This is a genomic window from Enterobacter sp. ku-bf2 (assembly GCF_001742765.1).
GTDB classification, from domain to species: Bacteria; Pseudomonadota; Gammaproteobacteria; order Enterobacterales; family Enterobacteriaceae; genus Enterobacter; species Enterobacter quasiroggenkampii.
On record NZ_MDVW01000006.1, the window covers coordinates 1 to 99,818 of the forward strand.

Annotated in this window: 93 protein-coding genes and 2 rRNA genes; 70 read left to right on the forward strand and 25 right to left on the reverse strand. The window is 55.7% G+C overall.

The window, feature by feature from the left end; translation table 11 throughout:
* The 3 genes from BFG58_RS11105 to BFG58_RS11115 all read left to right on the forward strand — a co-directional run.
* A 23S ribosomal RNA gene (locus BFG58_RS11105) occupies window positions 1–164 on the forward strand; the annotation flags it as partial.
* A gap of 70 nt (window positions 165–234) precedes the next feature.
* Window positions 235–350 (forward strand): 5S ribosomal RNA (rrf, locus tag BFG58_RS11110).
* 209 nt (window positions 351–559) lie between these two features.
* A complete protein-coding gene (locus BFG58_RS11115; protein ID WP_069719821.1) occupies window positions 560–1,855 on the forward strand; it encodes an MFS transporter in 1,296 nt (431 codons plus the stop codon).
* Here the strand turns inward: BFG58_RS11115 and BFG58_RS11120 are convergent.
* The 5 genes from BFG58_RS11120 to trxC all read right to left on the reverse strand — a co-directional run bounded on the left by BFG58_RS11120 (window position 1,852) and on the right by trxC (window position 7,573).
* On the reverse strand, window positions 1,852–2,175 hold the full coding sequence (locus tag BFG58_RS11120; RefSeq protein ID WP_069719822.1) for a YfiM family lipoprotein: 324 nt from the start codon (window positions 2,173–2,175) through the stop codon (window positions 1,852–1,854). The two genes, BFG58_RS11115 and BFG58_RS11120, sit on opposite strands and share 4 nt — an antisense overlap.
* A 45-nt stretch (window positions 2,176–2,220) precedes the next feature.
* A complete protein-coding gene (gene pssA / locus BFG58_RS11125; RefSeq protein ID WP_023294337.1) occupies window positions 2,221–3,576 on the reverse strand; it encodes a CDP-diacylglycerol--serine O-phosphatidyltransferase in 1,356 nt (451 codons plus the stop codon).
* 110 nt (window positions 3,577–3,686) lie between these two features.
* A complete protein-coding gene (gene pat / locus BFG58_RS11130) occupies window positions 3,687–6,350 on the reverse strand; it encodes a protein lysine acetyltransferase (protein WP_069719823.1) in 2,664 nt (887 codons plus the stop codon).
* A gap of 35 nt (window positions 6,351–6,385) precedes the next feature.
* Complete coding sequence (gene tapT, locus BFG58_RS11135) at window positions 6,386–7,084, reverse strand: tRNA-uridine aminocarboxypropyltransferase (RefSeq protein WP_048226270.1); 699 nt, start codon at window positions 7,082–7,084, stop codon at window positions 6,386–6,388.
* Between the two features lie 69 nt (window positions 7,085–7,153).
* Window positions 7,154–7,573 carry a thioredoxin TrxC gene (gene trxC / locus BFG58_RS11140; protein ID WP_045908528.1) on the reverse strand — a complete coding sequence of 140 codons (420 nt, stop codon included), beginning with the start codon at window positions 7,571–7,573 and terminating at the stop codon, window positions 7,154–7,156.
* A gap of 204 nt (window positions 7,574–7,777) precedes the next feature.
* Between trxC and BFG58_RS11145 the strand changes: the two genes are divergently transcribed.
* On the forward strand, window positions 7,778–8,878 hold the full coding sequence (locus tag BFG58_RS11145) for a tRNA/rRNA methyltransferase (protein ID WP_008502192.1): 1,101 nt from the start codon (window positions 7,778–7,780) through the stop codon (window positions 8,876–8,878).
* A gap of 40 nt (window positions 8,879–8,918) precedes the next feature.
* Here the strand turns inward: BFG58_RS11145 and ung are convergent, their stop codons facing one another.
* Window positions 8,919–9,608: a uracil-DNA glycosylase gene (ung, locus tag BFG58_RS11150; protein WP_023333064.1), complete on the reverse strand. Its 690-nt coding sequence runs from the start codon at window positions 9,606–9,608 to the stop codon at window positions 8,919–8,921.
* Window positions 9,609–9,922: 314 nt separating this feature from the next.
* On the opposite strand from ung, the gene grcA reads away from it, so the two are divergent.
* A complete protein-coding gene (grcA, locus tag BFG58_RS11155; protein WP_008502190.1) occupies window positions 9,923–10,306 on the forward strand; it encodes an autonomous glycyl radical cofactor GrcA in 384 nt (127 codons plus the stop codon).
* A 51-nt stretch (window positions 10,307–10,357) separates the two neighbouring features.
* On the opposite strand, the gene srmB is transcribed toward grcA, so the two are convergent.
* Window positions 10,358–11,686, reverse strand: a complete 1,329-nt coding sequence (gene srmB, locus BFG58_RS11160; protein WP_023344704.1) for an ATP-dependent RNA helicase SrmB — start codon at window positions 11,684–11,686, stop codon at window positions 10,358–10,360.
* A gap of 132 nt (window positions 11,687–11,818) precedes the next feature.
* Between srmB and BFG58_RS11165 the strand changes: the two genes are divergently transcribed.
* Window positions 11,819–12,556, forward strand: a complete 738-nt coding sequence (locus tag BFG58_RS11165) for a tRNA1(Val) (adenine(37)-N6)-methyltransferase (RefSeq protein ID WP_069719824.1) — start codon at window positions 11,819–11,821, stop codon at window positions 12,554–12,556.
* On the opposite strand, the gene nadB is transcribed toward BFG58_RS11165, so the two are convergent.
* Window positions 12,541–14,160 (reverse strand): L-aspartate oxidase, encoded by a 1,620-nt coding sequence (gene nadB / locus BFG58_RS11170; RefSeq protein WP_025912839.1) that lies wholly within the window; start codon window positions 14,158–14,160, stop codon window positions 12,541–12,543. The genes BFG58_RS11165 and nadB overlap by 16 nt on opposite strands.
* Before the next feature lie 343 nt (window positions 14,161–14,503).
* Here nadB and rseD point away from each other — a divergent pair, with 343 nt between their 5' ends.
* The 12 genes from rseD to acpS all read left to right on the forward strand — a co-directional run bounded on the left by rseD (window position 14,504) and on the right by acpS (window position 23,916).
* The gene (gene rseD / locus BFG58_RS24440; protein WP_223605340.1) at window positions 14,504–14,587 is read left to right on the forward strand and encodes a rpoE leader peptide RseD; all 84 of its coding nucleotides are present in this window, start codon (window positions 14,504–14,506) and stop codon (window positions 14,585–14,587) included.
* Entirely contained in the window at window positions 14,584–15,159 is a 576-nt protein-coding gene (gene rpoE, locus BFG58_RS11175; RefSeq protein ID WP_006176728.1) for an RNA polymerase sigma factor RpoE, read from the forward strand. The genes rseD and rpoE overlap by 4 nt, the downstream gene beginning before the upstream one ends.
* A gap of 31 nt (window positions 15,160–15,190) precedes the next feature.
* Window positions 15,191–15,841 carry an anti-sigma-E factor RseA gene (gene rseA / locus BFG58_RS11180; protein WP_008502186.1) on the forward strand — a complete coding sequence of 217 codons (651 nt, stop codon included), beginning with the start codon at window positions 15,191–15,193 and terminating at the stop codon, window positions 15,839–15,841.
* Entirely contained in the window at window positions 15,841–16,794 is a 954-nt protein-coding gene (rseB, locus tag BFG58_RS11185) for a sigma-E factor regulatory protein RseB (protein ID WP_023308851.1), read from the forward strand. Before rseA ends, rseB begins: the two co-directional genes overlap by 1 nt.
* Window positions 16,791–17,267: a SoxR-reducing system protein RseC gene (gene rseC, locus BFG58_RS11190; RefSeq protein WP_048226263.1), complete on the forward strand. Its 477-nt coding sequence runs from the start codon at window positions 16,791–16,793 to the stop codon at window positions 17,265–17,267. The genes rseB and rseC overlap by 4 nt, the downstream gene beginning before the upstream one ends.
* Before the next feature lie 184 nt (window positions 17,268–17,451).
* Window positions 17,452–19,251 carry a translation elongation factor 4 gene (gene lepA / locus BFG58_RS11195; protein WP_008502183.1) on the forward strand — a complete coding sequence of 600 codons (1,800 nt, stop codon included), beginning with the start codon at window positions 17,452–17,454 and terminating at the stop codon, window positions 19,249–19,251.
* A gap of 15 nt (window positions 19,252–19,266) precedes the next feature.
* Window positions 19,267–20,241, forward strand: coding sequence for a signal peptidase I (gene lepB / locus BFG58_RS11200; RefSeq protein WP_069719825.1), 975 nt, complete (start codon window positions 19,267–19,269; stop codon window positions 20,239–20,241).
* Window positions 20,242–20,463: 222 nt separating this feature from the next.
* On the forward strand, window positions 20,464–21,144 hold the full coding sequence (gene rnc, locus BFG58_RS11205; protein ID WP_003860711.1) for a ribonuclease III: 681 nt from the start codon (window positions 20,464–20,466) through the stop codon (window positions 21,142–21,144).
* A complete protein-coding gene (gene era, locus BFG58_RS11210) occupies window positions 21,141–22,046 on the forward strand; it encodes a GTPase Era (RefSeq protein ID WP_069719826.1) in 906 nt (301 codons plus the stop codon). The genes rnc and era overlap by 4 nt, the downstream gene beginning before the upstream one ends.
* 17 nt (window positions 22,047–22,063) lie before the next feature.
* The gene (gene recO, locus BFG58_RS11215; RefSeq protein WP_023333058.1) at window positions 22,064–22,771 is read left to right on the forward strand and encodes a DNA repair protein RecO; all 708 of its coding nucleotides are present in this window, start codon (window positions 22,064–22,066) and stop codon (window positions 22,769–22,771) included.
* A gap of 33 nt (window positions 22,772–22,804) precedes the next feature.
* Window positions 22,805–23,536, forward strand: a complete 732-nt coding sequence (pdxJ, locus tag BFG58_RS11220) for a pyridoxine 5'-phosphate synthase (RefSeq protein ID WP_069719827.1) — start codon at window positions 22,805–22,807, stop codon at window positions 23,534–23,536.
* Window positions 23,536–23,916, forward strand: a complete 381-nt coding sequence (gene acpS / locus BFG58_RS11225) for a holo-ACP synthase (protein WP_008502178.1) — start codon at window positions 23,536–23,538, stop codon at window positions 23,914–23,916. Before pdxJ ends, acpS begins: the two co-directional genes overlap by 1 nt.
* Here the strand turns inward: acpS and BFG58_RS11230 are convergent.
* Together BFG58_RS11230 and BFG58_RS11235 are read right to left on the reverse strand one after the other, a co-directional pair.
* On the reverse strand, window positions 23,913–24,173 hold the full coding sequence (locus BFG58_RS11230; RefSeq protein ID WP_008502177.1) for a YfhL family 4Fe-4S dicluster ferredoxin: 261 nt from the start codon (window positions 24,171–24,173) through the stop codon (window positions 23,913–23,915). The two genes, acpS and BFG58_RS11230, sit on opposite strands and share 4 nt — an antisense overlap.
* Before the next feature lie 46 nt (window positions 24,174–24,219).
* Window positions 24,220–25,068, reverse strand: a complete 849-nt coding sequence (locus tag BFG58_RS11235) for a MurR/RpiR family transcriptional regulator (protein ID WP_045908534.1) — start codon at window positions 25,066–25,068, stop codon at window positions 24,220–24,222.
* 117 nt (window positions 25,069–25,185) lie between these two features.
* Between BFG58_RS11235 and murQ the strand changes: the two genes are divergently transcribed.
* The 4 genes from murQ to tadA are packed head-to-tail and all read left to right on the forward strand — an operon-like array spanning window position 25,186 to window position 28,655.
* Window positions 25,186–26,079 (forward strand): N-acetylmuramic acid 6-phosphate etherase, encoded by an 894-nt coding sequence (gene murQ, locus BFG58_RS11240; protein WP_063622281.1) that lies wholly within the window; start codon window positions 25,186–25,188, stop codon window positions 26,077–26,079.
* Between the two features lie 11 nt (window positions 26,080–26,090).
* Complete coding sequence (locus BFG58_RS11245; protein ID WP_063622280.1) at window positions 26,091–27,452, forward strand: PTS transporter subunit EIIC; 1,362 nt, start codon at window positions 26,091–26,093, stop codon at window positions 27,450–27,452.
* Between the two features lie 3 nt (window positions 27,453–27,455).
* Window positions 27,456–28,091, forward strand: a complete 636-nt coding sequence (gene yfhb, locus BFG58_RS11250) for a phosphatidylglycerophosphatase C (RefSeq protein ID WP_045908537.1) — start codon at window positions 27,456–27,458, stop codon at window positions 28,089–28,091.
* Window positions 28,092–28,115: 24 nt separating this feature from the next.
* Window positions 28,116–28,655: a tRNA adenosine(34) deaminase TadA gene (gene tadA, locus BFG58_RS11255; RefSeq protein ID WP_045908538.1), complete on the forward strand. Its 540-nt coding sequence runs from the start codon at window positions 28,116–28,118 to the stop codon at window positions 28,653–28,655.
* Here tadA and mltF read toward each other — a convergent pair.
* A complete protein-coding gene (gene mltF / locus BFG58_RS11260) occupies window positions 28,543–30,093 on the reverse strand; it encodes a membrane-bound lytic murein transglycosylase MltF (protein ID WP_048029578.1) in 1,551 nt (516 codons plus the stop codon). The genes tadA and mltF overlap by 113 nt on opposite strands.
* 267 nt (window positions 30,094–30,360) lie before the next feature.
* On the opposite strand from mltF, the gene purL reads away from it, so the two are divergent.
* From purL to glnB, 5 genes are all read left to right on the forward strand, one after another.
* A complete protein-coding gene (purL, locus tag BFG58_RS11265) occupies window positions 30,361–34,248 on the forward strand; it encodes a phosphoribosylformylglycinamidine synthase (protein WP_045908540.1) in 3,888 nt (1,295 codons plus the stop codon).
* A gap of 532 nt (window positions 34,249–34,780) precedes the next feature.
* Complete coding sequence (gene qseE, locus BFG58_RS11270; RefSeq protein WP_063622278.1) at window positions 34,781–36,208, forward strand: two component system sensor histidine kinase QseE/GlrK; 1,428 nt, start codon at window positions 34,781–34,783, stop codon at window positions 36,206–36,208.
* Window position 36,209: 1 nt separating this feature from the next.
* Window positions 36,210–36,947 carry a two-component system QseEF-associated lipoprotein QseG gene (gene qseG, locus BFG58_RS11275; RefSeq protein ID WP_063622277.1) on the forward strand — a complete coding sequence of 246 codons (738 nt, stop codon included), beginning with the start codon at window positions 36,210–36,212 and terminating at the stop codon, window positions 36,945–36,947.
* Complete coding sequence (gene glrR, locus BFG58_RS11280) at window positions 36,934–38,271, forward strand: two-component system response regulator GlrR (RefSeq protein ID WP_045908542.1); 1,338 nt, start codon at window positions 36,934–36,936, stop codon at window positions 38,269–38,271. Before qseG ends, glrR begins: the two co-directional genes overlap by 14 nt.
* 80 nt (window positions 38,272–38,351) lie before the next feature.
* Complete coding sequence (glnB, locus tag BFG58_RS11285) at window positions 38,352–38,690, forward strand: nitrogen regulatory protein P-II (protein WP_003860685.1); 339 nt, start codon at window positions 38,352–38,354, stop codon at window positions 38,688–38,690.
* Window positions 38,691–38,770: 80 nt separating this feature from the next.
* Here glnB and hmpA read toward each other — a convergent pair whose 3' ends face one another.
* Entirely contained in the window at window positions 38,771–39,961 is a 1,191-nt protein-coding gene (gene hmpA, locus BFG58_RS11290) for an NO-inducible flavohemoprotein (protein ID WP_069719828.1), read from the reverse strand.
* A 304-nt stretch (window positions 39,962–40,265) separates the two neighbouring features.
* On the opposite strand from hmpA, the gene glyA reads away from it, so the two are divergent.
* A complete protein-coding gene (gene glyA, locus BFG58_RS11295) occupies window positions 40,266–41,519 on the forward strand; it encodes a serine hydroxymethyltransferase (RefSeq protein WP_008502165.1) in 1,254 nt (417 codons plus the stop codon).
* Between the two features lie 54 nt (window positions 41,520–41,573).
* Here the strand turns inward: glyA and BFG58_RS11300 are convergent, their stop codons facing one another.
* Window positions 41,574–41,996 (reverse strand): DoxX family protein, encoded by a 423-nt coding sequence (locus tag BFG58_RS11300; RefSeq protein WP_024908634.1) that lies wholly within the window; start codon window positions 41,994–41,996, stop codon window positions 41,574–41,576.
* 173 nt (window positions 41,997–42,169) lie between these two features.
* On the opposite strand from BFG58_RS11300, the gene BFG58_RS11305 reads away from it, so the two are divergent.
* On the forward strand, window positions 42,170–43,309 hold the full coding sequence (locus BFG58_RS11305; protein WP_045908544.1) for a 3-phenylpropionate MFS transporter: 1,140 nt from the start codon (window positions 42,170–42,172) through the stop codon (window positions 43,307–43,309).
* Here BFG58_RS11305 and csiE read toward each other — a convergent pair whose 3' ends face one another.
* The gene (csiE, locus tag BFG58_RS11310; protein WP_069719829.1) at window positions 43,310–44,587 is read right to left on the reverse strand and encodes a stationary phase inducible protein CsiE; all 1,278 of its coding nucleotides are present in this window, start codon (window positions 44,585–44,587) and stop codon (window positions 43,310–43,312) included.
* A gap of 125 nt (window positions 44,588–44,712) precedes the next feature.
* Between csiE and BFG58_RS11315 the strand changes: the two genes are divergently transcribed.
* Together BFG58_RS11315 and BFG58_RS11320 are read left to right on the forward strand one after the other, a co-directional pair.
* The gene (locus tag BFG58_RS11315; protein WP_048029583.1) at window positions 44,713–45,351 is read left to right on the forward strand and encodes a DUF1007 family protein; all 639 of its coding nucleotides are present in this window, start codon (window positions 44,713–44,715) and stop codon (window positions 45,349–45,351) included.
* Window positions 45,342–46,322 carry a nickel/cobalt transporter gene (locus tag BFG58_RS11320; RefSeq protein ID WP_069719830.1) on the forward strand — a complete coding sequence of 327 codons (981 nt, stop codon included), beginning with the start codon at window positions 45,342–45,344 and terminating at the stop codon, window positions 46,320–46,322. Before BFG58_RS11315 ends, BFG58_RS11320 begins: the two co-directional genes overlap by 10 nt.
* Window positions 46,323–46,381: 59 nt before the next feature.
* Here the strand turns inward: BFG58_RS11320 and suhB are convergent, their stop codons facing one another.
* Window positions 46,382–47,185 carry an inositol-1-monophosphatase gene (gene suhB / locus BFG58_RS11325; RefSeq protein ID WP_003860668.1) on the reverse strand — a complete coding sequence of 268 codons (804 nt, stop codon included), beginning with the start codon at window positions 47,183–47,185 and terminating at the stop codon, window positions 46,382–46,384.
* A gap of 131 nt (window positions 47,186–47,316) precedes the next feature.
* Between suhB and trmJ the strand changes: the two genes are divergently transcribed.
* From trmJ to sseB, 11 genes are all read left to right on the forward strand, one after another.
* Window positions 47,317–48,042: a tRNA (cytosine(32)/uridine(32)-2'-O)-methyltransferase TrmJ gene (gene trmJ / locus BFG58_RS11330; RefSeq protein ID WP_008502159.1), complete on the forward strand. Its 726-nt coding sequence runs from the start codon at window positions 47,317–47,319 to the stop codon at window positions 48,040–48,042.
* A gap of 220 nt (window positions 48,043–48,262) precedes the next feature.
* Window positions 48,263–48,754 (forward strand): Fe-S cluster assembly transcriptional regulator IscR, encoded by a 492-nt coding sequence (gene iscR / locus BFG58_RS11335; protein ID WP_045399615.1) that lies wholly within the window; start codon window positions 48,263–48,265, stop codon window positions 48,752–48,754.
* A 119-nt stretch (window positions 48,755–48,873) separates the two neighbouring features.
* Window positions 48,874–50,088, forward strand: a complete 1,215-nt coding sequence (gene iscS / locus BFG58_RS11340) for a cysteine desulfurase (protein ID WP_008502157.1) — start codon at window positions 48,874–48,876, stop codon at window positions 50,086–50,088.
* 24 nt (window positions 50,089–50,112) lie between these two features.
* Window positions 50,113–50,499 carry a Fe-S cluster assembly scaffold IscU gene (iscU, locus tag BFG58_RS11345; protein WP_003860661.1) on the forward strand — a complete coding sequence of 129 codons (387 nt, stop codon included), beginning with the start codon at window positions 50,113–50,115 and terminating at the stop codon, window positions 50,497–50,499.
* Between the two features lie 13 nt (window positions 50,500–50,512).
* Entirely contained in the window at window positions 50,513–50,836 is a 324-nt protein-coding gene (iscA, locus tag BFG58_RS11350; protein WP_003860659.1) for an iron-sulfur cluster assembly protein IscA, read from the forward strand.
* An 80-nt stretch (window positions 50,837–50,916) separates the two neighbouring features.
* The gene (gene hscB, locus BFG58_RS11355) at window positions 50,917–51,432 is read left to right on the forward strand and encodes a co-chaperone HscB (RefSeq protein ID WP_024908642.1); all 516 of its coding nucleotides are present in this window, start codon (window positions 50,917–50,919) and stop codon (window positions 51,430–51,432) included.
* A gap of 14 nt (window positions 51,433–51,446) precedes the next feature.
* Complete coding sequence (hscA, locus tag BFG58_RS11360) at window positions 51,447–53,297, forward strand: Fe-S protein assembly chaperone HscA (RefSeq protein ID WP_048226243.1); 1,851 nt, start codon at window positions 51,447–51,449, stop codon at window positions 53,295–53,297.
* A gap of 1 nt (window position 53,298) precedes the next feature.
* Window positions 53,299–53,634: an ISC system 2Fe-2S type ferredoxin gene (fdx, locus tag BFG58_RS11365; protein ID WP_003860652.1), complete on the forward strand. Its 336-nt coding sequence runs from the start codon at window positions 53,299–53,301 to the stop codon at window positions 53,632–53,634.
* Between the two features lies 1 nt (window position 53,635).
* The gene (iscX, locus tag BFG58_RS11370; protein WP_003860650.1) at window positions 53,636–53,836 is read left to right on the forward strand and encodes a Fe-S cluster assembly protein IscX; all 201 of its coding nucleotides are present in this window, start codon (window positions 53,636–53,638) and stop codon (window positions 53,834–53,836) included.
* A gap of 60 nt (window positions 53,837–53,896) precedes the next feature.
* The gene (pepB, locus tag BFG58_RS11375) at window positions 53,897–55,183 is read left to right on the forward strand and encodes an aminopeptidase PepB (protein ID WP_069719831.1); all 1,287 of its coding nucleotides are present in this window, start codon (window positions 53,897–53,899) and stop codon (window positions 55,181–55,183) included.
* Between the two features lie 141 nt (window positions 55,184–55,324).
* A complete protein-coding gene (gene sseB, locus BFG58_RS11380; protein ID WP_032648693.1) occupies window positions 55,325–56,101 on the forward strand; it encodes an enhanced serine sensitivity protein SseB in 777 nt (258 codons plus the stop codon).
* A gap of 17 nt (window positions 56,102–56,118) precedes the next feature.
* On the opposite strand, the gene BFG58_RS11385 is transcribed toward sseB, so the two are convergent.
* The 4 genes from BFG58_RS11385 to BFG58_RS11400 form a co-directional block, all read right to left on the reverse strand.
* Window positions 56,119–56,889: a MurR/RpiR family transcriptional regulator gene (locus tag BFG58_RS11385; RefSeq protein ID WP_069719832.1), complete on the reverse strand. Its 771-nt coding sequence runs from the start codon at window positions 56,887–56,889 to the stop codon at window positions 56,119–56,121.
* Window positions 56,889–57,734 (reverse strand): 3-mercaptopyruvate sulfurtransferase, encoded by an 846-nt coding sequence (gene sseA / locus BFG58_RS11390; RefSeq protein ID WP_069719833.1) that lies wholly within the window; start codon window positions 57,732–57,734, stop codon window positions 56,889–56,891. Before sseA ends, BFG58_RS11385 begins: the two co-directional genes overlap by 1 nt.
* A gap of 90 nt (window positions 57,735–57,824) precedes the next feature.
* On the reverse strand, window positions 57,825–59,192 hold the full coding sequence (locus BFG58_RS11395) for a 6-phospho-alpha-glucosidase (protein WP_069719834.1): 1,368 nt from the start codon (window positions 59,190–59,192) through the stop codon (window positions 57,825–57,827).
* Between the two features lie 12 nt (window positions 59,193–59,204).
* Window positions 59,205–60,749, reverse strand: coding sequence for a PTS transporter subunit EIIC (locus BFG58_RS11400; protein ID WP_069719835.1), 1,545 nt, complete (start codon window positions 60,747–60,749; stop codon window positions 59,205–59,207).
* Window positions 60,750–61,037: 288 nt separating this feature from the next.
* Here BFG58_RS11400 and BFG58_RS11405 point away from each other — a divergent pair, with 288 nt between their 5' ends.
* The 14 genes from BFG58_RS11405 (at window position 61,038) to BFG58_RS11470 (ending at window position 81,134) form a co-directional block, all read left to right on the forward strand.
* Window positions 61,038–65,990, forward strand: a complete 4,953-nt coding sequence (locus BFG58_RS11405; protein ID WP_069719836.1) for an alpha-2-macroglobulin — start codon at window positions 61,038–61,040, stop codon at window positions 65,988–65,990.
* Window position 65,991: 1 nt separating this feature from the next.
* Complete coding sequence (pbpC, locus tag BFG58_RS11410; RefSeq protein ID WP_069719837.1) at window positions 65,992–68,316, forward strand: peptidoglycan glycosyltransferase PbpC; 2,325 nt, start codon at window positions 65,992–65,994, stop codon at window positions 68,314–68,316.
* Between the two features lie 156 nt (window positions 68,317–68,472).
* Window positions 68,473–68,904 (forward strand): nucleoside-diphosphate kinase, encoded by a 432-nt coding sequence (ndk, locus tag BFG58_RS11415; RefSeq protein ID WP_003860625.1) that lies wholly within the window; start codon window positions 68,473–68,475, stop codon window positions 68,902–68,904.
* Window positions 68,905–69,073: 169 nt separating this feature from the next.
* Window positions 69,074–70,240, forward strand: a complete 1,167-nt coding sequence (locus BFG58_RS11420; protein ID WP_014171168.1) for a bifunctional tRNA (adenosine(37)-C2)-methyltransferase TrmG/ribosomal RNA large subunit methyltransferase RlmN — start codon at window positions 69,074–69,076, stop codon at window positions 70,238–70,240.
* 293 nt (window positions 70,241–70,533) lie between these two features.
* Window positions 70,534–71,550 (forward strand): cytoskeleton protein RodZ, encoded by a 1,017-nt coding sequence (gene rodZ / locus BFG58_RS11425; protein ID WP_032675331.1) that lies wholly within the window; start codon window positions 70,534–70,536, stop codon window positions 71,548–71,550.
* Between the two features lie 26 nt (window positions 71,551–71,576).
* Window positions 71,577–72,695, forward strand: a complete 1,119-nt coding sequence (ispG, locus tag BFG58_RS11430) for a flavodoxin-dependent (E)-4-hydroxy-3-methylbut-2-enyl-diphosphate synthase (RefSeq protein WP_008502138.1) — start codon at window positions 71,577–71,579, stop codon at window positions 72,693–72,695.
* A gap of 80 nt (window positions 72,696–72,775) precedes the next feature.
* Entirely contained in the window at window positions 72,776–74,050 is a 1,275-nt protein-coding gene (gene hisS, locus BFG58_RS11435) for a histidine--tRNA ligase (RefSeq protein ID WP_032622984.1), read from the forward strand.
* Between the two features lie 13 nt (window positions 74,051–74,063).
* Window positions 74,064–74,684: a YfgM family protein gene (locus tag BFG58_RS11440; protein WP_008502136.1), complete on the forward strand. Its 621-nt coding sequence runs from the start codon at window positions 74,064–74,066 to the stop codon at window positions 74,682–74,684.
* A gap of 10 nt (window positions 74,685–74,694) precedes the next feature.
* Complete coding sequence (bamB, locus tag BFG58_RS11445) at window positions 74,695–75,873, forward strand: outer membrane protein assembly factor BamB (RefSeq protein ID WP_008502135.1); 1,179 nt, start codon at window positions 74,695–74,697, stop codon at window positions 75,871–75,873.
* A gap of 112 nt (window positions 75,874–75,985) precedes the next feature.
* Entirely contained in the window at window positions 75,986–77,461 is a 1,476-nt protein-coding gene (der, locus tag BFG58_RS11450; RefSeq protein WP_024908655.1) for a ribosome biogenesis GTPase Der, read from the forward strand.
* 214 nt (window positions 77,462–77,675) lie between these two features.
* Window positions 77,676–78,899: a site-specific integrase gene (locus BFG58_RS11455; RefSeq protein WP_069719838.1), complete on the forward strand. Its 1,224-nt coding sequence runs from the start codon at window positions 77,676–77,678 to the stop codon at window positions 78,897–78,899.
* A 35-nt stretch (window positions 78,900–78,934) separates the two neighbouring features.
* Window positions 78,935–79,585, forward strand: a complete 651-nt coding sequence (locus BFG58_RS11460; protein ID WP_023325060.1) for a hypothetical protein — start codon at window positions 78,935–78,937, stop codon at window positions 79,583–79,585.
* Window positions 79,586–80,251: 666 nt separating this feature from the next.
* Window positions 80,252–80,467, forward strand: coding sequence for an AlpA family transcriptional regulator (locus BFG58_RS11465; protein WP_023325059.1), 216 nt, complete (start codon window positions 80,252–80,254; stop codon window positions 80,465–80,467).
* 40 nt (window positions 80,468–80,507) lie between these two features.
* Window positions 80,508–81,134, forward strand: a complete 627-nt coding sequence (locus BFG58_RS11470; protein WP_069719839.1) for a BRO family protein — start codon at window positions 80,508–80,510, stop codon at window positions 81,132–81,134.
* A 337-nt stretch (window positions 81,135–81,471) separates the two neighbouring features.
* On the opposite strand, the gene BFG58_RS24295 is transcribed toward BFG58_RS11470, so the two are convergent.
* Entirely contained in the window at window positions 81,472–81,651 is a 180-nt protein-coding gene (locus BFG58_RS24295) for a hypothetical protein (RefSeq protein ID WP_095455415.1), read from the reverse strand.
* Between the two features lie 129 nt (window positions 81,652–81,780).
* Here BFG58_RS24295 and BFG58_RS23190 point away from each other — a divergent pair, with 129 nt between their 5' ends.
* The 8 genes from BFG58_RS23190 to BFG58_RS11500 all read left to right on the forward strand — a co-directional run bounded on the left by BFG58_RS23190 (window position 81,781) and on the right by BFG58_RS11500 (window position 87,137).
* On the forward strand, window positions 81,781–81,969 hold the full coding sequence (locus BFG58_RS23190; RefSeq protein WP_083261474.1) for a host cell division inhibitor Icd-like protein: 189 nt from the start codon (window positions 81,781–81,783) through the stop codon (window positions 81,967–81,969).
* A complete protein-coding gene (locus tag BFG58_RS11475; RefSeq protein WP_069719840.1) occupies window positions 81,962–82,837 on the forward strand; it encodes a tyrosine-type recombinase/integrase in 876 nt (291 codons plus the stop codon). Before BFG58_RS23190 ends, BFG58_RS11475 begins: the two co-directional genes overlap by 8 nt.
* A gap of 115 nt (window positions 82,838–82,952) precedes the next feature.
* Window positions 82,953–83,156, forward strand: coding sequence for a hypothetical protein (locus BFG58_RS11480; RefSeq protein ID WP_020686326.1), 204 nt, complete (start codon window positions 82,953–82,955; stop codon window positions 83,154–83,156).
* Window positions 83,157–83,166: 10 nt separating this feature from the next.
* Complete coding sequence (locus BFG58_RS11485) at window positions 83,167–83,481, forward strand: DUF4222 domain-containing protein (protein ID WP_069719841.1); 315 nt, start codon at window positions 83,167–83,169, stop codon at window positions 83,479–83,481.
* The gene (locus tag BFG58_RS11490) at window positions 83,478–85,241 is read left to right on the forward strand and encodes a primase-like DNA-binding domain-containing protein (protein ID WP_069719842.1); all 1,764 of its coding nucleotides are present in this window, start codon (window positions 83,478–83,480) and stop codon (window positions 85,239–85,241) included. Before BFG58_RS11485 ends, BFG58_RS11490 begins: the two co-directional genes overlap by 4 nt.
* Before the next feature lie 413 nt (window positions 85,242–85,654).
* Window positions 85,655–85,828, forward strand: coding sequence for a hypothetical protein (locus tag BFG58_RS24085; protein WP_014830800.1), 174 nt, complete (start codon window positions 85,655–85,657; stop codon window positions 85,826–85,828).
* Window positions 85,825–86,610: a hypothetical protein gene (locus BFG58_RS11495; RefSeq protein WP_069719843.1), complete on the forward strand. Its 786-nt coding sequence runs from the start codon at window positions 85,825–85,827 to the stop codon at window positions 86,608–86,610. The genes BFG58_RS24085 and BFG58_RS11495 overlap by 4 nt, the downstream gene beginning before the upstream one ends.
* Window positions 86,611–86,645: 35 nt before the next feature.
* Window positions 86,646–87,137 (forward strand): DNA-binding protein, encoded by a 492-nt coding sequence (locus tag BFG58_RS11500; protein ID WP_069719844.1) that lies wholly within the window; start codon window positions 86,646–86,648, stop codon window positions 87,135–87,137.
* 443 nt (window positions 87,138–87,580) lie between these two features.
* On the opposite strand, the gene BFG58_RS11505 is transcribed toward BFG58_RS11500, so the two are convergent.
* The gene (locus BFG58_RS11505; protein ID WP_069719845.1) at window positions 87,581–89,062 is read right to left on the reverse strand and encodes a hypothetical protein; all 1,482 of its coding nucleotides are present in this window, start codon (window positions 89,060–89,062) and stop codon (window positions 87,581–87,583) included.
* 617 nt (window positions 89,063–89,679) lie between these two features.
* Here BFG58_RS11505 and BFG58_RS11510 point away from each other — a divergent pair.
* From BFG58_RS11510 to BFG58_RS11520, 3 genes are read left to right on the forward strand one after another with little or no spacing between them, the layout of a single operon-like run.
* Entirely contained in the window at window positions 89,680–91,224 is a 1,545-nt protein-coding gene (locus BFG58_RS11510; protein ID WP_069719846.1) for a peptide MFS transporter, read from the forward strand.
* Between the two features lie 58 nt (window positions 91,225–91,282).
* The gene (locus tag BFG58_RS11515) at window positions 91,283–92,317 is read left to right on the forward strand and encodes a Gfo/Idh/MocA family oxidoreductase (RefSeq protein ID WP_069719847.1); all 1,035 of its coding nucleotides are present in this window, start codon (window positions 91,283–91,285) and stop codon (window positions 92,315–92,317) included.
* Between the two features lie 49 nt (window positions 92,318–92,366).
* Window positions 92,367–92,588, forward strand: a complete 222-nt coding sequence (locus BFG58_RS11520) for a zinc ribbon domain-containing protein (protein WP_063622259.1) — start codon at window positions 92,367–92,369, stop codon at window positions 92,586–92,588.
* Here BFG58_RS11520 and BFG58_RS11525 read toward each other — a convergent pair.
* Genes BFG58_RS11525 through xseA form a run of 3 tightly spaced genes read right to left on the reverse strand, consistent with a single transcriptional unit; the run spans window position 92,585 to window position 95,387 of the window.
* Window positions 92,585–92,935, reverse strand: coding sequence for a protealysin inhibitor emfourin (locus BFG58_RS11525; protein ID WP_021241848.1), 351 nt, complete (start codon window positions 92,933–92,935; stop codon window positions 92,585–92,587). The genes BFG58_RS11520 and BFG58_RS11525 overlap by 4 nt on opposite strands.
* Complete coding sequence (locus BFG58_RS11530; protein ID WP_048226222.1) at window positions 92,936–93,955, reverse strand: M4 family metallopeptidase; 1,020 nt, start codon at window positions 93,953–93,955, stop codon at window positions 92,936–92,938. It abuts the gene before it with no gap.
* A 58-nt stretch (window positions 93,956–94,013) separates the two neighbouring features.
* Window positions 94,014–95,387: an exodeoxyribonuclease VII large subunit gene (gene xseA / locus BFG58_RS11535; RefSeq protein ID WP_069719848.1), complete on the reverse strand. Its 1,374-nt coding sequence runs from the start codon at window positions 95,385–95,387 to the stop codon at window positions 94,014–94,016.
* 158 nt (window positions 95,388–95,545) lie between these two features.
* Here xseA and guaB point away from each other — a divergent pair, with 158 nt between their 5' ends.
* Together guaB and guaA are read left to right on the forward strand one after the other, a co-directional pair.
* Window positions 95,546–97,012, forward strand: coding sequence for an IMP dehydrogenase (gene guaB, locus BFG58_RS11540; protein WP_008502128.1), 1,467 nt, complete (start codon window positions 95,546–95,548; stop codon window positions 97,010–97,012).
* Window positions 97,013–97,079: 67 nt separating this feature from the next.
* Window positions 97,080–98,657: a glutamine-hydrolyzing GMP synthase gene (guaA, locus tag BFG58_RS11545; RefSeq protein WP_008502126.1), complete on the forward strand. Its 1,578-nt coding sequence runs from the start codon at window positions 97,080–97,082 to the stop codon at window positions 98,655–98,657.
* Window positions 98,658–98,803: 146 nt separating this feature from the next.
* On the opposite strand, the gene BFG58_RS11550 is transcribed toward guaA, so the two are convergent.
* Window positions 98,804–99,022: a hypothetical protein gene (locus tag BFG58_RS11550; RefSeq protein WP_032648750.1), complete on the reverse strand. Its 219-nt coding sequence runs from the start codon at window positions 99,020–99,022 to the stop codon at window positions 98,804–98,806.
* A 238-nt stretch (window positions 99,023–99,260) separates the two neighbouring features.
* Between BFG58_RS11550 and BFG58_RS11555 the strand changes: the two genes are divergently transcribed.
* Window positions 99,261–99,818 (forward strand): LysE family translocator (locus BFG58_RS11555; RefSeq protein ID WP_069719849.1); only part of this gene is annotated, 558 nt, incomplete at its 3' end.

Here is a 99,818-nt window from a genome sequence, read left to right on the forward strand (position 1 = left end):
AGTGCTGAAAGCATCTAAGCACGAAACTTGCCCCGAGATGAGTTCTCCCTGAGACTTTAAGTCTCCTGAAGGAACGTTGAAGACGACGACGTTGATAGGTCGGGTGTGTAAGCGCAGCGATGCGTTGAGCTAACCGATACTAATGAACCGTGAGGCTTAACCTTACAACGCCGAAGATGTTTTGGCGACGAGACAGACACGATTTTCAGCTTTGATACAGATGAACAGAATTTGCCTGGCGGCTTTAGCGCGGTGGTCCCACCTGACCCCATGCCGAACTCAGAAGTGAAACGCCGTAGCGCCGATGGTAGTGTGGGGTCTCCCCATGTGAGAGTAGGGAACTGCCAGGCATCAAATAAGAAGAACCCCGTACCGTAAGGTGCGGGGTTTTTTGCTTTTGTTTTTCCACTCTGGCTTTTGTCTTAATCCCTTATCCTGCTAATGGAATGTGTGATCTCTGTCTCAATGTGATTTATAACAAAATTATAACATTTCATTTACGAGGTTATTGAGTCTCCAGGCTCAATACGCCGCAGTTTATGGCAGGAGCATAATCACAATGACAGAAAGCATGACATCAAACGGGACGCTGGCTCACAGTGATACCCGAAGAAGGGTATGGGCAATCATCAGCGCCTCTTCAGGGAATCTGGTTGAATGGTTCGACTTTTACGTCTACTCATTCTGTTCACTCTACTTTGCACATATTTTCTTCCCCTCCGGCAACACCACCACGCAGCTGCTACAAACGGCAGGAGTCTTCGCCGCAGGCTTCTTGATGCGACCCATCGGGGGATGGCTGTTCGGCCGTATTGCTGATCGTCGCGGGCGTAAGGCCTCTATGCTGATCTCGGTGTGCATGATGTGCTTTGGCTCGCTGGTGATCGCCTGCTTACCGGGATATGCATCGATTGGTACCTGGGCACCGGCGCTGCTTTTGCTGGCACGCTTATTCCAGGGATTATCGGTGGGCGGTGAATACGGTACCAGTGCAACCTACATGAGTGAAATTGCACTGGAAGGCCGTAAAGGTTTTTACGCCTCATTCCAGTATGTCACGCTGATTGGCGGTCAACTGCTGGCCATTCTTGTGGTGGTGATCCTGCAGCAAATTCTGACGGACGAACAACTTCACGCCTGGGGATGGCGGATCCCTTTCGCAATGGGCGCTGTACTGGCGGTCGTTGCACTTTGGCTACGCCGTCAGCTAGATGAAACCTCTCAGAAAGAGGTCATGATGCTGAAGGAGGCGGGAACATTCAAAGGATTATGGCGTAACCGTAAAGCTTTCCTGATGGTGCTGGGCTTCACCGCGGGCGGCTCTCTCAGTTTTTATACGTTCACCACCTATATGCAAAAATACCTGGTAAACACCACCGGCATGCACGCAAACGTCGCCAGCGTGGTCATGACCGTGGCACTGTTTGTCTTTATGCTCATACAGCCGATCGTCGGCGCGCTCTCGGATAAAATTGGCCGACGTACGTCGATGCTCATTTTTGGCGGATTGTCGGCATTATGTACCGTCCCCATTCTGACTGCGCTTCAGCATGTCTCTTCACCGTATGCTGCCTTTGCGCTGGTGATGGTGGCGATGGTGATTGTCAGTTTCTACACCTCCATCAGCGGGATACTGAAAGCCGAGATGTTCCCGGCGCAGGTCCGTGCGTTAGGGGTAGGGCTCTCTTATGCGGTCGCCAACGCGGTGTTTGGCGGATCGGCAGAGTACGTAGCGCTGTCGCTTAAATCATGGGGAAGCGAAACGACATTCTTCTGGTACGTAACGGGAATGGGGGCATTGGCGTTTGTTGTCTCCCTGATGCTGCATCGCAAAGGGAAAGGCATTCGACTTTAATACCGCGCCATCTGCCATACGGCATAGCCGGTCGTTGCGCCGGCGACATCCCAGGCGAAATCTTTCCAGCTCCAGCCGCTCCCTGCGGGGCGGCTATCCCACAGTTCTTTTGATGCCCCAAGACTTACTGAGAACATCAGCCCGATCGCCGCGCTACGATCCCGGCTGTATCCCTGATGCTGGGCATATTCATTACCGGCTGCGGACAACATCGCGGAAGCGAGAAAATGCTGTGCTTTATCCTGTCCGGACCAGCTATCGTTGGCCATATGGCTACAGCCACTCAGGAAAATGGCACTCAGTAACAGAGGAATACGCATCAACGGGCCCCATAAAAAAGCCCTGCGGGTGACAGGGCCTGGACATTACAGAATACGGCTGATAAGTCGGTCGATACGGATACGACGTAAGCGGCGAATAAGCTTGCGAACTTTCACCGGATAATCGGCAATGCTCTGCAGTTCGCGGTAGTGATTCACCACGGTTGTATGGGTGCGAATCAGCTCCAGCTCGCGTTCACGTTGGGCGGCTAACTCATGCTGCGGATCATGGATCAGGATAGCGTTTTCCAGATCCAGTCGCCACGCGCGCGGGTTCAGGTTGTTACCGGTCAGCAGCATCCACTCATCGTCGACCCACATGCCTTTCAGATGGTAACTATTGTCTTCATCTTTCCAGAGACGCACAACCAGCTGGTCAGTGTTGACGTAATACTGTAAGCGGCTCAGGAAACGGCGAAGGTTAATCTCATAGAGATAAGGCAATGCACCGATGATTTTGAACGGCTGATCTTCGGGAATAAAGAAGTCGTTTGCCGTTTTATCACCCACGATGATTTCCACTTTTTTACCCTCGCGCAGCAGCTGAATGATATTACGCACCAGCACGGCAGGAAGGTTGAAATACGGCGTGCAGATAGTGAGTTTCTGCTCCGCGCACGGCATCAGATGGAAAATCGTTTTGTTCAGCAGGCTTGATTTGCCGAGCCCTACCAGCGGGGTAACGGATAACTCTTCGTTGTTCGCATCGCCCTGGAAATGATAGACCGCATCGCGCAGCTCCTGGCGGAAGGCGCGAACATCATTTTTGATTTCCGGACTTTTAGGGCGCTCGGGATCGTCAAGACGATTAACGCCACGGCCATGAACCAGATTTTTATCAACCCAGTTGAACATGATATCGGCCATCTGCGGATTACGGATCAGATGGTAGCGGTCGTAGCGATATTTATCGAGCTGATGAAGGTAGACATCATTGAGACTGGCGCCGCTGTAAAGCACGCTGTCATCGATGATGAACCCCTTGAAATGAAGAACGCCGAGCGCTTCACGGGTATTCACCGGGACGCCATAAACAGGCACGTCAACGCCAGGATTTTCCTGCGCTGTGCGGCAATACCAGTCAGCATTGGTGTTTGACGCGGCAGCGCCAATACGGCCACGCTGGGCGCGATGCCAGTCTACCAGCACGCGTACATCCAGTTCCGGACGCTGACGTTTGGCTTCATAGAGCGCGTTCAGGATCGCGCGCCCGCCTTCATCCTGTTCAAGATACAGTGCCACAATGCAAATGCGTCGCGTGGCGCTGGCAATCTTTTCCAGAAGCGTCTCCCGAAAATGAGCGGGAGCGTAAAAGAACTCTACATCATCAACTGACTGAGAAATCTTCGGTAGTTGAGCAAGGTGTTGTTGATGTTTATTACGCTTAAATTTTGACAACATCACAGTGCGTTTCTTCTCTGTTCATTGAAGGGTTGTCTGTACTATGCAAACAACATAAGCGGACAATGATACCACCAGTCCCGTCCAAAGTGGGTAACATTTCCAGTAGCTTACTCGCGTTTGTCTGCTGAAGTCAGACTGAGGGACAAGGCAACAATACCTTCGTCCAGCTGAATATCAACGTCAAACCCAAGTTTTCGCGCCAGGGTCACCATACCGCGATTGTTAGGCATAGTAATGCCATTAAGGCGTAACAATCCGTGATCTCGCGTATAACTGATGAGTTTTTCCAGCAGTCGTCTTCCCAGGCCCAGACCTTTAAGATCGGAGCGTACCAGCACGGCAAACTCCGCATCGACGTTATCCGGGTCAGAAATCGCACGCGTGACGCCGAGGATCTCATCACCCTTATCGGCGCGACGAACGGCAACAAACGCCATTTCTCGATCGTAGTCGATCTGGGTCATATTGGCTAAATCATCGTGGGTAAATTCGTTGATTTCGCTAAAATAGCGATAATAAAGGTCCTCTTTCGTGACCTGAGAGATAAAGGCCCGCAACTGTGGCTCATCTTCCGGCAGAATAGGGCGGAACAAGGCGCGTTCCCCATTTTTCATCTCAACCCACTCCTCCAGCTGCAGGGGATACGGGCGGATCGCAAGACGGCTCTCTCTGTCTCCTTCGAATGGCGCGATATCCAGGGTCACGTCCAGCGCCGTAAACTCATTGCCGGAGGCAAGCAGCGGATGAATGTCCAGCCGCTGGATCTCGGCACAATCCACAATCAGGTTAGAGACCTGCACCAGGAACTGACTTAGCCCGGCAATATCAAGCGGACGCAGCGCGCTCCGGCCGCGGATCTTTTTGCTTTTGATCGCCTGGATAATCAGATAACGCGCCAGGTTCATGTTCAGCGGCGGTAACGCCACCACGGCCTGTTCCTCCGGGCGCCACTCCACACCGCCTTCCCCCAGCATGATGAGCGGGCCGAAGACGGGATCGTGTTCGACCACCACCCGTAACTCCTGAGCGCCTGCGCGGTTAGCCATGCTTTGCACCAGCAAGCCGTGGATCCTTGCCTGTGGCCACGCCATTTTGACCCGGTCAAAAATGGCATCTGCGGCCTGCTGCACCTCAGTCGCCGTACGCAGGTAGAGCATCACCCCCTGAACGTCAGACTTATGCGGAATATCCGGGGAGCGCAGCTTCAGGGCAACCGGATAGCCAATCTGCTCGGCAATATGCACGGCCTCAGCGCTATCGCTGGCGATCCAGGTCGGCAGGGTCTGCATCCCGTAGCTGCCCAGAATGGGCTGGACTTCATGCGTATCCAGCGACGTCGCGCCTTCTTCGATTGCCTGCTGCAACAGCCGGTGAACGTCGACGGTATTGGCCGTCAGATTACCGGGCAACGCCGGCGTCTCGCGGAGCTGTTTCTGGTTGCGGCGATATTCCACCATATGCATAAACGCGGTAATGGTGCCTTCCGGCGTGCGGTAGGTTGGCAGTCCGGCTTCGCTGAACAGACGTCGCGCCTCCTGCGAAGAAAACTCTCCGCACCAGTTGGTCAGCAGGGTGACATATTTGCCTCGCGGATGGTTGCGCACCGCCTCAATGAGCGCGCGCGCGCTTTCGCTGCCCGGCGCGACCGCGCTGGGGGAGTGGATAATCATCAGCGCATCGAAATCCTGGCTATCCAGCAAAATGGAAATGGCCTTGATATAGCGCTCGCTGCTGGCATCATCGCGCAAATCAAGCGGATTGCCGGGCGTCACGCTGGTCGGAAGCGCGTCTTTCAGGCGCTGCAGCGTCTCTTCACTCAGCGTGGCCAGCTTGCCGAAGCGCCGCCACAGCTCATCCAGGGCGAGTGCGGCAGGGGCGGCGCCGTTACTGACAATCATTAACTTCTCGCCGCGCAACGGGCGCATATGGCTTAACGTCTCAACGGCGGAAAAAAGCTCGTGCGTATCCTGTACCCGCAGCAAACCCGCGCGCTGAATGGCGGCGTCCCAGGCGGGATCCATGCCGGAATGCGAATGCAGTAGACGCTGTGCCGCAGGGCTGCGTCCGCTTTTGATCACCAGGATCGGCTTATTGCGCGACGCGCTTCGCGACGCCGAGACAAAACGACGCGCGTCGCTGAGGTGCTCAAGATAAAGCAGGATCGCACTGGTTTTGCCGTCGCGCGCCAGAAAATCCAGCAGCTCATCAACGTCGATATCCAGGCTGTCACCGAGCGCAATGAAGTAGGAGAATCCCATTTCACGCTGCTGCGCCCAGTCGAGAATGGTGTTCGATACCGCAGCCGACTGCGAGATAAACGCGAGCTTGCCTTTGCGGATTGGAACCGGAGAGAAGCTGGCATTCAGCCCCTGCCAGGGGGCGAGCAGGCCCAGACTGTTTGGCCCAAGAATGCGCATTTGATAGCGGCTGGCGCAGGCCAGAAGCTCGGCTTTCTGTTCCGGCGGAGACGAGAGAATAATGCAGGTTTTACAGCCTTTCTTGCCGAGCGATTCCAGCAGTTCCAGATTCCGTTTTGCGTTTGTACACAGTACGGCCAGATCCGGTACGAAAGGCAGGCTCTGTACATCAGGCCATGCAAGCACTCCCTGAACCGCCTTATACGCCGGTGTGACGGGCATGACGGGGCCATTAAATCCCCCGGCCAGCAGGTTGCGCATCATCAGATAGCCAGCACGATCCGGTTTCATTGATGCGCCGATGACGGCAATGGATTTAGGACGAAGTAGCGCTTCTAACCCTCGCTGGCTCATGCAGGCCTCCTGTGAATGCAAGCGACCTGATGATTTTAAACGCTTTCCGTCTCGGCTGCTGTGACGCTGCCCTTATGAACGGTTTTTCCCGCCAGATAGCGTTCCCGGAAACAGGAGAAATGGTTGCCCAGGGCGTGAGCCGCAGCGGTATCACCCGCCAGGTCCAGAAGCGCAATGGCCACTTCGGCGGTGCAGTATTGCCCGTCAGCATGCGCTTCACGCAGGCGATAGGCGGAGACGCGGGACAGATCGACAGAAATCACCGGCAGTGCGTCGAGATACGGGCTTTTACGAAACATTTTTCGCGCTTCGGTCCAGGTGCCGTCCAGCATAATAAACAACGGCGGTTTACCGGCTGGCGGCGTCGAAAGCACCTGGCGATCGACACCTGCATATGACGCAGGGAAAACGACCATCGGCTGATAGTCCGGGCTTGCCACTAAGTCGAGCAGCGCCTGAGGAGGCTCCGTACGGGACCACTGAAATGCCGCGGTATCCGGCAGAATATCGGCAATGAGGCGACCTGTATTGCTGGGCTTCATCGGCTCGGTATCAAACATGACCAGACAAAAACGGCTCTGGGCCGTACTCGGCGCCAGCGTCTCGCACAGGCAAACCTTCAGCGGCAGCAGGCAGCGCTGACAGCGGCGAATACGGTTTCCGCGCGCGAGGAAGGGGCGGGTAGCGCGCGCAAGGCGTTCGGCGCGTAATTGAAGAACAGCGTTATCAGTCATGGGCGAAATGCAGGAAAAACCCTATTTTCGCAGAGGCGAGAACGGGGCACAAGATGTGCCCCGAGAATGTTACAGCGACTCGTTTAACCAGCTTTCAAAAGGCGCTTTAGGCACCGCACCGTTGAGCATATCGAGCACTTCACCATTTTTGAAAATCATAATGGTCGGGATGCTGCGAATACGAAAACGGGCGCTCAGTTCAGGTTCAGCTTCAGTATTGACCTTAACGAAACGTATTTTTCCGCTGCGCTCTTCGGCCACGTCTTCGAAGATCGGCGCGAAGCTACGGCATGGGCCGCACCAGGGCGCCCAGAAATCAACCACAACAGGAAGATCGTCCTTGAGGAGTTTGTCCAGCGTAGCACCCGTCGCGTTAATGACCTCGCCATCAAACAATTCATGGCCGCAGCGTCCGCATTTCGCACCATCTTCAATCCGATCGTCCGGAATGCGGTTAAGAGCCTGACAGTTGGCACATACGGTATTCATAACTAACCTCTGATAGAGCCGTGGGACAGCGGCAAAATGCCGATAATGTTTCTAATATGTTACATATTATCAATGAGCCTGTTTGAAACAACAATGCGTTTTATTCAATGAGAACAATAGTCACAGGCTTTTGTACGAAATTATGGCTATGCGCTGGCACATCGGGTAATCTGCGCGCTTCGCGCAGCGCTGGTGGAGAAAAGCATGAACGACGAAATGAAAAATAAAAGCGGCAAGGTCAAAGTGATGTATGTCCGCAGTGATGATGACTCTGATAAACGCACCCAAAATCCGCGTACCGGAAAAGGTGGCGGGCGTCCGGCGTCTTCTCGTGCAGACGGTGGCCGTCGCCCCGCCCGCGATGACAGAAACAACCGCGGTGATGACCGCAAACGTGATGACCGCAAGCGTGACGATCGCAAACGCGATGACCGTCCGCGGGATGACTTCTCACGTGATAACGCCTCCCCGTGGCGCACCGTTTCTCGTGCCCCTGGCGACGAAACGCCAGAAAAGGCCGATCACGGCGGTATTAGCGGTAAAAGCTTTATTGACCCGGAAGTGCTGCGCCGTCAGCGTGCGGAAGAGACTCGCGTGTATGGTGAAAACGCCTGCCAGGCTCTGTTCCAGAGCCGTCCTGAATGTATCGTCCGCGCCTGGTTTATTCAGAGCGTAACCCCGCGCTTTAAAGAAGCGCTGCGCTGGATGGCGGCAAACCGCAAAGCCTACCACGTGGTTGATGATGCCGAGCTGACCAAAGCATCCGGTACCGAACACCACGGCGGCGTCTGCTTCCTGATCAAAAAACGTAACGGTACGACCGTTCAGCAGTGGGTCAGTCAGGCGGATGCCGATGACTGTGTACTGGCGCTGGAAGACGTGGGCAACCCGCATAACCTGGGCGCAATGATGCGTAGCTGCGCGCACTTTGGCGTGAAAGGCGTGCTGTTGCAGGATGCCGCGCTGCTGGAATCCGGTGCCGCGATCCGTACTGCGGAAGGCGGAGCCGAACACGTACAGCCGATCACCGGCGACAGCGTGCTGGATGCCCTTGAGCAGTTCCGTAAAGCGGGTTATTCCATCGTGACCACCTCGAGCCATGCCGGTACGCCGCTGTTTAAAGCGACGCTGCCACGCAAAATGGTGCTGGTGCTGGGTCAGGAACGCGATGGTCTGTCTGATGCGGCCCTCTCTAGTGCGGATCTGAGCGTCTCTATTGATGGGACAGGCAATGTGGAAAGTCTGAACGTATCCGTTGCGACCGGTGTACTGCTGGCCGAATGGTGGCGTCAGAATAAGGCATAAGCCTCTTCATGTGCCGGGTCAGACCCGGCACATTCAAATACTATTCGCTCTCTGCCGGTAACACAGGCATCCAGTCAATGGGCGTTTCGCCACGTTTTTCCAGCCATTCGTTCGCCAGAACAAAATGATTACTGCCAAAGAAACCGCGATGTGCAGACAGCGGTGACGGGTGCGGCGCTTTCAACACGTGATGACGCTGACGGTCAATAATCGCCCCTTTCTTCTGCGCGTGCGATCCCCAGAGTAAAAACACGACCCCTTCACGGTGTTCGTTGATCAGGCTGATGACTTTATCGGTGAACGTCTCCCAGCCCAGGCTGGCGTGCGAGTGCGCCTGGCCGGCCCGAACGGTGAGTACCGTGTTCAATAACAGCACGCCCTGACGTGCCCAGCTTTCCAGGTAGCCATGGTTTGGTCGGGTAAACCCGGGCACGGTTCCCTCAAGCTCTTTATACATGTTGAGCAGAGAAGGGGGGATCGCCACGCCGGGACGTACGGAAAACGCCAGCCCATGCGCCTGACCCGGGCCGTGATAGGGATCCTGGCCCAGAATGACCACTTTCACATCGCTCAGTTCGGTGTAGCGAAAGGCGTTGAACACATCTTTCTGCGGCGGGTAAATCGTCTGTCCGGACTGGCGCTCAGCCGCAACGGTGCTGAGCGTATTGATAAAATAGGGCTGCTGCTTTTCTTCTGCCAGCACGTCATGCCAGGTTAAAGGTGTCGTCATCTCGCTCTCCTGCGAATTTCAATCTCTGACTAGCTTACCTGTTAAAGCCCGGTGAGCAAAATAGCACACTGAAATGCGCGCTAAGTGGCTAAATTTATGTTGAAAATGTGCAGGTTAAATTGAATTGGTAAGGTCATGAAATTGATCTAAAGCAATAAATTCAAACCACACTCTTTATGTGGTTGGTGTTTTTGTTGATTTAAATCAATAAATCACCGGGGTGTGAATGATATATATACACACAAGAAACAATGGTTTTACCAATTGGCCGCGAGAGGCCGACATCAGTTAATGTAGCCTAAGGGAGGCAACACATGATTACAGGTATCCAGATTACTAAAGCTGCAAATGACGATCTGCTCAACTCTTTCTGGCTGCTGGACAGCGAGAAAAACGAAGCGCGCTGTGTCGTCGCGAAAGCGGGTTTTGCTGAAGATGAAATCGTGCCGGTGAGCAAACTGGGCGAAATCGAATACCGTGAAATTCCAATGGAAGTGAAACCGGAAGTGCGCGTGGAAGGTGGTCAGCACCTGAACGTAAACGTACTGCGTCGCGAAACGCTGATGGACGCGGTTGAGCACCCAGAAAAATACCCACAGCTGACCATTCGCGTGTCCGGCTATGCGGTACGCTTCAACTCTCTGACCCCAGAACAGCAGCGCGACGTTATCGCGCGTACCTTTACTGAAAGCCTGTAAGGCTTCAGCTACGGGGGGAATAAAAAAGCCGGGGATTTCCCCGGCTTTTTTTTACTCTTCCGTTTTTGTCTCTGGTGCAGCAGAGCTTGGCTTACGGCGCTTACCAATATTTTTGGTATCGCGGTGGCGCTGCTTCACGCGCGGTTTCTCTTTTTCTTTCTCTTTTCTCTCAGCACGTTTCGCGAGCGCTTTCTTGGACGGTTTACCCGTCATTTTTTCACTCGGCGCACGCGTGGTTGGGCGCAGGCCATCAATAACGCGCGCTTTCAGCGGCTCGTCAACATAGCGGCCAATTTTCTGCAGCAGCAGGTAGTCATGCGCTTCGACCAGTGAGATAGCAATCCCTTTGCGGCCCGCGCGGCCGGTACGGCCAATACGGTGCAGATAGGTATCGCCGCTGCGCGGCATATCGAAGTTAATGACGTGGCTGACGTCAGGGATGTCGATCCCGCGAGCGGCAACGTCTGTGGCAACCAGCACGTTAACGCGGCCATCGGTCAGGCGCTTAATGCCTTCGGTACGCTTGATCTGCGCCATCTCGCCTTCAAGATAGCAGTTGTTGATCCCGGCGTTACGCAGCATTTCTGCCAGCTCATGCACGCGCTCGCGCTTACGGACAAACACGATTGTGCGCAGCGCATCTTCCTGCTTCAGCAGGTGTTTGAGCAATTCGACCTTGTGCTCAAGGTTGTCCGCGCGGTAGTACCACTGGTGGATCTTCTTACGCTCACGGGTGGACGGCGTCGCCGACACTTCTACCGGATCTTCCAGCAGACGCTCTGCGAAGTCTTTAATCGCTTCCCCTTCGAGGGTGGCAGAGAACAGCATCGTCTGGTTACGCCAGCGCGTTTCCCCGGCAATGTGCTCGATATCCTGTGCGAAGCCCATGTCCAGCATACGGTCGGCTTCGTCGAGGATCAGCGTTTCAACCGCACGGCAGTCGAAGTTCTCTTCTTTAATGTACTGCAGCAGGCGGCCCGTCGTCGCAACGACGATGTCCTGGTTTTCGCTGAACACTTCGGCGTGGTTCATATACGCAACGCCGCCGGTGATGGTCGCGATATCCAGATGGGTATTTGCCGCAAGTTCACGCGCGTGATCGGCCACCTGCATGGCCAGTTCGCGCGTCGGCGTCAGGATTAAAATACGCGGCGGGCCAGATTTTTTACGTGGAAAATCGAGCAGATGCTGCAACACAGGCAGCAAATAGGCTGCTGTCTTCCCCGTGCCGGTTGGCGCAGAACCGAGCACATCGCGGCCCTCAAGCGCAGGCGGAATGGCCGCTGCCTGAATGGCGGTCGGGCGTGTAAAGCCTTTGCTCTCAAGTGCATTGAGCAGGCTTTCATCGAGTTCAAGTTCGGAAAAAGTCGTTACAGTCATGTTCTACCTCTGTGTGGGGCGCTGATTATAGACGTTACGGCTGTAATCTTCATCTGTTTGTATGGATATCGCTTTTCGGCCACTTCGCTTTCCCCTATGCTACTCCAGTTTCACTTAGAAGGTTGCTCCGACATGTCTCAACTCAAAGCGCAGCTGCGCCGCGATGGTTTTACGTTTAAACAATTTTTTGTCGCTCACGATCGCTGTGCCATGAAGGTCGGTACGGACGGTATTTTACTGGGCGCGTGGGCGCCTGTCGCAGGGGTTAAGCGTATTCTTGATATCGGTACCGGCAGCGGGCTGGTGGCGTTAATGCTGGCGCAGCGCACGGAAGAGCATGTCACCATCGATGCCGTCGAGCTGGATGCGCAGGCGGCAGAGCAGGCAAGTGAAAACGTGGCCGAATCCCCCTGGGCTGCCCGCATGAAAGTGGACTGCGCCGATGTGCTCGCCTGGGCGCCTGAACAAACCGCACGTTACGACCTGATCGTCAGCAACCCTCCCTACTATGAGCCCGGCGTTGAGTGCGGGACACCCGAGCGCGAACAGGCGCGTTATACCCGTTCCCTCGATCATAAAGCGCTGCTCACCAGTGCGGCCGAACTCATCTCCGAAGAAGGCTTTTTCTGCGTGGTCCTGCCAGAGAGTACCGGCAACACGTTCATCGGTATCGCGCAGGAGATTGGCTGGACGTTACGTCTGCGTACCGATATTTCGGATACGGAAGGCCGACTGCCACACCGCGTGCTGCTGGCGCTCTCGCCGAAAGAGGGTGAATGCTTTAACGATCGAATGGTGATCCGTGGGCCAGACCAGCGTTATTCCGAAGATTACACTGCCCTGACCCAGGCGTTTTATCTGTTTATGTAAACCTGCGGGGCGAGGATCGACGGGCCGGATTCCGCAAGCTGATCCGGATAGTCCAGCGTATAGTGCAACCCGCGGCTCTCTTTACGCATCATCGCGCAGCGAACGATCAGCTCGGCAACCTGCACCAGATTGCGCAGCTCCAGCAGATTATTCGATACGCGGAAATTGGCATAATACTCATCAATTTCCTGCTGCAGCATGGTGATGCGGCGCAGCGCGCGCTCAAGACGTTTCGTGGTGCGCACAATCCCGACGTAATCCCACATAAATAGCCGTAGCTCATGCCAGTTATGCTGGATCACGACCAGCTCGTCCGGATTTTCCACGCGGCTTTCATCCCAGGCAGGCAGGCGCTCAGTCTCGCGGGCGTAGGGCATGCGTTTGGTGATGTCTTCTGCGGCCGACCAGCCGTAGACCAGGCACTCAAGCAGCGAGTTAGACGCCATACGGTTCGCGCCATGAAGCCCGGTATAGCTGACCTCACCGATAGCATACAGGCCATCGACATCGGTACGCCCATGATCGTCAACCATCACCCCACCACAGGTATAGTGGGCGGCTGGCACAATCGGCACCGGATCGCGCGTTAAATCGATGCCAAGGTTGAGCAGCTTTTCGTAAATCATCGGGAAGTGCTGGCGAATAAACTCTGCAGGCTTGTGGCTGATATCAAGATACATGCAATCCACGCCAAGACGCTTCATTTCATGGTCGATGGCGCGGGCAACGATATCGCGCGGGGCCAGTTCGCCACGGGCGTCAAAGTCGGGCATAAAGCGGGTGCCGTCAGGGCGTTTCAGATAGGCGCCTTCGCCGCGCAGGGCTTCCGTCAGCAGGAAGTTGCGCGCCTGAGGATGGAACAGAGCGGTTGGGTGAAACTGATTGAACTCAAGGTTCGCCACCCGGCAGCCGGCGCGCCAGGCCATCGCGATACCGTCTCCGGAAGCAATGTCCGGGTTCGTGGTGTACTGATACACTTTAGAGGCACCGCCCGTGGCCAGCACTACAGCTTTCGCCTGGCAAGTTTCCACCTTCTCTTTATTGCGGTTCCAGACCCAGGCGCCCACCACGCGACGCGTGCCCGGCAGGCCAATCTTGTCGGAGATAATCAGGTCAACGGCGTTACTTCGTTCAAGCACCCGAATATTAGGATGGCTCAGCGCCTTGCCGACCAGCGTGGTTTCCACTTCTTTACCGGTGGCATCCGCTGCGTGCAGGATGCGGCGGTGGCTATGACCGCCTTCGCGCGTCAGGTGGTAGCTCTCTTCACCGTTGGGTTGAACCTGCGTATCGAATAAGACGCCCTGGTCGATGAGCCACTGCACGCAATGGCGGGCATTGCTGGCGACAAACTCTGCGGCGTGCGCATCCACGATCCCGGCCCCGGCAATCAGCGTATCGTCGACGTGGGAGGCAATGCTGTCTGTCTCATCAAACACGGCGGCAATCCCGCCCTGGGCATAAAACGTGGAACCCTCGCTTATCGGCCCTTTACTCAGAACGATAACGTTTTGATGCTCGGCCAGGCGTAGCGCCAGAGAGAGACCGGCAGCGCCGCTGCCGATGATCAGTACATCACAATGGAGTTCAGGTGTTGTGTTCATGATTGTTGTTTAATTTACTAAACAGTGTTAGGCCAGAATAGCACCTGAATGCGATTTATCGCACGTTTTTTTTAATGGCTGTTGCAATGACTAAACGCGTAAGCAGAGGTAAACGGAGGGTAAATGAGTGAAATTATTTTGCGAAGCAGATCGTTAGCGTCAGATTTTGTGATGAAATAAAGACTGGGTTGCGTTACTCTTCTGGCGGGAAAAAGATGTTTCTTGTCAGAAAGTGGTGCGTATCGTGAACAGACTTATAATGAGAGAAAATGAACAGTCTGCGGCGCGATGAACAAAAACAAAGGCGTTACGGAACTTATTGAAGATCAGACACTCTAATTCGGTGCTTGCTCAAAGTGCGGTATTTTTAGAGTGGCGTTTCGATAACGCGTGGAATTTAGGTTTGGGGAGACATTACCTCGGATGAGCGAGCAGTTAACGGACCAGGTCCTGGTTGAACGGGTCCAGAAGGGAGATCAGAAAGCCTTTAACTTACTGGTGGTGCGCTACCAGCATAAGGTGGCGAGCCTGGTTTCCCGCTATGTACCGTCAGGCGATGTGCCTGATGTGGTGCAAGAGTCTTTTATTAAGGCCTATCGCGCGCTGGATTCGTTCCGGGGAGATAGTGCTTTTTATACCTGGCTGTACCGTATTGCGGTCAATACGGCAAAGAATTATCTGGTCGCTCAGGGCCGTCGTCCGCCTTCTAGTGATGTGGACGCAATCGACGCCGAAAACTTCGAAAGTGGCGGCGCATTGAAAGAAATTTCGAACCCTGAGAACTTAATGTTGTCAGAAGAACTGAGACAAATCGTTTTTCGCACGATCGAGTCGCTCCCGGAAGATTTACGCATGGCAATTACGTTACGGGAGCTGGATGGTCTGAGCTATGAAGAGATAGCCGCTATCATGGATTGTCCGGTCGGCACGGTACGTTCACGAATTTTCCGTGCGCGAGAAGCTATTGATAATAAAGTTCAACCGCTTATCAGGCGTTGACGATAGCGGGATACTGGAAAAGGTATTAGGCATGCAGAAAGAAAAACTTTCCGCTTTAATGGATGGTGAAACGGTGGATAGTGAGCTGCTCAACGAGCTGTCTCATTCTCCCGAAATGCAAGAGACCTGGGAGAGTTACCATCTCATCCGTGACACCCTTCGCGGTGACACCGGCGAGGTTCTCCATTTCGATATCTCAGCCCGCGTCATGGCGGCGATTGAGAATGAGCCTGTTCATCAGACCACTCCGCTGATTCCTGAAGCTCAACCCGCGCCTCACCAGTGGCAGAAAATGCCATTCTGGCAAAAGGTGCGTCCGTGGGCCAGCCAGCTTACCCAAATGGGTGTGGCTGCATGCGTATCGCTTGCAGTTATCGTTGGCGTCCAGCACTATAATACTCAGTCTGAAACTAATCAGCAGCCAGAAGCGCCAGTGTTTAACACACTGCCGATGATGGGCAAAGCCAGCCCGGTAAGCCTGGGCGTACCGGCTGATGCTTCCGCCAGCGGCGGTCAGCAACAGCAGGTTCAGGAGCAGCGCCGTCGCATTAATGCGATGTTGCAGGATTACGAGTTGCAGCGTCGTCTGCACTCTGAACAGCTTCAGTTTGAGCAGGCGCAGACCCAGCAAGCTGCTGTGCAGGTGCCCGGAAACCAAACTTTAGGAACGCAATCGCAGTAATGAAGCAACTTTGGTTCGCCATGTCTCTGATGGCGGGTAGCCTGTTCTTCTCTGCCAACGCCTCGGCTGATGTATCATCCGGGGCGTTGTTGCAGCAAATGAATCTGGCCAGCCAGTCACTCAATTACGAGTTGGCATTTATCAGCATCAATAAGCAGGGCGTCGAGTCGTTACGCTATCGCCATGCCCGTCTTGATAACCAGCCGCTCGCTCAGCTTTTACAGATGGATGGCCCGCGTCGGGAAGTTGTCCAGCGTGGTAACGAAATCAGCTATTTCGAGCCCGGCCTGGAGCCTTTCACGCTGAATGGCGACTATATCGTTGATTCTCTGCCGTCACTCATTTACACCGACTTCAAACGGCTGGCCCCTTACTATGATTTTATCTCGGTAGGGCGTACGCGTATTGCGGACAGACTGTGTGAGGTGATCCGCGTTGTCGCCCGGGATGGAACGCGCTACAGCTATATTGTCTGGATCGACGCGGAAACCAAACTCCCCATGCGTGTAGATCTGCTTGACCGTGACGGTGAAACGCTGGAACAGTTCCGCGTTATCTCCTTCAGCGTGAACAATCAGGTTGGCAACAGCATGCAGAATCTGGCTAAGGCCAGCCTGCCGCCGCTGCTTTCCGTTCCGGCAGGCGATTCCGTTAATTTCAACTGGGTACCTGCCTGGATCCCACAAGGGTTTAGCGAAGTGTCCAGCAGCCGTCGTCAACTGCCAACGATTGAAACGCCGGTGGAATCGCGCCTCTATTCCGATGGTTTGTTCAGCTTCTCGGTGAATATCAATCGCGCAACGGCAAACAGCGCCGAACAAATGCTGCGTACCGGGCGCCGTACGGTGAGCACAACGGTACGCGATAACGCAGAGATCACCATTGTAGGTGAACTTCCTCCGCAAACGGCGAAGCGCATCTCCGACAGCATTAAATTCAGGGCCGCACAATGATCAAAGAGTGGGCGACGGTAGTCTCGTGGCAAAACGGCATTGCGCTGGTGAGCTGCGACGTAAAAGCCTCATGCAATAGCTGCGCATCCCGAGCCGGTTGCGGCAGCCGCGTGCTGAATAAGCTCGGGCCGCAAACATCGCACACGATTTCTGTGCCAAGCGAACAGCCGCTGATGGCCGGGCAGAAGGTTGAACTGGGCATCGCGGAAGGCAGTCTGCTCAGCTCCGCCATGCTGGTCTATCTCTCTCCGCTGATCGGGCTGTTTATTATGGGCGGCGTTTTCCAGATGCTGTTTGGCAACGATGGAGCCGCCATGTGCGGTGCCGCATTAGGTGGTCTGGGGGGATTCTGGCTTGCCAAAGGCCTCTCCCCGACGCTTGCCGCGCGCGAGGAGTGGCAGCCTGTCATTCTCAGCGTTGGGCTGGCGCCAGACCAGCTTCGCGTCGAGACGCTCTCTTCTGAGGCCCGGTGATTCATCGGGCTTTATCATTTTTACGTCTTAAAACAGAAAACGTCCTTTCTTCACGCTATACCCGGCGCTAAGTCCATTTCCAGGTAGCGGAGATGTAGTGTAGAATGCTGCGTTTTCGCACTGAAAAACGTCAGGCTAAGAACAGCGGCCTCCAGGAATTCGTAAGGCATAATTATTTAACTATATGAAGAACATACGTAACTTTTCGATCATTGCTCACATTGACCACGGTAAGTCGACGCTGTCTGACCGTATTATCCAGATTTGCGGTGGCCTGTCTGATCGTGAAATGGAAGCCCAGGTTCTGGACTCCATGGACCTGGAACGCGAACGCGGTATCACCATCAAAGCGCAGAGCGTCACGCTGGATTACAAGGCGGCTGATGGCGAAACCTATCAGCTGAACTTTATCGACACCCCAGGCCACGTTGACTTCTCCTATGAGGTTTCACGCTCGCTCGCGGCCTGTGAAGGCGCGCTGCTGGTAGTCGATGCCGGGCAGGGCGTAGAAGCCCAGACCCTGGCAAACTGCTACACCGCGATGGAAATGGACCTCGAAGTTGTGCCGGTTCTGAACAAGATTGACCTGCCAGCCGCCGATCCTGAGCGCGTCGCGGAAGAGATTGAAGATATTGTCGGCATTGACGCGACCGATGCCGTGCGCTGCTCTGCTAAAACCGGTGTCGGCGTGACCGACGTGCTGGAACGTCTGGTGCGTGATATTCCGGCCCCGGAAGGCGATCCGGATGCCCCGCTGCAGGCGCTGATTATCGACTCCTGGTTCGATAACTATCTGGGCGTTGTCTCCCTGGTGCGTATTAAAAACGGCACCATGCGCAAAGGCGACAAAATCAAGGTTATGAGTACCGGACAGGTCTACAACGCCGACCGTCTGGGTATCTTCACGCCAAAACAGGTTGACCGTACCGAGCTGACATGCGGCGAGGTAGGCTGGCTGGTATGCGCCATCAAAGACATCCTCGGTGCGCCGGTGGGCGATACCCTGACCGGTGCGCGTAACCCGGCAGAAAAAGCGCTGCCAGGCTTTAAAAAGGTGAAGCCGCAGGTTTACGCGGGCCTGTTCCCGGTCAGCTCTGACGACTACGAAAACTTCCGTGATGCGCTTGGCAAGCTGAGCCTGAACGATGCCTCCCTGTTCTACGAGCCAGAAAGCTCAACGGCGCTGGGCTTCGGCTTCCGCTGCGGCTTCCTCGGCCTGCTGCACATGGAGATCATTCAGGAACGTCTGGAGCGTGAATACGATCTGGACCTGATCACCACCGCGCCGACGGTAGTGTATGAAGTTGAAACCACCTCGAAAGAAGTGATCTACGTCGACAGCCCGTCCAAGCTGCCGCCGCTGAACAATATTCACGAGCTGCGTGAGCCTATTGCCGAATGTCACATGCTGCTGCCGCAGGAATTCCTCGGTAACGTCATTACGCTGTGTATTGAGAAGCGCGGCGTGCAGACCAACATGGTTTACCACGGTAACCAGGTCGCGCTGACCTATGAAATCCCGATGGCGGAAGTGGTACTCGACTTCTTCGACCGTCTGAAGTCCACCTCCCGTGGCTATGCGTCACTGGATTACAACTTCAAACGCTTCCAGGCTTCCAACATGGTGCGTGTGGACGTGCTGATCAACGGCGAGCGTGTGGATGCGCTGGCGCTGATCACCCACAACGACAATGCGCCATACCGTGGCCGCGAGCTGGTTGAGAAGATGAAAGATCTGATCCCGCGTCAGCAGTTCGATATCGCGATTCAGGCGGCCATCGGCAACCACATTATCGCGCGTTCCACCGTGAAACAGCTGCGTAAAAACGTTCTGGCGAAGTGCTATGGCGGTGACGTCAGCCGTAAGAAAAAGCTGCTCCAGAAGCAGAAAGAAGGTAAGAAGCGTATGAAGCAGGTCGGTAACGTCGAGCTGCCGCAGGAAGCATTCCTTGCCATCCTTCATGTTGGTAAAGACGGCAAATAACCCTAAGGAGTTGGCATGGCGAACATGTTTGCCCTGATCCTGGTCATTGCTACCCTGGTGACGGGTCTGCTGTGGTGTCTGGATAAGTTTATCTTCGCCCCAAAACGTCGTGAACGTCAGGCTGCCGCACAGGCAGCCACTGGCGATGGTATTGACGCGAAAACCCTGAAGAAAGTCGGTCCGAAACCGGGCTGGCTGGAAACGGGCGCCTCGGTGTTTCCGGTGCTGGCGATTGTGCTGGTGGTACGTTCGTTTATTTACGAACCGTTCCAGATCCCATCAGGTTCAATGATGCCAACGCTGCTGATTGGTGATTTTATTCTGGTAGAGAAGTTTGCCTACGGCATTAAAGATCCTATTTACCAGAAAACGCTGATCGAAACCGGTCATCCGAAACGTGGCGACATCGTGGTGTTCAAATATCCGGAAGATCCGCGCCTGGACTACATCAAGCGTGCGGTAGGTCTGCCGGGTGACAAAGTGACTTACGATCCGGTTGCGAAAGAAGTCACCGTTCAGCCAGGCTGCAGTTCCGGTACCGCATGTGAAAACGCGCTGCCAATCACCTACTCAAACGTCGAGCCAAGTGATTTTGTGCAGACCTTTGCCCGTCATAACGGCGGCGAAGCGACCAGCGGATTCTTCCAGGTAACGAAAGGCGAAACCAAAGATAACGGTATCCGTCTGGTTGAGCGCAAAGAGACGCTGGGCGACGTGACGCACCGGATCCTCACCGTGCCAATCGCGCAGGATCAACTGGGTATGTACTATCGTCAGCCGGGTCAGCAGCTTGCAAGCTGGATTGTACCGCCGGGCCATTACTTCATGATGGGTGACAACCGCGATAATTCTGCGGACAGCCGTTACTGGGGCTTTGTGCCGGAAGCGAATCTGGTGGGTAAAGCGACCGCGATCTGGATGAGTTTTGAGAAGCAGGAAGGCGAATGGCCGACCGGCGTACGCCTGAATCGTATTGGCGGAATCCATTAATTCTCACTAAATGAACGTGTAGCCGCTAATTAAAGCGGCTACACGAATTATTTCACCGATAAATCTCTTCGAACTAACGACATCCCCTGTCGTTGTGTATAGAATATTCCCCCGAAGTTTAAGGTTGGCCCTGCAAGGGTGCCACGGCACACGAAACCGCGTTGGTTTTCTCAGGTCGGTTTCGTGTGCTGCATTTTTGACGCATTCATTTATTGGTATCGCATGAACCCCATCGTAATTAATCGGCTTCAACGGAAGCTGGGCTACACTTTTCATCATCAGGAGTTGTTGCAACAGGCATTAACCCACCGCAGTGCCAGCAGCAAACATAATGAGCGTCTCGAGTTTTTAGGCGACTCTATTTTAAGTTTCGTGATTGCGAATGCGCTTTATCATCGTTTCCCGCGTGTGGATGAAGGGGATATGAGCCGCATGCGTGCCACGCTGGTTCGGGGTAATACCCTTGCGGAAATCGCGCGCGAATTTGAACTGGGCGAATGTCTGCGTCTTGGGCCGGGTGAACTGAAAAGCGGCGGCTTCCGTCGTGAATCTATTCTTGCCGATACGGTCGAAGCATTAATTGGTGGTGTGTTCCTGGACAGCGATATCCAGACCGTCGAAAAGCTGATCCTGAACTGGTATCAGACCCGTCTGGACGAAATCAGCCCGGGCGATAAACAGAAAGATCCCAAAACGCGTCTGCAGGAATATTTGCAGGGTCGTCATCTGCCGCTGCCATCTTATCTGGTGGTGCAGGTTCGTGGCGAAGCGCACGATCAGGAATTTACCATCCATTGCCAGGTCAGTGGCCTGAGTGAACCGGTGGTGGGCACAGGTTCAAGCCGTCGTAAGGCTGAACAGGCTGCCGCCGAACAGGCGTTAAAAATGCTGGAGCTGGAATGAGCGAAGATAAGACCTATTGCGGATTTATTGCCATCGTCGGACGTCCGAACGTTGGCAAATCTACTCTGCTGAATAATCTGCTTGGGCAGAAGATTTCTATCACCTCGCGTAAGGCGCAGACCACGCGTCACCGCATCGTTGGTATCCATACTGAAGGCGCGTATCAGGCGATCTACGTCGATACCCCGGGCCTGCACATGGAAGAGAAGCGTGCTATCAACCGTCTGATGAACAAGGCGGCGAGCAGTTCGATTGGCGACGTGGAGCTGGTGATTTTCGTTGTGGAAGGCACCCGCTGGACGCCGGACGACGAGATGGTGCTGAACAAGCTGCGCGACGGCAAAACGCCGGTCATCCTCGCCGTCAACAAAGTTGACAACGTGCAGGAAAAGGCCGATCTGCTGCCGCATCTGCAGTGGCTCGGTAGCCAGATGAACTTCCTTGATATCGTCCCGCTGTCTGCGGAGACGGGGCTGAACGTGGACACCATCGCGGGCATCGTGCGTAAGCACCTCCCGGAAGCGATTCACCACTTCCCTGAAGAGTACATCACCGATCGTTCTCAGCGCTTTATGGCGTCTGAAATCATCCGTGAAAAGCTGATGCGTTTCCTGGGTGCTGAACTGCCGTACTCTGTGACGGTGGAGATCGAGCGTTTCCAGAGCAACGAGCGTGGCGGCTACGACATCAACGGCCTGATCCTCGTTGAGCGTGAAGGGCAGAAGAAGATGGTGATCGGCAACAAAGGCGCCAAGATCAAAACCATCGGCATTGAAGCCCGTAAGGACATGCAGGAGATGTTCGAAGCGCCGGTTCACCTCGAACTGTGGGTGAAAGTGAAATCTGGCTGGGCCGATGATGAGCGTGCTCTGCGCAGCCTCGGTTACGGCGAAGACCAGTAACTCAAGACGACGAGCATATGGATGGATGGCAGCGCGCCTTTGTCCTGCATAGTCGTCCCTGGAGCGAAACCAGCCTGATGCTGGACGTCTTCACGGAAGAGTCGGGCCGCGTGCGCCTTGTTGCGAAAGGCGCACGTTCCAAACGTTCTAACCTGAAAGGTGCCTTACAGCCTTTCACGCCGCTGCTGGTACGTTTTGGTGGGCGAGGGGAAGTTAAAACCCTGCGCAGCGCCGAAGCCGTCTCCCTGGCGCTTCCTCTCTCGGGCATCACGCTCTACAGCGGCCTGTATGTCAATGAACTCATCTCACGCGTTCTTGAACATGAGACGCGCTTCTCTGAACTTTTCTTTGATTATCTGCACTGTATCCAGGCGCTGGCTGGCGCAACCGGCACGCCCGAGCCTGCGCTGCGGCGTTTTGAACTGGCGCTGCTGGGCCATCTTGGGTACGGGGTCGATTTTCTGCACTGTGCGGGCAGCGGTGACGAAGTTGAAGACACCATGACCTACCGCTACCGCGAAGAAAAGGGCTTTATTGCCAGCATCGTGATCGACAACAGCACCTTTACCGGGCGCCAGCTCCGGGCACTGTATGAGCGCGAGTTTCCCGATCAGGATACCCTGCGCGCAGCAAAACGCTTTACCCGGATTGCCCTCAAGCCGTATCTTGGCGGCAAGCCCTTAAAGAGCCGCGAATTATTCAGGCAGTTTGTGCCGAAACGTTAGACCACAGAATCGAAAAGAAAACCGAGGATTGTCATGGCTGAATTACTGTTAGGCGTCAACATCGATCATATCGCCACGCTGCGTAATGCGCGCGGCACGGCGTATCCCGATCCGGTTCAGGCGGCGTTTATCGCTGAACAGGCTGGCGCCGACGGCATTACCGTTCACCTGCGTGAAGACCGTCGCCACATCACCGACCGCGACGTGCGCATTCTGCGCCAGACGCTGGATACCCGTATGAATCTGGAGATGGCGGTCACCGAAGAGATGCTGGCGATTGCCTGTGAGACTCAGCCGCACTTCTGCTGCCTGGTGCCGGAAAAACGCCAGGAAGTGACGACCGAAGGCGGTCTGGATGTGGCCGGTCAGCTCGACAAAATGCGCGATGCCTGCAAGCGCCTGGCGGATGCCGGTATCCTGGTTTCGCTGTTTATTGACGCCGATTTCACCCAGATTAAAGCGGCAGCCGACGTGGGCGCGCCGTATATCGAAATTCACACCGGCTGCTATGCCGATGCCAAAAATGATGAAGAGCAGGCGAAAGAGCTGGAGCGTATTGCTAAAGCGGCCACCTACGCGGCGAGCCTGGGTCTGAAGGTCAATGCCGGTCACGGCCTGACCTACCATAACGTGAAGGCCATTGCCGCCATCCCGGAAATGCACGAGCTGAACATCGGTCACGCGATCATTGGCCGTGCGGTGATGAGCGGCCTGAAAGAGGCCGTCTCAGAAATGAAACGCCTGATGCAGGAAGCGCGTCAGTAATGGCCATTCTGGGCTTAGGCACCGATATCGTTGAAATAGCTCGCATTGAAGCGGTGATCGCCCGCAGCGGCGATCGCCTCGCAAGGCGCGTGCTGAGCGATAACGAATGGGCCATCTGGGAAGCGCATCAGCAGCCGGTGCGTTTTCTGGCGAAGCGCTTTGCGGTAAAAGAGGCGGCCGCCAAAGCCTTCGGGACCGGCATTCGTAACGGTCTGGCGTTCAACCAGTTTGAAGTCTTTAACGATGAGCTGGGTAAGCCAAGCCTGCGCTTATGGGGCGAGGCGCAAAAGCTGGCCGAGAAGCTGGGCGTGAATCACGTCCACGTGACGATCGCCGATGAGCGTCACTATGCCAGCGCAACGGTGATCATCGAAAGTTAAAGTTTGTCCGCGTGGTGCATCAGGACAAACTTATCCCACAGCTGCTCTTCGCTCTCGACGTGTGCCGGATCCTTCAGGATGGTATTGGGGATCGGGCACACTTTCTGACAGGTCGGCGTCTCATAGTGGCCGATGCATTCGGTGCAGCGGTCGCTGTTAATCTCATAAATGCTGTCGCCCATCGAAATGGCCTGGTTCGGGCATTCGGGCTCGCACATATCGCAATTAATGCATTTTTTGGTAATTAACAACGCCATCAGGAAATTCTCAGAAACAACACAAACTGGGCGGGCATTATACGCGTCAAACGAGTTTCTTTACCAGTTCTTCGCTGTGGCGAATGCGCTCGGGCGCACGCTCCAGATCCTGCTGCACCAGCGCCATAAACAGCAGGTCCGTCAGCATCATTTGTGCGCTGGTGGACGAGATAGCCGCGCTGCGCGTGGCCTGTTCCTCGGCAATGGTATATAAACAGCGCGTGGCCCGCTGCTGCAGGGCATTCGGCGTAAAACCGGTGATCGCCAGAATTTTACCGCCGACGCGCAGGACTTCATCGGTGGCCATGTTGATCTCGCGGCGCTCGCCGGAATAGGAGATCGCCAGCAGCAGATCGTCAGGATCCATCGCCTGTACGGTCGCCAGCAGGGCGTGCATATCCTGCTCGACGATGGCGTTAAGGCCAATTTTTGTCAGCTTCCAGCCAAAGTTACGCGCCACAAGTCCGGACGCGCCGATGCCGGTCAGAATGATTCGCCGCGCGCCGCGCAGCATCGCCACGCTCTCCAGCAGCTTCTCTTCCGTATTCACATCAAGCGTCGCATGCATGGCCGCCACATTCTCTTTGATCAGCTTTTCGCCGACCAGCCGCATCGGATCGTCTCCGCGGATCTGATTATGCACCGGCATGGACTGCGGATTGGGGTTACTGACCAGCGCTTCACTGATCGCCAGCTTGAGGGCGGGGAATCCCTTAAAGCCAATCTTCTGCGCAAATTTCACCACGCTGGACTGGCTCACCCCGGCTTCACTCGCCAGCTGCTGCGAACTGAGATGGCGCGCGTGGTCGGGCTGAGAAAGCAGAAAATCCGCCAGCTTCTTGTCGCTTTGGGCAAAGCCTGCGTAGCGCTGGCGAATGCGAATTAAACAGTTCATACGGTCTCCTGGCGAAAATGTGATTATCTGCGCAAATACGGATTTTGCTCGCCTGAATGAATTTTATATTCCATTATAGTGTGATTATTATGAATTAAAAATTCTTGAGGTACAAAAATGAATCTTGGCTCACTTGTTTCTGAAACGCGTAACCCGCAAACCATGGATCTGGATGCGCTCTCCACCCTGGAGCTGGTTAACCGCTTTAATCAACAGGATACGCTGGTCGCGCAGGCAGTGAAAGAGACATTACCTGAGGTGGCGAAAGCGGTCGATGCGGCGGCGGAAGCCCTCAAGGCCGGTGGACGCATTATTTACATGGGGGCGGGAACCAGCGGGCGTCTTGGGGTCCTGGACGCGTCAGAATGTCCGCCAACCTTTGGGGTGCCGCATGGTCTGGTGGTTGGGCTGATTGCCGGTGGACCCGGTGCGCTGCTGAAAGCCGTTGAAGGGGCGGAAGATAACAAACAGCTGGGCGAGAATGACCTGAAGGCGCTGAATCTGACGGCGAAGGATCTGGTGGTCGGGCTGGCGGCATCCGGGCGCACGCCGTACGTGATTGGCGGGCTGGAATACGCTAACCAGACCGGCTGCACGACGGTCGCCATCTCCTGTAACCCAGGCTCACCGATTGCACAGGTGGCCGCTATCGCTATCTCTCCGGTGGTTGGGCCGGAAGCGCTCACCGGCTCCACGCGCCTGAAATCCGGGACCGCGCAAAAGCTGGTGCTCAATATGATCTCCACCGGCGCGATGGTGAAGTTCGGCAAGGTGTATCAGAACCTGATGGTGGATATGCAGGCCACCAACGTCAAGCTGGTGGACAGAGCCTGCCGCATGGTGATGGAGGCGACGGGCGCAGGGCGTGAAGAGGCGGAAGCGGTGCTCAAACAGACCGATCACGATGTTAAGCCTGCCATTCTGATGATCTTAAGCGGGCTGGATGCGGCGAGCGCGAGAGCCAAACTCGATGCGCATAACGGCTTCTTACGGGCGGCATTAGAAAACTAACAGAGGCGTGTATGGACAAAACAGCAGCGCTCGCCAGCGGTATCCTGCAGGGGATCGGTGGGGAAAAAAATATTCAGCGTCTCGAAAACTGCATGACGCGCGTGCGCGTCGAGGTGCATAACGACGACCAGCTTGACGTGCCACGTCTGAAGCAACTTTCCGGCGTCAGCGGCTACGTGAAACAGGGTCAGCAGCATCAGCTGATCGTCGGCCCGGGGAAAGCGGCGCAGGTTGTCGATGCCATGCGGGCGCTGATGGGCGTTAGCGCGAGCGTGTCGATTGACGATGCTGAGCGCACCAAAGCGCAGGTGAAGGCCAAATATAAAGCCCCGATGAGCGACGCGCTGCGACAGCTCGCAAACGTCTTCATTCCGCTGATCCCGGCGTTTATTGCTTCGGGCCTGATCACCGGGATCATCAATATCCTCAAGCGACCGGATATTGTGGGGGATTTCGCCACGCAGTATCCGAACCTGCTGGGGATTCTCGGGATCTTCGGCAGCGCGGTGTTCGCCATCATGAACATTCTGGTCGGGGTCAATACCGCGAAGGTGTTTGGCGGATCGCTGGCGATGGGCGGGGTGATGGCGGGCATCTTGTCCAGCCCGCAGCTGGCGCAGATCACGCTGTTTGGTGAGGCGCTTCAGCCGGGCCGCGGCGGGGTGATCGCGGTGCTGCTGGTGGTCATCCTGATGTGCTGGATCGAGAAACGGCTGCGCGCGGTTCTGCCAGGCTCGATTGAGCTGATTCTCAACCCGCTGCTGACTACGCTGATTACCGGTAGCGTAGCGATTGTCGCCCTCCAGCCGTTAGGCGGGTGGATCTCTGAAGCCATCGCCCACGGTGCGTCGCTGGCGATTGACCGCGGCGGCCTGTTAGTGGGCGCGGTGCTGTCGGGTACTTTCCTGCCGCTGGTGCTGACCGGGCTGCATCAGGGTCTGGTGCCGATCCACGTCGAGCTGGTGCAGGCGCACGGCTGTAATGCGCTGCTGCCTATCCTGTCGATGGCGGGGGTAGGGCAGGTCGGTGCGGCGATTGCCGTACTGATGAAAACCCGCAACGCGCGTCTGAAAAAGGTGATTAAAGGCGCACTCCCGGTCGGCCTGCTCGGTATTGGCGAGCCGCTGATTTTTGGCGTCACGCTGCCGCTGGGTAAACCGTTCCTCGCGGCCTGTCTGGGCGGCGCGGTAGGCGGGGCGCTGATCAGCTACTGGAAGGTCGCAACCGTTATTACCTTTGGCATTTCGGGTTTACCGCTGGCATTAACCATCGTGACCGGAAAAGTGATGCTCTATCTGTTAGGCTATTTAGTAGCGGTGATCGCCGGGTTCCTGTTTACCTGGCTATTAGGATTCAACGACCCAGAGGAGTAAGGTTTGGCAAATCACGCGCGTCGCGTTGTCTTTTTCGACCTGGATGGCACGCTGCATCAGCAGGATATGTTTGGTACGTTTATGCGTTACCTGCTGCGGCGTCTACCTCTGAATGCGCTGCTCGTGCTACCGCTCTTACCGGCGATCGGTATCGCGCTGCTGGTGAAAGGCCGTGCGGCGCGATGGCCGATGAGCCTGCTGCTGTGGGGATGTACGTTTGGGCACAGCGAAGCGCGGCTTAAACAGCTGGAGCAGGATTTTGCGCACTGGTTTCGCGGCCACGTCGCCGCCTTTCCGGTGGTGCAGGCGCGCCTGACCGGCTATCTCGATGCGAATGATGCGGACATCTGGCTGATTACCGGCTCCCCGCAGACGCTGGTGGAGCAAGTCTATTTTGATACCCCCTGGCTTCCGCGCGTGAATCTTATTGCCACGCAAATTGCCCGCGGCTACGGCGGTTGGGTACTGACGATGCGCTGCCTGGGGCATGAAAAAGTGGTCCAACTGGAGAAACGCATCGGTACGCCGCTGCGCCTGTACAGCGGCTACAGCGACAGTAAACAGGACAACCCGCTGCTCTATTTTTGCCAGCACCGCTGGCGCGTTACGCCATCAGGTGAACTCCAGCAACTCGAATAGTCTTATCCATAATCGGCGTGTATAATGCCGCCCGCTTTTCGACTGGAGTATCAACCGTTGTCCAACCCTGAACTCGACCATGAATACTGGATGCGCCATGCGCTGACGCTGGCTCAGCGTGCCTGGGACGAGGGCGAAGTGCCCGTGGGCGCCGTGCTGGTCCACAATAACCAGGTGATTGGTGAAGGATGGAACCGCCCCATTGGTCGCCACGATCCTACCGCGCACGCCGAAATCATGGCGCTTCGTCAGGGCGGTCTGGTGCTGCAAAACTATCGCCTGCTTGATACCACGCTGTATGTGACGCTTGAGCCGTGCGTGATGTGTTCCGGGGCGATGGTACACAGCCGGATCGGGACTCTGGTCTTTGGGGCGCGGGATGAAAAAACCGGCGCGGCCGGTTCACTGATGGACGTGCTGGGTCACCCGGGGATGAACCACCAGGTGAAGACTATCGGCGGGGTGCTTGCACCAGAGTGTTCGGGGCTATTAAGCGATTTCTTTCGAATGCGCCGTCAGCAGAAAAAGCAGCAAAAGGCAGAATTGAAGCCGTCGGCCGATTAAGCTCGTCCGGCGCCACGACAGGGTAGCTTTGGGCCAGCTGTTTGGCCTCTGTCGCCTCTTTCTCTTTTTCCAGCAGATACCCGACCAGGCTAATCTGATATTTACGGATATTTTCCACGTAGGCGTAGGCTTCATGCCCGCGCGCGTAGCCGTACGTCAGCTTGTTATACCATGGCTTCTGGCTCAGCAGCGGCAGCCGCTGCTTTACGTCTGACCAGCTGTCCGGGTTGCCTTTCGTTTTTGCCGTCAGCGCTCGCGCATCCAGCATATGCGCATAGCCCATATTGTAGGCCGCCAGCGCGAACCAGATCCGCTCCTCTTCCGGCACCGTTTCCGGGACTTTGGCCATCATATCCTGCAGGTAGCGCGCGCCGCCGCTGATGCTCTGTTCCGCATCGGTACGGTCATTGACGCCCAGGCTCAGCGCGGTATTTTTGGTTAACATCATCAAACCACGTACGCCAGTCGGAGACGTGGCCTGGGTATCCCAGTGGGATTCCTGATACGAAATAGCCGCCAGCAGTTTCCAGTCAATTTCCTGGGCGTATTTTTCGAACAGCGGCTGCAGGTCCGGCAGGACGCTGTCTACCGCACGCAGGAAGCTGCGGGTGTCAACGTAGTCAAAGTCATCACCATGCCCGAGGTACTTCTCCTCCAGGCGCGCCAGCGTACCGTCTTCATTCATGGTGTTGAAGAAATCGAGCATCGCGGCAGAGAGGGTCTGATCGTCATCAAGCTGAGTAAACCAGGTCACAGGCTGCTCGTCGGTGACGTCCAGCGCCACGGCGATTTCAGGATGCACCCGCTGGAACAGGCTGATCGCGACCGAATCGGCGATGGTGTAGGGGACTTTCTGATCTTTTACCTGCTCCAGCAGTTCCGTCGTGCCGAGTTTCGCATCCACCGTCCAGCTCAGGTCCGGATATTTCTTCTCCTTGAGTTCACGCAGATCGTCAATCACCACGTGACCAGGGGCAATCGTCAGCTGCCGATCGTTAATCGAGGCCAGCGAGCGCGGGCGCAGGCTCCCGACGCGATAAACCAGCTGCTGCGAAACGGAGTAGTAGGTCGGGCCTGGCTGGTAGTTTTTGCTGCGCTCGCTGTTATACACCAGCCCGGCGGCAAGCATATCGGCATCGTCGTTATCGAGGTCATCAAACAGCTGGTTGATATTCTGGCGGACGGTGATTTTTAGCTTCACGCCAAGATAATCGGCGAACTGTTGTGCCAGCTCATAATCCAGGCCAATGATTTTGCCGTTGATGTCGCTGTAAATCAGCGGAGAGTTAAGGGTACTGACGCGCAATTCCCCCCGCTCCTGAATGGCGGCGATACGGTTTTCGGCTTTGCCGATCCAGGGGAGGGAAGGCCAGAGGGCCACTGCCAGCAGCAACGTTACAATGCCGATGAGCAGATAATTAATCTTTAATTTTTTCAATTAGTTAATTCTCTGCGACGCCGGTTGCCTCAGTCTGCTGTAGCCATGTTAACAATAAGGTTTGCCATTGAATGAGCGGCATTTTGCGTAAACTTGCGCCACTTGGCAACCAATTAGAGAGACAGGTCACATCTATTGTTAAATCTCTTCGTCAATTTTATTTCGACGCAAACGGTTTCGTCGGCGCTCAGGATTCTCTATAATGACGCCCGTTTTCCCCCCTTGCGCACACTGTAAGCGCCCCGGCGCTTCGAAGACGAGAGACTTATGATGGAAATTCTGCGTGGTTCGCCTGCACTGTCTGCCTTCCGTATTACCAAACTGCTGGCACGTTTTCAGGCGGCCGACCTTCCGGTAAGCAATATTTACGCTGAGTATGTCCATTTTGCTGACCTGAATGCCCCCCTGAATGCAGAGGAGCGCGTACAGCTGGAACGCCTGCTCAAGTATGGCCCAAGCCTCAGCAGCCATACGCCAACCGGCAAACTGATCCTTGCGACGCCGCGTCCGGGCACCATCTCCCCCTGGTCTTCCAAAGCCACCGACATCGCCCACAACTGTGGCCTGAGCCAGATTAACCGTCTGGAGCGCGGCGTGGCGTACTACGTGGAAGCCTCTACCCTGAGCGACGCGCAGTGGCAGGCGGTTGCGGCTGAACTGCACGACCGCATGATGGAGAGCGTATTTGCCTCTCTTGATGACGCGCAGAAGCTTTTCTCCCACCATCAGCCTGCGCCGGTACAGAGCGTGGACCTGCTGGGGCAGGGCCGTCAGGCACTGATTGACGCCAACCTGCGTCTCGGCCTGGCGCTGGCAGAAGACGAAATCGACTACCTGCAGGATGCGTTCGTTAAGCTCAACCGTAACCCGAACGACATCGAACTCTATATGTTCGCGCAGGCGAACTCTGAGCACTGCCGTCACAAGATTTTCAATGCCGACTGGATTATTGACGGCGAACAGCAGCCAAAGTCGCTGTTCAAAATGATCAAAAACACCATGGAGCAAACCCCTGACCACGTGCTGTCTGCCTATAAAGACAACGCCGCGGTGATGGAAGGTTCCGAGGTGGGCCGCTTCTTCGCCGATCGCGAAGCAGGGCGCTATGACTTCCATCAGGAGCCCGCGCATATCCTGATGAAGGTTGAAACCCACAACCACCCGACCGCGATCTCCCCGTGGCCGGGTGCGGCGACCGGCTCCGGCGGTGAAATCCGTGACGAAGGGGCGACCGGTCGTGGTGCAAAACCCAAAGCCGGTCTGGTCGGTTTCTCCGTCTCCAACCTGCGTATCCCGGGCTTTGAACAGCCGTGGGAAGAAGATTTCGGCAAGCCAGAGCGCATTGTGACCGCGCTGGATATCATGACCGAAGGCCCGCTGGGCGGCGCGGCGTTTAACAACGAATTTGGTCGTCCGGCGCTGAACGGTTACTTCCGTACCTATGAAGAGAAAGTGGACAGTCACAACGGCGAAGAGCTGCGCGGCTACCACAAACCGATCATGCTGGCGGGCGGGATCGGCAACATCCGTGCCGATCACGTGCAGAAAGGCGAGATCGTCGTCGGCGCGAAGCTGATCGTGCTCGGCGGCCCGGCGATGAACATCGGTCTGGGCGGTGGTGCGGCCTCTTCGATGGCCTCCGGCCAGTCTGATGCGGATCTCGACTTCGCGTCCGTGCAGCGTGACAACCCTGAGATGGAGCGTCGCTGCCAGGAAGTGATCGACCGCTGCTGGCAGCTGGGCGACGCTAACCCGATCCTCTTCATCCACGACGTGGGCGCGGGCGGTCTGTCTAATGCCATGCCGGAGCTGGTGAGCGACGGCGGCCGCGGTGGTCGTTTCAACCTGCGCGATATCCTGAGCGATGAGCCGGGCATGAGCCCACTGGAAATCTGGTGTAACGAATCCCAGGAGCGCTACGTGCTGGCCGTTGCGGCGGATCAGCTGCCGCTGTTTGACGAGCTGTGCCGCCGCGAGCGCGCGCCGTATGCCGTCATCGGTGAAGCGACCGAAGAGCAGCACCTGACTCTGAGCGACACCCATTTCGACAACCAGCCGATCGATCTGCCGCTCGACGTCCTGCTCGGTAAAACGCCGAAGATGACCCGCGACGTGCAGACCCGTAAAGCGGCGGGCAAAGCGCTGGATCGCCAGGGCATTACCGTGGCTGAAGCCGTTAATCGCGTGCTGCACCTGCCAGCTGTTGCTGAGAAAACCTTCCTGGTGACCATCGGCGACCGTACCGTGACCGGTATGGTATCCCGCGATCAGATGGTTGGCCCGTGGCAGATCCCGGTGGCAAACTGCGCCGTGACCACCGCGAGCCTCGACAGCTATTACGGCGAAGCGATGGCGCTGGGCGAACGCACCCCGGTCGCGCTGCTGGACTTCGCGGCCTCTGCCCGTCTGGCGGTCGGTGAAGCGCTGACCAACATCGCCGCCACGCAGATTGGCGACATCAAACGTATCAAGCTCTCCGCAAACTGGATGGCCGCTGCCGGTCACCCTGGCGAAGACGCTGGCCTGTATGAAGCCGTGAAGGCGGTGGGTGAGGAGCTGTGTCCTGCCCTCGGCCTGACCATTCCGGTGGGCAAAGACTCCATGTCGATGAAAACCCGCTGGCAGGAAGGTAACGAGCAGCGCGAGATGACCTCCCCGCTGTCGCTGGTGATCACCGCGTTTGCCCGCGTGGAAGACGTGCGTCACACCGTTACGCCGCAGCTGGCGACCGAAGATAACGCCCTGCTGTTGATTGACCTGGGTAAAGGCCACAACGCGCTGGGCGCCACCGCGCTGGCGCAGGTTTACCGTCAGCTTGGCGATAAGCCAGCCGACGTGCGCGACGTGGCGCAGCTAAAAGGCTTCTACGACGCCATCCAGGCGCTGGTGGCGCAGCGTAAGCTGCTGGCCTACCACGACCGTTCCGACGGCGGCCTGCTGGTAACCCTGGCAGAGATGGCCTTCACCGGCCACTGTGGGGTTGAAGCCAACATCGCTACGCTGGGTGAAGATCGTCTGGCGGCGCTGTTTAACGAAGAGCTGGGCGCCGTGATTCAGGTGCGTGCGGCAGATCGCGACGCGGTTGAAGCGATTCTGGCGCAGCACGGTCTGGCAGACTGCGTGCACTATCTGGGTAAAGCCGTTAAGGGCGATCGCTTCGTCATTGAAGCTGACGGTCACGCCGTGTTCAGCGAAAGCCGCACCACGCTGCGCATGTGGTGGGCGGAAACCACCTGGCAGATGCAGCGCCTGCGTGATAACCCGGAATGTGCCGATCAGGAGCACAACGCGAAGGCCAATGACCAGGATCCAGGCCTGAACGTGAAGCTCTCCTTCGACATCAACGAAGACATCGCCGCGCCGTACATTGCGACCGGTGCGCGTCCGAAAGTGGCCGTGCTGCGCGAGCAGGGCGTTAACTCCCACGTTGAGATGGCTGCCGCCTTCCACCGCGCGGGCTTTGACGCTATCGACGTTCACATGAGCGACCTGCTGGCCGGACGTACCGGTCTGGAAGATTTCCAGGCGCTGGTGGCGTGCGGTGGTTTCTCCTACGGTGACGTGCTGGGTGCGGGCGAGGGCTGGGCGAAATCTATCCTCTTCAACAGCCGCGTGCGCGACGAGTTCGAAACCTTCTTCCATCGTCCGCAGACCCTGGCGCTGGGCGTGTGTAACGGCTGCCAGATGATGTCTAACCTGCGCGAGCTGATCCCGGGCAGCGAAGCCTGGCCGCGCTTTGTGCGTAACCAGTCTGACCGCTTTGAAGCGCGCTTCAGCCTGGTGGAAGTGACCCAGAGCCCGTCTCTGCTGCTGCAGGGAATGGTCGGTTCACAGATGCCAATCGCGGTGTCCCACGGCGAAGGTCAGGTCGAAGTGCGTGATGCCGCGCATCTGGCTCAGCTGGAGAGCAAAGGTCTGGTAGCGCTGCGCTTTGTCGATAACTTCGGCAAGGTCACGGAAACCTACCCGGCCAACCCGAACGGTTCGGTGAACGGTATTACCGCGGTAACCAGCGAAAGCGGTCGTGCAACCATCATGATGCCGCACCCTGAACGCGTGTTCCGCACCGTGAGCAACTCCTGGCACCCGGAAAACTGGGGCGAGGACAGCCCGTGGATGCGTATCTTCCGCAACGCCCGTAAGCAGCTGGGTTAAGTTTTAGCGTCCTGACTGTAGGCCCGGTAAGCGCGAGCGCCACCGGGCTTTTTTGTCTCTGTCGCAAAATCGCGACAACACTTTGGTTTGGGTGTCTCCAAAAGGAGACATTTAACTTATTGATTTATATGTGGCAGGAAAGGTTCCCGTTAAGGTGTTGCTAAACAGCGACACTTAGCCTGAAAATCATTCAACCGATAACGAACGGGTTAAGCGAGTAAAAATTATATATTTCAAGGTGTTAATTTTTTGTTTTGCATTCTGGCACGGGTGTTGCATAATATTAACCAGTGGCTCATTCACCTTCTTATGTCAGCCCCTTCGGGACGTGCTACATAAACTTCGAATGACGCACAAAAAGGTGCCTGCCGTCCAACTACTGATCATAGCGATGCTTTATCAGGCCAGGGCGAAACGTCGAGTTAGGCACCGCCTCATTCCATGACAAAGCCGGGTTTTTACCCGGCTTTGTTGTATCTGAAGGGCAGACTCAGTTACGCTCTGCGTAAACCCCCATTAAGAGAGTAATGCGTTGAAACGCTGGCCCGTTTTTCCCCGCTCCCTGCGACAGCTCGTCATAATGGCCTTTCTGCTGATCCTGCTGCCGTTGCTGATCCTTGCCTGGCAGGCGTGGCAAAGCCTGAACGCGCTGAGCGCGCAGGCGGCATTGACCAACCGCACGACGCTTATTGACGCCCGGCGCAGTGAGGCCATGACCAACGCCGCCCTGGAGATGGAGCGCAGCTATCGTCAGTACTGCGTGCTTGACGATCGCACGCTGGAAAAGGTGTACCAGAGTCAGCGCAAGCGCTACAGCGAAATGCTGGATGCCCACGCCGGCGTATTGCCTGACGACAAGCTGTATCAGGCGTTACGTCAGGATCTGAACGATCTCGCACAGCTGCAGTGCAGTAACAGCGGCCCGGATTCCACTGCCGCCGCGCGCCTGGAAGCCTTCGCCAACGCTAACACCGAGATGGTGCAGTCAACCCGCACGGTGATTTTCTCTCGCGGCCAGCAGCTTCAGCAGGAGATCGCCGAGCGCGGCCAGTTCTTCGGCTGGCAGGCGCTGGTGCTGTTCCTCGTGAGCCTCGGGCTGGTTCTGCTCTTTACCCGCATGATCATCGGCCCGGTGAAGGGCATTCAGCGGATGATCAACCGCCTGGGGGAGGGGAAATCACTCGGAGATACGGTCGCCTTTAAAGGTCCCCGCGAGCTGCGATCCGTAGGCCAGCGCATTATCTGGCTGTCCGAGCGCCTGGCGTGGCTTGAATCACAGCGTCATCAGTTTCTGCGCCATATCTCCCATGAGCTTAAAACGCCGCTCGCCAGCATGCGCGAAGGGACGGAACTGCTGGCGGACGAAGTGGCTGGGCCGCTTACGCCCGAACAGAAAGAAATTGTCGAGATCCTGGATAACAGCAGCCGCAATCTGCAGAAGCTGATTGAGCAACTGCTGGATTACAACCGCAAGCTGGCTGACGGGGCGGTTGTACTGGAAAACGTCGACATTGAACCGCTGGTGGATATGGTGATCTCCGCCCATAGCTTGCCAGCAAGAGCTAAAATGATGCATACCGGTGTAGAGCTGAATGCGCCGACCTGTCTCGCTGAACCCATGCTGCTAATGAGCGTGCTGGATAATCTTTATTCCAATGCGGTGCACTATGGTACTGAATCCGGTAACATTTATATCCGAAGCTATACGAAGGGTTCCCGGGTGTTTATAGACGTCGCTAACACCGGCACCCCGATCCCCGATGACGAAAAAACCATGATCTTCGAGCCCTTTTTCCAGGGGAGTCATCAGCGGAAAGGTGCGGTGAAAGGCAGTGGTCTGGGCTTAAGCATCGCCCGGGACTGCATACGACGCATGCAGGGTGAGCTAAACATTGCCACGGACGAACGTTCGGATGTTTGCTTCCGTATTGAACTGCCCCTGAGCCGGAAAAATCAATAAAATGAATCTATGTCTGGTGAGTATGTCACACGTCTTTTCCCGCGCCGTACGCGCGGTGTTTTCCCGCAGCACGCTTCGCCTGAGCCTGCCCTGTTTATTTCTGGCTGGGTGTGTTTCCCATGTGCCGCAAAGTGCGATTAGCGATAAACAAGAAGATAAATGGCCCGATAACCAGCTGGCCGATTTCCTCTCAACCCGCTGTGACGACATCTGGAACCTCTCAGGGCATGACGTCGAAAGTAACCCGCTGTTCTGGCTGCGCGGGATAGACTGCTCCCAGCGTCTGGCGCCGGTTGATGCCCGCGCGAAAGCGGCGATGCTGGATGATGATACCTGGCAGGACGCGTTCAAGCGTGGGATTTTGCTGGCGGATGCGAAAATCACTCCCGTCGAACGCCGCGCCAACGTGACCCGACTGGACACGTTTGTAGTCAATCTTCCGGTACAGATCCGCCCGGTATACCAGCTCTGGCGCGAGGGACAGACGCTACAGCTTCAGCTTTCTGAAGAGCGCTCCCGCTACAGCAAGCTGCAACAGTCAACCGATAGCGAGCTTGATACGCTGCGCCAACAGCAGCAACATTTACGTACGCAGCTGGATACCACAACGCGTAAGCTGGAGAACCTGACCGATATCGAAAGACAGCTCTCGTCGCGTAAATATCAGCCGGGGAGTTCATCCGCTGCGCCGGACAGCGATACGCCGAAACAAGAGGATGTGAAGCATGACGAGCCGTAAACCAGCCCATCTCTTACTGGTGGATGACGATCCCGGTCTGTTAAAGCTGCTGGGGATGCGTCTGGTGAGTGAAGGCTACAGCGTCGTGACCGCGGAAAGCGGGCTGGAGGGGCTGAAAATTCTCAGCCGCGAGAAAATCGATCTGGTGATAAGCGACCTGCGGATGGATGAAATGGACGGCCTGCAGCTGTTTGCGGAGATCCAGAAGCAGCAGCCGGGTATGCCCGTGATTATCCTGACCGCGCACGGGTCGATCCCGGATGCGGTTGCCGCGACGCAGCAGGGAGTATTTAGCTTCCTGACCAAGCCGGTGGACAAAGACGCACTGTATAAGGCTATCGACAGCGCGCTGGAACATGCCGCTCCGGCGGGGGATGAAGCGTGGCGGGAGCCTATCGTCACCCGCAGCCCCGTGATGCTGCGCCTGCTGGAACAGGCGAGGATGGTGGCGCAGTCTGACGTCAGCGTGCTCATCAACGGCCAGAGCGGAACCGGGAAAGAGATCCTCGCGCAGGCGATTCATAACGCCAGCCCGCGCAGCAAGAACGCCTTTATTGCGATTAACTGCGGCGCGCTCCCGGAACAACTGCTTGAATCCGAACTGTTTGGTCACGCCCGCGGCGCATTCACCGGCGCGGTAAGCAGCCGTGAAGGGCTGTTCCAGGCGGCGGAAGGTGGCACGCTGTTCCTGGACGAGATTGGCGACATGCCCGCGCCGCTGCAGGTCAAGCTGCTGCGCGTGCTGCAGGAGCGCAAAGTGCGCCCGCTGGGCAGCAACCGCGATATCGATATTAACGTGCGAATTATCTCCGCTACCCACCGCGATCTGCCAAAAGTGATGGCCCGCAACGAGTTCCGCGAAGATCTCTACTACCGTCTGAACGTGGTCAACCTGAAGATCCCGGCGCTGGCCGAACGTGCGGAAGACATCCCGCTGCTGGCGAACCATCTTTTGCGTCAGGCGGCCGATCGTCATAAACCGTTCGTGCGCGCGTTTTCCACCGATGCGATGAAGCGGCTGATGGCCGCAAGCTGGCCGGGTAACGTGCGTCAGTTGGTCAACGTGATTGAGCAGTGCGTGGCGCTGACCTCCTCACCGGTCATCAGCGACGCGCTGGTGGAGCAGGCGCTGGAAGGGGAAAACACGGCGCTGCCGACGTTTGCCGAAGCGCGTAACCAGTTTGAGCTGAACTATCTGCGCAAGCTGCTGCAGATCACCAAAGGCAACGTGACCCACGCGGCGCGGATGGCCGGACGCAACCGCACCGAGTTTTACAAGCTGCTCTCGCGTCACGAGCTGGAAGCGAACGATTTTAAAGAGTAGTACCGCAAAATTCGCCTGAATATGGTACTGTGAGCAATCGATTACGAGGCAGCTTACAGGCAAGAGTTTAAGGACCCACCATGAAAAAGATTGATGCGATTATTAAACCTTTCAAACTGGATGATGTGCGTGAAGCGCTGGCGGAAGTCGGTATCACCGGGATGACCGTGACGGAAGTGAAAGGTTTTGGTCGTCAGAAAGGTCACACCGAGCTTTACCGTGGCGCAGAATACATGGTCGACTTTCTGCCGAAAGTGAAAATTGAAATCGTGGTCAGCGACGATATCGTGGACACCTGCGTGGACACCATTATCCGCACGGCGCAGACCGGCAAAATTGGCGACGGTAAAATCTTCGTCTTTGACGTGGCGCGCGTCATCCGTATCCGTACAGGCGAAGAAGACGACGCCGCAATTTAACGTTCTTGCCGGGTGGCGCTGCGCTTACCCGGCCTACAAAACTCTTCGTAGGCCCGCGCAAGCGAAGCGCCGCCGGGCGATTACAGCACCTTATGCGGGCCGAAGCACTCGTAATGAATGCTGTCTTTGTTCACACCCAGCCCCACCAGCTGCTGCGCGGCATACTGCATAAACGCCACCGGCCCACAGATGTAGAACTGCATGTCCGGCGCGCTAAACGCCCCTTCCATCTGGCTTAAATTCATCAGACCTTCGCTGTCAAAGCGGGCAGCTGCGCGGTCTGCTTCCGTCGGCAGGCGATACCAGGTGTGCGCGGTGAAACGCGGCAGGGAGGCCCCGAGCGTTTTCACCTCATCCGCAAAAGCGTGCACGTCGCCGTTTTCGGCGGCATGGAACCAGTTAACCTGTGCACCGTGGTGTGATTTTGCCAGCGTATCAAGCATCGCCAACATCGGCGTCTGGCCGACGCCCGCAGAGATCAGCGTGACCGGCGTATGGGCTTCAACGGCCATAAAGAAGTCGCCCGCTGGCGCGGCCAGATGGACCACGTCGCCCACGTTCGCTTCGTTGTGCAGCCAGCTGGAAACCTGACCGCCGTCCTCACGCTTCACCGCAATGCGGTAGCCTTTACCGTTTGGCTTGCGGGTAAGAGAATACTGACGGATCTCCTGATGCGGGAAACCTTCAGGCTTCAGCCACACCCCCAGATACTGCCCTGGCTGGTAATCGGCCACCGGTTGACCGTCCACCGGCTCAAACTCGAAGCTGGTGATTAACGCACTGCGCGGCGTTTTCTCAACGATGCGGAACGCGCGCGTGCCTTCCCAGCCGCCGTTCTTACTGGCGTTTTCGCTGTAGATCTGCGCTTCACGGTTGATAAACACGTTTGCCAGCACTCCGTAGGCTTTACCCCACGCGTCCAGCACCTCCTGGCCCGGGCTGAACATCTCGTCCAGCGTTGCCAGCAGGTGACCACCCACGATGTCGTACTGCTCGGGTTTGATCTGGAAGCTGGTATGTTTCTGCGCGATTTTTTCCACCGCAGGCAGCAACGCTGGCAGGTTTTCAATGTTGCTGGCGTACGCCGCGATGGCGTTGAACAGCGCTTCACGTTGATCGCCGTTACGCTGGTTGCTCATGTTGAAAATCTCTTTGAGCTCCGGGTTGTGCGTGAACATGCGATCGTAGAAATGGGCGGTGAGTTTAGGGCCGGTTTGCACCAGCAGGGGAATGGTGGCTTTTACGGTAGCGATGGTTTGAGCGTCGAGCATGAGCGCGTCCTTTTGATGTCACTTTAATGATGTATTTTAAATGCATCTTATAAAAAATACCCCTGCGTTGTAAATGGTTCTTTGCAAGATGAAAAATATGCATCACAAACCTGAAAAGAAATCCGCTGGAAAGGGCGAGCGCTTTATTCCTCAAACCCTTGCGTGGCGGGTAGGGAAACGTTTGCGTAAAATCGTTTGTCAAGACCTGTTATCACAGAACTAATCAGTTATACTGTTGCCCGTCGTCCAACAGGACTGCCTTTTCAGGCCAAAATTTACTTGTTAGCTGAGTCAGGAGATGCGGATGTTAAAGCGTGAAATGAACATTGCCGATTATGATGCCGAACTGTGGCAGGCTATGGAGCAGGAAAAAGTACGTCAGGAAGAGCACATCGAACTGATCGCCTCCGAAAACTACACCAGCCCGCGCGTTATGCAGGCGCAGGGTTCTCAGCTGACCAACAAATACGCTGAAGGTTACCCGGGCAAACGCTATTACGGTGGTTGTGAGTACGTTGATATCGTTGAGCAGCTGGCTATCGATCGTGCGAAAGAACTTTTTGGCGCTGACTATGCAAACGTCCAGCCGCACTCTGGCTCTCAGGCTAACTTCGCGGTCTACACCGCGCTGCTGCAGCCGGGCGATACCGTTCTGGGTATGAACCTGGCACAGGGCGGCCACCTGACTCACGGCTCCCCGGTTAACTTCTCCGGCAAACTGTACAACATCATCCCTTACGGTATTGATGAGTCCGGTAAAATTGACTACGAAGACATGGCGAAGCAGGCTAAAGAGCACAAACCGAAGATGATCATCGGTGGCTTCTCTGCTTACTCCGGTATCGTTGACTGGGCAAAAATGCGCGAAATCGCAGACAGCATCGGTGCTTACCTGTTCGTTGACATGGCGCACGTTGCGGGTCTGATCGCTGCAGGCGTTTACCCGAACCCGGTTCCACACGCTCACGTTGTGACCACCACCACCCACAAAACCCTGGCGGGTCCACGCGGTGGCCTGATCCTGGCGAAAGGCGGTGACGAAGAGCTGTACAAAAAACTGAACTCCGCGGTGTTCCCAAGCGCGCAGGGCGGCCCACTGATGCACGTTATTGCGGCAAAAGCGGTCGCGCTGAAAGAAGCGATGGAGCCAGAGTTCAAGGTTTACCAGCAGCAGGTTGCTAAGAACGCCAAAGCGATGGTGGAAGTGTTCCTGAACCGTGGCTACAAAGTGGTATCCGGCGGGACTGAAAACCACCTGTTCCTGCTGGATCTGGTTGATAAGAACCTGACCGGTAAAGAAGCTGACGCAGCCCTGGGCCGCGCCAACATCACCGTGAACAAAAACAGCGTGCCAAACGATCCGAAGAGCCCGTTCGTGACGTCCGGTATCCGTATCGGTTCTCCGGCCGTGACTCGCCGCGGCTTCAAAGAAGCGGAAGTGAAAGAGCTGGCTGGCTGGATGTGTGACGTTCTGGACAACATCAATGACGAAGCGGTTATCGAGCGCGTCAAAGGTAAAGTTCTGGATATCTGCGCACGCTTCCCGGTTTACGCATAATTCCTCTGCTTTGCAGAAATAAAAAAGGCCGCGCATGCGGCCTTTTTTTATGGCTTAACGCCTGTCCAGGGAGATGGCGCCTGGCCCCACAATCGCCAGCAAAATAAAGGCGCCAGCAATACTGATATTTTTGTAGAAGTTAATCATATTCGGTACGACTGCATCACCGGTCATATCCCAGTAGTGATGCCCAATCACCGCCGTTCCGAGAGTGTAGAACACAAACAGTACCGCGAGAGGACGGGTGAAAAACCCCAGTACGATCAGAATGGCGGCAGGCACTTCCATGACTACCGCAATAATGGCCGCCAGCATGGGCATCGGCGTGCCCAGCGAGGTCATGTATTGTACGGTGCCGCTAAACCCCGTCAGTTTTGGATAACCAAAGATAATAAACAGCACGACAAGCGCGATGCGGCCAATGAGCAGCAGCAGGTGACGTGACTGGCCGAAATCGAGATAACGTAGTGAGTTCATGGCAGAAAAACCTCTGCAAGTGGAGTAATTTAAACGTAATACATATTTCCATTCCCTGCCATAAGCCAGACGATTGCACAAGATGTTAAATTTTCGTTAATTTATAGCAGGCTATCTACTTGCTTAATTTTTATATTCTCGCCAGACTATGGCCTCGATTTCGGGAGGGATTCATGGTCTTGCATTCCACGCGCTGGCTGGCGCTCAGTTATTTCACCTATTTCTTTAGCTACGGCATTTTTCTGCCTTTCTGGAGCGTCTGGCTTAAGGGTATCGGCCTGACGCCCGAGACCATCGGCGTCCTGCTGGGGGCCGGGCTGGTGGCGCGTTTCCTCGGCAGCCTGCTGATCGCCCCGCGCGTCAGCGATCCCTCCTTACTGATCAAGGCCGTACGCATTCTGGCTCTGCTGACCCTGGTCTTTGTGGCCTGCTTCTGGGTCAGCCATCAGTTTGCCTGGCTGATGGTGGTGATGGTCGGCTTTAACCTGTTCTTCTCACCGCTGGTGCCGCTGACGGATGCCCTGGCGAACACCTGGCAAAAGCAGATCACCATGGATTACGGTCGCGTGCGCCTGTGGGGCTCTATCGCCTTTGTGATTGGCTCGGCGCTGGTGGGCAAACTGGTCAGCCTGTACGATTACCGCGCCATTCTTGCCCTGCTGAGTATCGGTATTGCCTCGATGCTGCTGGGCATGCTGCTGCGACCGTCGGTGATGCCGCAAGGGGAAAGCCGCCATCAGGAGAGCGCTGGCTGGCCCGCATGGCGGAGCCTGGTCGCGCAGAGCTGGCGTTTTCTGGCGTGCGTGTGCCTCCTTCAGGGGGCACATGCGGCGTACTATGGTTTCAGCGCCATCTACTGGCAAGGCGCAGGATATTCCGCTTCCGCCGTGGGCTATCTGTGGTCGCTGGGCGTGGTGGCCGAAGTCATTATCTTTGCCCTGAGCAAAAAACTGTTCCGCCGCTTTGGCGCGCGTGACCTGCTGCTGCTTTCCGCCGTGTGCGGGGTGGCGCGCTGGGGGATTATGGGCTGGACGACCGATCTGCCGTGGCTGATTGTGGCGCAAATTCTTCACTGCGGCACCTTTACCGTGTGCCATCTGGCGGCCATGCGCTATATCGCTGCGCGCGAGGGCGGGGACGTGATTCGCCTGCAGGCCGTCTATTCGGCAGTGGCAATGGGGGGCAGTATCGCGATCATGACGGTCTTTGCAGGGTTCCTCTACCAGCATCTGGGGCATGGCGTGTTCTGGGTAATGGCTCTGGTGGCGCTACCGGCAATGTTTGTTCGACCGAAAGTGGCCGCACGCGCGTAACTACGATTCCAGCATGGCGCGAATATGTTCTTGCTGCTGCGCGTTCAATGTCTCAACGGCATGAATCAACGGCGGCGAGAACAGCGGCAGGGCCGTAGGGTAGGGGGTGATAACCAGCGCAGCTTCGCGCGGCGCTCCCTCTTTCTGGAAAGCCTGCAGCGTCAGATAGCGAATGTTGAGCGGCAGCAGCGTCAGCTCGCGAAGCTGCTGTTCGATCTGCTCCTCACAGGCTTTGTCTTCTCCCGTCAGCAGGATCACCTGTTTTTCATGCAGGTCAGTCTCCTGCATCAGCCAGGCCCCAAAAATCACCGCCACGAGGCTCATCTCTTCATCGGAAAAACGTAGCCCAAATTCCGCCTCCAGCTCAAACAGCGCCTCTTTCGTAGTGCGTAACAGTCGGGGATAAAGGCGGTGGATCTCCTCCGGCAGGCTATTGTCGATGCCGATCTCAAACAGCGAACGGTCAAGCGCCTGAGCCAGATGGATATACAGCTGATCGGTCAGCCCTTGTTCATCGCTGAAGTTCATCCCGGTCTGCGAACGAAAGCGGGCCACCATGCGCACGATGGCCCGGCGCAGACGCTGATCCTGCTGGTGCTTATCAAGCACCGGATCGGGGGTGCGGAGCATCATAAACAGCAGCGCCAGAAACAGCTGTTCATCCCCGTGGGCACCCTGCGGGACGCGTCGTCTCCAGTGGCGCACGATCTCCTGCGCCGTAAAATACTCCCCTCTCGACTGGGTCCAGCTGCGCTGAACGTGGGAAAACTGCGGCGTATTCCCGAGCTGGTGCTGAATAAGGCAGTATTGCAGATAGAGCTGTAAAAACTGGACGTCGCGGCATTCAAACTGGCGCTGGAGCTTGCGTGAGCAGAAACCGATCAGCGCCCGCAGGTTCGCATCGTCGTAAAGCGGGCGCGCGATGCCGTGTTGTTTAAGCGCGGTTTTTAATGCGGGGGTAAACTGGTGCGAGACGAACTGCGGGCAAAGCCGTAGCGCCCGGCGCAGCCAGTGCAGCAGGCATAAACGCTGATTCAGGGCTGTGCCTTCAATCCGGTAGCAGCCGTCGTGGTGCGTAACGATATCCAGCCGGTGATAGCGCTGGATTTCATCGCGCGTCTCGGCTATATCTTGCCGTGCCATCGCGTCGTCCACGCCGTTGGCAGCGATTATGCTCTGTGCGGTGACGGCAGCATCGGGCAGGTAAAGCATCAAAAGCACCTGGCAGCGGCGCTGCGAACTGGAAAGCACAGATGGAATTTCAAGCGTCGTCATCATCTGTCGGGTATCCAGTGTGAATGTTTGATAAGAATAGCTAAAGGATGAGCGCTGAAAAGCGCGCCGGCAGGCCTTTCATTCAGGATTGCTGGGGAACATCACAGAATTTTTGACGTGAGGAATTGATGCAAACAGTTAAACAATGTGCGATAGCGTTATTTTTGGCGGTTATCAGCTTAACTGCCAGCGCACACCCTCACAGCTTTATTGACCTTAAAACCGAGCTGGTCACCGACGGCACGCAATTGAGTGGCCTGAAAATGCGCTGGACGATGGATGAAATCACCTCGGCTGACCTGCTCTATGACGCGGGAAATGCGAAGCCCGGCGACGAAATCTGGAAAAAGCTGGCAGCGGAAGTAATGGCCAACGTGCTCGGCCAGCACTACTTCACCGAGTTCTGGCATAACGGCCAAAAGGTCAAATTTCTGAACCGACCAACGGAATACGGGATGACGCGTGAAGGGCACCAGGCGGTGCTGACGTTCGTGCTTCCGCTGGCGCATCCTCAGCCGCTGGCCGGGCAAACGTACACATTTTCCACTTTTGATCCCACTTACTATGTTGATATGCGCTATGACAAAGACAGCGACGTACGACTGCCGGACGCGCTGCAAAAAAGCTGCAAAATTGGCGTTCATACCCCGAAGCCCAGCGAAGAGATGCTGAACTTTGCGGTCTCACTCGACAAGGACGATGCCCCACCCGAGGATATGGAATTGGGTAAACAGTTCGCACAGGAGGTGACGTTACAATGTCAGTGATCTCCTCTCCGGTTCGGAAACCTCGCCGCTGGCTGCATCTCTGGCCGCTGGCGCTCTTTTTGCTGTTAGCGGTTTGCGGCGCGCTGTGGCTGTGGCAGGCCTGGCCGCAGGTCATGATGAAAAGCATTATCTGGCAGCGTGAGGTCAACCAGCAGATGAGCGGACTGCTGAAGGCGGTGGCGGAGAACCCGACCAAAGCGGGCGGATCCCTGCTGGCGTTCAGTTTTGTCTATGGCGTTCTGCACGCGCTGGGGCCGGGGCACGGCAAAATCGTGATTACGACCTGGCTCGCCACCCATCCGTCAAAGCTGAAATCGAGCATCGGCCTGACGCTGGCCTCCTCGCTGCTGCAGGGCGGCGTGGCGATTGCGCTGGTCGCTGTTGTGCTTTCACTTTTGCAGCTTCCGGCGCGCCAGCTGCACATGAGCAGCTTCTGGCTGGAGAAAGGGAGCTACGCGCTGGTGGGCGTGCTGGGGCTGATTCTGTGCTGGCGGGCGCTGAAAAAGCTGCGCGTGCTGCTGCAAAAACCGACATTCAAAGCCTTTACGCCGCACCACGTTCATAATGAACACTGCGGCTGCGGACATCAACATTTGCCCACGCAGGAACAATTACAGAACGGCGACGACTGGCGCGCGCGGTTGATGATTGTTCTTTCGATGGGGATGCGCCCGTGCTCGGGTGCCATCATGGTGCTGCTGTTCAGTAAGGTCATCGGCGTGTTCGGCTGGGGCATGTTGTCCGCGCTGGCGATGGCGGCTGGAACCTCTCTCACCATTTCGTCTTTAGCGCTGCTGGTACACAGCTTCCGTCAGCTGGCGGTCAAACTCAGCGGCAATAAAACGCCGGTGCTGTGGCGACAGATAGGGTGGACCACGCTTGCGCTGGCGGGTGGGGTGATTCTGCTGGTGGCGGCGGTGACAATGTGGATGAGTGCGGTACCGTTGGGAAGGGGGTTGCGGCCTTTCTAGCGTACTGAGGGATTATGTAGGCCCGGTAAGCGTAGCGCCACCGGGCTTAACAAACTGGATTAACGCTTCAGCGCATCGCTCAGTTCATCACGCATGTTGGCCAGCATGGCTTTAACAACGCGTGGGTTACCCGCAACGATGTTGCCGGTAGACATATAGTTATGGCCGCCGGTGAAGTCGCAAACAATGGCGCCTGCTTCACGCGCGATCAGCTCGCCCGCAGCAAAATCCCATGGCTTCAGTGAGAGTTCGAAGTAACCGTCAACGCGGCCGGTTGCCACGTAGGCCAGATCCAGCGCAGCAGAACCGGTGCGACGGAAGTCCGCACATTCGGTGAACAGTTTGCCCAGGATATTCATATAGGTGGTCGCGTGCTGTTTCGCCTTGAACGGGAAACCGGTCGCCAGGATGGTGCCGTCCAGATCGCGTGCGTTGCTGCAGCGCAGACGGTAGCCGTTCAGCTGGGCGCCCTGACCGCGGGTCGCGGTGAACAGTTCGTTACGCATTGGATCGTACACAACGGCGACTTCAGTACGGCCTTTAATGCGTACTGCGATAGACACAGAGAAGTGTGGCAGGCGTTTGACGAAGTTGGTGGTGCCATCCAGTGGATCGATAACCCATTGAACATCCTGATCGGTACCTTCATGTTCACCGCTTTCTTCGGTGATGATGGTGTGCTGTGGGTAAGATTTGCGGATCGTTTCGATAATAATCGCTTCTGCGGCTTTATCGACGTTTGTCACGAAATCATTGCTGCCTTTCTGGCTGGTTTCTACGGAGTCTGGCGTTTCGTAGTGTTTGGCAATTACATTACCCGCCTTGCGCGCTGCGCGCACGGCGATGGTCAGCATCGGATGCATCGGTCTCTCTCACTGGATGTTAAAGAACAGGAAAATCGGCGCAGAGTATAGCAGCGGGATCGGATTATGTCTCCCGTTTATGATAATATGCCCGAATATTCTTCAGACACTGAATTCAGACATTAAAAATTATGCTGCAAAACATTCGAATTGTGCTGGTCGAAACATCGCATACCGGCAACATGGGCTCCGTTGCCCGCGCTATGAAAACCATGGGCTTAACGAACCTGTGGCTGGTTAACCCGCTGGTGAAACCTGACTCGCAGGCTATCGCGCTGGCGGCCGGGGCCAGCGACGTGATCGGCAATGCCCAGATCGTCGATACCCTTGACGAAGCGCTGGCTGGCTGCAGCCTCGTGGTCGGTACCAGCGCGCGTTCGCGCACGCTGCCGTGGCCAATGCTCGATCCGCGTGAATGCGGCCTGAAAAGTGTCTCGGAAGCAGAACAGGCACCGGTTGCGCTGGTGTTTGGCCGCGAACGCGTTGGCCTGACCAACGATGAACTGCAGAAGTGTCATTATCACGTCGCGATTGCGGCAAACCCGGAGTACAGCTCGCTGAACCTGGCGATGGCGGTGCAGGTTATCGCCTATGAAGTGCGTATGGCGTGGCTGGCAACGCAGGAAAAAGAGGTTGAGCCTAAAGAAGAGACGGCTTACCCGCTGGTGGACGACCTTGAGCGTTTCTATGGTCACCTGGAGCAGACGCTGCTCTCGACCGGCTTTATCCGCGAAGGCCACCCGGGTCAGGTGATGAATAAGCTGCGCCGTCTGTTCACCCGCGCGCGTCCGGAAAGCCAGGAGCTGAACATCCTGCGCGGGATCCTGGCGTCGATTGAGCAGAAGAATAAAGAGTAGTGTCGGTTTGTTTTCTCCCTCTCCCTGTGGGAGAGGGGCGGGGTGAGGGCATCAGGCCGCACCTATATTATGAAGGCACAGAAGGTTAAATACCTGACTAAAACAGTCAAGTAAATAGTTGACCATTTTAGTCAGGAATGTCAGACTTGGCCCTGCTATGCAATACCCCATTTTACAATAAAAAACCCCGGGCAGGGGCGAGTTTGAGGTTAAGTAAGACATGAGACTGACATCTAAAGGGCGTTATGCCGTGACCGCGATGCTGGACGTTGCGCTCAACTCCGAAGCGGGCCCGGTTCCGTTGGCTGATATTTCTGAACGACAAGGGATCTCCCTCTCTTACCTGGAACAGCTGTTCTCCAGACTGCGTAAAAATGGACTGGTTTCCAGCGTTCGTGGCCCAGGCGGCGGTTATCTGCTGGGTAAAGACGCGGGCAGTATTGCAGTTGGCGAAGTGATCAGCGCAGTTGACGAATCCGTTGACGCGACCCGTTGCCAGGGTAAAGGCGGCTGCCAGGGCGGCGATAAGTGCCTGACCCACGCGCTGTGGCGCGATCTGAGCGACCGTCTGACCGGCTTCCTGAACAACATCACCCTCGGTGAGCTGGTGAATAACCAGGAAGTTCTGGACGTATCGGGCCGTCAGCACGGCCATGATTCCCAACGCAGCACCCGCGCGCAGGACGCTATCGACGTCAAATTACGCGCGTAATAAAACGATAAGTATTTCAGAATCAGGCCGGGGCGAAGACTCGCCCCGTGTACTCGGTCGTACATCCAGCCGGTTGCCTGATTCCTTGCATTGAAGCGATGTACGGAGTTTATAGAGCAATGAAATTACCGATTTATCTCGACTACTCCGCAACCACGCCGGTGGACCCGCGTGTTGCCGAGAAAATGATGCAGTGTCTGACCCTGGACGGAAACTTTGGTAACCCAGCTTCCCGTTCACACCGTTTTGGCTGGCATGCTGAAGAGGCGGTTGATATCGCCCGTAATCAGATTGCTGACCTGGTGGGCGCCGACCCGCGTGAGATTGTTTTCACCTCCGGTGCGACCGAATCCGACAACCTGGCGATCAAAGGTGCAGCCAACTTTTATCAGAAAAAAGGTAAGCACATCATCACCAGCAAAACCGAACACAAAGCCGTGCTGGACACCTGCCGTCAGCTGGAGCGTGAAGGGTATGAAGTCACCTACCTGGCGCCACAGAGCAACGGCATCATCGATCTGAAAGAGCTCGAAGCGGCCATGCGTGATGACACCATTCTGGTCTCCATCATGCACGTCAACAACGAAATCGGCGTGGTACAAGACATCGCGACCATCGGCGAAATGTGCCGCGCGCGCGGTATCATCTACCACGTGGACGCGACCCAGAGCGTGGGCAAACTGCCTATCGACCTGAGCCAGCTGAAAGTGGACCTGATGTCCTTCTCCGGCCACAAAATCTATGGCCCGAAAGGGATTGGCGCGCTGTACGTTCGTCGTAAACCACGTATCCGCATCGAAGCGCAGATGCACGGTGGCGGTCACGAGCGCGGCATGCGTTCCGGTACGCTGCCTGTTCACCAGATCGTGGGCATGGGCGAAGCCTACCGCATTGCAAAAGAAGAGATGGAAACCGAGATGGCACGCCTGCGCACGCTGCGTAACCGTCTGTGGGACGGCGTGAAAGATATGGAAGAAGTGTATCTGAACGGCGATCTCGAGCAGGGCGCACCAAACATCCTCAACGTCAGCTTCAACTATGTTGAAGGCGAGTCGCTGATCATGGCGCTGAAAGACCTGGCAGTTTCTTCCGGTTCTGCCTGTACGTCTGCAAGCCTTGAGCCATCCTACGTGCTGCGTGCGTTGGGTATGACTGACGAGCTGGCACACAGCTCTATCCGTTTCTCTTTAGGTCGTTTCACTACCGAAGAAGAGATTGACTACACCATCAAGCTGGTTCGCAACTCCATTGGCCGTCTGCGCGACCTTTCTCCACTGTGGGAAATGTTCAAGCAGGGCGTGGATCTGAACAGCATTGAATGGTCACATCACTAATCGGTACATAAGGAGAATTCAATCATGGCATACAGCGAAAAAGTCATCGATCATTACGAAAACCCACGCAACGTTGGCTCTTTTGACAACAGCGACGAATCTGTTGGTAGCGGCATGGTCGGTGCGCCAGCGTGTGGCGACGTGATGAAGTTGCAGATTAAAGTCAACAATGAAGGTATCATTGAAGACGCGCGCTTCAAGACCTACGGCTGCGGTTCTGCAATTGCGTCCAGCTCCCTGGTTACCGAATGGGTGAAGGGCAAGTCTCTGGACGAAGCCCAGGCAATCAAGAACACGGATATTGCTGAAGAACTCGAACTGCCACCGGTGAAAATTCACTGCTCAATTCTGGCAGAAGACGCGATCAAAGCCGCCATTGCGGATTACAAAAGCAAACGTGAAGCAAAATAATTGAGGTTTGAGTATGTCGATTACCCTTAGCGACAGCGCTGCCGCGCGAGTAAGCTCTTTTCTGGCGAACCGTGGTAAAGGCTTTGGCCTGCGACTGGGCGTACGTACCTCCGGCTGTTCTGGTATGGCTTACGTACTGGAGTTTGTTGACGAACCGGCGTCTGACGACACCGTGTTTGAAGACAAGGGCGTGAAGGTGGTGGTCGATGGCAAAAGCCTGCAATTCCTCAACGGCACTCAGCTGGACTTCGTTAAAGAAGGCCTGAACGAAGGGTTCAAATTCACGAACCCGAACGTCAAAGACGAGTGTGGTTGCGGCGAAAGCTTCCACGTTTAACCGCGCGTCATCTGAAACCCCACCGTGGCGTTACCCGCTACGCGTGGGGTTTGTTTTAACAGGCTACCCCTGAGATTGTTATGGATTACTTCACTCTCTTCGGATTACCCGCTCAATACCCGATTGATCTCCAGGCGTTGACGATCCGTTTTCAGGATCTGCAGCGTCAGTACCATCCGGACAAATTCGCGAGCGGTACTCAGGCAGAGCAACTGGCTGCGGTTTCCCACTCTGCCACCATCAACCAGGCCTGGCAGACGCTGCGCCATCCGCTGGCGCGCGCTGAATATCTGCTCTCGCTCCACGGTTTTGATCTGGCGAGCGAACAGCACACCGTGCGTGACACGGCGTTTCTGATGGAGCAGCTGGAGCTTCGCGAAGAGCTCGATGAGATTGAACAGGCCAAAGACGAAGCGCGTCTGGAAAGCTTTATTACGCGCGTAAAGGGCATGTTCGATACCCGCCATCAGCAGATGGTGGAGCAACTGAACAACGAGACCTGGGACGTGGCGGCAGATACTGTGCGCAAACTCCGTTTTCTCGATAAACTGCGAAGCAGTGCTGAACAACTCGAAGAAAAGCTGCTCGATTTTTAATTTCGGAAGCAATTATGGCCTTATTACAAATTAGTGAGCCTGGCTTAAGTGCCGCACCGCACCAGCGTCGTCTGGCGGTGGGTATTGACCTGGGCACCACCAATTCCCTCGTGGCGACCGTGCGCAGCGGCCAGGCGGAAACGCTGGCTGACGAGCAGGGGCGCCATCTGCTGCCTTCCGTGGTCCACTACCAGCAGCAGGGTCACGCGGTAGGCTATGACGCCCGCGCTAATGCCGCGCGCGATCCGGCGAATACCATCAGCTCCGTCAAGCGCATGATGGGCCGCTCGCTGGCCGATATTCAGACCCGCTACCCGCATCTGCCGTATCAGCTGCAGGCAAGTGAAAACGGCCTGCCGATGATTGCGACCGCGGCCGGTCTGCTGAACCCGATTCGTGTTTCTGCTGACATCCTCAAAGCGCTGGCTGAGCGCGCTACGGCAACGCTCGGTGGTGATCTGGACGGCGTGGTGATTACCGTTCCTGCCTACTTTGACGATGCACAGCGTCAGGGCACCAAAGACGCCGCGCGTCTGGCGGGCCTGCATGTGCTGCGTCTGCTGAACGAACCGACGGCGGCGGCGATTGCCTACGGCCTCGATTCCGGTCAGGAAGGGGTGATCGCGGTTTATGATCTTGGCGGCGGGACGTTTGATATCTCTATCCTGCGCCTGAGCCGCGGGGTGTTTGAAGTGCTGGCGACCGGCGGGGATTCCGCGCTGGGCGGTGATGACTTCGACCATCTTCTGGCGGACTACATCCGCGAGCAGGCGGGCATCAGCGATCGCAGCGATGCGCGCGTACAGCGTGAACTGCTGGATGCGGCCATCGACGCCAAAATCGCCCTGAGCGATGCGCAGACGGTTACCGTTAATGTTGCGGGCTGGCAGGGTGACATCACCCGCGACCAGTTCAGCGATCTGATCGCCCCACTGGTGAAACGCACCTTACTGGCCTGCCGTCGCGCATTGAAAGATGCGGGCGTTGAGGCGAACGAGGTGCTGGAAGTGGTCATGGTGGGCGGTTCGACCCGCGTGCCGCTGGTGCGTGAGCGCGTGGGCGAATTCTTTGGCCGCACGCCGCTGACCTCCATCGACCCGGACAAAGTGGTTGCCGTAGGTGCCGCAATCCAGGCCGATATTCTGGTCGGCAACAAGCCGGACAGCGAAATGCTGCTGCTGGACGTCATCCCGCTGTCGCTGGGCTTAGAAACCATGGGCGGCCTGGTGGAGAAAGTGATCCCGCGTAACACCACCATTCCGGTGGCGCGCGCGCAGGAGTTCACCACCTTTAAAGACGGCCAGACCGCGATGTCCATCCACGTGATGCAGGGCGAACGCGAGCTGGTGCAGGACTGCCGTTCTCTGGCGCGCTTTGCGCTGCGCGGTATCCCGGCGCTGCCTGCGGGCGGGGCGCATATTCGCGTCACCTTCCAGGTGGATGCCGACGGCCTGCTGAGCGTCACGGCGATGGAAAAATCCACCGGCGTGGAATCGTCCATCCAGGTGAAGCCGTCCTACGGCCTGACCGATGGCGAAATCGCCTCCATGATTCAGGACTCAATGAGCTACGCCGAGCAGGATGTGAAGGCGCGTATGCTGGCGGAACAAAAAGTGGAAGCCGCACGCGTGCTGGAGAGCCTGAACGGCGCGCTCGCTGCCGACGCCGCGCTGTTAAGCGCCGCTGAGCGTCAGGTGATTGACGAAGCCGCCGCGCGCTTAAGCGCCGTGGCCGAAGGCAATGACGCTGACGCAATAGAAGAAGCCATTAAAAACGTTGATAAACAAACCCAGGACTTTGCTGCTCGCCGCATGGACAAATCTGTCCGCGTCGCGCTGAAAGGCCAGTCCGTGGACGAGGTTTAATATGCCAAAGATTGTAATTTTGCCTCATGCGGACCTCTGTCCGGATGGCGCTGTTCTGGAAGCGAAGACCGGTGAAACCATTCTCGATGTTGCCCTGCGTGCAGGTATCGAAGTGGAACACGCCTGTGAAAAATCCTGTGCCTGCACCACCTGCCACTGCATCGTGCGTGAAGGTTTTGACTCTCTCGCCGAGAGCACCGAAGACGAAGACGACATGCTGGATAAAGCATGGGGTCTGGAGCCAGACAGCCGCTTAAGCTGCCAGGCTGCGGTGACCGATGAAGATCTGGTCGTGGAGTTCCCACGCTACACCATCAACCACGCACGCGAGCATTAATATGGGACTGAAGTGGACAGACAGCCGTGAAATCGGCGAAGCGCTCTACGACGCGAACCCGGATCTCGATCCGAAGACCGTACGATTCACCGATATGCATCAGTGGATCTGCGATCTGGAAGATTTCGACGACGATCCAAACGCATCCAATGAAAAAATTCTGGAGGCGATTCTGTTAGTCTGGTTAGATGAAGCAGAATAAATAACAAAACGGGCTGCCTTCAGGCGGCCCGTTTGCTAGTTGCTAATAAGGAAAAATAAAATGACCGAAGCGATGAAGATTACGCTCTCTACGCAGCCCGCCGACGCACGCTGGGGCGAGAAAGCCAGCTACAGCATCAACAACGACGGTATTACCCTGCACCTGACGGGCAACGATGATTTGGGCCTGATCCAGCGCGCCGCGCGTAAAATTGACGGTCTGGGCATTAAGCATGTCTCGCTGGAAGGCGAAGGCTGGGACACCGACCGCAGCTGGGCGTTCTGGGCGGGTTACAAAGGGCCGAAAGGCACCCGCAAAATTGAGTGGGCGAACCTCGACGAAGCCGGTCAGAAAGAGCTGGAAAGCCGTCTGCAAATCATCGACTGGGTACGCGACACCATTAACGCTCCGGCGGAAGAGTTAGGCCCTGAGCAGCTGGCGCAGCGCGCCGTTGACCTGCTGTGCGGCGTGGCGGGCGACAAGATGTCCTACCGCATCACCAAGGGCGAAGACCTGCGCGAGCAGAACTACATGGGTATCCACACCGTGGGCCGTGGTTCTGAGCGTCCACCGGTGCTGCTGGCGCTGGACTACAACCCAACCGGCGATAAAAACGCCCCTGTCTTTGCCTGCCTGGTAGGTAAAGGTATCACCTTCGACACCGGCGGCTACAGCCTGAAGCAGAGCGCGTTCATGGACTCCATGAAGTCCGACATGGGCGGCGCGGCAACTATCACCGGTGCGCTGGCGTTTGCCATCACCCGCGGTCTGAAAAAGCGCGTGAAGCTGTACCTGTGCTGCGCGGACAACATGGTCAGCGGTAACGCCTTCAAGCTGGGCGACATCATTCGCTACCGTAACGGCAAAAACGTTGAGGTGATGAACACCGACGCCGAAGGCCGTCTGGTGCTGGCCGATGGCCTGATCGACGCGTCTGCCCAGAAGCCTGAGCTGATCATCGACATGGCAACCTTGACCGGTGCGGCGAAAACCGCGCTGGGTAACGACTACCACGCGCTGTTCAGCTTCGACGACAAGCTGGCCGCACGCCTGCTGGCCAGCGCCGCGGCGGAAAACGAACCGTTCTGGCGTCTGCCGCTGGCCGAGTTCCACCGTAGCCAACTGCCGTCCAACTTTGCCGAGCTGAACAACACCGCCAGCGCGGCGTACCCGGCGGGTGCAAGCACCGCAGCAGGCTTCCTGTCTCACTTCGTTGAGAACTACCATGAAGGCTGGCTGCACATTGACTGCTCCGCAACGTACCGCAAAGCGGCGGTTGAGCAGTGGTCCGCGGGCGCGACCGGTCTGGGCGTGCGTACCGTGGCGAACCTGCTGACGGCTGAGTAATCTTTTTTGCCGGGTGGCGCTACGCTTACGCGCGCCTTCGGATTCATCATATTGCCCGGCGGCGCTGCGCTTGCACGGGCCTACGGTTTTGTAGGCCGGGTAAGCGAAGCGCCACCCGGCATTTTTTGAAGTAGCCAAACTATGTCAGATACCAAAAACGAATTAGAGACCCTGCTGGAGCAGGCGGCGACCGAGCCCGCCCACCGTCCGGCATTTTTCCGCACGCTGCTGGAGTCCACCGTCTGGGTGCCGGGTACCGCCGCGGAAGGTGAGCAGGTCGTAGAAGACAGCGCGCTGGATCTGCTGCACTGGGAGAAAGACGACGGCACGTCGGTGATCCCGTTCTTCACCTCGCTGGAAGCGCTGCAGGAAGCGGTTGAAGACGAACAGGCGTTCGTGGTGATGCCGGTGCGTACCTTGTTTGAAATGACGCTCGGCCAGACGCTGTTCCTCAACGCCAAGTTGCCGACCGGGAAAGAGTTTACGCCGCGTGAAATCAGCCACCTGATTGGCGAAGAGGGCAACCCGCTCAGCACGCAGGAAGTGCTGGAAGGGGGCGAAACGCTGCTGCTGTCTGAAGTGGCCGAGCCGCCCGCGCAGATGATTGATTCTCTGACGACGTTGTTCAAAACGCTCAAGCCCGTCAGGCGCGCGTTTCTCTGCTCCATCAAAGAGCGCGCGGACGAAAAGCCGGTGCTGTTGATCGGTATTGAAGCCGATGGCGATTTTGACGAGATCGTTCAGGCGGCGGGCAGCGTGGCGACCGACACGCTACCGGGCGATGAGCCGATTGATATCTGTCAGGTGAAAAACGGTGAGAAGGGCATCAGCCACTTTATTACCGAGCACATTACGCCGTTCTATGAGCGTCGCTGGGGGGGCTTCCTGCGCGATCTCAAAACCAACCGCATAATCTGATTTCAGCGGGGTGAATGTCACCCCGTTGCTTCCAGCAGCAGTAAATCCATCAGCAGCACCAGATTCGACTCAAACGACGTCACCCCTGCGGCTTCGGCGGCGTAGTGTACCGCTTCGTCATAGAGCGCAAAGTGCACGTCGGCCATCTCCGCCAGCGGGTTGGCCGAGGCGCGGGTAAACGCGACGATGGTCATGCCAACGTTTTTGGCTATCCGCGCTTTATCCAGTACCTGTTCCGTTTCGCCGCTGCGTGAGACGGCAATAAACACCTGATAGCGGGCGGCATTGCTGAGAAAAATGTTCCGGCTGTCGCCCGGTCCGGAGATAAACGCCGTTTTGCCCAGCACCTGCAGCTTCTTGGTCAGGTACTCCGCAAACAGATAAGAGAACCCGGCCCCGTAGAGAAAGAAACTCTCTTTCTGGCGCAGCAGGTTAGCAAACTGCTGGCGTTTGTCCTGGGTGACCCACTGAAAGGTGTGCTGATAGTTGGCGATAAACTGATTAAACAGCGCCGGGAGCTCAGGGGGCGATTGCCCCTGAACGGCAATGTGCGGCGTGTCGGTGAGCAACTGCTTGCAGTGCCAGATAAACTCGCTAAAGCCGCTGAACCCCAGCTTCTGGCACAGCCGCATAATGGTGGCGGTAGAAACGAATGTCGCCTGTGCCAGCTCGCGAACCGTAATATTGCCCACCAGCAGCGGATGCTCCGTGAGGTGGGCGAGGACGCGATACTCCGCGCGGGTCAATGACGCTCCGCGTGTTAACAGCGTGGCCAGGCGGTTATCCATTATTTCGCGGGTTCGACAGGCAGATCGTCTCGCGCACCCCATTCGCTCCAGGCGCCGTCGTAGAGCGTGACGTCGCTTACGCCGAGCGTGGCGAGCGCCAGAATGACCACGCAGGCCGTTACGCCGGAACCGCAGCTGGCAATCACTGGACGATGCAAATCAACCCCTGCCCGGTCAAAAATGGCGCGCAGTTCGTCGGTAGTTTTCAGCTCGCCCTCAAATACCAGATCGCCCCACGGCACGTTCAGCGCGCCCGGAATATGCCCGCGCTTCAGCCCCGGACGCGGTTCATCCGCTTCGGCATTGAAGCGAGGAGCAGGGCGGGCATCGACGATTTGCGCCGTTTTTTCATGGCTCACGACCAGCACGTCGGTCAGGCGTTTTACCACGTGGGTATCAAAGGTCGCGTCGAATTCACCTTCCGGCAGCGTGACATCACCCTGCTGAAGCGGCAGCTCGTCGCGCTTCCAGCCCGCCAGCCCACCGGCAAGAATCGAGACTTTTTCCACGCCGAAGTTTTTCAGCATCCACCACGCGCGCGGCGCGGAGAAGAGGTTACCTTCATCATAGACAACGAGGTGCTTGTCTTTGCTGATGCCCAGCTCGCGCATCGCCACGGAAAACGCTTCCGGGCGCGGCAGCATGTGCGGCAGGGGAGAGGTGTGATCGGAGAGGGCTTCAATATCAAAAAATACCGCCCCCGGCAGATGCCCGGCACGGTATTCACCGGGCACGTCACGATGCTCTTGTCCCGGAGGGGCCATACGCGCGTCGATAATCTGAACTTCCGGATCTTCGCCGTGCTCAATCAGCCAGTCGGCAGCGACAAAATATGAGGTGGACATGGGTTGCCTCCATTCTTTTCCGTAAAAAAGGATTGTCGGTGTTTTTTCTGACACCGACAAGCAAACCACGTTCAACTCGCGAGCAAGCCCCTATTTTTTCACCGGTTCGCCGTCCTGCCAGGCTTTTTGCAGCGCTGGCCAGTAGTCGCGGTTGGCCTCAATCATCTCATCCAGAATGGCTTTTGCATGTTCCATGGTCGGCACGGTGCGGTTGAGGGTAAACGCCTGCAAGGCTTTCTCATAGCTGCCTTCGATAGTCGCCTCCACCAGCAGCTGTTCAGATGCGAGCTGCTGTTGCAAAAGCGTCTGATGGAACAGCGGCACCTGACCAATACGGATCGGTTCTGGGCCCTCGGAGGTGATATAAGCGGGAACTTCCACCACCGCATCGTACGGCAAATTGGTAATCGCCCCGCGGTTTTCCACCATCACCAGATGGCGGCTTCGCAGGTTAAAGGCCAGCGAGCAGGCCACATCGACGATAAACTCGCCGTGGACGCCCACGTGGAAGGCATCCGGTAAAATTCCGGTGCGTTGATATTCTTCGGCGGCGGCGAACAGCTTTTTCTCGCGCCCGTCCATCACTTCGTTGGCGCGGGTATAGTCCGGGCTCTGGTGCGCCACAATCTGGTTCGGCATCAGGTAATACTGCAGATACGGGTTCGGCAGATACTCGGGGAAATTGTCCATGATCGGCTTGATGTTGCGCCAGGTTTTCACCCAGGAGGGGTCGGAATGCTGCGGATCGGTTTTAGCCGCATCTTCCGTCAGCAGGCCAAACTTAGCGATATGCTTACGCAGCGCCGGGAGCTTGTCTTCGCCGTCCACCAGCACGCGGGTAAACCAGCCGAAGTGGTTCAAGCCGAAGTAGTCCACTTCCAGCCTGCGGCGATCGACACCCAGAATCGCCCCCATATTGCGCATGGCGGCCACCGGCATATCGCAGATGTTCAGCACCCGCGCATTTGGCCGCAGACGGCGCACGCCCTCCGCGACGATCGCCGCCGGGTTGGAGTAGTTCACGATCCAGGCTTTTTCATGCGCGTAGCGATCCACCAGATCGATAAGCTCCACCATCGGCAGGATCGTGCGTAGTCCGTACGCAAGGCCACCGGGTCCGCACGTTTCCTGGCCCACCACGCCGTGACGCAGCGGGATCTTCTCATCCTGCTCACGCATTTTGTACTGGCCGACGCGCATCTGGGCAAAGACGAAATGGGCGCCGCTGAAGGCCACTTCCGGGTCGCTGGTGACGGTAAATTTGATGTGCTGACTGTGGTCGCGAATGACCTTCTCGACAACCGGCGCAATGGTGTTCTGACGCGCCTCGTCGATATCGTAGAGGCGAATTTCGGCCAGCGGGAAATCCTGCAGGCGCACCATCAGGCTTTTCACAATGCCCGGCGTGTAGGTGCTGCCGCCGCCGGCAATCGACAGAATGAATGGGGGTGTAAACATCTTTAGCTCCTTTCAGAGAAACGTCTCAACGGCTTCTCGCATTTTTTTGACATGCAGCCCATAGACCACCTGAACGTTGTTACCTTGTTTGATAATCCCTTTCGCGCCGGTCGCCTTCAGACGCGGCTCGTCGATAATGGCGACGTCCTTTACCGTGACGCGTAAGCGGGTGTAGCAGTTGTCCACCACTTCAATATTTTCCCGGCCACCCAGCCCCACCACGATGGATTTGCCCAGACCGTCGTTATTGCCCTTCGCCTGGTACTCTTGCTTGCTGTAGAGGCGCGTCTCCTGGTCCTCATCTTCACGACCCGGCGTTTTCATGTTGAAGCGCAGGATCAGGAAGCGGAACACCACGAAGTAGAGGGCGAACATGATCAGCCCGACCAGGATGTACATCGGCCAGTTGGACTTGGCCGTGCCGAGCGGCAGGTTGTAGAGGATGAAGTCGATAATCCCGTTGGCGCCGATGGCGTGAACGCCCAGCAGGGAGAACAGCATCATGCCGATGCCGGTCAGCACCGCGTGCACCACGAACAACAGCGGGGCGACGAACAGGAAGGAGAATTCAATCGGCTCGGTGACGCCGACCAGCAGCGAGGTCAGCGCCGCCGGGATCAGAATCGCTTTCGCCGCCGCTTTACGCTCTGGCCTGGCGGTCATATACATCGCCAGCGCCGCGGCGGGCAGGCCAAACATCTTGCTGATGCCGCGGGCGTCCCACACCACCGTGCTGCTGAGCTGCTTCACGTCCGGGCAGGCCATCTCAGCGAAGTAGATATTGCGCGCACCCTGATAAACCGTGCCGCAGACCTCCTGCGTGCCCCCGAGTTCGGTATAGAGGAACGGGGTATAGACCAGATGGTGCAGGCCAGTGGGGACCAGAATGCGTTCCAGGAAGCCGTAGATGGCCACGCCAAATGGTCCGGAGCCTTTGATGGCCAGCGCCAGGGCGCTAATGCCGTGCTGGGCAAACGGCCACAGTTCGCTCATCACCACGCCGAGCATCATGGAGACTGGAAGCATTACAATGGCGACAAAACAGTGGCCGGAGTAAATCGCCATCGCGCCGTTAAACTGTACGCCGGAATATTTATTGTACAGGTATCCCGACAGCGCCCCGGTCAGGATCCCGGCGAAAACGCCCATCTCCAGCACCTGGACGCCCAGCACCATGGTCTGCCCGGCCGCCTTCATTTCGGCTGCAGGCGCCAGCGCGCCCTGCAGCTGCAGCGTGACGTTCATGGCGTTGATGAATACGACAAAGGTGACCAGCCCAATCAGCGCGGCATAGCCTTTATCGCGCGTCGCCAGACCAATCGGAATACCAACGGCAAACACCAGCGCCAGGTTCACCAGCACCGACACGGCCGATTTCGCGATAAGCTGACCAAGATGCTGAATCAGCGGATGGCCAAGAAAGGGCAGGTATTCAGCGAGATTACCGTTACCCAGCACGTTACCAAAGGCGATAAACAGACCGACGATCGGTAAGATAAGCACCGGTCCGTACAATGATTTTCCGAAATTTTGTAGGGCGTTCACGGCTCGTTTCATGGCTTTCTCTCTTATTGAACCGCGCACTCGGGGTGCGTCATGGTTATAAAACTAGCAGCCTTCAGGGACGCTTATCCAGCTATCCTCTTGTTTTAAAAACAAATGACGTGAAAGGTAACATGTGACGTTTGGGGCTGTGATCGCGGTTCCATCACGGCGTAGCGGCGTGTTGCCATTCTGCGAGGCGCTTTCCAGATTCTAAAATTGGACTTTTTGAATTAATGAAACTTGCGGATAATACTTATCCGGACGACGACCAACAGGCCCCCTCAGGGCCAGGGACAAAGGATGAAACCGTTTCGCTTAGCCGTGCTCTCCCTTGCGCTGCTTACCACGTTTACGCTTGTCGGCTGTGATAACAGCGACGATAAATCTCAGGCTGCGGCTCCCGCGGCATCCACCGCATCCACACCGAAAGCCGCGGAAAAGCCAAATGCTGAAACGCTGGCTAAGCTCGCCGCCCAGAGTCAGGGAAAAGCGCTGACCCTGCTGGATGCCTCTGAAGTTCAGCTCGACGGTGCCGCCACGCTGGTGCTGACATTCTCGGTTCCGCTGAATCCCGATCAGGATTTCGCGAAAACCGTGCATGTCGTGGACAAAAAAAGCGGCAAAGTTGACGGGGCGTGGGAACTTGCGCCTAACCTGAAAGAGCTTCGCCTGCGCCATCTGGAGCCCAACCGCAACCTGGTCGTCACCGTTGAACGGGGCCTGCAGGCGCTGAACAAGGCGACGTTCGGCATTGATTATGAGAAAGCCCTGACCACCCGGGACGTTGAACCCACCGTTGGTTTTGCCAGCCGCGGCTCGCTGCTGCCGGGTAAGGTGGTGGAAGGGTTGCCGGTAATGGCGCTCAACGTCAACAATGTTGACGTCAACTTCTACCGCGTGAAGCCGGAATCGCTGGCTTCCCTTGTCAGCCAGTGGGAGTACCGTAACTCGCTGACCAACTGGGAATCCGACAACCTGCTGAAGATGGCGGAGCTGGTTTACACCGGTCGATTCGATCTTAATCCGGCGCGCAACACGCGCGAAAAATTACTGTTGCCCCTGAAGGATATTAAACCGCTCCAGCAGTCTGGCGTTTATATCGCGGTCATGAACCAGGCCGGGCACTACAACTACAGCAACGCCGCGACGCTTTTTACCTTAAGCGATATTGGACTGTCCGCTCACCGTTATCATAATCGCCTGGACATCTTCACCCAGAGTCTGGAGAACGGTGCGGCGCAGTCTGGCGTCACCGTCACCCTGTTGAACGATAAAGGGCAGACGCTTGCCGAAGCGAAAAGCGACGGCGATGGCCACGCAAAGCTTGAGACCGACAAAGAGGCCGCGCTGATCCTGGCCAGTAAAGACGGCCAGACCACGCTGCTTGACCTCAAGCTGCCGGCTCTTGATCTGGCGGAGTTTGATATCGCAGGGAGTCCGGGCTACAGCAAGCAGTTCTTTATGTTTGGCCCACGCGATCTCTACCGCCCGGGCGAAACGGTGATCCTCAACGGCCTGCTGCGCGACAGTGACGGTAAGCCACTTCCCGATCAGCCCGTGAAGCTCGACGTGCTGCGTCCGGATGGACAGGTCGCGCGTACCATCGTCGTCAAGCCAGAGAATGGTCTCTATCGCTTCAACTATCCGCTGGACAGCGGGGCGCAGACCGGCATGTGGCATATCCGCGCCAACACGGGCGATAACCTGCAGCGTCTGTGGGACTTCCACGTTGAAGACTTCATGCCAGAGCGTATGGCGCTCAACCTGAGCGGACAAAAAACGCCGGTTTCACCGCAGGATAACGTCGACTTTAACGTGGTCGGCTATTACCTGTATGGCGCTCCGGCCAACGGTAACTCTCTGCAGGGCCAGCTCTTCCTGCGTCCGCTGCGTGACGCGGTGGCCGCGCTGCCGGGCTTCCAGTTTGGTGATATCGCTGAAGAGAACCTGAGCCGCAGCCTGGATGAAGTGCAGCTTACGCTGGACGAGCAGGGACGTGGGCAGGTTTCTACCGAAAGCCAGTGGAAAGAGGTGCACTCTCCGCTGCAACTGATCCTGCAGGCCAGCCTGCTGGAGTCGGGCGGTCGTCCGGTGACGCGTCGTGCTGAGCAGGCTATCTGGCCCGCAGCGGAATTGCCGGGTATTCGCCCTCAGTTCGCCAGTAAAGCCGTTTACGACTACCGCACCGATACGACCGTCAACCAGCCGATTGTTGATGAGAACGGCAACGCCAGCTTCGACATCGTGTATGCCGATGCCAGCGGCGCGAAAAAGGCCGTTTCCGGGTTACAGGTTCGTCTGATTCGCGAGCGTCGGGACTACTTCTGGAACTGGTCTGAGAGCGAAGGCTGGCAGTCTCAGTTCGATCAGAAAGACCTGGTCGAAGGCGAGCAGGAGCTGACACTTAAGGCCGATGAAACGGGTAAAGTCACCTTCCCGGTGGAGTGGGGCTCTTATCGTCTGGAGGTGAAAGCGCCTGATGAGATGGTCAGCAGCGTGCGCTTCTGGGCGGGGTACAGCTGGCAGGATAACAGCGACGGCACCGGCGCTGCACGCCCTGACCGTGTGACCTTGAAACTGGATAAGCCAGCCTATCAGCCAGGCGACACCATCAACCTGCACATTGCTGCGCCAGCCGCAGGCAAGGGCTATGCGATGATCGAGTCCAGCGAAGGGCCGCTGTGGTGGAAAGAGATCGACGTACCGGCAAACGGACTGGATCTCGCTATCCCGGTCGACAAGGCCTGGAAGCGTCACGACCTCTACCTGAGTACGCTGGTGGTACGTCCCGGAGATAAATCCAAATCCGCCACGCCGAAACGCGCGGTCGGCCTGCTGCATCTGCCGATGAGTGACGAAAATCGCCGCCTGAATATTGCGCTCGATAACCCGCAGAAAATGCGTCCGAACCAGACGCTCTCGGTGAAGGTGAAAGCCAGCGTGAAAGAGGGGGCCGTGCCGCAGAAGGTGAACGTCCTGGTATCGGCGGTGGACAGCGGCGTGCTGAACATTACCGACTACGTCACGCCGGATCCGTGGCAGGCTTTCTTTGGTCAGAAGCGTTACGGCGCGGATATCTACGATATATACGGCCAGGTCATTGAAGGGCAGGGCCGTCTGGCCGCGCTGCGCTTTGGTGGCGATGGGGATGAACTGAAGCGCGGCGGCAAACCGCCGGTGAACCACGTCACCATCATTGCCCAGCAGACACAGCCGGTCACGCTGGATGCCAACGGGGAAGGCACAATTACATTGCCGATTGGAGACTTCAACGGTGAGCTGCGTCTGATGGCGCAGGCCTGGACGGAAGAGGATTTCGGCAGCAGTGAAAGCAAGATTATCGTGGCCGCGCCGGTCATTACCGAACTGAATACCCCGCGCTTCCTGGCAAGCGGAGATACCTCGCGGCTGACGCTGGATATCACTAACCTGACCGACCAGCCGCAAACGCTGAATATCGCCCTGAACGCGACAGGCAAACTGGCGCTGGAAGGCGCGCAGCCTCAGCCGGTTCAGCTGCCACCGGGGGCGCGCAGCACGCTGTTTATTCCGGTACGCGCGCTGGACGGTTATGGTGACGGTGAAGTGACCGCGCAGGTGACCGGCCTGCAGCTTCCGGGCGAGACCTTCGCCCCGCAGCAGAAGAGCTGGAAAATCGGCGTGCGTCCGGCGTTCCCGGCGCAGACGGTCAATACCGGTGCCATGCTGAACCCTGGCGAATCCTGGACTGCACCGGCGCAGCACAGCAACGGTTTCTCTCCTGCCACCCTGCAGGGGCAACTGCTGCTGAGCGGCAAACCACCGCTCAACCTGGCGCGCTATATTCGTGAACTGCAGGCCTATCCGTATGGCTGTCTGGAGCAGACCACCAGCGGTCTGTTCCCGTCGCTCTACACCAACGCGGCGCAGCTTACGGCGCTTGGCATCAAAGGTGATACGGACGATAAACGCCGTGCCGCCATTGATATCGGTATTTCCCGTCTGCTGCAGATGCAGCGTGAAGACGGCGGGTTCGCGCTGTGGGATAAAAACGGTCCGGAAGAGTACTGGCTGACGGCCTACGTGACCGACTTCCTGGTCCGTGCGGGCGAGCAGGGCTACAGCGTGCCTGCCGATGCGGTGAATAATGCCAATAGCCGGTTGCTGCGCTACCTGCAGGACCCGGGCATGATGTCTGTTCGCTACAGCGACGATACGCAGGCCAGCAAGTTCGCCGTGCAGGCCTATGCCGCGCTGGTGCTGGCACGTCAGCAAAAAGCGCCGTTGGGCGCGCTGCGTGAAATCTGGGATCGTCACGCTCAGGCGGCGTCCGGCCTGCCGCTGATGCAGCTGGGCATGGCGCTCAAGCTGATGGGCGATGCCCCGCGCAGCCAGCAGGCGCTGGATCTGGCGCTCAAAACGCCGCGCAACGACAGCAAAACCTGGATGGCCGATTACGGCAGCCAGCTTCGCGATAACGCGCTGATGCTCTCTCTTCTGGAGGAGTACAAGCTGCTGCCGGATGCGCAAAATACGCTGCTGAATGCCCTGTCTGAGCAGGCCTTCAGCCAGCGCTGGTTGTCCACTCAGGAGAGCAATGCGCTGTTCCTGGCCGGTCGTTCGCTGCAAACCTTGTCGGGTGCGTGGCAGGCGAAAACCTCCCTGTCAGATTCCGCATCAGGTGGCGATAAAGCGCAGGTACAAAACGTGAGCGGCGACCAGCTTGGCGCGCTGGAGGTGACCAATACCGGTACTTCACCGCTGTGGGTACGCCTTGATAGCACCGGTTATCCTGACTATGCTCCTCAGCCGAGCTCGAACGTGCTGCAGGTTGAACGCCATATTCTGGCAACGGACGGCAGCACGAAATCGCTCTCTTCGCTGAAGAGCGGCGAGCTGGTGCTGGTATGGCTGGAAGTCAAAGCCAGCCAGAACGTGCCGGACGCGCTGGTGGTTGATCTCCTCCCTGCGGGTCTGGAGCTGGAAAACCAGAACCTGGCAAGCAGCAGCGCCAGCCTGCAGGACAGCGGTAGCGAAGTGCAGAACCTGCTCAGCCAGATGCAGCAGGCGGACATTCAGCATATGGAATTCCGCGACGACCGCTTTGTGGCCGCTGTGCCGGTAAATGAAGGTCAGCCGGTTACGCTGGTTTATCTGGCGCGCGCCGTGACGCCGGGAACCTACCAGGTGCCGGTTCCGATGGTCGAGTCTATGTATGTGCCGCAGTGGCGGGCAACGGGTGCGGCCAGTGGCCCGCTGATTGTTGTTCCGTAATATGCGAATGGCACGTTTGACACGCTCCCGCTGGCTGTGGCTGGCGGGAGCGCTTCTCGTTTTATGGGGGCTGATTGTCGCCGCCGACCGCCTGTGGCCGTTGCCGCTGAAAGAGGTTAACCCTGCCCGGGTGGTGGTGGATGAGAAGGGCACGCCGCTCTGGCGTTTTGCCGATAGTGACGGGATCTGGCGCTATCCGGTGACGATCGAAGAGGTCTCTCCCCGTTATCTTGAGGCGCTGATCCAGTACGAAGATCGCTGGTTCTGGGATCACCCCGGCGTAAACCCGCTTTCTGTCCTGCGCGCCGCCTGGCAGGATCTCAGTTCCGGGAAAGTCATCTCTGGCGGAAGCACGCTCACCATGCAGGTCGCACGACTGCTGGACCCGCATCCGCGCACCTTCGGCGGTAAAATTCGCCAGCTCTGGCGTGCCATGCAGCTGGAGTGGCATCTTTCCAAACGCGACATCCTCACGCTCTATCTCAACCGCGCGCCGTTTGGCGGTACGCTGCAGGGCGTGGGTGCGGCAAGCTGGACGTATCTGGGCAAGCCTCCGTCGCAGCTCAGCTATTCCGACGCGGCGCTGCTGGCGGTGCTGCCGCAGGCACCGAGTCGTTTACGCCCGGATCGCTGGCCTGAACGGGCCGAAGCGGCGCGCAATAAAGTGCTCGACCGCATGGCGACGCAGGGGGTCTGGTCTGCAAAGCAGGTCAAAGAGTTCCGTGAAGAATCAGTATGGCTGGCGCCCCGGCAGATGCCGCAGCTGGCGCCGCTCTTTGCACGGATGATGCTCGGCAAAAGTCGCGACACGAAAATTGTCACCACGCTGGATGCCGGACTGCAGCGGCAGCTGGAAGAGCTGGCGATGAACTGGAAATCCCGCCTGCCGGCACGCAGCTCGCTGGCGATGATCGTGGTCGATCATACCGATATGAAAGTGCGCGGCTGGGTGGGATCGGTGGATATCAACGATGACACGCGTTTTAGCCATGTGGATATGGTCAATGCGATCCGATCGCCGGGATCGGTGTTAAAACCTTTTATCTACGGCATGGCGCTGGATGATGGCCTGATCCATCCCGCCTCGCTGCTTCAGGACGTTCCCAGAAAAACCGGTGACTATCGGCCCGGGAATTTTGACAGCGGGTTTCATGGACCGGTCAGCATGAGTGAAGCGCTGGTACGCTCCCTCAACCTGCCTGCCGTTCAGGTGCTGGAAGCCTACGGACCAAAACGATTTGCCGGGATGCTGAGCAACGCAGGCCTGCCGCTGATCCTGCCTGCGGGGGCGCAGCCGAATCTGTCTCTGATCCTCGGCGGGGCAGGCGCGCGGCTGGCAGATATCGCCGCGGCCTACAGTGCTTTTGCCCGACACGGTAAGGCGGGAAGGCTGCGCCTGCAGCCGGGCGATCCGCTGACTGAACGTCCTCTGTTATCACCGGGCTCGGCGTGGATTATTCGCCGTATTCTGGCCAATGAAGCGCAGCCGCTGCCGGATAATGCGCTACCGCAGGTTGCGCCGCTGGCGTGGAAAACCGGTACCAGCTACGGCTACCGTGATGCCTGGGCCATCGGTCTGAATGCCCGTTATGTGATAGGCATCTGGACCGGACGACCGGACGGCACGCCCGTGGCGGGACAGTTCGGGTTTGCCAGCGCGGTTCCGCTATTAAACCAGGTCAATAACCTGCTTCAGTCGCGCTCAACGGTAGACGAAGCCCGCCTGCCGCGCGATCCGCGTCCGGCAAGCGTCGGGCGGGGCGTGATCTGCTGGCCGGGCGGCCAGTCGCTACCGGAAGGCAGCGAAAACTGTCGACGTCGCCTGTCGACCTGGCTGCTGGAAGGCAGTGAACCGCCCACGCTGCTCCTGCCCGAACAGGAGGGCATACGCGGGATCCGTTTCCCGGTCTGGCTGGATAAAACCGGCAAACGCGTGGCCGCAGATTGCCCGGATGCTACTGAAAAAGTCCTGGATGTATGGCCGCTGCCGCTGGAGCCGTGGCTGCCTGCAACCGAGCGTCGTGCGGTACGGATTCCGCCTTCATCAAGAATTTGTCCTCCACTCTTGCAGGACGCACCTGCGCCACTCATTCTGACCGGCGTGCGTGAAGGGGCCGTTATTAAACGTCTCCCGGGTGAATCCCGCGTTTCGCTGCCGCTTCAGGCGACTGGCAACAGCGGTGAGCGCTGGTGGTTTTTGAACGGTGAACCGCTGAGTGTGAAAGGAAGCATTTACACATTACAGCTTGATAAGTCGGGCGATTATCAGTTACTCGTTATGGATGAGACCGGGCAGGTCGCGACGGTGAATTTTACGCTTCAGTGATCTGAAAACAGCTTTCTGATGTGAGCTGTTGCTAAAACTCGTCTTATTTTAAAAAAATGTTACCTGAATCCATAGGCAATGGCGCCATTGCTCATTATAATCCGCGCCACACCATACTCAGGTATGCAAAACAACAGAACATTGACAGAGGTTATCATGGCTATTGAACGTACTTTTTCCATCATCAAACCAAACGCGGTGGCAAAAAACGTTATTGGCAGCATCTTCGCTCGCTTTGAATCTGCAGGGTTCAAAATTGTTGGCACCAAAATGCTGCACCTGACCGTTGAGCAGGCGCGCGGCTTCTACGCTGAGCACGAAGGTCGCCCATTCTTTGACGGCCTGGTTGAGTTCATGACCTCCGGTCCAATCGTGGTATCCGTACTGGAAGGCGAAAACGCCGTACAGCGTCACCGCGATCTGCTGGGTGCAACCAACCCGGACAACGCGCTGGCAGGAACTCTGCGCGCTGACTACGCTGACAGCTTCACCGAGAACGGCACCCACGGTTCTGACTCTGTTGAATCTGCTGCACGCGAAATCGCTTTCTTCTTCGCTGAAGGCGAAGTGTGTCCACGTACCCGTTAATTTAACGGTTTCGTTTACACATTATTTTCGTAAATGCCGCGTCCAGACGTGGCATCCCTGCGCCAGACTTTGTACAATGCAACGCCCCGGACGAGCAGACCGCTTTCCGGGGCGTTTCTATTCAACCCTCCATGGGCCATAACGTGTAACAACGAGGCCGGTAAATATTATGTCTGAATTAGTGAATACCTCCGAAGTCGCCATTCCTGCGGTTCCCAATAAAAATGGAAAAATCAACCTGCTGGATCTGAACCGTCAGCAGATGCGCGAGTTCTTTAAAGAGATGGGCGAAAAGCCGTTTCGTGCCGATCAGGTCATGAAGTGGATGTACCATTACTGCAGCGACAATTTTGATGACATGACTGACATCAACAAGGTCCTGCGCAATAAGCTCAAAGAAGTGGCTGAAATTCGTGCACCGGAAGTGGTGGAAGAGCAGCGCTCCGCGGATGGCACCATCAAATGGGCGATTGCGGTCGGCGATCAGCGCGTTGAAACCGTCTACATCCCGGAAGAAGACCGCGCGACGCTGTGCGTCTCCTCCCAGGTTGGCTGTGCGCTGGAGTGCAAATTCTGCTCAACCGCGCAGCAAGGCTTTAACCGTAACCTGCGTGTTTCAGAAATTATCGGCCAGGTCTGGCGTGCCGCGAAAATCGTGGGCGCGGCAAAAGTCACCGGTACGCGCCCTATCACCAACGTGGTGATGATGGGGATGGGTGAACCGCTGCTGAACCTGACCAACGTCGTTCCGGCGATGGAAATCATGCTGGATGACTTTGGCTTTGGCCTGTCCAAGCGTCGCGTCACGCTGTCGACCTCAGGCGTTGTGCCTGCGCTGGACAAGCTCGGCGACATGATTGACGTCGCGCTGGCGATCTCCCTGCACGCACCAAACGATGAAATTCGTGACGAAATTGTGCCGATCAACAAAAAGTACAATATCGAAACCTTCCTCGCCGCCGTACGTCGCTACCTGGAGAAATCCAACGCCAACCAGGGCCGCGTGACCATCGAGTACGTGATGCTGGACCACGTCAACGACGGCACCGAACATGCGCATCAGCTGGCTGAACTGCTGAAAGATACGCCGTGCAAAATCAACCTGATCCCATGGAACCCGTTCCCGGGCGCGCCGTATGGCCGTAGCTCGAACAGCCGTATCGACCGTTTCTCCAAGGTGCTGATGGAGTATGGTTTCACCACCATCGTGCGTAAAACGCGTGGTGATGATATTGATGCCGCATGTGGACAGCTGGCTGGTGATGTCATTGACCGTACCAAGCGTACCCTGCGTAAACGCATGCAGGGCGAGACGATCGCGGTTAAAGCTGTTTGATTATTATGCACTCGCGGCGCATTATCTGCGCCGTGAGACATAACCTTACTGAATAATCAGTCAGATTCGTGAAGACTGATCAATAATTACGGTGCGTTTCATCCGACTTTCGGGCAGTATGTAACGACGTAACAACAGTTTAGCCGTACGGGCAGGGCTGTACTGTCATCTCCGGGCTGACAGTCTTATACTCTCTGTTCAAGGTTAACTGACCAGAAGTTTCGCGGTGCGGGTGGCATTGTGACTCACCGGCGCCTGAACCCTTATTTTTCACGTACCAGTAGTTGTAGCGAATGAATACTGAAGCCACTCACGACCAACATGAAGCACTCTCCACTGGCGTTCGTCTTCGCAACGCCCGTGAACAACTCGGACTCAGCCAGCAAGCCGTTGCGGAACGCTTGTGCCTGAAGGTTTCCACGGTTCGCGATATTGAAGAAGATAAGGCGCCTGCCGATCTGGCTTCAACGTTCTTGCGCGGTTATATCCGCTCTTACGCAAAACTGGTGCACATCCCCGAAAACGAATTACTGCCAATGATGGAGAAGCAGGCGCCGGTCCGTGCAGCAAAAGTTGCGCCGATGCAGACCTTCTCCCTGGGGAAACGTCGTAAAAAACGTGATGGCTGGCTGATGAGCTTTACCTGGCTGGTGCTGTTTGTGGTGATCGGTCTGACCGGAGCATGGTGGTGGCAAAACCACAAGGCGCAGCAGGAAGAGATCACCACCATGGCCGATCAATCCTCCGCCGAACTCAACCAGGCCGGAACGGATAACGCCCAGAGCGTGCCGCTGAATACCGACGGTGCAGCGACTTCCAGCGAGCCACAGACCGCAGCGCCAGATGCGACAGCGACCAATGCTGCGCAGGCTCCAGCAGCAACGGCTAACACCGCTGCGCCGCAAGCTCAGGATCAAAATGCGGTGGTTGCCCCTTCTCAGGCAAATGTTGATACGGCGGCGAACGCGCCTGCAGCTACTCAGCCTGCAGACAATACCGCAGCGTCTCTGCCAACCAGCCCGGCGGGTACGGCGACCACAGCAGCCGATCCTAACGCGCTGGTAATGAACTTCAGCGCCGACTGCTGGCTGGAAGTGACTGACGCGACAGGTAAAAAACTGTTCAGCGGCCTGCAGCGCAAAGATGGCACGTTAAACCTAACAGGCCAGGCTCCCTATAAACTTAAAATCGGCGCTCCGGCAGCGGTACAGATCCAGTATCAAGGAAAACCTGTCGACCTGAGCCGCTTTATCAGAACTAACCAGGTTGCACGTCTTACCGTTAATGCCGAACAATCAGCAGCACAGTAACAGACGGGCAACGCGGGAGATTTTTCATGCATAACCAGGCTCCGATTCAACGTAGAAAATCGAAACGGATTTACGTTGGGAATGTGCCAATCGGCGATGGGGCACCTATCGCCGTTCAGTCGATGACCAACACGCGCACCACCGATGTGGAAGCGACGGTCAATCAAATCAAAGCATTAGAACGTGTAGGCGCGGACATTGTTCGCGTCTCCGTCCCGACCATGGATGCCGCTGAGGCGTTCAAACTGATCAAACAGCAGGTCAGCGTTCCGCTGGTGGCGGATATTCACTTCGACTACCGCATCGCACTGAAAGTGGCCGAATACGGCGTCGATTGCCTGCGTATTAACCCGGGCAACATCGGTAACGAAGAGCGTATCCGCATGGTCGTGGACTGCGCCCGCGATAAAAATATTCCTATCCGTATCGGCGTTAACGCCGGTTCGCTGGAAAAAGATCTGCAGGAAAAATACGGTGAGCCGACGCCACAGGCGCTGCTCGAATCCGCGATGCGTCACGTCGATCATCTCGATCGTCTCAACTTCGATCAGTTCAAAGTCAGCGTAAAAGCCTCCGACGTGTTCCTGGCCGTAGAATCTTATCGCCTGCTGGCAAAGCAGATCGACCAGCCTCTGCACCTCGGGATCACTGAAGCGGGCGGCCTGCGCAGCGGCTCGGTAAAATCCGCGATCGGTCTGGGGCTGCTGCTCTCTGAAGGGATCGGTGACACCCTGCGCGTCTCGCTGGCGGCCGATCCGGTCGAAGAGATCAAGGTCGGTTTCGATATCCTGAAGTCGCTGCGTATTCGCGCGCGTGGGATCAACTTCATTGCCTGCCCAACCTGTTCGCGTCAGGAGTTTGATGTGATCGGGACGGTGAATGCCCTGGAGCAACGTCTGGAAGACATTATCACCCCGATGGACGTCTCTATCATCGGCTGCGTGGTGAACGGTCCGGGGGAAGCACTGGTGTCAACCCTGGGCGTGACCGGCGGTAACAAGAAAAGTGGTCTCTATGAAGATGGCGTTCGTAAAGATCGTCTGGATAATAGCGACATGATCGACCAGCTTGAAGCCCGCATCCGTGCGAAAGCCGCCATGATGGACGAGACACAGCGTATTAACGTTCAGCAGGTTGAAAAATAACGTGATGGGAAGCCGCGAGCTTCCCATGTATGATTGAACCCATTCTTTGGGTTTTTTTTGTATATAGAAAGAGAATAAACGTGGCAAAAAACATTCAAGCCATCCGCGGCATGAACGATTATCTGCCTGGCGAAACCGCCATCTGGCAGCGCATTGAAGGCACGCTGAAGCAGGTGCTCGGCAGCTACGGTTACAGCGAAATCCGTTTGCCGATTGTAGAGCAGACCCCGTTATTCAAACGCGCGATTGGTGAAGTCACCGACGTGGTTGAAAAAGAGATGTACACCTTTGAGGACCGCAACGGCGACAGCCTGACCTTGCGTCCGGAAGGGACGGCGGGCTGCGTACGCGCCGGCATCGAACATGGTCTTCTGTACAATCAGGAGCAGCGCCTGTGGTATATCGGCCCGATGTTCCGCCACGAACGTCCTCAGAAAGGGCGTTATCGCCAGTTCAATCAGCTGGGTGTGGAAGTCTTTGGCCTGCAGGGCCCGGACATCGACGCTGAACTGATTATGCTGACCGCCCGCTGGTGGCGTGCGCTCGGTATCGCCGATCACGTTTCCCTCGAGCTGAACTCTATCGGTTCTCTGGAAGCGCGCGCTAACTACCGCGATGCGCTGGTGGCGTTCCTGGAACAGCATAAAGAGAAGCTGGACGAAGACTGCAAACGTCGCATGTACAGCAACCCGCTGCGCGTTCTGGATTCCAAAAACGCAGATGTTCAGGCACTGCTGAACGATGCGCCTGCGCTGGGTGATTATCTGGATGAAGAATCTCGCGAACACTTCGCGGGCCTGTGTAAGCTGCTTGAAGCGGCTGGCATCGCCTACACCGTAAACCAGCGCCTGGTACGCGGTCTGGACTACTACAACCGTACCGTGTTTGAGTGGGTGACCACGAGCCTCGGCTCTCAGGGCACCGTGTGCGCGGGCGGTCGTTATGACGGTCTGGTTGAGCAACTTGGCGGTCGCGCAGCACCTGCTGTAGGCTTCGCAATGGGTCTTGAGCGACTTGTTTTGCTGGTTCAGGCAGTTAATCCGGAATTTAAAGCAGATTCCGTTGTCGATATATACCTGGTGGCCTCAGGCGCGGAAACGCAGTCTGCGGCAATGCAGCTTGCCGAACGCGTGCGCGATGCGCTGCCGGGCGTTAAGCTGATGACCAACCATGGCGGCGGCAACTTCAAAAAACAGTTTGCTCGTGCCGATAAGTGGGGCGCAAGTATCGCACTGGTGCTGGGTGAGTCCGAAGTGGCCAACGGCGAAGTGGTGGTGAAAGACCTGCGCTCTGGTGAGCAGACAACGGTAACGCAGGACGGCGTTGCGGCGCACTTGCGCACTCTATTGGGCTAAGGAGAAGGACTGCGTGGAAATTTACGAGAACGAACACGATCAGGTCGACGCGATTAAACGCTTCTTTGCTGAAAACGGCAAAGCGCTGGTTGTTGGGGTTATTTTAGGTGTCGGTGCGCTGGTAGGCTGGCGTTACTGGAACAATCATCAGGCGGATTCCGCGCGCGGCGCGTCCCTGTCCTATGAAAATACCGTGAGCGCAATTCGTGCCGATCAGCCGCAAACGCTGACGGCGGCAGAAAAATTTGCGGCTGACAACAAAAACACCTACGGTGCACTGGCTGCGCTGGAAGTGGCTCAGCAGTACGTTGATAAGAACGAACTGGATAAAGCCGTAGCACAGCTGTCTCAGGGCCTTGCTGCCGCCAGTGATGAAAACCTGAAAGCGGTGATCAATCTGCGCCTGGCACGTATTCAGGTTCAGCAGAAGAAAGCTGACGATGCGCTGAAAACGCTCGATACCATCAAAGGCGAAGGCTTTGCTGCCATCGTTGCCGATCTGCGCGGTGAAGCACTGCTGAGCAAAGGTGACAAAGCGGGCGCGCGTAAAGCGTGGCAAGCTGGCGTAGAGAGCAATGCTTCACCTGCGCTGAGCGAAATGATGCAGATGAAAATAAATAATTTGTCCGTCTGAGAGGGACCCGATGCAATTGCGTAAATTACTTCTGCCAGGACTGCTTTCTGTTACGTTATTGAGTGGTTGTTCACTGTTCAGTGGCGAAGAAGACGTTGTGAAAATGTCCCCACTGCCGACGGTTGAAAACCAGTTTACCCCATCCACCGCGTGGGATGTCTCCGTGGGCAATGGGATTGGTGATTTCTATTCCAACCTTCATCCAGCGTATGCAGACAGCGTTGTCTATGCGGCTGACCGCAAAGGTACCGTGAAAGCGGTGAACGCGGATGACGGAAAAGAAGTGTGGTCCGTTAACCTGGCGGAAAAAGACGGCTGGTTCTCCCGTAAGCCGGCACTGCTGTCTGGCGGCCTGACCGTTGCCGGTGGTCACGTCTACGTGGGCAGCGAAAAAGCGCAGGTTTATGCCCTGAACAGCAGCGACGGCTCCATTGCCTGGCAAACAACCGTGGCGGGTGAATCCCTGTCGCGTCCGGTGGTGAGCGATGGCCTGGTGCTGATTCATACCAGCAACGGCCAGCTGCAGGCGCTGAACGAAGCGGACGGCCTGGTGAAATGGACCGTTAACCTGGATATGCCTGCGCTCTCTCTGCGCGGCGAATCTGCCCCGGCTACCGCATTTGGTGCTGCCATTGTGGGCGGTGACAACGGTCGCGTGAGCGCCGTGCTGATGCAGCAGGGCCAGATGATCTGGCAGCAGCGTATCTCTCAGGCCACAGGCTCAACGGAAATTGACCGTCTGAGCGACGTGGACACAACACCGGTTATCGTTAACGGTGTGGTTTACGCGCTGGCCTACAACGGCAACCTGACCGCGCTGGATCTGCGCAGCGGCCAGATCATGTGGAAACGTGAGCTGGGCTCGGTAAATGATTTCATCGTTGAGGGTAACCGCATCTATATGGTTGACCAGAACGACCGTCTGCTGGCCCTGAGTACCGAAGGCGGCGTGACGCTGTGGACGCAAAGCGACCTGCTGCACCGTCTGCTGACTGCGCCAGCGCTGTACAACGGTAGCCTGGTTGTGGGCGACAGCGAAGGGTATATGCACTGGATCGATCCGGATAACGGCCGCTTTGTTGCGCAGCAAAAAGTCGACAGCTCCGGTTTCCTGACCGACCCGGTTGTGGCCGACGGCAAACTGCTGATTCAGGCAAAAGACGGCACGCTGTACGCGATCACGCGTTAATTACCCGGCGGTTGTAGTATACTAAACGGCTCCTGTTCACTCAGGAGCCGTTTTGACATTTTTAAAAACGCCGCGAAAGCGACGTTATTTTGAATTTTATGAGGCTTCAAACATGGTACCTGTGGTCGCGCTTGTCGGGCGCCCTAACGTTGGAAAATCCACTCTTTTTAACCGTTTAACACGCACCCGTGATGCGCTGGTTGCGGATTTCCCGGGGCTGACGCGTGACCGTAAGTACGGTCGTGCAGAGGTGGAAGGACGCGAGTTCATCTGTATTGATACCGGTGGTATTGACGGTACAGAAGACGGCGTGGAAACACGCATGGCGGAACAGTCGCTGCTGGCGATTGAAGAAGCGGACGTGGTGCTGTTCATGGTGGATGCACGCGCTGGCCTGATGCCGGCGGACTCCGCTATCGCTAAACACCTGCGTTCACGCGAAAAACCAACCTTCCTGGTGGCGAACAAAACCGACGGCATCGATGCCGATCAGGCCATCGCGGATTTCTGGTCTCTGGGCCTGGGTGAAATCTACCCTATCGCGGCATCGCATGGCCGTGGCGTTACCAGCCTGCTGGAAACCGTTCTGCTGCCGTGGGTTGACGAAGTGAACCCGCCGGAAGAGGTGGACGAAGACGCTGAATACTGGGCGCAGTTTGAAGACGGAGAAGAGGGCGAAGAAGAAGAGCCTGAGGACGACTTCAACCCGCAGGATCTGCCGATCAAGCTGGCTATCGTGGGCCGTCCAAACGTAGGTAAGTCTACACTTACTAACCGTATTCTGGGTGAAGAGCGCGTGGTCGTTTACGACATGCCGGGCACGACCCGCGACAGTATCTACATCCCGATGCAGCGCGATGAGCGTGAGTATGTCCTCATCGACACCGCCGGGGTGCGTAAGCGCGGGAAAATCACCGATGTGGTGGAAAAATTCTCCGTTATCAAAACCCTGCAGGCGATCGAAGATGCCAACGTCGTGCTGCTGGTTATCGACGCACGCGAAGGTATCTCCGATCAGGACCTCTCTCTGCTCGGCTTTATCCTGAATAGTGGGCGCTCACTGGTTATCGTGGTCAACAAGTGGGATGGCCTGAGCAACGAGGTTCGTGAGCAAGTGAAAGAGACCCTCGACTTCCGTCTGGGCTTTATCGACTTTGCCCGCGTGCACTTCATCTCTGCGCTGCACGGCAGCGGCGTGGGTAACCTGTTCGAATCCGTGCGCGAAGCTTACGACAGTTCCACCCGTCGTCAGAGCACCGCCATGCTGACCCGTATCATGAATATGGCTGCTGAAGACCATCAGCCGCCGCTGGTGCGCGGTCGTCGCGTGAAGCTGAAATACGCCCACGCCGGTGGTTATAACCCACCAATCGTGGTGATTCACGGCAACCAGGTGAAAGACCTGCCGGATTCCTACAAGCGCTACCTGATGAACTACTTCCGTAAATCGCTGGACGTAATGGGTACGCCTATCCGTATCCAGTTCAAGGAAGGGGAAAACCCGTTCGCCAACAAGCGCAACACCCTGACGCCAAACCAGATGCGTAAGCGTAAGCGCCTGATTAAGCACATTAAGAAAAGCAAATAAGCTTTCATCGTAAATTGCTAGCTATCATAAGCATCCTAAAGCCCGAATATTTCGGGCTTTTTTGTTTTCAGGGGCTATCATAAGAGTGCAGGAAAGTGCATCCTTTAGGTGTACACAGAGGTGTACCCAGCATGCAGTTATGTCGTTTTGGGTACACCTTTACGCTTTTGGGTACACATTTTTGATGTACCAGTAGATTGCTAGGTATACGTGCATGCCAAAACTTACCGATATGCAGATCCGAGCGTGGATCAAGAGTGGCGAACGATTCGAGGGTAGGTCCGATGGCGAAGGACTTTATCTCCGCTTTCGCAAAGAAGACAAAACTCCATTCTGGCGTTTTCGATACAAACTTGCCGGCAAGCCTCGGACCTTAATGATTGGTTCTTATTCTGTTATCTCGCTTGCTAAAGCAAGGGAGATTGCTAAGGAACTTGCAGCCCGTGTTGCTCTTGGGCATGACGTGGCTGCAGAGAAGCAACAACGCAAGGCTGAAGCGATAGCGAAAATTGAAGCTGAAAAGAACGCTATCCACGTTTCTGAACTTGCAGCTGAGTATTACTCTCGTCAGATCGAGCCTACGTACAAGCATCCAGAGCTTTTCCTCGCTAGCCTGCAAAAGAATATTGTGGCCTTAATTGGAAAAATGAAGGTCGAAGAAGTTCGCCCACGCCACGTTGATAGTGTTCTTCAAGACGTTCTTAAGCGTGGGTCGCCCACAGTCGCTAATGACGTTCTCCGTATGCTCAAACGCCTGTTTGACTTCGCGGTCGTTCGAGGCATGATTGATGTTAATCCTGCTATATCATTCGGCTCAAAAGATGCTGGGGGAAAGGAGAAGGGAAGAAAGCGGGCATTGAGTCGTGATGAGTTAAAAATGTTCTTTAAAGCGCTGCGTAGTGGGCAAGGAATCAGCAGGGAAAATGAGCTAGTTTTTAAACTTATTTTGGCGCTGGGTGTGCGCAAAATGGAGTTATGTGCTGCTGAATGGACTGAGTTCGATCTTGAGAAGGGCGTCTGGCATCTTCCCGGCTCAAGAGCAAAGAATGGCGATGACATTGATATACCATTGGCGCAGCCGGTGATCGAGTGGATAAAAGAAATAAGACTTTTTGCTGGAAACAGCCGTTGGTTTATACCCGGCAGGAGAGCTAGTAGCAGAACTCACATTAGCCGAGCAACTCTCAATATGGTCATGCCGTCTGTGTTGAGGGAAATGCATGGAATCGAGCCGTTCAGTATTCATGACTTGCGCCGTACTATGCGCACTCAAATGGCGGCGTTAGGCATTGATCCTTTGATAGCCGAGCGTTGCTTAAACCATAAAATCCCCGGCGTTGAAGGTATCTATAACCGGCACCAGTACTTCGAAGAGAGAAAAGCTGCATTATCGTGTTGGGCCGAATTAATGGTGACGTTGGAAAGAGGGGATAACTGAGGAGTTATGACATCTAAAGTGAAAGGGAGTAAAGCATGAAAGACATCTTGAGGAAATCACCAATTGAGAGGTTATGTGCTTCTGTATCCATCACGCCACAGGAAATGGCATTGGCACTCGCCGGTTTGAATCCACTAATGCGTCTCAGTGATGTACCCCCTGAGCACTCTGACTATGTTGATCTTACTCGCAAATCAATTGCGAGGGCGCTAAAAGTTCACAGGGATAAAAAAATAACTACAGATGAAGCTTGTAACGCCTTAGACATTTTTTTAGCTGCTTTCCCGTTCGTTGAAGAAAGTACACCCGAAGTAATCGCTCAAAAAGTTAAAGAAGCTATTGATGATTTGCGCGGCACTAAAGGATGGGAGGAGAAGGCTCGTAATTTAGGTGGGCTGCAGCTTATAAATTACATAAAAGAAACAAACAGAAGTGGACGTGGCCAACACCGTAAACAAGATGAACAGGAAGGAACGATGAAGATGATGGGGGTTCTCATTCATCTCTTAGTTAAAAAGTCCGGGGCATCCTCATATGTTAACTCGGGAAAGCCCAATATAAGTGCAATTTATAGTGACGTATTGGAATTGTTAGAATCTGAAGGTTTATCAACGAAAGGCATAAGCCGAGCGGCATTTGCAGCAAAGGCAAAACAGGCGCTATTAGCGATGTATGCTGCAGAATAGAGTTTAGTTAGAGTGCCCGTTGCGTACTTGCACGAAGACAAAATGGGCATCTTATCGGTTTTCATTACTCAATATTTATCCGCCTTACTAAGCTGTTCCGCAACAAAAAAACTCATTCATTTCCTGATCTCCCCCCTCGATATCCACTTTCCCCTTTTATGTCATGGTTAGCCCGCTGTATTACTTAGCGCACTTGTACGCAGTTTCGCGCAGTTTTGTGCGGTTTTATGATGTTGTGGGCTATTGAATATTGTTGGATGTCGTTGAGTGATGTTGAGTGATACGACGTTATGCATTGGTAGGTTAAGTCTTATCATATAACCTCACTGCAAGTCATAGCTGGGCATTAACGGCCAATAACAGTCATTAACAGCCAATGTAACCCATTGAGTTACATGTGATGAGCATACATACCAAATGATACCTAGAGATACCTAGACCTACAAAAAGATGTAAAGCGTTGATAACTCATCATGTTCGTATGACTTGTAATGTCCTGTTTTATAACAGTGATCAAATTTTCGGCGGCCACCTCATTTTTCAAAAGATATTCATTATTTCAAAAGAAACCTAATTTCTTTCAAAAGAATCTATTTATGCTGGAAATGCTGCGTAAGGAATCATTAAACTTCATCTAACCTTACCAGCTATCACAGGAGCATAAAAATGTTGGAAAAACAGGAAGTTTACTCAGCTATTCCTACTGAAGGTTACATCCGTCGTTTCCGTATGCCTGCGTTGCTTGGGGTATCCATGCCCACAATTGATCGTTGGGTCAAAAATGGAATCTTGCCACGTCCCGTCAAGTTGAGTGATAACGTGACTGCTTTTGATGCGCTAGAGATTAATCGCTGGCTAGAAGAGCGGCGCAAAGCTAACTAAGTCAGATCTTCACTTCTGTAAATTAGATTCGAGGAAAAGTATGAAATCAAATAATGGCCTTAATGGTCAGGGCTTCCCTCACCCTGAAAACTGTAGTGATGATATTTCCGTTATCAATTTTGAGGGGCTAAAAGTTCGCATTGTTAAGCTCAATGGTGAACCGTGGTTCGTTGCAAAGGATGTTTGCGCGGCGCTGGAATTATCCAATTCGCGTATGGCGTTGCAGGCTCTGGATGATGACGAGAGAAATACCGTAACTTTAACTTACGGTATTCGTGGAAACCCAAATCATAGTGCTGTCTCTGAATCTGGTTTCTACAAACTGATCGCCCGTAGCCGCAAAGCTACTACGGCAGGCACATTCGCCCATCGTTTCAGTAATTGGGTATTTCGCGAGGTGATTCCCTCAATCCGCAAAACTGGCTCTTATGGCGTGCCGTTCGTGTTCCTGAACGATTTTAGCCGGCGTATGGCAGCCTATCAGCAGGAGGCCAGTAAACGCGGTTATAAGTTGCAGCAATGTAAGGGTGCTAAAGAGGCTCTTGTGCGCGAGGAGATTCAACTGTGGCGTAAGTATCAGCCTGAGCTGTTAGGTGAAGATGTTCACGAGCCGTTCACTGAGGTTCGCCCAGCTACGGATGGAAACAACAATCGGGTTCATGAATAACTTGCGTGCTCTTGCGATGTAGAGCACTCAAAATAAGTTTGTCGCGACAGCTCACTAAACAATTCAAAAAGGTTAATGCCATGAAGAACAATTATGCTCATCTGGGGCAGGGCTTCGCTCGCACCGAAAGCAGCCAATTAATTATTCCCCGTAGCAAGGGCGAGGATCTCTCCGTCGCCCCCTGCGATAATCAATTTTTGTTTAGTAATTTTTCGCAACTTTGCTTCAGCACGTCTTTTTCGTTACTTCCGCAAGCGCTCTCACTGCTGAGGCATGATTTGAGTGCGAATACTGCTATTAATAAGACGAGAAGACCAAGCAGGATTTTTTTCATTATTTACTCTTTAGGGGCAATTCCACGCTGTTGGAGTTCTTTGCGAACGATCCTCTTCAGCCACGCGGCTAGCGACTCATCACCATCCTGCTGTTGCGCCCGTTCCATCATTTCTCGCAGTTCTGGATCCAGCCGAAATTGGAATGGAGGATTACCACGTCTCTCGTTTTTGTGTGTTGACACGTTAATTACACCCGATGTAATGTGTTTATGTGTGATGACACATTACACACAGAAGTTAAAAAAAACAACGCCCCGAAGTGCGGGAACACTTTCAGGGCGTCTGACCACAACGTTAGAGGGACTAACATTATGGCTTGCACTAAGTCTACCCAAACACGCCCTGAATTTACATGGCGTTTTCTCACCCTGGGTGAATTCACAAATCAGATCGTTAACGTTACTGCTTCCACCGAGCGCGAAGCACGCGAAAAAACGCCTGCAGGATGTGTCTGTATTCTGGCGTGTCGTTTTCGTCTTGAGGAGGTACAGCATGTTTAACCTCCAAACCCTGACAGCAAAAGCACGCGAGCTGCGTGGTAACGTGGTAAAAGCCACTACCACGAAAGGCACCCGCACCATGACCCCCGTTTACGAACGGGAAGAGCAGCGCAAACTGCGTGAACGCATCCAGCAGACTCAGCCGGACTGGGTTTTACTCTGGTGGGATATTGCGACCGTTACCGGCTGGCGTACCAGCGACGTGTGCAACTTCCGTTACTCCTGCATCAACTGGGAAACCGGCATTGGCACAATCATCGTAGCGAAGCAGACCAAAGCAGCGGAAGCCAGAGCGACCCGGAAGGGGATCGAGATTGTTCGCCAGCAGCGCAAGGACGCTGCCCGGCTTGCTGGCGATCACATTGGGTACATGCACTGGGATAGCGTGAGCTGCGACGAACTGGCCGCCGGCATGACGGAAGAAGAACAGGCGATCGTGTTTGAGCTGGTGGCAAAGGCTGAAGTGAAGCACGACACCAAACAGCTGCCGCCGGGCATCATCAAACGACTGCGCGAACGCATGGAGCGCAATCTTATCGGTGACGACCTGGTATTTTCCCGCAGCCAGATTGAAAGTAACCGTTGCCAGTCTCTGGAAGGTAGCGTGAGCCGCCAGACAATCTGGAAGAAACTGCACAACGTAATGCTGTGGTTTACGCGCGTCGTAAACACGCGTCTGCGCCTGAGCGCCTATTCCAGCCGCAAAATTGCCGCCTTTAATCTCATGTCCGCCGGCGGCGAACAGGGCTTGCTGGTCGCCTCTGAAATGCTCGGGCACAGTAACCCGGCAATCACCCGAACTTACCTCCAGTTAGGCAGTAAGGCCTCCGCCATTCAATCCCGTCTGGCCATGGAGGTATCTGTATGAAAATGGTTATCCAATTTTGCCGTCTCGGCGCGTTCGCCGGTCACGTAACTGAGCCATTAAATAGCGCGCGATATTGTTTTGCCAGCCAGTCATTAAGGGACGGGGAGGCGAAATTATGACTCCTGTTTACGATCTGGTTCGCCGGGCCGACGGCAAAAACGTTTTCAGTTTCCCGGCCGGCGGCCGCTATCTCGTGGACACTTCAAACGGTCTTCAGTCGATGCGCCCCCTTATGGACGATGAGATCATTTTTACGGTGGAGAGTGCTGCGCGCTTTCTGAGGAAAATTGGTTATCAGGTAATCCCGCCAGCGGCGTGAGGTAAAAAATATGACGATTAAAAATTCCGGCTTAGCTGCTGGTGGCCGCGCTCACCCTGAAATCAGGCCGGGCGATAAATGGAAGGACAGTCGTGGCAACCTGGTAATTATCGAAAGTTACCGATTCGACAGAGTGACATATTGCCGCGAGGGGTACAGCTCACCGTGTTTTTGCACGCCAGAAAGACTGGTGCGGGAATTTGAATTTGTATCTTCCGCGCCGGTCGCCGGCGAAAAAGATATCGATCGAATTATGCGGGTGCAGGGCATCGAACGAATTCGGGTTATGCGGGAAATCATCAGGGAGCGAGGGAACAGAAAATGAAGAATGCACCAAACCTTAAAAAGCAGCCGGCGGATCTCATGGAGGAGTCAATTATCTTTGCCGGCGCTGATGCCTGGACGTTCGCCAAAGCATGGCAGGAAATGAACCCGATTGGCGACACGGTGCCGCCGGTCGTGCTGGATAAAAAGCAGCTGGCAGAGCTGGAGAATATCCGGATTGTGGATGATGGCCGGCTCTATGCCCGGGTTTGCCGTGGCGGGCATCTGACCGAACGGCAGATAACCATTCTCGCTACAAAGCTGGCGGTGGCCGGCGTGGAACGCGCGCAATTCTACTCTGAAGGTTATCAGCTTCTGGAGGACTGGACGCCACAGCTGCCGCGCCTCAAAGCCGATGCGGAAGCCGGCAAAAGCATGGTGATCGGCAAACCGCTGACGGATGTAAACCTTCGCGACCTTGCTGATAACGAAAAGGCGCTCATACTGGCCGCGCGTTACACCGGCATTGCAATCAACGAAAACAGCGAAGGCGTGTACGTCTACCGCGCCGGCATCTGGGAGAAAACGTCACTGCTCGAACTGAGCCGCGAAATGGTGGCTATCTACAACGAGAACAAAACCAACTTCAGCAAGCGCGCGATCAACAACGTTATCGACGCCCTGAAAATCGTTATTCCGGTAATGGGGGAGCCGCGGCGCAGTCTGATCCCCTTTGCTAATGGCGTCTACGATATGGAAACCGGCGTTTTCTCCGAACACAGCCAGGATAACTGGCTGACCAACCACAACGGCGTGACCTACACGCCGGCGGTGCCGGGCGAAAACCTCCGCGACCACGCGCCGAACTTCCATAAGTGGCTAAGTTACACATCAGATAGAGACGCAATTAAGATGCAGCGTATCGCTGCGGCGCTCTTTATGGTGCTGGCGAACCGGTACGACTGGCAGTTGTTCCTCGAGATAACCGGGGAGGGCGGCAGCGGGAAAAGCGTCTTTACCCATATCGCCACGATGCTGGCCGGCGCGCATAACACCGCCAGCGGGAATATGGCGGCGCTCGACAGCGCGCGTGGGCGGGCGCAGTTCGTCGGGAAAAGCATGATAACGCTTCCTGATCAGCCCAAATATTCAGGAGAGGGCACCGGGATAAAAGCGATAACCGGCGGGGATGCCGTGGAGATAGATCCGAAACACGAACACCAGTACACCGCCGTTCTGCGGGCGGTGGTTGTGGCCACGAACAACACGCCGATGATTTTCACCGAACGTGCCGGCGGCGTTTCCCGGCGCCGCGTAATTTTCCAGTTTAACCGGCGCGTCAACGAAGAGGATAAGGATCCCGACCTGGCAGAAAAGATATCCGCTGAAATTCCGGTGGTTGTTCGTCGGCTGCTGGCAACCTTTTCGGACCCAGAAAAAGCGCGGGCGCTGCTGCTGGAGCAACGGAACAGCGAAGAAGCACTGGAGGTGAAGCAGAAAACGGATCCCCTGTACGCCTTCTGTGCGCATCTGGAGCGCCTGGCTGATTGCGTGGGAATGCTGGTGGGCAACCGTAACCCGCCTCATCGCCCCCGCATTTACCTCTATCACGCTTATCTGACGTTTCTTGAGGCTAACGGTTTCGAGAAGCCGCTGACGCTGAATAAATTCTCTGAGGGAATGGAAAGCGCCATGCGGGAGTTTAATCACGAGTACCGCAAGGAGAGAAAGACCCGCGGCGTGGTGACGAACGTCGAACTTTCAGAGAGTGCGGAGGACTGGCTGCCGCAGGCGCACCCGTTAGCTGAGGAAAAAAGATGAATGTTTAGCTAAATATGGCGAAAGGTGTTCATAGTGTTCATTGATTGATTAAAGTTCAATAAAATCAATAAGATTAACTATGAACACCTTTGTGTAAGGTATTCATAGGGTATTCATAGTGTTCATAGGTCACTTTGACTATGTGCTCATAAAGTAAACAGAAATATGAACACCATGAACACTTTTAACCCCTGTATGTAGACCGGTGTTCATAGGTTAATTTATTGTTTTTTATGTAATTTATCGCCCTTATGAACACCATGTATACCTTGAGGGCAAATTCTTTAAAACGCATCCACTCTTTTCACGTTGTGGACCCCTGCTATTTCATTAACATCGTTTCATAAATCGCAATTTATTATTTGGTTTTTGCGATTAATGAAACTTTAACGATCGCTTTAACAGGGGGCATCATGAGCAAGGTTAACGTTAAGCCCGTTTTGCTGAACGGGGAGCAGATTCAGGCTCTGAAAACCATCCAGGAGAGGGAGCGCCAGAAGTCGGGCATGGGGATCGCGCCGTCAATCCATGCTGTTGCACGCAAGGTATTTGATGCGGGGCTATCAAAAATGGAGGCTGGCCAGTGAGCTACTCAATCAAAATAGGGAAACACAGTATCGAGCTGGCAGGTTATGCCGGTAAGGTTGTTGCGCCAAATACTCAGATGGCCGCTTTATTCCGTGGTATGGCGGGCGAACTCACCAGCCTGAGGACAACGGCGCAGCAGGCCGAAGCTGAGGCGGATTTGCTGGACGTTATCCGCAACGATCCGGATCTGAACGAACAGGCAAAAAACCGCAGGGCAGGTGAAGCCCGGAACCCGGACACGCTCAAAGACTTTACACGCCGGGTGGCAGCCGTAAGCGATCAGGCCGCAAACATTCTCGATTACCTGAAGAACAAGCTCGCTCCGGTTAATCCCCTGGCAACTGATGATATTCAGGGATTCATGCGTGACAGTGAAATGCGCCAGGCATTCGCCCGACTGGATCGCCGCAGCCAGGAAAAAATGTTGCTGTCGATGCACAGTGGAAAGCATCAGGAGCTGGCTGACGCTTTACTAAGGGCGCACGCAGTGTGTTCTGGACTCGATACGGAACAGCTAAAACGTCTCGGCTTCTCCCGTATCGCATCGGAGAACGGGCAGGTGATTAGCGCGGTTGCCGAGCTGGTCGATGCGGTAAGGAAAGACGTCGCACAAATTACAGCTGTCCGAACCTGGTATAACAATCTCGTTTACGGGAAGAACGACGATCCATCAGAAGTTCTGCCCCGCATGACCGGCCTTGATCAGTTAAGCGAACATGTCAGCGCGATGCTCAAAGGCAGCCAGCGGCAGACACATTCAGAAGAGAAGCAGGCCGCCTGAGGGCGGCTTTTTTCTGCCCGGAGGAATACACCAGAATGCTGTTAAGTAAATCAGCCTACGCCAGGCATATGGGCGTCAGCCGGCAAACTGTTTACGGCTGGATAGCCCGCGGTGAAATTGTAATTTCAGGCGATAAAGTGGATGTCGAAGCATCGCAGGCTAAAAAAAATTCTGCTGGTGCTGGCGAACACCAGACTGAAATGACGTGGGCACAGGCCGCCGTGTGGGTATGGGGGCATGACGGCGGGAAAGAGCTGCCGGCTGATATTAATGCTGGCCAGCGAATAGAGGTAGCAGCCGCTGAGCTGGGTTTTGATGTTCAGCACGAGCCCGATGAACAATTGCTGATTCTCTTCCGGCCGGATGAAGAAACCCACAGCTTCTATGGCAAAGACCGTGCAGCAGGCGCTTTACGGTTTCTTCGTTCTGAGCTGGCTTACGTTGCCACAATGCATCCCGATACGCTGGATGACTGGAACAAAACTGGTTTAATGTCACTCTGCCTGCTGGACGGCGAAAAACTGTAAACCCCCCAGCCCCTCAAACTTGACACTTTTCGCGAGAAACTGGGAAAAGTGTCAACCCAACCTAACGGATCCTGACGCCTACGAACAGCAGCTACAGCAGAAGTGTAAAGGGCTGGCGTTGAGATTTGTTGAGCCTTGGCTGTTAACTTTTGTTAATCCTGATGCGAAGCAGGGCAGGTGTCAGCCTGTTATGGTTTGTTATGCCTCACCAAAAAAGTGTCAGCCGCTGCCGCTTCAGAAAACTTCAGGTACACGAACTCGTGAAGGGGAGGTGTTAAACACTCCCCCTTTGCACCCATCCTCGAGCCTCTTTCAGATCGCTGTTCTGGTTTGCCCGGACGCTGGCGTTCAGCTTGAGTTGTCAAAAGTTGTCACCCACCGGCACTGCCAGTGGGGATTTTTGGCAGAACGCGCTCTAAGTTACAGTTGCTTCATCCAGTAAATTATGGACTAACTATGGTTTGCAAAAATAACTCTAAATTTGTATATAATTTCATCAAATTATCCCATCCAGACAATACACCAATAATGGTCGCTATTGTCACAACGAATGTTAATACAAACATCCATTTTTGAAGTTTATACATGACATAAATATTTTGAGTTGAAAGATAATTGGTTAGCCCAGCATCAATTGTATTTGCTGCATCTTTTATGCTTTTTAAACGTGATTTCGCTTTGCTAATTATCTCTGAATGGAAATTTATAACACTGTTTTTTCGTATACTAGTTAACTGTCCTATTTCTGATATAGTACTAGAAATAAAAAACCTTGAATTAATAAGTTCTTGCTCAAATCTTGATAGTATCACAAGGGTTCTTTTAATTTCTTGAATGTTTTCCTGCGTTCTTTTCGTTAGTTTTGTTCGTTTATATAGATTTTCAAAACCAAGACTTCTTAATTTCTTTATACGTTCAGCATATTTACTAATGGTGTTTAAAATGGTTGCAGAAACGGCAACTGCTCCAATTTTATAAGTGAATAGATCTCTTCCGTTGTCTTGTGATTCTAAATCGAATCTGGTTAAAATATGAGATAGAGTATACTTTTGCTTGCTTTCTTCAGGCATTGTAAGGAAAAACTTATCACCTTCTAATGAATTGAAAATATTGAGGTTTATTCCGTAATTTCCGAGCCATGACTTATTCTCATCCAGCCATTTCTGACGATTTGTATCCAGTGTAGGCATACCTTCTACTTCATAGATGTCTATGAACGAGATTGAATATTTGTTATTCAATTTCCATTTAAACCCTTTTCTGATCCAATTTAGTATTTCATCTCTGAGAATATCTTTTCGTTCATTTATCTGAGTCAGTGAAACCTCATACGAACTTCCCATTGTATATCCATTAGGTATTTTTTTAAGCGGTATGAATTTTTTGAATACAACTGGCCCGAGGTGTAGTTTGCTTTGAATTAAAGCCAAGTCTTTGGATAACAAATCATTCAGATGAAATTCAAAAATGATACATGCTAGAGAAGGTAATATTCTATGAAAGTTTATTGATGCGCTGTTTACGGAATCCGGTAAATTTTTATCTATTGTTACATCCGGAACGTAATATCCTTTTTCCTTTGCAATAAAACCTAGGTTATGCCAACTGCTGGCATGTAAACTATCGGCTGATTTTTTTAGAGAATCTGAAAAGCGTTGGATTCTATTATTTTTTGGAAAATAGTACTTTAACCCTTTAAGTATGCTTTTAAAGTCTTCATGCTCAAAGATTAATGTCACATTCATAGTCTTCAATTGAATACCTGAGTTTTCAGGTGATTTACTGGCCTCCTGTGCACTTAAAGCCCATTCTTGTTGCTGCTCTCTTATCTCCTGCAAATCGGAAATCAGTCCTTTCCTGAATCTTGGAAGCCCTTCAGCCACATTTAGTATAGCTGTGGAAACCTTGAGTCTGAGATCATTCATTTATTGACATCTCCGTTTGCCTAATCAATTGAATCTTTCTTTGTTATGGATCTAAAAAACTTTTTTGATAGTAATTTTCAATCGCAACGCTTTGTTTTCTTCTAAATCGCTGAATCCATCCTAGATGGAAAATTTCATTTGTAAGTTTTATGACATTCTGAGGGAAATTTTGCCTGTAAAAAAGATAAGAATCTTAGAATTATAAAAGTTTTCTGTGTACCCAAGGGTGTACACAATTTCTATATTTTTTTGTCTTTTATCATTAAAATCAATTGGTTTTGGCTTACATTTATCTTCACATTAAGAAAAGCAAATAAGCTTTGCTGCTCTCACGAAAGCCCGCGATGATCGCGGGCTTTTTTTTGCCCAATCATACCGCCGGTTTTCCCTGTGTGAAGTCAATCACTATTCACTTTTAACCATGTTTAAATCTAAGAAAGTAGACAATCGTCGAATTTTCATCTTAAAGTCCAGGGTCCGGTACTAGACAAAACTAGCGCCTGGTTATCAAATGGTTAACTAACCTTTCGCCGCATGTAAAAAATCGACCAGATACGTAACTGGCCGGCGTACCTGCTGGTGTTTACAAGCACGACGACATACCTTTCGGGAGAATTATGCAATCCACTGTTAATCAAAAAGAGAGCCGAACGTTCTTCGGCCACCCGTATCCGCTCGGTTCGCTGTTCTTCACCGAGATGTGGGAGCGTTTCTCGTTTTACGGCATTCGTCCGTTACTGATCCTGTTTATGGCCGCCACCGTCTATGACGGTGGGATGGGCCTGGCGCGTGAAAACGCCTCGGCGATTGTCGGTATCTTTGCCGGTACCATGTACCTGGCCGCGCTGCCGGGCGGCTGGCTGGCGGATAACTGGCTCGGTCAGCAGAGAGCCGTCTGGTACGGTTCGATCCTGATTGCGCTCGGTCACCTGTCGATTGCGCTCTCGGCAGTGATGGGCAACAACCTGTTCTTTATCGGACTGATGTTCATCGTGCTCGGCTCCGGGCTGTTCAAGACCTGTATTTCAGTCATGGTCGGTACCCTGTATAAAAAAGGCGACGCGCGTCGCGACGGCGGTTTCTCGCTGTTCTATATGGGTATCAACATGGGCTCGTTCATCGCGCCGCTGATTTCCGGCTGGCTGATTAAAACCCACGGCTGGCACTGGGGCTTTGGTATTGGCGGTATCGGGATGCTGGTGGCGCTGATTATCTTCCGCGTGTTTGCCGTTCCGGCCATGAAACGCTATGACGGCGAAGTCGGCCTCGACTCCACCTGGAACAGCCCGGTGGTGAAGCGTAACGGCGTGGGCGTTTGGCTGCTGGCGCTGGCGGCAGGCGTGGCAACGCTCGTGACGCTGATTGCGCAGGGCGTGATTGTGATTAACCCGGTCGCGGTAGCCAGCGTGCTGGTCTACGTGATTGCGGCATCCGTTGCCCTCTACTTTATCTATCTGTTTGTCTTTGCTGGCCTGAACCGTAAAGAGCGCGCCAGACTGCTGGTCTGCTTTATTCTGCTGATCTCCGCGGCGTTCTTCTGGTCCGCGTTTGAACAGAAGCCAACCTCGTTCAACCTGTTTGCCAACGACTACACTAACCGCATGATCGGCGATTTCGAAATCCCGGCGGTGTGGTTCCAGTCAATCAACGCCCTGTTCATCATCCTGCTGGCACCGGTGTTCAGCTGGGCGTGGCCGAAGCTGGCGAGCATGAACATTCGTCCGAGCAGCATCACCAAGTTTGTTATCGGTATTCTGTGTGCCGCAGCGGGCTTTGGCCTGATGATGCTGGCGGCACAGAACGTGCTGAGCAGCGGTGGGGCGGGCGTATCGCCGTTCTGGCTGGTGGGCAGTATCCTGATGCTGACGCTCGGCGAATTGTGTCTGAGCCCGATTGGCCTGGCGACCATGACGTTGCTGGCGCCGGAGAGAATGCGCGGTCAGATGATGGGGCTGTGGTTCTGTGCCAGCGCGCTGGGTAACCTGGCGGCGGGTCTGATTGGCGGCCATGTGAAGGCCGACCAGCTGGATATGCTACCGGATCTCTTTGCGCGCTGCTCTGTCGCGCTGCTGATTTGTGCCGCGGTACTGATCGTCCTCATTGTTCCGGTACGCCGCATGCTGGAAAATGCGCAGACTAAACCGGCAGCTAACGCCTCATAAACCTCGGGCTTGCCGGGGCGGCGTTATGCCCCGGCAATTTACTCAACGAGGTAAGAACATGCTGTTAGGGTTTGTTGGTCTTGGCGCAGTCGTTGAAACAGCTTACCTGCCCGCAATACGAAAATGCTTTGATAATCCCCCGCACTTTTTAGGCTTTGATATCCAGCCCGTAAAACAGCCGGAGGGGGTAACGCGTTGTGCCACACTGGCTGAACTCCTCTCCCAGCCGCTTGATACCCTGTTTATTACCACGGCGTCGCTCCACCATCTTGAGGTGCTTGAACACGCTCTCGCCTCATCGGTTTCCCGCATCGTGGTTGAAAAACCGATCGTCGCCACGCTTGCCCAAATCGAACAGCTCAACGCGCTGCTGGCAAACCCCGACATTGCACCCCGCGTGCTGGCGCTCGATCACTGGATGGCGCGCCTCGAAACGGTGAAGCGGTCGCTGGTGGGCACTGTCTCTGACATCGTCAAAATCGACGGCTTTTTGCAGGAGCCGAGCGGAGTTAACGCTGCAGGGGAGCCCATCGCGCTTAACTTTGCTACCGGCGAACCGGACACCCGCACGCTTCGCCACCCGGACGGTGTGATTCTGGATATCGGCACGCATGTGCTGGCGATGCTGCGCGAAACGGTGCGTTATCTGGGCGGGAATGATGAGATGACGTTGCAGGTGGTGACGGCTAAAGACCGCCTGGGCCGCGCTATCGCAAAAGGCGACCTGACCACAGCGGAGGGCGAGGCGCATCTGCAGGGCCGCATCAGCGGCGTGCCGGTGGATATCTGGCTTAATAAATATGCGGGACCCGCTGGCGGGCAAAAAGGCTTACGGATCTGGTTGCGCGACGGGCGCATCATTAGCTACGACCGGCGCGGTGCGGAGGATGTGCTGGAGCTGATTGAGGGTGAGAACATTCAGCGCTGGCATATCCCCGGGACAATCTACGAGCACTGTCTTACCGGACACATTCTGGGCACGAACAGCCTGTTTGAACGGGATCCGCACGAGGTGAGCCGCACGACGCGCCGCCGAATCGAGGAAGTGACGCTGCTGCTGACCTTGCAGCAACAGCTGCGTGGCCCGCACTGAACGCAACGTGGTAAAATTATTGCAGACCAGAATGCTTTAAGGAGTCACCATGACGATTACCTGCCCGAATTGCCAGGCACCGCTTGAGCCCCTGAACGGGGTGGCACACTGCGAGAGCTGTAATAAGGATATTGCGCTTGAAGCCCGCTGCCCGGAGTGCCATCAGCCACTCCAGGTCTTAAAAGCCTGCGGGGCGGTGGATTATTTCTGCCAGAACGGCCACGGTCTTATCTCTAAAAAACGCGTGGAGTTTGTTCGGGCCGAAGGTTAATCGCACACGCAGCCTTCGCCTTTCTTCCACAGCTCGACCAGCGACTCGGGCGCTTCCTGCTCCGGTACCAGCACGATGATATCGGCGTAGTGCGCCTGATTTTGCCCGGTCCAGATAATCTGGATGCGGAAATAGCGCTGGTCGCCGCTGCCGGGGGACGAGGCCTGTCCCGGCGGCTGACCGCGCGGAAAGGCCTGCTCCAGGATGCTTACCAGGCGCTGGCGCTGAGCCTCATTGAGCGAGGAGAGCGCGATGGTGCGCTGGCCGCTCAGCTTGGGAATATAGGCGACGCCGCCTTCCCGGGCCAGCTCAACCACGGCGTCATCCGTCAGTTCCGGAACCTGCATTTACAACACTCCCACCTGTTCCCAGGCTTGTTTAATGGCCGCCCCAACGTCGCCGCCGGAGCGTTTCTCTCCGTGCGCGATCGTCAGTTTTGCGAAGGCCTCAAAATCTGCATCCTGCGCCAGATTGCGATCGCAAACCGTGTCGTACCAGGCATAACCCGCTTTTTCCCAGGCGTAGCCGCCGATCGCCGTCGCGGCCAGATAAAATGCCCGGTTGGGGATGCCGGAATTCAGATGAACGCCGCCGTTATCCTCGCGCGTTTTGATGAAATCTTTCATGTGCGCGGGCTGCGGGTCTTTGCCGAGCAGCGGATCGTTGTAGGCGGTGCCCGGTTCAGACATCGAGCGCAGCCCTTTGCCGTTGATGCCTTTCGCCAGTAATCCCTCACCAATCAGCCAGTCCGCTTTATCGGCGGTTTGCTTCAGATGGTACTGCTTCACCAGTGAGCCAAACACGTCCGACAGCGACTCGTTCAGCGCGCCGGATTGCTCAAAATAGATAAGCCCGGCTTCGGTCTCGGTCACGCCGTGGCTCAGCTCATGCGCCACGACGTCTATGGCGATGGTAAAGCGGTTAAATATTTCCCCGTCGCCGTCGCCAAATACCATCTGCTGACCGTTCCAGAAGGCGTTCTGATATTCCCGGCCATAGTGAACGGTACCGGTTAAAATAAGCCCTTTGTTATCGAGCGAATCGCGCTGATATTCCTTCCAGAAGAAATCATGGGTAATACCCAAATACTCGTAGGCTTCGTCTACCGCCACATCGCCGTTCGACGGCTGACCTTCATAACGCACCTGCGTACCCGGTAGCTCCTGAGTTTGCTTCGCATCGTAGATGTCCCGCTCCAGTTGTCCGGCTTTATTTACGTGCGGCGCGGCAGGTTTGCCCGGCATATGGGCCATCAGCGTCTGGACGTGGGTTAAGGTCTGGCGGGCACAGCGCTGCTGCGGTTCGGAACCGCTTTCGATAATACGACGAAGAATATACGGGGGAATCACGCTATAAAGATGGGACATGCTGCTCTCCTTATTAAAAAAGGGAATAGCAGCAGTATAGTAAGTAACCGGCGAAGAATTATCCGGTTTTACGCTGACGCGTCTTTTTCACCGGTTTAATTGATTTCACTTCGCTTTCTACCCAGCCGTCTGACAGACGCGTCGTCAGCACATCGCCGGTATTCACCTGTTTGGTTTGCTTCAGCACCTTGCCGTCCGTCGCCGTCGTCACGCTATAGCCGCGCGCCAGCGTGGAGAGGGGGCTGACCGCTTCAAGGTGGGTCACCGCATTGCCAAAGCGTTCGCGGGTGGTGCTCAGTCGCGCGCGGAGAGTTTCCGCCAGACGGTACTCCAGCTGTTGAATCCGCGTTTGCGCGCGATAAATTTTCGGCTGCGGGTTCTGCTGGTTCAGACGCTGCGTCATGCGCTGCTGGCGCGACACCGCGCGCTTGATCTGCGTGTCCATCGCCACGTTCATGCGCTGGCGCAGACGCTCCAGCACGGTTTGCTGACGCGCCAGACGCAGCTGCGGATGTTGCTGCTGGAGACGGTGATGAAGCTGGGTAAAGCGCCGGGTCCGGTTGGCGAGGTAGTAGTCCATCGCCATCTCAAGACGTTGCTGGCCGCTCTGGATCTGACGCAGCAGCTCCAGCTGGTTGCGGCTGACCACCTCTGCCGCCGCGGACGGCGTCGGCGCGCGGAGATCCGCGACAAAATCGGCGATCGTCACGTCCGTTTCGTGGCCGACGGCGCTCACCACGGGGATCTGACTTGCAAAGATTGCCCGCGCCACGCGCTCGTCGTTAAAGCTCCACAGATCTTCCAGCGAGCCGCCGCCGCGTCCGACGATTAAGACGTCGCACTCCTGACGCGCGTTCGCCAGCGCTATGGCGCGCACAATTTGGCCCGGCGCATCGTCACCCTGAACAGCGGTCGGGTAGATGATGACGGGCAGGGAAGGGTCGCGACGCTTCAGAACGTGTAAAATATCGTGCAGTGCTGCACCGGTTTTCGAGGTGATGACACCCACGCAGTGGGCAGGCGAGGGCAGCGGCTTTTTGAACTGCTGGTCGAAAAGTCCCTCTTCCGAGAGCTTCGCCTTTAACTGTTCGTACTTTTGCTGCAGCAGGCCTTCGCCCGCAGGCTGCATGCTCTCGACGATAATCTGATAATCACCGCGCGGCTCATACAGGGTGATATTGGCGCGCACCAGAACCTGCTGGCCGTGCTGAGGACGGAACGTCACGCGGCGGTTGCTGTTGCGGAACATCGCGCAGCGCACCTGGGCGGTATCGTCTTTTAGCGTAAAGTACCAGTGGCCGGAGGAGGGCTGCGTGAAGTTAGAGATTTCACCGCTGATCCAGACCTGCCCCATTTCCTGCTCAAGCAGCAAGCGCACCGTCTGATTCAGGCGGCTGACGGTATAAATTGAGGGGGATTGAGAGGATAACATGTGAGCGGGATCAAATTCTAAATCAGCAAGTTATTCAGTCGATAGTAACCTGCTGAGAGGCAATCGCAAGCTTTTTTATAAAAAAGTGTAGATGCAATCGGTTACGCTCTGTATAATGCCACGGCAATATTTAACCACCCAGGTCAGAGATATTGCCCATGCTACGTATCGCTAAAGAAGCACTGACGTTTGACGACGTCCTCCTCGTTCCCGCTCACTCCACTGTTCTGCCGAATACTGCCGATCTCAGCACGCAGTTGACGAAAACCATTCGCCTGAACATTCCTATGCTCTCTGCGGCAATGGACACCGTGACTGAAGCGCGCCTGGCTATTGCCCTGGCACAGGAAGGTGGCATTGGCTTTATTCACAAAAACATGTCTATCGAACGTCAGGCGGAAGAAGTTCGCCGCGTGAAGAAACATGAATCCGGTATCGTGTCCGACCCACAGACCGTTCTGCCAACTACCACCCTGCACGAAGTGAAGGCCCTGACCGAGCGTAACGGCTTCGCCGGTTACCCGGTGGTGACCGAAGAGAACGAGCTGGTTGGTATTATTACCGGTCGTGACGTGCGTTTCGTGACTGACCTGAACCAGCCTGTCAGTGTGTACATGACGCCAAAAGAGCGTCTGGTCACCGTTCGCGAAGGTGAAACCCGCGACGTGGTGCTGGCAAAAATGCACGAAAAACGCGTTGAAAAAGCGCTGGTTGTTGACAGCAACTTCCACCTGCGCGGCATGATCACCGTTAAAGATTTCCAGAAAGCAGAACGCAAACCGAACGCCTGTAAAGACGAGCATGGCCGTCTGCGCGTTGGCGCTGCGGTAGGCGCAGGTGCTGGTAACGAAGAGCGCGTTGACGCGCTGGTTGCTGCGGGCGTTGACGTCCTGCTGATTGACTCCTCTCACGGCCACTCCGAAGGCGTGCTGCAGCGTATTCGTGACACCCGTGCCAAATACCCTGACCTGCAGATCATCGGCGGTAACGTGGCCACTGGCGCAGGCGCTCGCGCGTTGGCTGACGCTGGCTGCAGCGCGGTCAAAGTGGGTATCGGTCCTGGCTCTATCTGTACCACGCGTATCGTGACCGGCGTGGGCGTTCCGCAGATCACCGCGGTGTCTGACGCGGTTGAAGCCCTGGAAGGGACCGGTATTCCGGTTATCGCTGACGGCGGTATCCGCTTCTCTGGCGACATCGCAAAAGCCATCGCCGCTGGCGCCGCTGCCGTGATGGTTGGCTCCATGCTGGCCGGTACCGAAGAATCCCCGGGTGAAATCGAACTCTACCAGGGCCGTTCTTACAAATCCTACCGCGGCATGGGCTCCCTGGGCGCGATGTCCAAAGGTTCCTCTGACCGTTACTTCCAGACCGATAACGCTGCTGACAAACTGGTGCCGGAAGGTATCGAAGGTCGCGTTGCCTATAAAGGCCGTCTGAAAGAGATCATCCACCAGCAGATGGGCGGCCTGCGCTCCTGTATGGGTCTGACCGGCTGTGGTACCATTGATCTGCTGCGTACTAAAGCGGAATTCGTACGCATCAGCGGTGCGGGTATCCAGGAGAGCCACGTTCACGACGTGACGATCACTAAAGAGTCCCCGAACTACCGTCTGGGCTCCTGATAAGTTTCCGCGCCCGGCTCCTGCCGGGCGCTCTGTTTTTGTTTCACTTGCCTCGGAATTAGCGTCAATGACGGAAAACATTCATAAACATCGCATTCTCATCCTGGACTTCGGTTCGCAGTACACTCAGCTGGTGGCGCGTCGCGTACGTGAACTGGGCGTTTACTGTGAACTGTGGGCGTGGGATGTCACGGAAGCACAGATTCGCGAATTCAATCCAAGCGGCATCATCCTGTCCGGCGGCCCGGAAAGCACCACCGAAGAGAACAGTCCGCGCGCGCCGCAGTACGTGTTCGAAGCTGGCGTGCCGGTATTCGGCGTTTGCTACGGTATGCAGACCATGGCCATGCAGCTGGGCGGCCACGTAGAAGGCTCCAGCGAGCGCGAGTTCGGCTATGCGCAGGTTGAAGTGGTTAACGACAGCGCCCTGGTGCGTGGTATCGAAGACTCCCTGACCGCAGACGGCAAACCGCTGCTGGACGTGTGGATGAGCCACGGCGACAAAGTCACCGCTATCCCGTCTGACTTCGTGACCGTTGCCAGCACAGAGAGCTGCCCGTTTGCCATCATGGCGAACGAAGAAAAACGCTTCTACGGCGTGCAGTTCCACCCGGAAGTAACCCACACCCGTCAGGGTATGCGCATGCTGGAGCGCTTCGTGCGCGACATCTGCCAGTGTGAAGCCCTGTGGACCCCGGCAAAAATCATCGACGACGCCGTTGAGCGTATCCGCCAGCAGGTTGGCGATGACAAAGTGATCCTCGGCCTCTCCGGCGGCGTGGACTCCTCCGTGACCGCGATGCTGCTGCACCGCGCTATCGGCAAAAACCTGACATGCGTCTTCGTGGACAACGGCCTGCTGCGCCTGAACGAAGCCCAGCAGGTTATGGACATGTTCGGCGACCACTTCGGTCTGAACATCGTTCACGTGGAAGGCGAGCAGCGCTTCCTGGACGCGCTGAAAGGCGAGAACGATCCGGAAGCAAAACGTAAGATCATCGGTCGCGTGTTCGTGGAAGTGTTCGACGAAGAAGCGCTGAAGCTGGACGACGTGAAGTGGCTGGCGCAGGGCACCATCTACCCTGATGTGATCGAGTCTGCGGCCTCCGCCACCGGTAAAGCGCACGTTATCAAATCTCACCACAACGTGGGCGGCCTGCCGAAAGAGATGAAGATGGGGCTGGTTGAGCCGCTGCGCGAGCTGTTCAAAGACGAAGTGCGTAAGATCGGTCTGGAACTGGGTCTGCCGTACGACATGCTCTACCGTCACCCGTTCCCGGGTCCGGGTCTGGGCGTGCGCGTGCTGGGCGAAGTGAAGAAAGAGTACTGCGACCTGCTGCGTCGTGCGGACGCGATCTTCATCGAAGAGCTGCACAAAGCTGACCTGTACAACAAGGTAAGCCAGGCGTTCACCGTGTTCCTGCCGGTTCGCTCCGTCGGTGTGATGGGCGATGGCCGTAAGTACGACTGGGTAGTTTCCCTGCGTGCGGTGGAAACCATCGACTTCATGACCGCGCACTGGGCGCACCTGCCGTATGACTTCTTAGGCCGCGTGTCTAACCGCATCATCAACGAAGTGAACGGTATTTCCCGCGTGGTGTATGACATCAGCGGTAAGCCACCGGCTACGATTGAGTGGGAATGATTTCCCAACCGGATACGTCTGGTACTAACAGGTTCTAAATTATCTCTAAGCCCGCGGATTGCGGGCTTTTTTTTGGGCCATGGCTGGCAACATCATGTCAGGTGAGTGCCAGGAGCGGGCGCAACGTAAGGCTATCCATTCAATCCTTATTCGATGCGTTCCACATTTGGATGACGATCGGTTGCGGCTTCATGGAAAATGTCACCCAGCCAACCGGCAATCTCGCCTTCAGTCATATCGTCAGGAATAGCGATGTCATAGAGTCGAGAAAACTTTCTCTCCGTCAGGTCAGCACGAAATACCAGCCACCGATCATGCTTACGTTGAACGCCAATATGCCGTCCAAAAACGTTATATATCAGCATATGCAATCTCCGATCATGCTAGTGAATTCCTGTATCTATGATACATGTCAGATCAGGCCAGAGCGTAAATCGTACAAATATGAAAGGCCAGCGTTCGCATCTCGCTTACAGTGGACATCATGCTTCTGTATCTGCTCTGTCTGCTCTGTGCCTGCAGCAGACGCTGCAGTATATTCCACTTTCGGCTCGAATCGGACTGAGGTAACGTAGCAGAAATATTTATCCGGACTCAACCAAGATGCCTTCCATCGAAACGTTTATCACTTTTCTTCTCGCGCTGACGCTTCTGGAGATTTCTCCGGGGCCAGACATGATGCTAACTATCGCCAGAGGCGTCGGTCAGGGAAGACGTATTGCACTGTTTACGGTACTGGGTAATGTATTTGTAGCGGGTTTTGTGCAAGTTTCTTTTCTTGTCCTGGGGCTGGTAGCCGTTGTTCATGCCTGGCCGGTTGCACTAGATCTGTTAAGGTGGGCTGGTGCGGCTTATCTGATGTGGCTGGGCATAAAAATGATTGCGACTTCAGGCACAGATACGCGGCTGCGAAAAACGGCCAAAATTTCTGACTGGAGTGCCGTTAAGGAAGGCGCCCTGAACAGCCTGACTAACCCAAAATCCCTGCTGTTCATGTTTGCTTTTCTTCCTCAGTTTGTCGATCCTGCCGCGGGTCCTGTCTGGTTGCAATTGCTTGTTCTGGGTAGTATCCAGAAGCTGGCAGGAATTATTTCCCTGGGGTCAGTCGCGATGGCATCAGGGACATTTGGAAACTGGCTAAGTAAACACCCTGGCTTTATC

What these genes read in the sequence shown, in the direction of transcription:
- tadA (WP_045908538.1), top strand. Translation starts at nt 28,116, where the DNA reads ATGCCGCCCGCTTTTCGACTGGAGTATCAACCGTTGTCCAACCCTGAA.
- rseC (WP_048226263.1), top strand. Translation starts at nt 16,791, where the DNA reads ATGATCAAAGAGTGGGCGACGGTAGTCTCGTGGCAAAACGGCATTGCG.
- BFG58_RS11305 (WP_045908544.1), top strand. Translation starts at nt 42,170, where the DNA reads ATGGTCTTGCATTCCACGCGCTGGCTGGCGCTCAGTTATTTCACCTAT.
- pssA (WP_023294337.1), bottom strand. Translation starts at nt 3,576, where the DNA reads ATGTTGTCAAAATTTAAGCGTAATAAACATCAACAACACCTTGCTCAA.
- BFG58_RS11300 (WP_024908634.1), bottom strand. Translation starts at nt 41,996, where the DNA reads ATGAACTCACTACGTTATCTCGATTTCGGCCAGTCACGTCACCTGCTG.
- rnc (WP_003860711.1), top strand. Translation starts at nt 20,464, where the DNA reads ATGAACCCCATCGTAATTAATCGGCTTCAACGGAAGCTGGGCTACACT.
- BFG58_RS11245 (WP_063622280.1), top strand. Translation starts at nt 26,091, where the DNA reads ATGGACAAAACAGCAGCGCTCGCCAGCGGTATCCTGCAGGGGATCGGT.
- lepB (WP_069719825.1), top strand. Translation starts at nt 19,267, where the DNA reads ATGGCGAACATGTTTGCCCTGATCCTGGTCATTGCTACCCTGGTGACG.
- BFG58_RS11490 (WP_069719842.1), top strand. Translation starts at nt 83,478, where the DNA reads ATGAAGAATGCACCAAACCTTAAAAAGCAGCCGGCGGATCTCATGGAG.
- tapT (WP_048226270.1), bottom strand. Translation starts at nt 7,084, where the DNA reads ATGACTGATAACGCTGTTCTTCAATTACGCGCCGAACGCCTTGCGCGC.
- glnB (WP_003860685.1), top strand. Translation starts at nt 38,352, where the DNA reads ATGAAAAAGATTGATGCGATTATTAAACCTTTCAAACTGGATGATGTG.
- rodZ (WP_032675331.1), top strand. Translation starts at nt 70,534, where the DNA reads ATGAATACTGAAGCCACTCACGACCAACATGAAGCACTCTCCACTGGC.
- pepB (WP_069719831.1), top strand. Translation starts at nt 53,897, where the DNA reads ATGACCGAAGCGATGAAGATTACGCTCTCTACGCAGCCCGCCGACGCA.
- iscR (WP_045399615.1), top strand. Translation starts at nt 48,263, where the DNA reads ATGAGACTGACATCTAAAGGGCGTTATGCCGTGACCGCGATGCTGGAC.
- guaA (WP_008502126.1), top strand. Translation starts at nt 97,080, where the DNA reads ATGACGGAAAACATTCATAAACATCGCATTCTCATCCTGGACTTCGGT.
- pat (WP_069719823.1), bottom strand. Translation starts at nt 6,350, where the DNA reads ATGAGCCAGCGAGGGTTAGAAGCGCTACTTCGTCCTAAATCCATTGCC.
- BFG58_RS11550 (WP_032648750.1), bottom strand. Translation starts at nt 99,022, where the DNA reads ATGCTGATATATAACGTTTTTGGACGGCATATTGGCGTTCAACGTAAG.
- BFG58_RS11515 (WP_069719847.1), top strand. Translation starts at nt 91,283, where the DNA reads ATGCTGTTAGGGTTTGTTGGTCTTGGCGCAGTCGTTGAAACAGCTTAC.
- lepA (WP_008502183.1), top strand. Translation starts at nt 17,452, where the DNA reads ATGAAGAACATACGTAACTTTTCGATCATTGCTCACATTGACCACGGT.
- sseB (WP_032648693.1), top strand. Translation starts at nt 55,325, where the DNA reads ATGTCAGATACCAAAAACGAATTAGAGACCCTGCTGGAGCAGGCGGCG.
- glyA (WP_008502165.1), top strand. Translation starts at nt 40,266, where the DNA reads ATGTTAAAGCGTGAAATGAACATTGCCGATTATGATGCCGAACTGTGG.
- BFG58_RS11525 (WP_021241848.1), bottom strand. Translation starts at nt 92,935, where the DNA reads ATGCAGGTTCCGGAACTGACGGATGACGCCGTGGTTGAGCTGGCCCGG.
- BFG58_RS11395 (WP_069719834.1), bottom strand. Translation starts at nt 59,192, where the DNA reads ATGTTTACACCCCCATTCATTCTGTCGATTGCCGGCGGCGGCAGCACC.
- glrR (WP_045908542.1), top strand. Translation starts at nt 36,934, where the DNA reads ATGACGAGCCGTAAACCAGCCCATCTCTTACTGGTGGATGACGATCCC.
- BFG58_RS11475 (WP_069719840.1), top strand. Translation starts at nt 81,962, where the DNA reads ATGTTTAACCTCCAAACCCTGACAGCAAAAGCACGCGAGCTGCGTGGT.
- sseA (WP_069719833.1), bottom strand. Translation starts at nt 57,734, where the DNA reads ATGTCCACCTCATATTTTGTCGCTGCCGACTGGCTGATTGAGCACGGC.
- srmB (WP_023344704.1), bottom strand. Translation starts at nt 11,686, where the DNA reads ATGACTGTAACGACTTTTTCCGAACTTGAACTCGATGAAAGCCTGCTC.
- qseG (WP_063622277.1), top strand. Translation starts at nt 36,210, where the DNA reads ATGAATCTATGTCTGGTGAGTATGTCACACGTCTTTTCCCGCGCCGTA.
- iscX (WP_003860650.1), top strand. Translation starts at nt 53,636, where the DNA reads ATGGGACTGAAGTGGACAGACAGCCGTGAAATCGGCGAAGCGCTCTAC.
- BFG58_RS11465 (WP_023325059.1), top strand. Translation starts at nt 80,252, where the DNA reads ATGTTGGAAAAACAGGAAGTTTACTCAGCTATTCCTACTGAAGGTTAC.
- BFG58_RS24085 (WP_014830800.1), top strand. Translation starts at nt 85,655, where the DNA reads ATGAGCAAGGTTAACGTTAAGCCCGTTTTGCTGAACGGGGAGCAGATT.
- BFG58_RS11315 (WP_048029583.1), top strand. Translation starts at nt 44,713, where the DNA reads ATGCAAACAGTTAAACAATGTGCGATAGCGTTATTTTTGGCGGTTATC.
- BFG58_RS11455 (WP_069719838.1), top strand. Translation starts at nt 77,676, where the DNA reads ATGCCAAAACTTACCGATATGCAGATCCGAGCGTGGATCAAGAGTGGC.
- era (WP_069719826.1), top strand. Translation starts at nt 21,141, where the DNA reads ATGAGCGAAGATAAGACCTATTGCGGATTTATTGCCATCGTCGGACGT.
- csiE (WP_069719829.1), bottom strand. Translation starts at nt 44,587, where the DNA reads ATGATGACGACGCTTGAAATTCCATCTGTGCTTTCCAGTTCGCAGCGC.
- rseA (WP_008502186.1), top strand. Translation starts at nt 15,191, where the DNA reads ATGCAGAAAGAAAAACTTTCCGCTTTAATGGATGGTGAAACGGTGGAT.
- BFG58_RS11470 (WP_069719839.1), top strand. Translation starts at nt 80,508, where the DNA reads ATGAAATCAAATAATGGCCTTAATGGTCAGGGCTTCCCTCACCCTGAA.
- BFG58_RS11145 (WP_008502192.1), top strand. Translation starts at nt 7,778, where the DNA reads ATGAACGACGAAATGAAAAATAAAAGCGGCAAGGTCAAAGTGATGTAT.
- iscU (WP_003860661.1), top strand. Translation starts at nt 50,113, where the DNA reads ATGGCATACAGCGAAAAAGTCATCGATCATTACGAAAACCCACGCAAC.
- BFG58_RS11505 (WP_069719845.1), bottom strand. Translation starts at nt 89,062, where the DNA reads ATGAATGATCTCAGACTCAAGGTTTCCACAGCTATACTAAATGTGGCT.
- BFG58_RS11460 (WP_023325060.1), top strand. Translation starts at nt 78,935, where the DNA reads ATGAAAGACATCTTGAGGAAATCACCAATTGAGAGGTTATGTGCTTCT.
- trmJ (WP_008502159.1), top strand. Translation starts at nt 47,317, where the DNA reads ATGCTGCAAAACATTCGAATTGTGCTGGTCGAAACATCGCATACCGGC.
- BFG58_RS11420 (WP_014171168.1), top strand. Translation starts at nt 69,074, where the DNA reads ATGTCTGAATTAGTGAATACCTCCGAAGTCGCCATTCCTGCGGTTCCC.
- BFG58_RS11400 (WP_069719835.1), bottom strand. Translation starts at nt 60,749, where the DNA reads ATGAAACGAGCCGTGAACGCCCTACAAAATTTCGGAAAATCATTGTAC.
- BFG58_RS11530 (WP_048226222.1), bottom strand. Translation starts at nt 93,955, where the DNA reads ATGTCCCATCTTTATAGCGTGATTCCCCCGTATATTCTTCGTCGTATT.
- grcA (WP_008502190.1), top strand. Translation starts at nt 9,923, where the DNA reads ATGATTACAGGTATCCAGATTACTAAAGCTGCAAATGACGATCTGCTC.
- BFG58_RS11485 (WP_069719841.1), top strand. Translation starts at nt 83,167, where the DNA reads ATGACGATTAAAAATTCCGGCTTAGCTGCTGGTGGCCGCGCTCACCCT.
- BFG58_RS11230 (WP_008502177.1), bottom strand. Translation starts at nt 24,173, where the DNA reads ATGGCGTTGTTAATTACCAAAAAATGCATTAATTGCGATATGTGCGAG.
- BFG58_RS11165 (WP_069719824.1), top strand. Translation starts at nt 11,819, where the DNA reads ATGTCTCAACTCAAAGCGCAGCTGCGCCGCGATGGTTTTACGTTTAAA.
- BFG58_RS23190 (WP_083261474.1), top strand. Translation starts at nt 81,781, where the DNA reads ATGGCTTGCACTAAGTCTACCCAAACACGCCCTGAATTTACATGGCGT.
- iscA (WP_003860659.1), top strand. Translation starts at nt 50,513, where the DNA reads ATGTCGATTACCCTTAGCGACAGCGCTGCCGCGCGAGTAAGCTCTTTT.
- acpS (WP_008502178.1), top strand. Translation starts at nt 23,536, where the DNA reads ATGGCCATTCTGGGCTTAGGCACCGATATCGTTGAAATAGCTCGCATT.
- recO (WP_023333058.1), top strand. Translation starts at nt 22,064, where the DNA reads ATGGATGGATGGCAGCGCGCCTTTGTCCTGCATAGTCGTCCCTGGAGC.
- bamB (WP_008502135.1), top strand. Translation starts at nt 74,695, where the DNA reads ATGCAATTGCGTAAATTACTTCTGCCAGGACTGCTTTCTGTTACGTTA.
- suhB (WP_003860668.1), bottom strand. Translation starts at nt 47,185, where the DNA reads ATGCATCCGATGCTGACCATCGCCGTGCGCGCAGCGCGCAAGGCGGGT.
- ung (WP_023333064.1), bottom strand. Translation starts at nt 9,608, where the DNA reads ATGACGACACCTTTAACCTGGCATGACGTGCTGGCAGAAGAAAAGCAG.
- hscB (WP_024908642.1), top strand. Translation starts at nt 50,917, where the DNA reads ATGGATTACTTCACTCTCTTCGGATTACCCGCTCAATACCCGATTGAT.
- purL (WP_045908540.1), top strand. Translation starts at nt 30,361, where the DNA reads ATGATGGAAATTCTGCGTGGTTCGCCTGCACTGTCTGCCTTCCGTATT.
- guaB (WP_008502128.1), top strand. Translation starts at nt 95,546, where the DNA reads ATGCTACGTATCGCTAAAGAAGCACTGACGTTTGACGACGTCCTCCTC.
- ispG (WP_008502138.1), top strand. Translation starts at nt 71,577, where the DNA reads ATGCATAACCAGGCTCCGATTCAACGTAGAAAATCGAAACGGATTTAC.
- BFG58_RS11235 (WP_045908534.1), bottom strand. Translation starts at nt 25,068, where the DNA reads ATGAACTGTTTAATTCGCATTCGCCAGCGCTACGCAGGCTTTGCCCAA.
- BFG58_RS11385 (WP_069719832.1), bottom strand. Translation starts at nt 56,889, where the DNA reads ATGGATAACCGCCTGGCCACGCTGTTAACACGCGGAGCGTCATTGACC.
- xseA (WP_069719848.1), bottom strand. Translation starts at nt 95,387, where the DNA reads ATGTTATCCTCTCAATCCCCCTCAATTTATACCGTCAGCCGCCTGAAT.
- murQ (WP_063622281.1), top strand. Translation starts at nt 25,186, where the DNA reads ATGAATCTTGGCTCACTTGTTTCTGAAACGCGTAACCCGCAAACCATG.
- BFG58_RS11480 (WP_020686326.1), top strand. Translation starts at nt 82,953, where the DNA reads ATGACTCCTGTTTACGATCTGGTTCGCCGGGCCGACGGCAAAAACGTT.
- rseB (WP_023308851.1), top strand. Translation starts at nt 15,841, where the DNA reads ATGAAGCAACTTTGGTTCGCCATGTCTCTGATGGCGGGTAGCCTGTTC.
- BFG58_RS11115 (WP_069719821.1), top strand. Translation starts at nt 560, where the DNA reads ATGACAGAAAGCATGACATCAAACGGGACGCTGGCTCACAGTGATACC.
- pdxJ (WP_069719827.1), top strand. Translation starts at nt 22,805, where the DNA reads ATGGCTGAATTACTGTTAGGCGTCAACATCGATCATATCGCCACGCTG.
- rpoE (WP_006176728.1), top strand. Translation starts at nt 14,584, where the DNA reads ATGAGCGAGCAGTTAACGGACCAGGTCCTGGTTGAACGGGTCCAGAAG.
- nadB (WP_025912839.1), bottom strand. Translation starts at nt 14,160, where the DNA reads ATGAACACAACACCTGAACTCCATTGTGATGTACTGATCATCGGCAGC.
- BFG58_RS11120 (WP_069719822.1), bottom strand. Translation starts at nt 2,175, where the DNA reads ATGCGTATTCCTCTGTTACTGAGTGCCATTTTCCTGAGTGGCTGTAGC.
- iscS (WP_008502157.1), top strand. Translation starts at nt 48,874, where the DNA reads ATGAAATTACCGATTTATCTCGACTACTCCGCAACCACGCCGGTGGAC.
- hmpA (WP_069719828.1), bottom strand. Translation starts at nt 39,961, where the DNA reads ATGCTCGACGCTCAAACCATCGCTACCGTAAAAGCCACCATTCCCCTG.
- fdx (WP_003860652.1), top strand. Translation starts at nt 53,299, where the DNA reads ATGCCAAAGATTGTAATTTTGCCTCATGCGGACCTCTGTCCGGATGGC.
- BFG58_RS11405 (WP_069719836.1), top strand. Translation starts at nt 61,038, where the DNA reads ATGAAACCGTTTCGCTTAGCCGTGCTCTCCCTTGCGCTGCTTACCACG.
- trxC (WP_045908528.1), bottom strand. Translation starts at nt 7,573, where the DNA reads ATGAATACCGTATGTGCCAACTGTCAGGCTCTTAACCGCATTCCGGAC.
- hscA (WP_048226243.1), top strand. Translation starts at nt 51,447, where the DNA reads ATGGCCTTATTACAAATTAGTGAGCCTGGCTTAAGTGCCGCACCGCAC.
- der (WP_024908655.1), top strand. Translation starts at nt 75,986, where the DNA reads ATGGTACCTGTGGTCGCGCTTGTCGGGCGCCCTAACGTTGGAAAATCC.
- ndk (WP_003860625.1), top strand. Translation starts at nt 68,473, where the DNA reads ATGGCTATTGAACGTACTTTTTCCATCATCAAACCAAACGCGGTGGCA.
- BFG58_RS11510 (WP_069719846.1), top strand. Translation starts at nt 89,680, where the DNA reads ATGCAATCCACTGTTAATCAAAAAGAGAGCCGAACGTTCTTCGGCCAC.
- pbpC (WP_069719837.1), top strand. Translation starts at nt 65,992, where the DNA reads ATGCGAATGGCACGTTTGACACGCTCCCGCTGGCTGTGGCTGGCGGGA.
- BFG58_RS11500 (WP_069719844.1), top strand. Translation starts at nt 86,646, where the DNA reads ATGCTGTTAAGTAAATCAGCCTACGCCAGGCATATGGGCGTCAGCCGG.
- BFG58_RS11520 (WP_063622259.1), top strand. Translation starts at nt 92,367, where the DNA reads ATGACGATTACCTGCCCGAATTGCCAGGCACCGCTTGAGCCCCTGAAC.
- BFG58_RS11320 (WP_069719830.1), top strand. Translation starts at nt 45,342, where the DNA reads ATGTCAGTGATCTCCTCTCCGGTTCGGAAACCTCGCCGCTGGCTGCAT.